The sequence below is a fragment of the Citrobacter braakii genome, from assembly GCF_002075345.1.
Classification (GTDB): Bacteria; Pseudomonadota; Gammaproteobacteria; order Enterobacterales; family Enterobacteriaceae; genus Citrobacter; species Citrobacter braakii.
The window spans coordinates 57,181-172,523 of the sequence record NZ_NAEW01000003.1 but is presented as its reverse complement, the minus strand read 5'-3'; the positions used below and the strand labels follow the sequence as shown (position 1 = coordinate 172,523).

The 115,343-nt window shown below is 52.5% G+C and carries 108 protein-coding genes, 1 tRNA gene, 1 other RNA gene, 1 pseudogene and 1 other annotated feature (2 of these 112 only partly in view); of the genes and pseudogenes, 53 read left to right on the top strand and 58 right to left on the bottom strand.

Annotation, left to right across the window (positions count from 1 at the left end; genetic code table 11):
* The 6 genes from BZK42_RS08035 to rclA all read right to left on the bottom strand — a co-directional run.
* A protein-coding gene (locus BZK42_RS08035; RefSeq protein ID WP_016152160.1) for a putative bifunctional diguanylate cyclase/phosphodiesterase crosses the window boundary here: on the bottom strand, positions 1 to 225 show its 5' portion. It extends 543 nt beyond the left edge of the window; only the first 225 of its 768 coding nucleotides appear in the window; the start codon lies at positions 223 to 225; the stop codon falls past the left edge of the window.
* Positions 226 to 326: 101 nt separating this feature from the next.
* Complete coding sequence (locus BZK42_RS08030) at positions 327 to 914, bottom strand: helix-turn-helix domain-containing protein (protein ID WP_019076223.1); 588 nt, start codon at positions 912 to 914, stop codon at positions 327 to 329.
* Between the two features lie 24 nt (positions 915 to 938).
* Complete coding sequence (locus BZK42_RS08025; protein ID WP_016152158.1) at positions 939 to 1,625, bottom strand: flagellar brake protein; 687 nt, start codon at positions 1,623 to 1,625, stop codon at positions 939 to 941.
* 578 nt (positions 1,626 to 2,203) lie between these two features.
* Positions 2,204 to 2,764 carry a reactive chlorine resistance membrane protein RclC gene (gene rclC, locus BZK42_RS08020; RefSeq protein WP_016152157.1) on the bottom strand — a complete coding sequence of 187 codons (561 nt, stop codon included), beginning with the start codon at positions 2,762 to 2,764 and terminating at the stop codon, positions 2,204 to 2,206.
* Between the two features lie 11 nt (positions 2,765 to 2,775).
* Positions 2,776 to 3,012, bottom strand: a complete 237-nt coding sequence (rclB, locus tag BZK42_RS08015) for a reactive chlorine resistance periplasmic protein RclB (protein WP_326977429.1) — start codon at positions 3,010 to 3,012, stop codon at positions 2,776 to 2,778.
* A 164-nt stretch (positions 3,013 to 3,176) separates the two neighbouring features.
* Entirely contained in the window at positions 3,177 to 4,502 is a 1,326-nt protein-coding gene (rclA, locus tag BZK42_RS08010) for a reactive chlorine resistance oxidoreductase RclA (protein WP_080858981.1), read from the bottom strand.
* 235 nt (positions 4,503 to 4,737) lie between these two features.
* On the opposite strand from rclA, the gene rclR reads away from it, so the two are divergent.
* Positions 4,738 to 5,592, top strand: a complete 855-nt coding sequence (gene rclR / locus BZK42_RS08005) for a reactive chlorine-specific transcriptional regulator RclR (protein ID WP_080858980.1) — start codon at positions 4,738 to 4,740, stop codon at positions 5,590 to 5,592.
* Positions 5,593 to 5,643: 51 nt separating this feature from the next.
* Here the strand turns inward: rclR and BZK42_RS08000 are convergent, their stop codons facing one another.
* The 4 genes from BZK42_RS08000 to BZK42_RS07985 all read right to left on the bottom strand — a co-directional run bounded on the left by BZK42_RS08000 (position 5,644) and on the right by BZK42_RS07985 (position 11,930).
* Complete coding sequence (locus BZK42_RS08000) at positions 5,644 to 8,787, bottom strand: CusA/CzcA family heavy metal efflux RND transporter (RefSeq protein ID WP_016152153.1); 3,144 nt, start codon at positions 8,785 to 8,787, stop codon at positions 5,644 to 5,646.
* Between the two features lie 11 nt (positions 8,788 to 8,798).
* Entirely contained in the window at positions 8,799 to 10,091 is a 1,293-nt protein-coding gene (locus tag BZK42_RS07995) for an efflux RND transporter periplasmic adaptor subunit (protein ID WP_080858979.1), read from the bottom strand.
* A 76-nt stretch (positions 10,092 to 10,167) separates the two neighbouring features.
* On the bottom strand, positions 10,168 to 10,515 hold the full coding sequence (gene cusF / locus BZK42_RS07990) for a cation efflux system protein CusF (protein ID WP_046275176.1): 348 nt from the start codon (positions 10,513 to 10,515) through the stop codon (positions 10,168 to 10,170).
* A 32-nt stretch (positions 10,516 to 10,547) separates the two neighbouring features.
* On the bottom strand, positions 10,548 to 11,930 hold the full coding sequence (locus BZK42_RS07985; RefSeq protein WP_080858978.1) for an efflux transporter outer membrane subunit: 1,383 nt from the start codon (positions 11,928 to 11,930) through the stop codon (positions 10,548 to 10,550).
* A gap of 195 nt (positions 11,931 to 12,125) precedes the next feature.
* Here BZK42_RS07985 and cusR point away from each other — a divergent pair, with 195 nt between their 5' ends.
* From cusR to BZK42_RS07955, 6 genes are all read left to right on the top strand, one after another.
* Positions 12,126 to 12,809 carry a copper response regulator transcription factor CusR gene (gene cusR, locus BZK42_RS07980; protein WP_047358044.1) on the top strand — a complete coding sequence of 228 codons (684 nt, stop codon included), beginning with the start codon at positions 12,126 to 12,128 and terminating at the stop codon, positions 12,807 to 12,809.
* Positions 12,799 to 14,250, top strand: a complete 1,452-nt coding sequence (locus BZK42_RS07975) for a Cu(+)/Ag(+) sensor histidine kinase (RefSeq protein WP_080858977.1) — start codon at positions 12,799 to 12,801, stop codon at positions 14,248 to 14,250. The genes cusR and BZK42_RS07975 overlap by 11 nt, the downstream gene beginning before the upstream one ends.
* Positions 14,251 to 14,498: 248 nt before the next feature.
* On the top strand, positions 14,499 to 14,825 hold the full coding sequence (locus BZK42_RS07970) for a hypothetical protein (protein WP_016152147.1): 327 nt from the start codon (positions 14,499 to 14,501) through the stop codon (positions 14,823 to 14,825).
* A gap of 369 nt (positions 14,826 to 15,194) precedes the next feature.
* Positions 15,195 to 15,701, top strand: coding sequence for a hypothetical protein (locus tag BZK42_RS07965; RefSeq protein ID WP_047418251.1), 507 nt, complete (start codon positions 15,195 to 15,197; stop codon positions 15,699 to 15,701).
* 14 nt (positions 15,702 to 15,715) lie between these two features.
* Positions 15,716 to 15,967 carry a membrane lipoprotein lipid attachment site-containing protein gene (locus tag BZK42_RS07960; protein ID WP_016155920.1) on the top strand — a complete coding sequence of 84 codons (252 nt, stop codon included), beginning with the start codon at positions 15,716 to 15,718 and terminating at the stop codon, positions 15,965 to 15,967.
* A gap of 80 nt (positions 15,968 to 16,047) precedes the next feature.
* Entirely contained in the window at positions 16,048 to 16,851 is an 804-nt protein-coding gene (locus BZK42_RS07955) for an MBL fold metallo-hydrolase (RefSeq protein WP_016155919.1), read from the top strand.
* 69 nt (positions 16,852 to 16,920) lie between these two features.
* On the opposite strand, the gene BZK42_RS07950 is transcribed toward BZK42_RS07955, so the two are convergent.
* Both BZK42_RS07950 and BZK42_RS07945 read right to left on the bottom strand, forming a co-directional pair.
* Entirely contained in the window at positions 16,921 to 19,365 is a 2,445-nt protein-coding gene (locus BZK42_RS07950; RefSeq protein ID WP_016152143.1) for a trimethylamine-N-oxide reductase 2, read from the bottom strand.
* 20 nt (positions 19,366 to 19,385) lie between these two features.
* On the bottom strand, positions 19,386 to 20,480 hold the full coding sequence (locus BZK42_RS07945) for a NapC/NirT family cytochrome c (RefSeq protein ID WP_016155916.1): 1,095 nt from the start codon (positions 20,478 to 20,480) through the stop codon (positions 19,386 to 19,388).
* Between the two features lie 528 nt (positions 20,481 to 21,008).
* Between BZK42_RS07945 and uspF the strand changes: the two genes are divergently transcribed.
* Positions 21,009 to 21,437 (top strand): universal stress protein UspF, encoded by a 429-nt coding sequence (gene uspF / locus BZK42_RS07940; RefSeq protein WP_016152141.1) that lies wholly within the window; start codon positions 21,009 to 21,011, stop codon positions 21,435 to 21,437.
* 240 nt (positions 21,438 to 21,677) lie between these two features.
* Here the strand turns inward: uspF and torD are convergent, their stop codons facing one another.
* The 3 genes from torD to torC are packed head-to-tail and all read right to left on the bottom strand — an operon-like array spanning position 21,678 to position 25,997.
* Positions 21,678 to 22,292: a molecular chaperone TorD gene (torD, locus tag BZK42_RS07935; protein ID WP_080858976.1), complete on the bottom strand. Its 615-nt coding sequence runs from the start codon at positions 22,290 to 22,292 to the stop codon at positions 21,678 to 21,680.
* Entirely contained in the window at positions 22,289 to 24,829 is a 2,541-nt protein-coding gene (gene torA / locus BZK42_RS07930) for a trimethylamine-N-oxide reductase TorA (protein ID WP_016152139.1), read from the bottom strand. Before torA ends, torD begins: the two co-directional genes overlap by 4 nt.
* On the bottom strand, positions 24,819 to 25,997 hold the full coding sequence (gene torC / locus BZK42_RS07925; RefSeq protein ID WP_016152138.1) for a pentaheme c-type cytochrome TorC: 1,179 nt from the start codon (positions 25,995 to 25,997) through the stop codon (positions 24,819 to 24,821). The genes torA and torC overlap by 11 nt, the downstream gene beginning before the upstream one ends.
* Before the next feature lie 131 nt (positions 25,998 to 26,128).
* On the opposite strand from torC, the gene torR reads away from it, so the two are divergent.
* On the top strand, positions 26,129 to 26,821 hold the full coding sequence (gene torR / locus BZK42_RS07920; protein ID WP_016152137.1) for a two-component system response regulator TorR: 693 nt from the start codon (positions 26,129 to 26,131) through the stop codon (positions 26,819 to 26,821).
* Here torR and torT read toward each other — a convergent pair.
* Positions 26,794 to 27,825 (bottom strand): TMAO reductase system periplasmic protein TorT, encoded by a 1,032-nt coding sequence (gene torT, locus BZK42_RS07915; RefSeq protein WP_080858975.1) that lies wholly within the window; start codon positions 27,823 to 27,825, stop codon positions 26,794 to 26,796. The two genes, torR and torT, sit on opposite strands and share 28 nt — an antisense overlap.
* An 82-nt stretch (positions 27,826 to 27,907) precedes the next feature.
* Here torT and torS point away from each other — a divergent pair, with 82 nt between their 5' ends.
* Entirely contained in the window at positions 27,908 to 30,694 is a 2,787-nt protein-coding gene (gene torS, locus BZK42_RS07910) for a TMAO reductase system sensor histidine kinase/response regulator TorS (protein ID WP_080858974.1), read from the top strand.
* A gap of 8 nt (positions 30,695 to 30,702) precedes the next feature.
* On the opposite strand, the gene BZK42_RS07905 is transcribed toward torS, so the two are convergent.
* Positions 30,703 to 30,779, bottom strand: a tRNA-Arg gene (locus BZK42_RS07905).
* A 39-nt stretch (positions 30,780 to 30,818) separates the two neighbouring features.
* The gene (locus BZK42_RS07900; RefSeq protein WP_016152134.1) at positions 30,819 to 30,998 is read right to left on the bottom strand and encodes a hypothetical protein; all 180 of its coding nucleotides are present in this window, start codon (positions 30,996 to 30,998) and stop codon (positions 30,819 to 30,821) included.
* A 36-nt stretch (positions 30,999 to 31,034) separates the two neighbouring features.
* Here BZK42_RS07900 and fimW point away from each other — a divergent pair, with 36 nt between their 5' ends.
* The 3 genes from fimW to fimZ all read left to right on the top strand — a co-directional run bounded on the left by fimW (position 31,035) and on the right by fimZ (position 33,956).
* Positions 31,035 to 31,628 (top strand): fimbria biosynthesis transcriptional regulator FimW, encoded by a 594-nt coding sequence (gene fimW / locus BZK42_RS07895; RefSeq protein WP_016155913.1) that lies wholly within the window; start codon positions 31,035 to 31,037, stop codon positions 31,626 to 31,628.
* A 385-nt stretch (positions 31,629 to 32,013) separates the two neighbouring features.
* The gene (gene fimY, locus BZK42_RS07890; RefSeq protein ID WP_080858973.1) at positions 32,014 to 32,736 is read left to right on the top strand and encodes a fimbria biosynthesis regulator FimY; all 723 of its coding nucleotides are present in this window, start codon (positions 32,014 to 32,016) and stop codon (positions 32,734 to 32,736) included.
* Between the two features lie 587 nt (positions 32,737 to 33,323).
* Positions 33,324 to 33,956, top strand: a complete 633-nt coding sequence (fimZ, locus tag BZK42_RS07885; protein ID WP_016152131.1) for a fimbria biosynthesis transcriptional regulator FimZ — start codon at positions 33,324 to 33,326, stop codon at positions 33,954 to 33,956.
* Positions 33,957 to 34,005: 49 nt separating this feature from the next.
* Here fimZ and sfmF read toward each other — a convergent pair whose 3' ends face one another.
* The 6 genes from sfmF to fimA all read right to left on the bottom strand — a co-directional run bounded on the left by sfmF (position 34,006) and on the right by fimA (position 40,075).
* Entirely contained in the window at positions 34,006 to 34,542 is a 537-nt protein-coding gene (gene sfmF / locus BZK42_RS07880) for a fimbria assembly protein (protein ID WP_046276058.1), read from the bottom strand.
* Positions 34,535 to 35,542, bottom strand: a complete 1,008-nt coding sequence (fimH, locus tag BZK42_RS07875; protein ID WP_080858972.1) for a type 1 fimbria D-mannose specific adhesin FimH — start codon at positions 35,540 to 35,542, stop codon at positions 34,535 to 34,537. Before fimH ends, sfmF begins: the two co-directional genes overlap by 8 nt.
* Positions 35,543 to 35,546: 4 nt before the next feature.
* Entirely contained in the window at positions 35,547 to 38,168 is a 2,622-nt protein-coding gene (locus tag BZK42_RS07870; RefSeq protein ID WP_053389937.1) for a fimbrial biogenesis usher protein, read from the bottom strand.
* 7 nt (positions 38,169 to 38,175) lie between these two features.
* Positions 38,176 to 38,868 (bottom strand): type 1 fimbria chaperone FimC, encoded by a 693-nt coding sequence (gene fimC, locus BZK42_RS07865; RefSeq protein WP_065554225.1) that lies wholly within the window; start codon positions 38,866 to 38,868, stop codon positions 38,176 to 38,178.
* Between the two features lie 41 nt (positions 38,869 to 38,909).
* Entirely contained in the window at positions 38,910 to 39,443 is a 534-nt protein-coding gene (gene fimI / locus BZK42_RS07860) for a type 1 fimbrial protein subunit FimI (protein WP_019076203.1), read from the bottom strand.
* Positions 39,444 to 39,520: 77 nt separating this feature from the next.
* Positions 39,521 to 40,075, bottom strand: a complete 555-nt coding sequence (gene fimA / locus BZK42_RS07855; RefSeq protein ID WP_019076202.1) for a type 1 fimbrial major subunit FimA — start codon at positions 40,073 to 40,075, stop codon at positions 39,521 to 39,523.
* A 575-nt stretch (positions 40,076 to 40,650) separates the two neighbouring features.
* Between fimA and folD the strand changes: the two genes are divergently transcribed.
* From folD to BZK42_RS07840, 3 genes are all read left to right on the top strand, one after another.
* A complete protein-coding gene (gene folD / locus BZK42_RS07850) occupies positions 40,651 to 41,517 on the top strand; it encodes a bifunctional methylenetetrahydrofolate dehydrogenase/methenyltetrahydrofolate cyclohydrolase FolD (protein ID WP_003021887.1) in 867 nt (288 codons plus the stop codon).
* 1 nt (position 41,518) lies between these two features.
* Entirely contained in the window at positions 41,519 to 41,731 is a 213-nt protein-coding gene (gene ybcJ, locus BZK42_RS07845) for a ribosome-associated protein YbcJ (protein ID WP_016152124.1), read from the top strand.
* Positions 41,732 to 41,854: 123 nt separating this feature from the next.
* Positions 41,855 to 42,379 carry a metal-dependent hydrolase gene (locus BZK42_RS07840; protein WP_019076201.1) on the top strand — a complete coding sequence of 175 codons (525 nt, stop codon included), beginning with the start codon at positions 41,855 to 41,857 and terminating at the stop codon, positions 42,377 to 42,379.
* A gap of 90 nt (positions 42,380 to 42,469) precedes the next feature.
* Here BZK42_RS07840 and cysS read toward each other — a convergent pair whose 3' ends face one another.
* Positions 42,470 to 43,855: a cysteine--tRNA ligase gene (cysS, locus tag BZK42_RS07835; RefSeq protein ID WP_075846834.1), complete on the bottom strand. Its 1,386-nt coding sequence runs from the start codon at positions 43,853 to 43,855 to the stop codon at positions 42,470 to 42,472.
* A gap of 173 nt (positions 43,856 to 44,028) precedes the next feature.
* On the opposite strand from cysS, the gene ppiB reads away from it, so the two are divergent.
* The 5 genes from ppiB (at position 44,029) to mnmH (ending at position 48,178) form a co-directional block, all read left to right on the top strand.
* A complete protein-coding gene (ppiB, locus tag BZK42_RS07830) occupies positions 44,029 to 44,523 on the top strand; it encodes a peptidylprolyl isomerase B (protein WP_003021875.1) in 495 nt (164 codons plus the stop codon).
* A 2-nt stretch (positions 44,524 to 44,525) separates the two neighbouring features.
* Complete coding sequence (gene lpxH / locus BZK42_RS07825) at positions 44,526 to 45,248, top strand: UDP-2,3-diacylglucosamine diphosphatase (protein ID WP_053389385.1); 723 nt, start codon at positions 44,526 to 44,528, stop codon at positions 45,246 to 45,248.
* Between the two features lie 173 nt (positions 45,249 to 45,421).
* A complete protein-coding gene (purE, locus tag BZK42_RS07815) occupies positions 45,422 to 45,931 on the top strand; it encodes a 5-(carboxyamino)imidazole ribonucleotide mutase (protein ID WP_016152120.1) in 510 nt (169 codons plus the stop codon).
* The gene (gene purK, locus BZK42_RS07810; RefSeq protein WP_080858971.1) at positions 45,928 to 46,995 is read left to right on the top strand and encodes a 5-(carboxyamino)imidazole ribonucleotide synthase; all 1,068 of its coding nucleotides are present in this window, start codon (positions 45,928 to 45,930) and stop codon (positions 46,993 to 46,995) included. Before purE ends, purK begins: the two co-directional genes overlap by 4 nt.
* A gap of 97 nt (positions 46,996 to 47,092) precedes the next feature.
* Positions 47,093 to 48,178, top strand: a complete 1,086-nt coding sequence (mnmH, locus tag BZK42_RS07805) for a tRNA 2-selenouridine(34) synthase MnmH (RefSeq protein WP_080858970.1) — start codon at positions 47,093 to 47,095, stop codon at positions 48,176 to 48,178.
* Here the strand turns inward: mnmH and BZK42_RS07800 are convergent, their stop codons facing one another.
* From BZK42_RS07800 to ybbA, 6 genes are all read right to left on the bottom strand, one after another.
* Positions 48,179 to 48,838, bottom strand: a complete 660-nt coding sequence (locus BZK42_RS07800; RefSeq protein ID WP_003831085.1) for a methionine ABC transporter permease — start codon at positions 48,836 to 48,838, stop codon at positions 48,179 to 48,181. It lies immediately after the preceding gene.
* On the bottom strand, positions 48,831 to 49,847 hold the full coding sequence (gene sfbB, locus BZK42_RS07795) for a virulence-associated ABC transporter ATP-binding protein SfbB (protein ID WP_080859061.1): 1,017 nt from the start codon (positions 49,845 to 49,847) through the stop codon (positions 48,831 to 48,833). Before sfbB ends, BZK42_RS07800 begins: the two co-directional genes overlap by 8 nt.
* Before the next feature lie 62 nt (positions 49,848 to 49,909).
* A complete protein-coding gene (locus BZK42_RS07790) occupies positions 49,910 to 50,740 on the bottom strand; it encodes a MetQ/NlpA family ABC transporter substrate-binding protein (protein ID WP_016152116.1) in 831 nt (276 codons plus the stop codon).
* A 245-nt stretch (positions 50,741 to 50,985) separates the two neighbouring features.
* Positions 50,986 to 52,119, bottom strand: a complete 1,134-nt coding sequence (locus BZK42_RS07785) for a porin (protein ID WP_080858969.1) — start codon at positions 52,117 to 52,119, stop codon at positions 50,986 to 50,988.
* Positions 52,120 to 52,305: 186 nt separating this feature from the next.
* Entirely contained in the window at positions 52,306 to 54,720 is a 2,415-nt protein-coding gene (ybbP, locus tag BZK42_RS07780) for a putative ABC transporter permease subunit YbbP (protein WP_080858968.1), read from the bottom strand.
* A complete protein-coding gene (ybbA, locus tag BZK42_RS07775; RefSeq protein WP_016152113.1) occupies positions 54,717 to 55,403 on the bottom strand; it encodes a putative ABC transporter ATP-binding protein YbbA in 687 nt (228 codons plus the stop codon). Before ybbA ends, ybbP begins: the two co-directional genes overlap by 4 nt.
* Here ybbA and tesA point away from each other — a divergent pair.
* Genes tesA through BZK42_RS07760 form a run of 3 tightly spaced genes read left to right on the top strand, consistent with a single transcriptional unit; the run spans position 55,371 to position 57,709 of the window.
* Positions 55,371 to 55,997 (top strand): multifunctional acyl-CoA thioesterase I/protease I/lysophospholipase L1, encoded by a 627-nt coding sequence (gene tesA / locus BZK42_RS07770; RefSeq protein ID WP_085951033.1) that lies wholly within the window; start codon positions 55,371 to 55,373, stop codon positions 55,995 to 55,997. The genes ybbA and tesA overlap by 33 nt on opposite strands.
* A gap of 28 nt (positions 55,998 to 56,025) precedes the next feature.
* The gene (locus BZK42_RS07765; protein ID WP_047416830.1) at positions 56,026 to 56,796 is read left to right on the top strand and encodes an SDR family oxidoreductase; all 771 of its coding nucleotides are present in this window, start codon (positions 56,026 to 56,028) and stop codon (positions 56,794 to 56,796) included.
* Between the two features lie 58 nt (positions 56,797 to 56,854).
* A complete protein-coding gene (locus BZK42_RS07760; RefSeq protein ID WP_016152110.1) occupies positions 56,855 to 57,709 on the top strand; it encodes a co-chaperone YbbN in 855 nt (284 codons plus the stop codon).
* 78 nt (positions 57,710 to 57,787) lie between these two features.
* On the opposite strand, the gene fetB is transcribed toward BZK42_RS07760, so the two are convergent.
* Complete coding sequence (gene fetB / locus BZK42_RS07755) at positions 57,788 to 58,567, bottom strand: iron efflux ABC transporter permease subunit FetB (RefSeq protein ID WP_047358028.1); 780 nt, start codon at positions 58,565 to 58,567, stop codon at positions 57,788 to 57,790.
* Positions 58,554 to 59,231 carry an iron efflux ABC transporter ATP-binding subunit FetA gene (fetA, locus tag BZK42_RS07750; RefSeq protein WP_019076194.1) on the bottom strand — a complete coding sequence of 226 codons (678 nt, stop codon included), beginning with the start codon at positions 59,229 to 59,231 and terminating at the stop codon, positions 58,554 to 58,556. Before fetA ends, fetB begins: the two co-directional genes overlap by 14 nt.
* 134 nt (positions 59,232 to 59,365) lie before the next feature.
* Here fetA and BZK42_RS07745 point away from each other — a divergent pair, with 134 nt between their 5' ends.
* Genes BZK42_RS07745 through BZK42_RS07730 form a run of 4 tightly spaced genes read left to right on the top strand, consistent with a single transcriptional unit; the run spans position 59,366 to position 63,588 of the window.
* Entirely contained in the window at positions 59,366 to 60,283 is a 918-nt protein-coding gene (locus tag BZK42_RS07745; protein WP_016152106.1) for an SPFH domain-containing protein, read from the top strand.
* Positions 60,280 to 60,738, top strand: coding sequence for an NfeD family protein (locus BZK42_RS07740; protein WP_016152105.1), 459 nt, complete (start codon positions 60,280 to 60,282; stop codon positions 60,736 to 60,738). The genes BZK42_RS07745 and BZK42_RS07740 overlap by 4 nt, the downstream gene beginning before the upstream one ends.
* A gap of 19 nt (positions 60,739 to 60,757) precedes the next feature.
* A complete protein-coding gene (locus tag BZK42_RS07735; protein WP_053389380.1) occupies positions 60,758 to 62,902 on the top strand; it encodes a PA5441 family protein in 2,145 nt (714 codons plus the stop codon).
* Positions 62,872 to 63,588 carry a DUF3142 domain-containing protein gene (locus BZK42_RS07730; RefSeq protein ID WP_047416837.1) on the top strand — a complete coding sequence of 239 codons (717 nt, stop codon included), beginning with the start codon at positions 62,872 to 62,874 and terminating at the stop codon, positions 63,586 to 63,588. The genes BZK42_RS07735 and BZK42_RS07730 overlap by 31 nt, the downstream gene beginning before the upstream one ends.
* Here BZK42_RS07730 and cueR read toward each other — a convergent pair.
* Positions 63,585 to 63,995 carry a Cu(I)-responsive transcriptional regulator gene (cueR, locus tag BZK42_RS07725; protein WP_029139441.1) on the bottom strand — a complete coding sequence of 137 codons (411 nt, stop codon included), beginning with the start codon at positions 63,993 to 63,995 and terminating at the stop codon, positions 63,585 to 63,587. The two genes, BZK42_RS07730 and cueR, sit on opposite strands and share 4 nt — an antisense overlap.
* 290 nt (positions 63,996 to 64,285) lie before the next feature.
* Between cueR and BZK42_RS07720 the strand changes: the two genes are divergently transcribed.
* The 10 genes from BZK42_RS07720 to ybaK all read left to right on the top strand — a co-directional run bounded on the left by BZK42_RS07720 (position 64,286) and on the right by ybaK (position 75,879).
* On the top strand, positions 64,286 to 66,430 hold the full coding sequence (locus BZK42_RS07720) for a TonB-dependent receptor plug domain-containing protein (RefSeq protein WP_016152101.1): 2,145 nt from the start codon (positions 64,286 to 64,288) through the stop codon (positions 66,428 to 66,430).
* Positions 66,431 to 66,432: 2 nt separating this feature from the next.
* Positions 66,433 to 67,257 (top strand): heme/hemin ABC transporter substrate-binding protein, encoded by an 825-nt coding sequence (locus BZK42_RS07715; protein WP_080858967.1) that lies wholly within the window; start codon positions 66,433 to 66,435, stop codon positions 67,255 to 67,257.
* Positions 67,258 to 67,275: 18 nt separating this feature from the next.
* Positions 67,276 to 68,622, top strand: coding sequence for a heme anaerobic degradation radical SAM methyltransferase ChuW/HutW (gene hutW / locus BZK42_RS07710; RefSeq protein WP_016155887.1), 1,347 nt, complete (start codon positions 67,276 to 67,278; stop codon positions 68,620 to 68,622).
* Positions 68,623 to 68,625: 3 nt separating this feature from the next.
* A complete protein-coding gene (gene hutX, locus BZK42_RS07705; protein ID WP_016155886.1) occupies positions 68,626 to 69,120 on the top strand; it encodes a heme utilization cystosolic carrier protein HutX in 495 nt (164 codons plus the stop codon).
* The gene (gene chuY / locus BZK42_RS07700) at positions 69,120 to 69,743 is read left to right on the top strand and encodes an anaerobilin reductase (RefSeq protein WP_016152097.1); all 624 of its coding nucleotides are present in this window, start codon (positions 69,120 to 69,122) and stop codon (positions 69,741 to 69,743) included. Before hutX ends, chuY begins: the two co-directional genes overlap by 1 nt.
* A 51-nt stretch (positions 69,744 to 69,794) precedes the next feature.
* Positions 69,795 to 70,787, top strand: coding sequence for a FecCD family ABC transporter permease (locus BZK42_RS07695; protein ID WP_080859060.1), 993 nt, complete (start codon positions 69,795 to 69,797; stop codon positions 70,785 to 70,787).
* A complete protein-coding gene (locus tag BZK42_RS07690) occupies positions 70,784 to 71,554 on the top strand; it encodes a heme ABC transporter ATP-binding protein (protein ID WP_080858966.1) in 771 nt (256 codons plus the stop codon). Before BZK42_RS07695 ends, BZK42_RS07690 begins: the two co-directional genes overlap by 4 nt.
* Before the next feature lie 146 nt (positions 71,555 to 71,700).
* Positions 71,701 to 74,202, top strand: coding sequence for a copper-exporting P-type ATPase CopA (gene copA / locus BZK42_RS07685; RefSeq protein ID WP_016155883.1), 2,502 nt, complete (start codon positions 71,701 to 71,703; stop codon positions 74,200 to 74,202).
* Positions 74,203 to 74,404: 202 nt separating this feature from the next.
* Entirely contained in the window at positions 74,405 to 75,199 is a 795-nt protein-coding gene (locus BZK42_RS07680; protein WP_047358021.1) for a TraB/GumN family protein, read from the top strand.
* A 200-nt stretch (positions 75,200 to 75,399) separates the two neighbouring features.
* A complete protein-coding gene (gene ybaK / locus BZK42_RS07675) occupies positions 75,400 to 75,879 on the top strand; it encodes a Cys-tRNA(Pro)/Cys-tRNA(Cys) deacylase YbaK (RefSeq protein WP_016152092.1) in 480 nt (159 codons plus the stop codon).
* Between the two features lie 181 nt (positions 75,880 to 76,060).
* Here the strand turns inward: ybaK and ushA are convergent, their stop codons facing one another.
* A complete protein-coding gene (ushA, locus tag BZK42_RS07670; RefSeq protein WP_016155880.1) occupies positions 76,061 to 77,713 on the bottom strand; it encodes a bifunctional UDP-sugar hydrolase/5'-nucleotidase UshA in 1,653 nt (550 codons plus the stop codon).
* 287 nt (positions 77,714 to 78,000) lie between these two features.
* On the opposite strand from ushA, the gene fsr reads away from it, so the two are divergent.
* Both fsr and ybaL read left to right on the top strand, forming a co-directional pair.
* Positions 78,001 to 79,221 carry a fosmidomycin MFS transporter gene (gene fsr, locus BZK42_RS07665; RefSeq protein ID WP_016155879.1) on the top strand — a complete coding sequence of 407 codons (1,221 nt, stop codon included), beginning with the start codon at positions 78,001 to 78,003 and terminating at the stop codon, positions 79,219 to 79,221.
* A 224-nt stretch (positions 79,222 to 79,445) separates the two neighbouring features.
* A complete protein-coding gene (gene ybaL / locus BZK42_RS07660; protein WP_016152087.1) occupies positions 79,446 to 81,125 on the top strand; it encodes a YbaL family putative K(+) efflux transporter in 1,680 nt (559 codons plus the stop codon).
* Between the two features lie 45 nt (positions 81,126 to 81,170).
* Here the strand turns inward: ybaL and gsk are convergent, their stop codons facing one another.
* Positions 81,171 to 82,475: an inosine/guanosine kinase gene (gene gsk, locus BZK42_RS07655; protein ID WP_016152086.1), complete on the bottom strand. Its 1,305-nt coding sequence runs from the start codon at positions 82,473 to 82,475 to the stop codon at positions 81,171 to 81,173.
* Between the two features lie 152 nt (positions 82,476 to 82,627).
* On the opposite strand from gsk, the gene aes reads away from it, so the two are divergent.
* A complete protein-coding gene (gene aes, locus BZK42_RS07650) occupies positions 82,628 to 83,587 on the top strand; it encodes an acetyl esterase (protein WP_080858965.1) in 960 nt (319 codons plus the stop codon).
* Here aes and hemH read toward each other — a convergent pair.
* The 8 genes from hemH to BZK42_RS07600 all read right to left on the bottom strand — a co-directional run bounded on the left by hemH (position 83,584) and on the right by BZK42_RS07600 (position 91,751).
* The gene (gene hemH, locus BZK42_RS07645; protein WP_016152084.1) at positions 83,584 to 84,546 is read right to left on the bottom strand and encodes a ferrochelatase; all 963 of its coding nucleotides are present in this window, start codon (positions 84,544 to 84,546) and stop codon (positions 83,584 to 83,586) included. The genes aes and hemH overlap by 4 nt on opposite strands.
* Positions 84,547 to 84,726: 180 nt before the next feature.
* The gene (gene adk, locus BZK42_RS07640; RefSeq protein WP_003021773.1) at positions 84,727 to 85,371 is read right to left on the bottom strand and encodes an adenylate kinase; all 645 of its coding nucleotides are present in this window, start codon (positions 85,369 to 85,371) and stop codon (positions 84,727 to 84,729) included.
* Positions 85,372 to 85,603: 232 nt separating this feature from the next.
* Positions 85,604 to 87,478, bottom strand: a complete 1,875-nt coding sequence (gene htpG, locus BZK42_RS07630; RefSeq protein WP_016152083.1) for a molecular chaperone HtpG — start codon at positions 87,476 to 87,478, stop codon at positions 85,604 to 85,606.
* A gap of 110 nt (positions 87,479 to 87,588) precedes the next feature.
* The gene (gene recR / locus BZK42_RS07625; RefSeq protein WP_016152082.1) at positions 87,589 to 88,194 is read right to left on the bottom strand and encodes a recombination mediator RecR; all 606 of its coding nucleotides are present in this window, start codon (positions 88,192 to 88,194) and stop codon (positions 87,589 to 87,591) included.
* Positions 88,194 to 88,523 (bottom strand): YbaB/EbfC family nucleoid-associated protein, encoded by a 330-nt coding sequence (locus BZK42_RS07620; RefSeq protein WP_003021764.1) that lies wholly within the window; start codon positions 88,521 to 88,523, stop codon positions 88,194 to 88,196. The genes recR and BZK42_RS07620 overlap by 1 nt, the downstream gene beginning before the upstream one ends.
* 58 nt (positions 88,524 to 88,581) lie before the next feature.
* Positions 88,582 to 90,510: a DNA polymerase III subunit gamma/tau gene (gene dnaX / locus BZK42_RS07615; RefSeq protein ID WP_080858964.1), complete on the bottom strand. Its 1,929-nt coding sequence runs from the start codon at positions 90,508 to 90,510 to the stop codon at positions 88,582 to 88,584.
* Positions 89,185 to 89,249: a sequence feature (DnaX frameshifting element), on the bottom strand. It overlaps the preceding gene by 65 nt.
* A 118-nt stretch (positions 90,511 to 90,628) precedes the next feature.
* Positions 90,629 to 91,180, bottom strand: coding sequence for an adenine phosphoribosyltransferase (gene apt / locus BZK42_RS07610; protein ID WP_006685676.1), 552 nt, complete (start codon positions 91,178 to 91,180; stop codon positions 90,629 to 90,631).
* Positions 91,181 to 91,373: 193 nt separating this feature from the next.
* Positions 91,374 to 91,751, bottom strand: a complete 378-nt coding sequence (locus BZK42_RS07600; RefSeq protein WP_029139439.1) for a DUF454 family protein — start codon at positions 91,749 to 91,751, stop codon at positions 91,374 to 91,376.
* A 69-nt stretch (positions 91,752 to 91,820) separates the two neighbouring features.
* On the opposite strand from BZK42_RS07600, the gene priC reads away from it, so the two are divergent.
* Complete coding sequence (gene priC, locus BZK42_RS07595) at positions 91,821 to 92,348, top strand: primosomal replication protein N'' (protein WP_029139438.1); 528 nt, start codon at positions 91,821 to 91,823, stop codon at positions 92,346 to 92,348.
* A gap of 14 nt (positions 92,349 to 92,362) precedes the next feature.
* Positions 92,363 to 92,524, top strand: a complete 162-nt coding sequence (gene rsmS, locus BZK42_RS07590; protein ID WP_019076177.1) for a pleiotropic regulatory protein RsmS — start codon at positions 92,363 to 92,365, stop codon at positions 92,522 to 92,524.
* Positions 92,525 to 92,598: 74 nt separating this feature from the next.
* On the opposite strand, the gene mscK is transcribed toward rsmS, so the two are convergent.
* Together mscK and acrR are read right to left on the bottom strand one after the other, a co-directional pair.
* Positions 92,599 to 95,964, bottom strand: coding sequence for a mechanosensitive channel MscK (mscK, locus tag BZK42_RS07585; RefSeq protein ID WP_047358019.1), 3,366 nt, complete (start codon positions 95,962 to 95,964; stop codon positions 92,599 to 92,601).
* 127 nt (positions 95,965 to 96,091) lie between these two features.
* Positions 96,092 to 96,742, bottom strand: coding sequence for a multidrug efflux transporter transcriptional repressor AcrR (acrR, locus tag BZK42_RS07580; RefSeq protein WP_016152075.1), 651 nt, complete (start codon positions 96,740 to 96,742; stop codon positions 96,092 to 96,094).
* A 141-nt stretch (positions 96,743 to 96,883) separates the two neighbouring features.
* Here acrR and acrA point away from each other — a divergent pair, with 141 nt between their 5' ends.
* The 6 genes from acrA to BZK42_RS07550 all read left to right on the top strand — a co-directional run bounded on the left by acrA (position 96,884) and on the right by BZK42_RS07550 (position 103,676).
* Positions 96,884 to 98,077 (top strand): multidrug efflux RND transporter periplasmic adaptor subunit AcrA, encoded by a 1,194-nt coding sequence (acrA, locus tag BZK42_RS07575; RefSeq protein WP_047416860.1) that lies wholly within the window; start codon positions 96,884 to 96,886, stop codon positions 98,075 to 98,077.
* A 22-nt stretch (positions 98,078 to 98,099) separates the two neighbouring features.
* Entirely contained in the window at positions 98,100 to 101,249 is a 3,150-nt protein-coding gene (gene acrB, locus BZK42_RS07570; RefSeq protein WP_016152073.1) for an efflux RND transporter permease AcrB, read from the top strand.
* Positions 101,250 to 101,736: 487 nt separating this feature from the next.
* Positions 101,737 to 102,111, top strand: coding sequence for an Hha toxicity modulator TomB (gene tomB, locus BZK42_RS07565; RefSeq protein ID WP_019076175.1), 375 nt, complete (start codon positions 101,737 to 101,739; stop codon positions 102,109 to 102,111).
* Positions 102,112 to 102,138: 27 nt separating this feature from the next.
* On the top strand, positions 102,139 to 102,357 hold the full coding sequence (locus tag BZK42_RS07560; RefSeq protein WP_002892050.1) for an HHA domain-containing protein: 219 nt from the start codon (positions 102,139 to 102,141) through the stop codon (positions 102,355 to 102,357).
* A 180-nt stretch (positions 102,358 to 102,537) separates the two neighbouring features.
* Positions 102,538 to 103,089 (top strand): maltose O-acetyltransferase, encoded by a 552-nt coding sequence (gene maa, locus BZK42_RS07555; protein ID WP_046276082.1) that lies wholly within the window; start codon positions 102,538 to 102,540, stop codon positions 103,087 to 103,089.
* A 116-nt stretch (positions 103,090 to 103,205) separates the two neighbouring features.
* Positions 103,206 to 103,676 carry a YlaC family protein gene (locus BZK42_RS07550; protein WP_016152071.1) on the top strand — a complete coding sequence of 157 codons (471 nt, stop codon included), beginning with the start codon at positions 103,206 to 103,208 and terminating at the stop codon, positions 103,674 to 103,676.
* Positions 103,677 to 103,754: 78 nt separating this feature from the next.
* Here BZK42_RS07550 and ykgO read toward each other — a convergent pair whose 3' ends face one another.
* Positions 103,755 to 103,895, bottom strand: a complete 141-nt coding sequence (gene ykgO, locus BZK42_RS07545) for a type B 50S ribosomal protein L36 (protein WP_005125190.1) — start codon at positions 103,893 to 103,895, stop codon at positions 103,755 to 103,757.
* 1 nt (position 103,896) lies between these two features.
* Complete coding sequence (locus BZK42_RS07540) at positions 103,897 to 104,157, bottom strand: type B 50S ribosomal protein L31 (protein WP_016152070.1); 261 nt, start codon at positions 104,155 to 104,157, stop codon at positions 103,897 to 103,899.
* A 188-nt stretch (positions 104,158 to 104,345) separates the two neighbouring features.
* Between BZK42_RS07540 and BZK42_RS07535 the strand changes: the two genes are divergently transcribed.
* Positions 104,346 to 105,899, top strand: a complete 1,554-nt coding sequence (locus tag BZK42_RS07535) for an EAL domain-containing protein (RefSeq protein ID WP_080858963.1) — start codon at positions 104,346 to 104,348, stop codon at positions 105,897 to 105,899.
* Between the two features lie 51 nt (positions 105,900 to 105,950).
* Here BZK42_RS07535 and BZK42_RS07530 read toward each other — a convergent pair whose 3' ends face one another.
* Entirely contained in the window at positions 105,951 to 106,304 is a 354-nt protein-coding gene (locus BZK42_RS07530; protein WP_080858962.1) for a DUF1428 domain-containing protein, read from the bottom strand.
* Positions 106,305 to 106,368: 64 nt separating this feature from the next.
* Positions 106,369 to 106,998 carry a membrane protein YczE gene (gene yczE / locus BZK42_RS07525; protein ID WP_016155872.1) on the bottom strand — a complete coding sequence of 210 codons (630 nt, stop codon included), beginning with the start codon at positions 106,996 to 106,998 and terminating at the stop codon, positions 106,369 to 106,371.
* Between the two features lie 87 nt (positions 106,999 to 107,085).
* On the opposite strand from yczE, the gene yczR reads away from it, so the two are divergent.
* Complete coding sequence (gene yczR / locus BZK42_RS07520; protein WP_080858961.1) at positions 107,086 to 108,513, top strand: MocR-like transcription factor YczR; 1,428 nt, start codon at positions 107,086 to 107,088, stop codon at positions 108,511 to 108,513.
* A 59-nt stretch (positions 108,514 to 108,572) separates the two neighbouring features.
* Here yczR and BZK42_RS07515 read toward each other — a convergent pair whose 3' ends face one another.
* The 3 genes from BZK42_RS07515 to ffs form a co-directional block, all read right to left on the bottom strand.
* Complete coding sequence (locus BZK42_RS07515; protein ID WP_016152066.1) at positions 108,573 to 108,791, bottom strand: hypothetical protein; 219 nt, start codon at positions 108,789 to 108,791, stop codon at positions 108,573 to 108,575.
* Positions 108,788 to 109,039, bottom strand: a complete 252-nt coding sequence (locus BZK42_RS07510) for a hypothetical protein (protein ID WP_016152065.1) — start codon at positions 109,037 to 109,039, stop codon at positions 108,788 to 108,790. Before BZK42_RS07510 ends, BZK42_RS07515 begins: the two co-directional genes overlap by 4 nt.
* A 197-nt stretch (positions 109,040 to 109,236) precedes the next feature.
* Positions 109,237 to 109,333, bottom strand: an RNA gene (ffs, locus tag BZK42_RS07505) — signal recognition particle sRNA small type.
* Between the two features lie 84 nt (positions 109,334 to 109,417).
* On the opposite strand from ffs, the pseudogene BZK42_RS07500 reads away from it, so the two are divergent.
* A pseudogene (locus tag BZK42_RS07500) lies at positions 109,418 to 109,807 on the top strand (MGMT family protein).
* Positions 109,808 to 109,838: 31 nt separating this feature from the next.
* Here the strand turns inward: BZK42_RS07500 and BZK42_RS07495 are convergent.
* On the bottom strand, positions 109,839 to 110,408 hold the full coding sequence (locus tag BZK42_RS07495) for a YbaY family lipoprotein (protein WP_016152063.1): 570 nt from the start codon (positions 110,406 to 110,408) through the stop codon (positions 109,839 to 109,841).
* Positions 110,409 to 110,620: 212 nt separating this feature from the next.
* Here BZK42_RS07495 and tesB point away from each other — a divergent pair, with 212 nt between their 5' ends.
* Positions 110,621 to 111,481 carry an acyl-CoA thioesterase II gene (tesB, locus tag BZK42_RS07490; RefSeq protein WP_016152062.1) on the top strand — a complete coding sequence of 287 codons (861 nt, stop codon included), beginning with the start codon at positions 110,621 to 110,623 and terminating at the stop codon, positions 111,479 to 111,481.
* Between the two features lie 49 nt (positions 111,482 to 111,530).
* On the opposite strand, the gene amtB is transcribed toward tesB, so the two are convergent.
* The 4 genes from amtB to BZK42_RS07465 all read right to left on the bottom strand — a co-directional run.
* Positions 111,531 to 112,817 (bottom strand): ammonium transporter AmtB, encoded by a 1,287-nt coding sequence (amtB, locus tag BZK42_RS07485; RefSeq protein WP_008783954.1) that lies wholly within the window; start codon positions 112,815 to 112,817, stop codon positions 111,531 to 111,533.
* 31 nt (positions 112,818 to 112,848) lie between these two features.
* Entirely contained in the window at positions 112,849 to 113,187 is a 339-nt protein-coding gene (gene glnK / locus BZK42_RS07480) for a P-II family nitrogen regulator (RefSeq protein ID WP_003021657.1), read from the bottom strand.
* Between the two features lie 256 nt (positions 113,188 to 113,443).
* Positions 113,444 to 115,222: a SmdB family multidrug efflux ABC transporter permease/ATP-binding protein gene (locus tag BZK42_RS07470; RefSeq protein ID WP_080858959.1), complete on the bottom strand. Its 1,779-nt coding sequence runs from the start codon at positions 115,220 to 115,222 to the stop codon at positions 113,444 to 113,446.
* Positions 115,215 to 115,343: the 3' end of a SmdA family multidrug ABC transporter permease/ATP-binding protein gene (locus BZK42_RS07465; RefSeq protein ID WP_080858958.1), read on the bottom strand. Its footprint extends 1,644 nt past the window's final position; only the last 129 of its 1,773 coding nucleotides appear in the window; its start codon lies off the right edge, out of view; the stop codon is at positions 115,215 to 115,217. The genes BZK42_RS07470 and BZK42_RS07465 overlap by 8 nt, the downstream gene beginning before the upstream one ends.

Below are 115,343 nucleotides of genomic sequence, written 5' to 3'. Positions count from 1 at the left end.
GGTAACCATATCTTCAATTGACATGATATTGCCGCTGTCTTCCAGCAAGGTAATAAAAACATCGGGAGAGATCATCCCCATCTGGGGGCTATTCCAACGCATTAATGCTTCAAACCCGCTAATACGCTGATTACGCAAATTAAAAATTGGTTGATAAACCATATAAAGCTGACTGGTATTCAATGCCTTTTCAAGCGCGGTTAACACCTCACTAGAATTAAACATTCCTCTCTCCCTCAACAAATCATAAAAATTAAAAACCAGTCAATATCACTCCCGAATTGTATCTACTATTAGGTGTGTTACATCAGAATAGAATGGCCAGGTTAGGGTAAAAAAGACATACGATGGGTAAATCTGACAATTAATTTATTTAATTCCGAGGTATTGGTCAGTCCCAGCTTGGTGACGACCCTCATTTTATGCGCCTGGATAGTTTTATAATTCAGGCTAACTAACTCTGAAATTTCTCTGGCGGTATATCCGTTTACCAATAAATTCAGAATCTGCTGCTCTCTCTCGGTTAATCTTTTCTGTGAACGATACAGCCGGGGATTCCATTTCCCGGCCGTTAACGACGCCAGTTGACCGAAATCGCGCAGTGAAGATTTCTCCGTCAAAACTATCGTTTTTTCAACATATAATAACTCTACACATAATTTCGCCACCAAACTATCAGCAATAATTACCACGACATTATTATAAAACTTGAAGCGGTTTTTATTCAAAAACTGCACGATAGTTGAACATGGTTGTTCGTTATCAATGATATTAAAAACCATGGTTTGATGCTGGCATAATGATGACTGATGCAACATATCCTCAAACTGGAATGTTTGTATCGGTACATGTTTGCTTGTCAGGTAGGCGAACAAACCGTTGCCCACAAAATTATCACTGCCACACATCAACATCCTGTTCATCGCTCCTTATCAGCATCAAATCTTGTTACTCATTAAAAATTTAATAATAATCTTCTCGACCTCTGCCTCTTCACGACGATTTTTAAAATCGAACTCACATGAGATCTGATGACAGGCATACAATTGATTATCCTCATCAAATTCATTGATCATGACGACATCGATCACTTTCAAATCCAGCTGTAAACTGCCAAACGTATCAAAATCCAGCGCGGCATTTTTAATCACCGCATCTTTATAGAGAAAACGGGAGTTCACATCTTTAACAATTAATGCACAACCGCCCTGCGAGATGTTTTTAATCTTCAGAGAGTAGTTTTCTCCGTTTTTGTAACGACCAAAACAGAAAAAGTCGTAACCCTTCAGGAAGGAAAAACGCTGATTTTGTCGCTGCTGGGCAAAGAAAATCATATCCGGGATGAAGTAGGATAATCCTGCTTGTGCACCTGCTGATAAGGTTTGTTCGAATCTGGCACTAAATTTTACAATCCCACTTTCACTGTGCAGGATAAAGTACTGGACCTTTTCAGGAACAATGTCTTCGTGTCCGGAGATGACAAACCGCTCGAAATCAATCTTCTCTAACTGCGTGATAACACTATGGTTTTCACATAAAACTTCAAGTTTCGTTTTCTTGTGCAACTCTTCACGAAGGGTAGCGATGATTTCAAACTTGTTGTCCTTTGCTAATCCAAAGCTCATTCTAAAACCCTTATTTCCATATTTAAGATATGTCTCGCTTTTGGTTGCTCACAAAACGCGAGATCAGCATCCACCCCTGGTGCTTAATTACCATAGTGGATTCCATGTCGAACAGTTGGTTAAAAATTAAGTTTTTAACTATCTTTAGCCATTTATTGATACGTAAAAACATTTAATCAAAGTTAATTCTAGCTGAAGCCATGCCTAAAACCACATGAAGTTGTTGGCTAACTATAACAAAAGAGAATAATAAAATTTTTTGAGATGTCATTTTGAGATAACAAATAGCAAGAACTACACAGAAAAAAATAGAGGGAAATGAATGGGTTTTGATGGAAGGACCATGCAGTATGCGGACTGGCGTGCTATCGCAAGAAGAAGAGAAAATGCTTACTGCACTATATCATTAACCAGGAATATAGCTCCGACTAGTTATTGTGAAAAAGTGAATAATTATATTTCACCTGTAAAATAAATTTACCTTAGGGCAGAAAAAAGGCCAGCATCCTGCTGGCCCGGTAATTACCGAATCGAACTATAGAGGCTTACTGTCTTACAGAGGGTACAACGTTAAAAATTCAATACTTTTGCTTAATAATTGATCGCGATGAATCTGCGATGATCATCACCGCTCCCGCCAGCATTAATGTGTCTTTCAACACCAGACGCCCGGCTCCGGACAAGTACGGAAAACCGTGGTGCAAATCGCCCAGTGGCATCACCCATGCTTCCGGTGTGGTAATTAAAAATGATAACGTCACAATCGGAGTAGCAAATGCCAGTACGCCACCAATTAATCCCAACCAACGGCTAACAGGATTAGCCAGCACCAGCAATGCGATCAGCACTTCGACTACGCCCAGACCATTGGAGAACGTATAGGTGTTATTCGCCTTCTGCCATTCCCGCTCCTGCGGTTTAAACTCACCTTCGTGGGTTAAATGCTGCTTATATTCTTCTGGATGTTCATAAAAAAATGACATTACCGGACTATTGGCAACAAATGGCGTAATACTATCGGCTTCGTAAGGTACAAATTTCAATAAGCCAATCCAGATAAAAACAATGGCAATACTCAGGCGAATCAATGTTAATCCAATTCTATCGCCCTTGCTGAGTAAACGCAGATACTTTTCCATTCAGACTCTCCTCACTTGTACAAAATTGCGGTTGCGTGAGTGCTGCTATCAATGCGCATTGAGGTAATTTTCCAGGAAGTTACCTTCTTTTCCTGCGCCAGCCTGGCGATTGCATGTTCAACAACAGAAGGTGCGGCGGCAATTGCCGACACGCTGACGCGGGCTACTTCGACCGGCTGCTGTGCCAGTGCAGAAAATGTCACCGGCGCAGTCAGTAAAGCAGTCAACAATAATGAAGTTTTAAGCATGTTCATTTCTATTTCCATTAACTAGTGATTTCACTCGTAATAGAATAAAACATTGTTGCTTATCTTATTTCCTCCATAACGCCAGAATAACTGTTCATGAGTATTTCTTTATATATGATAAAAAAAAGCCCCACACAGGTGGGGCAATCATGCAGGCTATATTATTATTTTATAAGAGAGAAGAGATCGTTCAGTGATTCGCTCATGCTCGGATGAGTAAATATTTGATCGCGCAATGTCGTGTAAGGTAAACCAGCGTCCATAACGGTCTTAATGATATTAATCATCTCATGAGAATCCACGCACAGCAGCGATACGCCTAATATCTGTTTCGTTTCGCGATTTACCACCGCTTTAAGTACGCCACGCGTGTCATTCATCACCCGTGCACGCGGGATAGCCGCGACAGGCAGGGTGACAACCTGGACCGCCGCGCCGCTGGCGCGAGCTTGTTCTTCTGTCATCCCCACGCGGGAAAGCGGCGGCGTCATAAAAACAGAATACGGTACGTTTTGGCGATCGCTGGTGTTACGTAATCCCTCGCCTGACAGGTTGTCGCGCACAATACGGAAGTCATCCAGCGAGATATAGGTAAATTGTAACCCCCCCGTCACATCGCCCATGGCCCAGATATTGTCTGCCGAAGTACGCAGATATTTATTCACCACAATGGCACCGCGCTCGTTGACATCCACACCCGCTTTCTGCAACTGCAGATTTTCAGTTGCCGGTTTGCGACCCGATGCCACCAGTAGCGCATCCACAGTCTGGACGCCTTCCGGCATTTGCACCTGCACCGCGCCGTCATGGGACGAAACCGCCTGCACCCTGGCATTAAGGATAATCTCAACCCCTTTGTCGCGTAAAATGTTGGCGATAGCGTCGGCAATATCCCGATCTTCGCGGGCTAAAAACAGTGGGGCGGCTTCATAAATGGTGACCTTACTGCCAAAGTTGGCAAACATTGATGCGAATTCAACACCAATATAACCGCCGCCCAAAATCCCCAAACGTTCCGGACGTTGCGTCAAATTTAACAACCCGGTGCTGTCAAACACGCCCGGTGTAGTCATTAACCCTGCCACGTTTGGCATCGTTGCCTGTGCGCCGGTATTAATAAAGATCTTTTCGCCGCTTAGCTCAATCGCACCTGTTGGCTGCACGACCCGCACCGTATGGTTATCAATGAATTCAGCACGACCTTCAATCACATCTACATTTTCCAGATCGGCAAGATTATGGAAGTTTTTATCACGCAGAAAGCTGACAACGGAGGCCTTGCGCTGCATCGCCGCAGCAAAGTCATGCTGAAGTTCAGCATCGTGTACCAGGGTTTTGGTGGGAATGCAGCCGATATTGATACATGTCCCGCCATACATGGTGTTTGACTGTTCAACAATCGCCACTCGCCAGCCCGTTTTCGCCAGGGTAGCCGCCAGCGTTTTACCCGCTTTGCCAAATCCGATAATAATCGCCTGATACTGATTCATGCTGTCTCTCCGCCATGTCACTGTTCGTTTGTTGAACTGAAGTATAGGTTTAACGATGCATGAACAATGTATCCATATCGCGCAAATTACTGTCAAATCATCTAAATCACTACTATCTATCTTCCACTCAATCCATCGAGGAAATAAACTAAGACCATAAATTTATTTAATAAATAATGAGTAACAGCGTTACTTCATCTCGACAAGCATCAACAAGAACTGCTCAGGAGTCTTTATGGATGCACTTAGCCGATTACTTATGCTTAACGACCCGCAGGGCTCGATTGATCAAAACTGCCTGCTGAGCAGGGACTGGCAACTGCCGCACGCGGCGGGTGAGCTGTCCGTTATCCGTTGGCATACGGTAACCCAGGGGTTTGCTCAACTGGATATGCCAGACGGAACGTCTTCTACGTTACGCCCAGGCACAATAGTCATTCTGCCTCAAAACTCCGCGCATCGGCTGTGCCAGACAGGGGAAGAACAAACGCATATTGTCTGCGGAAGCCTGCGATTGCAGGCATCTTCACGCTATTTTTTAACCGCCCTTCCGGAAGTATTAATACTGGCACCAGAAGATAACAGTCCCATTAGCCACTGGCTGAAGGCCATGATTGCGCTGATGCAGCAGGAATACATCAACGATCTGCCTGGCTCCAACATCGTTTGCAGCCAGCAATGCGCTACGCTGTTCGCGTTAGCCGTTCGCGAGTGGCTATCCCAGCCGACACCCGCTAAAAATGTGCTGAATTTATTGCTGCACCCAAGGCTGGGTGCCGTTGTCTTCATGATGCTGGAGTCACCGGCTTTTCCCTGGACTGTCGAAGAATTGGCAAAGCGTGCCCATATGTCGCGGGCCAGCTTTGCGCAGCTATTCCGTGAAGTATCAAACTCCACGCCGCTGGCGGTGTTAACCGAGCTACGCCTGCAATTCGCCGCCCAGATGCTGTCACGCGGATCGCAGCCGTTGATCGTTATTGCCGAGTCGGTGGGTTACTCCAGCGAATCGTCGTTTCACAAAGTCTTTTTACGGGGATTTGGCTGCACGCCGGGCGAGTACCGCAAACGCGTGAAAGCGTTGGCGGCATAACGCACCGCCTGCTTCGGCAACAAAACCGACGCAGGCGAGCGCTTCAAGGCATTACTTTTGGCTGCGATGCCTGTGCAGCCACATCAGCTTATAAGCTGCCGGAATAATAAACAGCGACAGCAATGGCGCGGTAATCATGCCGCCAATCATCGGCGCGGCAATGCGGCTCATCACTTCTGAGCCCGCCCCTGTCCCCCACAAGATTGGCAACAGGCCCGCGATAATCACCGCCACGGTCATCGCTTTCGGACGCACGCGCAGCACCGCGCCGTGATACAACGCTTCATCCAGCTTATCCGCCGTAAAGGTTTGCGGATTTTCCAGTGCAGGCTCGGCTTCAATAGCATGGCGCAAGTACATCAGCATCACTACGCCAAACTCCGCGGCAACACCGGCCAGGGCGATAAACCCGGTTCCGGTCGCAACCGACATATGGAACCCCATCCAGTAGAGAAACCAGATCCCCCCTACCAGCGCAAAGGGCACGCTGGTGATAATCAGCAGCGCTTCACCAAAGCGACGGAAAGCCAGATAAAGCAGGACAAAGATAATCATCAGCGTCATCGGCACCATCAGTTTGAGCTTATGGCTGGCGCGTTCAAGCAGCTCGAACTGCCCGGAAAACGCCACGCTGGTCCCCGGCTTTAACTGTACGTTTTCAGCGATCGCTTTTTTCAGATCGTTCACCACCGAAACCATGTCACGGTCGCGGGCGTCGATATAAATCCAGCTGGTGGGTCGTGCATCTTCGGTTTTCAACATCGACGGACCAGAAACCACTGTCACATCTGCAACATCAGCCAGCGTGATTTGCTGCTTCATGGGCGTCAGAATAGGCAGATTACGCAGCGCTTCCGGGCTATCACGATAGCTCTGCGCATAGCGAAGGTTAATCGGATAACGTGCAATCCCTTCCACCGTTTCGCCCACCATCGCGCCTCCGACCGCTGAGGTGACAAACAACTGTACCGCGCCAACGGTCATACCGTAGCGGGCTGCTTTCTCCCGATTAATGTCCACATTAATATAGCGCCCGCCCACCAGCCGCTCAGCCAGAGCCGAAGCGACGCCCGGCACGGTTCTGGCTACCTCTTCGATTTGTTCCGCCGTGGCGTCGATATCAGCCAGAACGTTACCTGACACCTTTATCCCAATCGGGCTTTTGATGCCGGTAGAAAGCATGTCGATACGGTTACGAATAGGCGGAACCCACAGATTCGCCAGCCCTGGCAAGCGCACGGTTTTGTCGAGTTCGGCGATGATTTTGTCCATCGTCATCCCCGGACGCCACTGATCCTGCGGCTTCAGTTGGATCGTTGTTTCGACCATTTCCAGCGGCGCGGAATCCGTTGCGGTTTCCGCCTTACCGGTTTTACCAAACACACGCGCCACTTCCGGAACGGTCATGATCAGCTTGTCGGTTTTTTGCAGCATATCCGCCGCCTGCGCCGCCGAAATTCCCGGCAGGGTTGACGGCATATACAGTAGATCGCCTTCGTTAATCTGCGGCAGGAATTCACCACCGACTTTATTCAGCGGGTAGATAACCGTCAGTATTGAAAGTACCGCCACCAGCAGGGTGGTTTTAGGCCAATGCAGCACCTTCAACAACAGCGGATGATAAATACGGATCAGGAAACGGTTAAGCGGGTTACTGCTTTCCGCCGGTATTTTGCCACGGATCCAGAACCCCATCAGGATCGGAATGACGACAATAGCCAGAAACGCCGCGCCTGCCATGGCATACGTTTTCGTGAACGCCAGCGGGCCGAACAGTCGCCCCTCTTGCCCCTCGAGCGTGAAAATAGGGATAAACGACAGGGTGATAATCAGCAAGCTGATGAACAATGCCGGGCCGACCTCTACCGAGGCATCGGTAATAACCTTCCAGCGCGTTGCGTTATCCAGTTTTTCATCCGGATGCTGATGTCCCCACTCTTCAAGCCGCTTATGGGCGTTTTCAATCATCACGATCGCGGCATCGACCATCGCCCCGACGGCAATGGCAATACCCCCAAGCGACATGATATTGGCGTTCAGCCCCTGGAAATGCATCACGATAAACGCGATACACAGTCCCAGCGGCAGGGAAATAATCGCCACCAGCGCCGAACGCAGATGCCACAGGAACAGCGCGCACACCAGCGCAACAACGATAAACTCTTCCAGCAGCTTATAGCTCAGGTTATCAATAGCGCGATCGATGAGCTGACTGCGATCGTATGTTGTAACTACCTCAACGCCTTCCGGCAGGCTGCTTTTCAGCGTGTCGAGTTTGGCTTTGACGGCGGAGATCACTTCACGCGCATTTTTACCGGAACGCAGAATTACCACCCCGCCCGCCACTTCGCCTTCGCCATTCAGTTCGGCGATCCCACGGCGCATTTCCGGCCCAATTTGCACACGCGCGACATCGCGCAGGTAAACAGGTACACCGTCGGCCCCTGTTTTCAGGACGATATTATTGAAGTCATCAAGCGTTTGTAGATACCCACTGGCACGGACCATATATTCCGCTTCAGCCATCTCAACAGACGAGCCGCCCGCCTCCTGATTCGACGTATCCAGTGCAGATTTCACCTCCGCCAGGCTGATGCCATATTGCGTCAGCTTCATCGGGTCGATAACAACCTGGTACTGTTTAACCACGCCGCCTACCGAGGCCACCTCTGCCACGTTCGGAATCGTTTTTAACTCATACTTTAAAAACCAGTCCTGAAGAGTACGTAACTCTGCCAGATCGTGTTTACCGCTGCGATCGACCAGCGCATATTCAAAGATCCAGCCGACGCCCGTGGCGTCCGGTCCCATCTCCGCGCTGACCCCTGCCGGTAATTTCCCCTGAACCTGGTTGAGATACTCCAGTACGCGCGAGCGCGCCCAGTAAGGATCGGTGCCATCTTCGAAAATGACGTACACATAGGAATCACCAAACTGCGAGAAACCACGTACGGTCTTCGCGCCCGGTACCGACAGCATGGTGGTGGTCAGCGGGTAAGTCACCTGATTTTCAACGATTTGCGGTGCCTGCCCTGGATAGCTGGTTTTGACGATCACCTGAACATCAGAGAGATCGGGCAACGCATCAACCGGGGTATTGATGATGGTCCAGGTTCCCCAGATACTGAGAAACAGCGCCCCCATCATCACCAGAAAACGGTTTGCCACCGAACGGCGGATAATCCATTCAATCATTTATCATGTCCTCAGTGTGAATGGGTCGCCTGGGCTGGCTTTGCGGATGCGTCTGGCGCACCACTGTTCTGCGCGCGCATACGATCCAGTGCGCCAGAGATATTCGCCTCGGAATCAATCAGGAACAGACCACTGGACACCACTTTTTCACCTTCAGTCAGGCCTGAGCGGATAGCCGTCAGCCCTTGAGATTCATGGAATACCGCAACCTGCTTCGGTACAAATCGACCTTCGTTATCGACGGTGATCACCCGTTGCTCGGTGCCTGTATCAATCAACGCCTTTGAGGGGATCAGCAGCATCGGTTCACTTTGCGTTTTCAGTTGCAGGTAAGCATTCATCCCCGGCTTGAGCGCCTCATCAGGGTTATTGACCTGCAAACGGATCTGCAGCGTACGCGTGGAGGCATCGACACTAGGTAAGATATTCCACTTGCTAATGGTGAAAGGCTTATCCGGCCAGGCGGGCACGGTGATGGTAAATTGCGAGGCGTCTTTGATCAGCCAGGCGATAGATTCCGGGACCGACGCGCTGACCCATACCGGGTCCATCCCCTGAATTTTCGCGACCACATTGTCTTTGGAAATGTTCATGCCGGTACGCAAATCGAATGCGGTAATCACCCCATCAATAGGGGCTTTCAGGGTAAAGCGGGTCTGAATTTTACGCGTCGATTTTAAGCGCTGAATATCCGCTTCCGGCATACCGGCCAGACGTAATCTCTCCAGAATCCCTTCCACCTGCGTCGCACTGCCGCCAGTCTCCCGCAGTAACAAATATTCGCTCTGCGCCTCAACCCAGTCGGGAATCGTCAGATCGATAAGCGGCGCACCTTGCTTAATTTTGTCGCCCACGGTTAGCGGGTAAACCTTCTCGATAAAGCCTGCGGAGCGGGCCTGGACAATAACAAACTGGTATTCGTTATAGCTAACGTTAGCCGGGAAAGTTTGCGCATAGTGCAGCGGGCCACGGCGCACAGGTTCTGTTTTCAGACCCAGATTTTGGGTCTGAGTAGGATCGATACGCACGCCAGGCGCTGACGCGCTCGCGGTCTCTTCATCGGCATATTTCGGGATCAGATCCATATCCATAAACGGTGATTTACCCGGCTTATCAAAGCGCGTGTTCGGGTACATGGGGTCATACCAGAACAACACTTTTCTGGCTTCTTTTTGCGAAGCCTGCCCGGTTTCAGCCGTTACGTTTGCTGATGAATAATAAGTATAAATACCGACAGAAATAACCCCACCGGCAATCATGCCAGCGAGAATAAGCGCAGTATTTTTAATATTTAAAGACGCCATAGTGATTTCCATTGCGCGATAGTCTCACCCGAATTTCGAAGAATCCGGGCAAGAATAAAAGAGACCAGCGAGAACGTTATTTACTGATGTGAATATCGCGTAACACAGAGAGATTTCCCTGCTGAACAAACGTAAACGCAACCTTATCGCCGGGTTTAATATCGTCAGCCTTGGTGTCGGCAACCCGCGTAAAACGCATCGTCATGGCAGGCCAGTTCACCGCGGGAATGGGATCATGCTTGATCGTGATTTTTTTACTTTCTTTATCAATAGCTTCAATCACCCCGGTGGCGCTAATGACGTCTTCCTGTTGGGCCGCTGGCTGCATGTTCATCATCTCGCCATGCTGATGCTCATTGGCCTGAGCGTTAAACATGACCACAGAGAAAAAGCTAAACAACACGGCTTTGGCGGTAGTATTCATACTTGATGCTCCTGAAAAGTTAATATTAAGGATTACTCCACCCAACCGCCGCCTAAGGCAGCAAACAGCTTAATTTCATTAACCTGTTGGGCGTAATTAAGATCGAGCAGCGATTGCTGCGTAGCGAATAAAGAACGTTCAGCGTCCAGTACTTCGATGTAGCTAACCGCACCATTTTGATAAAGCGCTCTGGCGCGTTGTAAGGTGATTTGCAATGACGTCAGGTAGCGCTGCTGACCGCTAATTTGATCGGCAATGCTTTGGCGCAACACCAGCGCATCCGCCACCTCTTTAAACGCGTTCTGAATTTTTTGTTCGTAATTCACCACCGACTGCTGTTGGCGAATTTCAGCGAGGTCGAGATTGGACTGATTGCGTCCGGCGTTAAAAATGGGAATATCTATTTTGGGGACAAAATTCCACATGCCGCTGGTCGCATTAAATAAGCTGGAGAGATCGCTGCTGCTGCTGGAAACTGAACTGGTCAAGGTAATCGACGGAAAAAACGCTGCCCGTGCGGCGCCGATATTGGCATTCGCCGCCATTAATCCGTGTTCAGCTTCCAAAATATCCGGGCGCTGCAACAGGATTTGCGACGAGAGCGATGGCGGCAGCGTTACTGGTTTAATATCCCCGCTGCTGCGCATCTGGTCGTTGGGTAATTTCCCGTACGTACCCAGCAACAGTTGCAGCGCGTTGTTCGCCTGCGCCAGTTCACCTTTACGCTTCGCGATTTCGCTGCGCGTGCTTTCAATCACGCCCCGCGCCTGTTCCAGCGCCAGCACGTTGGTGCTTCCGGTCAGCAACTGCTTCTCAACAAAAGCGTAAGAACGCTGATAGTTTTGCAGCGTTTCTTCGGCAATTTGCAGTTGTGCATAAGCCAGACGCTGATTGAAATAACTTTGCGATACGTTGGAGATTAATGAGATGTGTACCGCCCGACGCGCCTCTTCGCTGGCAAAGAAGTTCTGCCGCTCGGCTTCACTCATATTCTTTAGCCGACCAAAGAAGTCCAGATCGAAACTGAGATTGAGTCCAGCTTCCAATTCACGATCGGTGCTGCTATCGCCTTTTAATTTGCCGCTGTAAGTACCACTGGAACCTGCCGTGAGTTGCGGGTAGCGGTCAGCGTCCGTGACGCCATATTGCGCTCTCGCTTCCTGAACTTTTAGCACTGCCATACGTAAATCGCGGTTATTGACCAGCGCCTCGCCAATCAGCGCCTTTACCTGAGAGTCAACGAAGAAGCTCCGCCAGCCCGTGTCCTGATATCCCACCGGTGCAGAAACCAGGGCGTTCTGGCTTAAGGAGAATTGCTGCGGCACAGGCAATGTCGGACGCTGATAGTCCGGCGCCAATGAACAACCGGCGAGAACGAATACAGCGCTGAGGGTAAGAAGCTTAAATTTGCTCATAGTTCTTCTCGTCCTGACCGGACTGATGGCCCTAAAAAATGTAGGAATTTATAGTGTTGTACTTTAACGAAGTGACTCTGTTTAAGCGGTGACAGGAAAATGACAAAACTGTCATTTTCCCAATAACCGATTGCTATCCGATCCCGCTTCCCTAGAATTGAAAGTCCGCACAACCCGTGTGAGAAGGAGAATGCGATGAAGGTGTTGATAGTCGAAGATGAGAAAAAAACCGGTGAATACCTGACGAAAGGCCTGACGGAAGCGGGTTTTGTCGTGGATTTAGCGGATAACGGCCTGAACGGGTACCACCTGGCGATGACCGGCGATTACGACCTGCTCATACTCGACATCATGCTGCCGGATGTAAACGGCTGGGATATCGTACGGATGCTGCGTTCCGCTAACAAAGGGATGCCCATTCTTCTCCTCACCGCGCTGGGTACCATTGAACATCGGGTTAAGGGTCTGGAATTAGGCGCTGATGATTATCTGGTCAAACCGTTCGCCTTCGCCGAACTGCTGGCGCGGGTCAGAACGCTGCTGCGCCGCGGGGCGGCGGTGATTGTCGAAAGCCAGTTTCAGGTCGCGGATTTAATGGTCGATCTGGTCAGCAGAAAAGTCACCCGCAGCGGGACGCGTGTTACTCTGACCAGCAAAGAGTTTACCCTGCTTGAGTTTTTCCTGCGTCATCAAGGGGAAGTTTTACCCCGCTCGCTGATCGCCTCCCAGGTTTGGGATATGAATTTTGACAGCGATACCAATGCCATCGACGTCGCCGTTAAGCGTCTGCGCGCCAAAATTGATAACGATTTTGAACCGAAACTGATTCAGACCGTACGCGGCGTGGGATATATGCTTGAGGTTCCTGATGCCCAGTAAACGATGGCGGCGCCCTTTTTCGCTGGCGACACGACTGACCTTTTTTATCAGTCTGGCGACAATTGCTTCATTTTTCGCCTTTGCATGGATAATGATCCACTCCGTGAAGGTCCATTTCGCCGAGCAGGACATCAATGATTTACAAGAGATCAGCGCCACGCTGGAGCGGATTATTAACCAACCCAACGAGCCAGAATCACGCCGCCTGGAAACGCTAAAAAACGTGGTTGAGGGCTACTCGAACGTCATTATTTCTCTGGAAGACAGTAAGCAGAAAGCCATTTTTCATTCGCCAAATGCGCCGGATCTCCGGCAATTTATCGCCAGCGCAAGACCGGATAAAAATGCCCATGCCAGCGATGTTTTTATTATATCCGGCCCAACACTGCAAACGGCCAAACATATTCACGGACAAAAAACGTCGTCTAACTGGCGAATGATTCGCCTGCCGGTAGGAAAGCTGACTGATGGAAAAGCGGCGTATACGCTGTATCTGGCGTTATCGATCGATTTTCATCTGCACTATATTAACGACCTGAAAAACAAACTGATTATGACGGCATCGCTGATTAGCATGATGATTGTATTTATCGTGCTGTTCGCTGTGTATAAAGGCCATGAACCGATCCGTAATGTCAGTCGGCGCATCCAAAATATCACCTCAAAAGATCTTGATGTGCGCCTCGATCCGCAAACGGTCCCTATTGAACTGGAACAACTGGTAAGTTCGTTTAATCACATGATCGAACGCATTGAGGATGTATTTAAACGTCAGTCGAACTTCTCGGCGGATATTGCCCATGAGATCCGCACGCCAATAACCAACCTGGTCACACAAACGGAAATTGCGCTCAGCCAAACCCGTAGCCAAAAAGAGCTGGAAGACGTGCTGTATTCCAATCTTGAAGAGTTTGGTCGTATGTCGAAAATGGTAAGCGACATGCTGTTTCTGGCGCAGGCAGACAACAATCAGCTTATCCCGGAAAAGACAGCGCTTAATCTGGCCGATGAGGTTGGTAAAGTGTTCGATTTTTTCGAAGCCTGGGCAGAAGAGCGCGAGGTTGGCTTACGTTTTGAAGGACGCGCATGCTGGGTTTCAGGCGATCCGTTAATGCTACGCCGGGCAATGAGTAATCTGCTTTCAAATGCCATGCGCTACACGCCAAAAGGCGAGTCGGTAACCGTGCGGGTGAAAGAGGCGGATGGCCTGGTCCAGATAGTCGTGGAAAATCCCGGCCCCCCCATTCCCCCACAGCATCTATCGCGGCTATTTGATCGTTTTTATCGGGTTGACCCTTCGCGACAGCGTAAAGGCGAAGGCAGCGGTATTGGCCTGGCGATTGTGAAATCGATTGTTATCGCCCATCAGGGGAAAGTCTCGGTGACATCCGATCAGCTTGCCACCCGTTTTATTCTGACGCTGCCCAAGCATGCGATGTAATTTATGATAATGGCGTTGATACCTTAAACAATTCGAGTTGCAGGAAGGCGGCAAGAGAGGGAATCCCCAGTCAATTACTTAAGTAAATGACTGGGGTGAACGAGCGCAGCCAACGCATATGCAGCTTGAAGTATGACCGGTATATATATCATCACCGATTCTCTGACATAACCGTCATAGTCCTGTCACGCCGCTGACAGCCCTCACCAATTATAATTTCTTCCGTAAACCCAAACAGGAGAAATATGATGAATAAGATATCTTCTTTTTTCGCTATCGCGTTTTTTATTTCAGCTGGCGTTAATGCGGCAGACACCCCCAAAATGCATCAACAGGCCGCAGCAGCCCATGAAATGATGAATAACAGCAGTGCCCCTGCACATCAACAAATGGCGCAAGAACACGTCGCGCAGACGAATAATTCAACGTCAACGCCATCCCAGGCACGCCCCTTTTCACAAATGAATAAACATGAAAAAGCGATGGTCGTTCACCAGTCAGTGAATAACGGTCATTCATATGCTCATGAGGTTCAGGCCAGGCAGCACCGTGCACAGATCCCCGCGCAAGGGTAACGTTGTCCTGTGTTGAATAAAATGTCCATCAATACGCTATGTATGAATATTGCGGACAAAACGCGCCACGCAGGCCTGTACATTTACAAGCCTGCGTTCCTGCCATTAATGTCAATATTAATATTTCTTTAAACACTTCATTAAAAAGTAAATATAATTAAGCGTTTTATCTCACTTGTATAAACTACGTAATTCACCTGCTTGTAATGTTGCATATTACAGCCCCCACACCCTCACCATTAATATAAATTAGGATTCCCCCTGGTATGCGTCATTAATATTTAATGGGAGACTGCCGTCGTCGTAAAAATGACATTCGAACAGTTCGTATTCCTATAAATAAACTTAATGATGATAGTGAGCAAAAAAATGAAAAAACGTCTGCTGACCCTCTTTGTCCTCGGCCTGACAACGGCCACAACAGCATGCGCAATTACCCCGGCAATGCAGAAAAAGTATGAACATTCAGGTTGTACACAAATGAGTGAACTCAATGGCTGCGATATCAATAAATCCTATCAGTGGAACCGCGATCATGGTTTTATTGAGAACGGCAACAGCCAGCAGAGCCGTCATCATCATCATGGTGAAGAGCAGCAAAATACCGCTGACCGGGATAACCACGATAATGCCGATATTTACGGCAAATTCAGCGGAAATTACGTAGCCAAATTTGCCAATGGTCAACGCAGCGTTGATATTCACGTCGAGGGTTCCAGTGTGTACGTCAATGGTAATGAAGTGCGTGACGTAAATACCTATCAGGATACGATGACCTTCCGTGTCGGCTATGCCACTTACACCATTAAAACGAATGGTCGCGGTAGCTGGAATGACAGCGATGCCGGGAATGCTGGCAAAATTGTGCGCGAGTAACGGATACCGCCACAATGAAAAAACTGATTTCCACGTTGGTTATTATGGCTAGTCTGTCGGGCTGTGCCGAACATCCTTATCTTTCTGCAGCCGCTGCTGGTATTGGGGCCGCAGCAGTTGCCACGGCGATCGCTAATCACAAAAACCGTGAAGCCAACCGTGATAAAGAGCATGAACGCCAGGAGCGTGAGCAAAGGGAGAACCAGCATGCGTGGCGGCATCGTCACCATCACTCCGATGATGACGGCCATTACTATCACCGCTAAGTCAGCACAAAGAGCGCTGCGATCACAGCGCTCTCAACGGTCATGTATTACAGTATGCCGTTTTAATACTGGAGTCAGGCATGGCATTAACCCTCACGGTATTGCTTGAAAACAGGCGCGCTGCGAGCGCAGATAAATCATTACGGGCAAAGCCTGGATTAAGTCTGTTAGTTCAGGATGAAACCACCACCATACTATTTGATACCGGCCCGGACGACAGCTTCATACTTAACGCCGCCCAAATGGGCGTAGACCTGACGCAATTGACCGCCGTGGTTCTTTCGCACGGCCATTACGATCACTGTGGCGGCGTGCCGTGGCTGGCGGATAACAGTCGTATCATTTGCCATCCCCAAATAGCCTGCGAACGGTATGCCTCAATAACCCTGGCGGGAACGCCAAGAAAAATAAAAAAACTCTCGCGTGATAACGACTACTCTCGACTAATCATGGAATACACCCGTGAACCGTTGGCGATCAGCGATCGATTTTTGTGGTCCGGGGAAATTAGTGTCGCCACTCCACAGGCCTATGGCGTTATTAGCGAGAAAACACCTCAACCGGATTACATCAGCGACGAAGGCGTATTGATCTATAAATCTGATCGCGGGTTAGTCATCATTACCGGATGCGGGCATCGGGGAATAGAGAATATCGTACGCCATTGCCAAAACATCACCGGCGTTAACCAAATTTACGCCCTCGTCGGTGGGTTCCATTTACGCACTGCCTCCCCCGCTAAGCTATGGCGAACCCGACAATTTATTAAGCAACAACAACCAGAAAAACTACTCGGCTGTCATTGCACCGGTTCGTGGGGTCGATTGTGGCTACCGGGAACTGACGCCCCGGCAACGGGAGATGTGATTGTGCTGGCAGAGTAACGGCGGTAAGAGATTGCCATACCAGCAATAAAAAGCGGGAGCCTTACGGCCCCCGCTTTTCAACCATCATTACAGAGTGACGATTGCTGGCTCATCAAAGACGGTGAGTTTTGGCGCTTCGCCGGTGAATTTCTCTGCGTATACCAGGCTGGTATTCCCCGCGCAGCCATTCGCCAGCCTTGAGGTTGGGATATCCGCCGTCAGCACGTTCGCGCCGCCATTTTTGCAGATACCGTTCTCAATATCTGGCCATGCGCCTTCATGGATACAGATAATTCCCGGTTTGATACCGTCACTGATGTGTGCCCCCACCAGCACCTGTCCACGCGCGTTCCATACGCGTACCAGATCGCCCTCGGCAATACCTCTGGCTTTCGCATCATCCGGGTGAATCGTTACCGGCTCACGATTGGCAATCGCGTACTCTTTGCGCAGCGAAGCGTAGTTCAACTGACTATGCAGACGATGTGCCGGGTGCGCCGTCAGTAGCTGCAGTTGATCTTTATCCGCAGTTCCTTTCCATTCATCGGGTTCAATCCATGACGCATGCGGCGGACAATCTTTGTATTGATAGCCTTCAATCGTTTTTGAGTAGATTTCTATCTTACCGCTCGGCGTTCCAAGCGCATTCATCACTGGATCGCTGCGGAAATCCGCGTAGCGTACATATTTGTTATTCTTTTCATTCTCACGCATTTCGATCAGTTTGTTTTGCTGCCAAAACGCGTTGAACTGAGGCATGGCGATACGCTGGGCGCGGGCGGCTTTTTGCGCGGCATCATAGAACTGCTTCAGCCACGCCATTTCATCTTTGCCCTCGGTGTAGACCGCCTTACCGCCAGGCTTGAGCATCTCCGCCAGATCGGCAAATACGTCAAAATCACTGCGTGCTTCAAACTGCGGCTCAATGACCTGCTTCATCGGCACCAGATGTTGGTTACTGTAATCACCGGTCATGGTCAGATCGTTGCGCTCAAACGACGTGGTGATCGGCAGGACTATATCGGCATGTTTGGCCGCTGCGGTCCAGTAGCACTCTGAGATGACAACCAGTTCAGGCTTCTGCCAGGCTTTGATTAAACGGTTAGTATCCTGATGATGGGTAAAGTTAGCGCCGCCCGCCCACCAGATCATTTTGATATCCGGGAAGGTTTGCTCTTTACCGTTATGCTGATATTTGCCGCCTGGATTTTCCAGCGCTTCGACAATTCGCGCTACCGGCAGGCTGATCACCGCATCGGAAACCGCCCAGTCGTTACCCGCAGATGACCCACCCTCAATTTGGGCGGAGATGGCTGGCAATACTCCCCCGGTACGCGTTGGGTTACCGCCGTTGGAATAGTGATAAGAGAACCCGAAACCACCGCCTTCGGTACCAATTTGCCCCAGCATCGCCGCCAGAGTCACCAGCATCCAGTGTTTTTGCTCACCGTATTGCTGGCGCTGAATCCCCCAACCCGCCATGAGCATGGTTTTATTGCTGGAGAAAATTTCCGCCAGCTTCTCCAGTTGCTCAGCAGGCACGCCGCACACGCCGGAAGCCCACTCGGCGGTTTTCTCTATTTTGTCGCTCTTGCCGAGCAAATACTCTTCAAACTGCGGATATCCAGTGGTGTATTTTTCCAGGAAGGCTTTGTCATGGAGATTTTTCTTCACCAGCGTATGGGCGATCCCTAACATCATCGCCACATCGGTCCCCATATGTGGCGCAATCCAGGTTGCATTATCACCAAAGAACTCAATGGTTTCGGAACGCATCGGATCGATGGCGATGACGCTTTTCCCTGATTTCTTCAGCAGATTAAAGTATTCAATCCCCTGTTCATCCGTGCTGCTCCAGGCAATCTTGAGGGTATTGAGCGGGTTCATCCCCCACAGCACCACGACCTGACTGTGCTCAAGCACCATCGGCCAGGTGGTTTGCTGCTCATAGACTTCAACCGATCCCACAACGTAAGGCATGATCACCTGCGCGGCACCGGTTGAATAATCTCCGGTATGACCTGCGTAACCACCGGCCATGCTCATATAGCGTTGCAGTAAGGTTTGCGCTTTATGCAGAACGCCGCTGGAGCGCCAGCCATAAGAACCAGCAAATATCGACGCCGGGCCATAGCTGCTACGGATCCGGCTATGCTGCTCATGTATCAGTTTCAGTGCCTGCTCCCAGCTAACCCGCACGAAAGGATCGCTTCCACGTTTACCATCCGCATTACCCGGGTTTTCCAGATAGCTTTTGCGCACCATCGGATATTTTACGCGGATATTGGTATGGACCTGATCCGGCGCGGTTTGCTGTAACGAGTTCGGCACCGTTTTAGGCAACGCGCCTTTTGAGGAAACCACTTTGCCATCTTTTACTTCCACGTATACCGCGCCCCAACGCGCTGCCGTCAGAATCGCTCCGCCATTTTGGCCTTCGGCCCAGGCCGGCATTGGGATCACCGAAGAAATCGCCATTGTCCCGGTTGCCGCGCCGGCCGTCTTAATAAAGTCACGTCTTGTGAGTTTCATGATTTCTCCTGATTTATCGCTTATTTGTTCATGTCTTTAGCGTTGTACTGGAAGTAACGGCTCAGGATATCCAGTTCGTTTTCACTGATATTGGTGCGAGCGCCCATCCCTTTTGCTACTGAAGGCCAGGCGTTGAGCGTGAAATGATTCGCTGGAATTGGCGCATGGCAGCCCGCGCAGTACACATTGTCGAGTTTGCGTGCGTAATCCCACATCGGTTCACGGCTGGCGAGAGCGGAACCGCTCCATTCACCCTGCAGCACGACATCTCGCCACACATTGCCGTAATCATCTTTTTTCCAGTCGGAGAGGATCTTCAGCGATTGCTGACCTTTTTCACTCAGGCTGGCAAGAATCAAACGCTGTCCTGCCGCGTAGTAAATGACCTGTTCATTTCCCTGCATCTGGCTACCGCGAATCTCGACCTGTCGCGTATTGTCCGTTGTTTTCAGAACCTGCATTTTTGTTGCCGGGTAAACGGTTCCCAAATCGCCCAGCGCGGTGTTGCTTACGGCATAAAGCTCTGTTGCCGAAGCAGGGGTAGAGGCTGACTGCGCTTCAAGCCCTTTGAGCGCGCTGTCATCCATTTTTATTTCAGGTGGGAAATGGGCGACGCCTTTGTGGCAATCAATACAGGTTTGCTTTTCCTCGATGCCCATTTTGTGCATTTTCTGGGCCTCTGCGCTTTGTGCGGCAAGATCCATCGCGTCCATGCTGTGACAGCTACGGCAGGTCGCAGAATCGCTCGCTTTTAGCTGTGCCCAAACGGTTTGCGCCATCTCCAGACGGTGTTCTTCAAATTTTTCTGGGGTATCGATTTTTTTGGTTATGAACTGATGATAAACATCTTTTGAGGCCCGCAGTTTAGCCACCAGATAATCCAGGCCGCCCTGGGGGATATGACAATCAGCACACTCTGCACGAATACCTTTCTGATTCTGAAAGTGAACCGAACCGGTATATTCCTCATACGGTGCCTGCATCGTATGACACGACAAACAGAATTCCGTGCTTGAGGTTTTGTGCAACGTCCATTGCCCTGCCAAAACGATAACAGCACCAAGAACAATGCACAGCAGCATCGTCCCGAGGATGGTTTTATTTATTTTTCTCATCTTTTATTCCCACAAGATGAATACCCTTTAATAGGTAGACAATAATTACCCTAACGCGGCTACTTATTGATATTCATCAAACGCAGAGGGAAATGAGAATCAGCATGTGGGTAAGTTTGAAGGCGCTCGCATAATTAATACGAACGAAATTAAATATAAAATATCATTTTAAAATCAGATAATTAAACCAAACCAAAGGTTTAATTAACCATTAATTATGGAAACGTCAGAATAAAAGTTTGATGAGTGCTGAATGGCATTAAAATTATGCCCTTGGCAATAGTCGCTATATAATAAAATATATAATGAAAAAACATAAAAACGAACCCTTTTCTATTACGAGATAACACGTATTAATGAAGATACCCCTCTTGTGGTTGTGCTCAGATATACATTCACGACAAGACTTGTGACACACACCTATCATTGACGCGCATTTATGCATGCAACCTTGATCTGGTCACTTATTATACAGATTCGATTTTCGCTACACTCTGGGTAGAGGTAAACAAACAGGAGGTAGTGAATATGTATCGCTCAATTCTGGTGCCCATTGATATCTCTGAAACCGATTTAACCCGCCATGTTGTTCCACAGGTCCTGGCGCATGCCAAAACCGCTAAGGTCCACTTTTTAGCCGTTATTCCTACCGTTCCGTTCTATGCCTCGCTGGGGCTGGCTTACTCAACAGAATTCCCGGACAGAAGCGGTCTGCAGGCCAAGGCCAGCGAAAAACTCGAAGAGATTATTAAGCAGTTCAATATTCCTGCAGGCAGGAGTCAGACTCACGTCGTTTACGGCCCGCCGAAGGATCAGATCCTCAAACTGGCGGAGGCGGTAGACGCTGAGCTTATTGTTATTGCCTCACATAAGCCTGGTTTTAGCACTTATCTGCTGGGTTCAACGGCGGCTGCCGTAGTACGCCATGCAAAATGTCCCGTGCTGGTTGTGCGGTGATAGGGTCAAAATGGGGGCGAATTTGCACTAACGTTTATAAGTTAAGCATTATTGAGCACATGTGATTCTTGCTCAGGGTTCCGTTCACCTCAGCGGTAAATGTAGCAATATACCGGAGGCAACAGATTCATTGCCTCCGGATGTCCCACTCTCAGTTACTCATTACGGCCATTCATTTTCGTTAAAATGACAAGCATTAGAACGAATGTATTTCCGTTTTTCTGTGGCTTAGGCCATCACTCAGTTCTGAATATCCAGCCTGACCAGTGCCAGCAACAGCTGACTCAGCGCGCCATAGAAACCAAAGTCATCATAGCGGCGGCATTTGGCGGTGAATTCCGGTAACCAGCGTAACAGCCCCGCCAGCGTTTCTCTGCGCAGCGCATCAATACGCTGGCGGCTAAGCCCGGACTCTCCCAGAGAAAAATGCAGATGACTCAGCAGTTCGATAAAAATCGCCAGATGATCGGCTGACTCGCTAAACGTTTCGCTTACCTGCATGCCAGCATCGGCTAGCAATCGTTTAATGACCCCGTAATTCGGCCCTCCTTCAAGATGGGCCGACGCATAGGGTAACGCCGCGTGTTTTTCCGTCATCAGAAACAGGCTACAAAAATCAGCCGCCAGTTCGAGGGTTGCGTCCTCACGCACCTGAAGCGCAGCAATTTTCTCCTCCAGCTGAAGGACTTCCGCTTCAAGCGACGGTTCACCTTTTAGCACCGCGAACCACTCAGCCATTTCGCTGGACTGCAAAAGTGCCAGGCTGTCATCGTCCCGTTCCTGGGAAAACAACTGCGCCAGCCAGGCGTAAACGCAGGCCATCTGTTCTGTTGTAAGGGAAGAGTGTTTTATCATGACGATACCTTCTCCGCCGGAACATATTCGCACTGCGCCACCATTTTTATCGGGCCGCTAAACGCCGTCACGTTATCCACCTTGCCGGTATATTTCTCAATTTCCACCAGCGTAGTATGAGCGCTGGTCGCCTGCGCCAGTTGAGACGTGCCGATATCGATTGTTAATACGTTTGGATTGCCGTATTTACACAGCGCCCCAGTTTCTCCGCCGTTATCAGGGTCGTACCAGGCACCTTCATGAATACGCGCCACGCCTGGCGAGTAGAGATCGGAGACAACCGCCCCGGCCAGTACTTGTCCACGTGCGTTAAACACACGGACAATATCACCGTTGCGAATCCCCCTGACGCTGGCATCCTGCGGGTTGATAAACACCGGCTCTTTACCACTTACCGCATAATGCTTACGCAGCGCTTCAGATTCACAAAGCTGCGAGTGCAGACGGAAATCAGGGTGAACAGATTGCAGATGCAGTGGCCAACGCTGCGACCCGGGTCCACCATGTGAGCGTTCGATTTTCTCAAACCACATCGGATGCCCCTGGCAGTCGTCATACTGCATACCGGCAATGGTTTTCGAGAAAATTTCGATCAAACCGCTCGGCGTGCCCAGCGGCTCAAGATCGGGGTCTTCGCGGAATGCCTGATGACGTACAAACATCTGCGGATGTTCGAACTCAACGTACTCTTGCTGATTCCAGAAAACGTCAAAAGCGGGGAGATGAACGCCGCGCCCTTTCCCCTGCTGGCTTCCTTCCTGCCAGATCCGTTTCAGCCACCCCATCTCATCCAGCCCTTCGGTAAAGGCTTCTTCACGATTAAAGCGGCGGCAGAGATCGCGGAAAATATCGAAATCATTACGTGCTTCAAATTGCGGCTGCACCAACTGTTTCATGGCGATAATGCCGCGGTTGGAGTGGTTGCCATACTGGTCAAGATCGTTACGCTCAAACTGGGTCGTCGCGGGCAATACGATGTCAGCGAATCGACAGGTCGAGGTCCACTGATTATCGATGGCGATAACGGTTTCCAGCTTACGCCAGCCCTCAATAATACGATTGATCTGCTGGTGACGATGGAAAGGGTTGGTCCCGGCAAAAACGCACATCTTCAATGGCGGCAACTTGACGGTTTTGCCGTTCCAGTTAATTTGTTTACCCGGCTCAAGAATCGCATCGATAAAACGCGCGATCGGGATGGTGCTGCTGTACCCCTTATAATCAGTGCTGTCATGCACAGGAGGTACGGTGGTGGAGCCAGAAAAACCGCTCAGGATAATCCCTTTGCGGCTTGGCGTGCCCGCGCCGTTGTAGTGCCAGCCAAAGCCGAAGCCACCGCCGGGTAAGCCGATTTGTCCAAGCATTGAGGCCAGCACCACGATCATCCACGCCCACTGTTCCCCGTGCTGCATACGCTGGACGCACCAGCCGGCAATAATCTGCGTTCTTCCGCCCGCCATTTGCCGCGCCAGTTCACGAATCGTATCGGCATCAATCCCGCATATTTTTTCCGCCCACTGGGCATCTTTAGGCTGTCCGTCACTTTCCCCCAGCAGATAAGGCAGAAACTGCTCAAACCCTACGCAGTAGTTATCGAGAAAATGCTTATCGTAGAGCTTCTCGGTATAAAGTGTGTGCGCCAGCGCCAGCTGTAGCGGCACATCGGCCTGCGGATTCACGGCGACGTGTTTAACCTTGTCGCGGCCCAGGTAGTCGTGCGTCGAGGTGATGACCGGATCAACACTGATAACCGAGATCTCGCCGCGCGCCACTTTTTCTTTCAGTTGTTCGTAGTATTCATAAACATCATGATCCGGGCACCACCAGTTCGCCTGCTGGTTTTTAATCAGGTCGGAACCCCACAGCACAATCGTTTTGCTGTTTTTCAGCACCAGCGGCCAGGAGGTCTGCTGTTCATATACCTCCATTGACCCGACCACGCGCGGCAGAATCACCTGGGCAGCACCAGTGGAATAGTCGCCCCCGGTACTTACGCTGTTGCCGTGCAGCGCAATGGCGCGCGCCAGCATCCCCGAGGCGTTATGGAACATGCCGGTTGATTGCCAACCGCTGGCCGTCAGCAGCGCGCTCGGGCCATAGGTCTTCTGAATTCGCTCCAGCTCCTGATAGAAGAAGTCCAGTGCTTCATCCCACGAAACGCGCACAAAGCGGTTATCTCCACGCTGCGTGGTATCGCTCTGATGGCGTTTACGCAACCAGTCGACGCGGACCATTGGATAGCGAATACGCGCCCCGCCATGCACGTGGTCCGGCAGTCCGGCGATCATTTTTGACGGGTACTTATCACGCTCAAACGGTTTGGCTTCAATAAAACGCCCATCAACCACGGTGGCGCGGATTGCCCCCCAGTGAGATCCGGTCAGGATCCCCTCTTTGACGCCAGTTCCCTGCACCTCTGCGGCGTTGGCGCTGCGCGGTGTGAGCAGCGAAGGTCCTAACATACCGGCGACGGTCAAGCCGCCCAACTGCAGTAGAAAACGACGGCGAGATGCCTGAAAGAGATCGTTATTTTTCATTGCTTTCTCCCTTATCGCCATGCGGCTTGTCCGTGGTGTCAGAGGCATTCATCTGCAGATATTTCAGTAAGGTACGTTCTTCACGTTTATCCAGACTGGTAAATCCAATCATGCCGTTCAACGTGCCAATCCAGCCGTTGGCGTCAAAGTGTTCTTTCTCAGGTGCGCCGTGGCACTGGTTACAGGTTCCGTTATAGAGCGAGTCGGCATAAGCCCAGATTGGCTTAATGTCGTTAACCATATCGCCCTTCTGCATCCAGGCGGTGGCCTGCAGCTTGCTCCACTGCGTGTTCGTTTCCGCGACGGTCGTTTGCTCCAGGGTTTTCACATGCTGCTGAATGTCGCCACGAATGGAGGCCACAAAAATGCGTTTACCTGGCAATTGGGCCAGCACGCGCTGACGCCCGTTACTCTCGGTCCAGCCCACAATTTCAATTTGCAGCCAGTCGCCGTCACGCTTTAACACTTTTACTTCAGAAGCAGGCAGCAGTGAGCCCGCAGGTTCTTTATCCCCTTTGGCGGCATAAATAGGTTTGATGTCCAGGGAATAGAGCGTATCGCCATCGTCGTTTGCGTTGGCGCGTAACTGGTCAAACTGCTTACGGAAACCGCTGCTCATATCGGGAAGCTGATGCGCAATACCTTTATGGCAGTCAATACAGGATTGATTGTCCTTGGCCGCAATCTTCATCTGACGCGCAGCTTCAGGGTGCTGTTTCGCGTGATCCATCGCATCATAGTTATGACAGGAACGACAGGTCGCGGAGTTATTCTCCTTCATTCGCGCCCATTCGCGCTCCGCCAGCTCGGCACGTTTGGCTTCGAATTTCTCAGGAGTATCAATAGAGTGGGCAACAAAGGTCTGGTAAATATCGTTGCTGGCCTCCAGCTTACGTTTCACCATGCCAGGGATATCGGATGGAATGTGGCAATCATGACACTCTGCGCGCACCCCGGAGGCATTCTGAAAATGCGCAGACTGTTTATATTCTTCATAAACCGGCTGCATGCTGTGGCAGCTCACGCAAAATTCGGTTGAACTGGTTAATTTAATGCCAACGTGCGGTAAGACGATCAGCGCGATACCGACCACCATCCCGATGACGACCAGCGCCAACACTGACCAACGTGCGCTCGGTCTGAGCAGCGCCCTCCATAGTTTCCGCATAATAGCCCCTGTAAATATATGGTTTAGTTACAGAGGATCTTATTTCGCAAATGTGAACGGCAACACTGGTCAGGATGAATGGCTTACGGCACAATGTGAACAGATATGAACAGAAAGAGACAACAACCAGGATGTCGCATCACATTGTCATTGTTGAGGATGAACCCGTTACCCAGGCACGATTACAGGCTTATTTTGAACAGGAAGGTTATCACGTCTCGGTCACAGCCAGCGGAGCCGGCCTGCGTGAAATCATGTCACAACACTCTGTCGATCTTATTCTGTTAGATATCAATCTCCCGGATGAAAATGGCTTAATGCTGACCCGCGCCCTGCGTGAACGCTCAACGGTGGGGATCATCCTGGTAACGGGTCGTAGTGACCAAATTGACCGTATCGTTGGCCTGGAAATGGGGGCTGATGATTATGTCACCAAGCCGCTGGAGCTACGTGAACTGGTGGTGAGAGTGAAAAATTTACTCTGGCGTATCGACCTTGCCCGCGAGGCGCGACCGGAGGCCAAAGACAACTGCTATCAGTTTGCCGGGTATTGTCTGAACGTCTCCCGTCATACTCTGGAACTGGGCGACGAGGCTATCAAACTCACCCGCGCCGAGTATGAAATGCTGGTCGCGTTTGTCACCAATCCAGGGGAAATTCTCAGTCGCGAACGTTTACTGCGCATGCTGTCGGCGCGACGGGTAGACAATCCGGACTTACGCACCGTGGACGTACTGATCCGCCGTTTACGCCACAAGCTGCGTGCTGATTTACTGGTAACACAGCACGGGGAAGGCTATTTTTTAGCGGCTGACGTGTACTGATACAGATAAACAGGACGGAATCCGCCGGGTGACAACGAGCACTTTACATGCTGGCTGTCGGCATTTTTCGGGGTGAGCACCAGGATCGGTGGACTGATATTTTCCGGCACCGGTTGTCCTTGTAATACTCTGATAGCCTGCTGAATCGCCAGTTCACCTTGCCAGACCATTTGATCGCTGGCAGCCATAATGATTCTTTCGCGTTTAAGCCCACGATACACCTGATGCGACAGATAAAAAGAGACGACAGTTAACGGCGCGCCCTGATTGCGCTTCTCCCCCATCGCCGCTTCCGCAGCAATTGCCGTACCGGCCACCACGTCGACATCCGGGTGACGCTCAAGCATCTCCTGCAACAGGTTACGCTGTATTTCAATATCATTATCGCCCAACGCCACATCCACGATGCGCACCTGACTGCCGGCAATCGCCTGACGGAATCCGGCCACCATCTCACGACTGCCCCCGGCGTCATCAGGTCCTGGCAATAATAAGACCTTTAGCGGTTTGCCCGCGCTCCACTTAACCAAATAGCGGCCAGGCTGATAACCCATCTGGAACCACGGAACCCCAACCCGGGCTTTTACCGTTGCGTCATGGATAGCATTCACCACCTCGATAACCGGCAGCGTGCCAACCTGCGCCTGCAAATCCGGAAAAGTCGTCGTGCTGCTGCTCAACAAAATGGCATCCGCGCCCCATTGCTGGCATTGAGCGATTTGTGATTTTTGCGTGTCGAACTGGCGATACCCTCCCGCCTCGAGCACCTTCAGGCTTACGCCGTATTTTTTCGCCGCCTCCAGCATGCCGTAATTCACGGAAAGCCAGTAGGAATCCTTCAGGCTCGGATACAGCGCGCACAGTTTCCAGACTTTGTTTGCAGTAACGTCCGTTAGCGGCTCCGGCACTGCCTGCTGGGTATCCGGCCAGCGCAGCAGTGCGGACCCGGTCGCGTGACCTAAGCCGGGAAAAAGTGTGATAAGCAGGAAAACCAATACGCGCATGATAGCCTCAACATTGATAAGGCTTTATCCTAGTTGCTTTCCTCTTTTGGACTCAACCTTTTTAATCTGTGGCGACCCGACAGTGAATTTATCTCTGACCAAACGACTGTGGATAGGCTTCGGGCTGATGGCGGCACTGACCCTCATTAGTACGCTGGTTGGCTGGTATAACCTGCGTTTTGTCAGCCAGGTTGAGCAGGCCAATACCCAGGCGCTGATCCCGACCATGGACATGGCGCGCCAGCTCAGCGAAGCCAGCGCCTGGGAACTGTTTTCCGCGCAGAATCTGACCACCGCAGATAATGAAAATATGTGGCTGGCTCAGGGACGTATGTTAACCGCCCAAAGCCTGAAAATTACCGCTTTACTGAAAACCCTGCGCGAGCAGGGCTTTGACACGTCGGCCATTGAACAACAGGAAAAAGAGATCGCCCAGTCGTTAAGCCATCAGGGGGAGTTGGTTGGCGAACGTCTGAAACTGCGCGATCGGCAGCAACAGCTCAGCCAACATATTGTTGAGGCTACCGCCGACGTTGCCGAAATGGCGCGCGGTCAGGCCAGTAATGCCGCCACCTCGGCGGGCGCTACGCAGGCAAGCATTTATGATTTGATTGAGAGCCATCAGGGCCAGGCGGCGGAACACGCTCTCGACAGGCTTATCGATATCGATCTGGAATATTATAACCAGATGAATGAACTGCGCCTGAGCGCGCTACGCGTGCAGCAAATGGTGATGAATCTGGGGAATAACCAGGCGCAGAATAACCTTGCCGCGCTGGAAACCCAGCTTAATGCCGCCGTCAGAGTGCTTCACCGCCGACAAATACGCATTGAAGATCCGGTGGTACGCACTCAGGTTGCCGGCGCTGTAAATTCGATAAGCCGTTATGTCGATCTGCTGGCCCTGTATCGTCAGGATAATGACATCACCACCCGCTTACAGATCTTATCGCAGAACAATATCGAGCAATTTACCCGTTTCAGTAGCGAAGTCAGTCAGTTGGTAGAAATCATTGGCCAACGCAATCAGACCGGGCTGGCGCATCTCAAACAGGCCAGCCAGCGCGGGCAAACGCTGCTGCTGCTGTTAGGTGCGGTGTCATTGTGCTTGTTAATTCTCATTCTTTGGCGCGTAGTTTACCGCTCGGTCACGCGCCCGTTGGCGCAGCAAACCCAGGCGTTACAGCGTCTGCTTGAAGGTGATATTGACTCCCCATTTCCGGAAACCGCGGGCGTTCGCGAACTGGATACTATCGGGCGGTTAATGGACGCCTTTCGCGGCAGCGTTCACGCCCTTAATAGCCATCGCGAACATCTGGCCGCTCAGGTAAAAGCTCGCACCGCCGAGCTGCGTTCTATGGTGTCGGAACACCGGCAGGCGCGGGCAGAAGCCGAAAAAGCCAACCAGGCAAAATCGGCGTTTCTTGCCGCCATGAGCCATGAAATACGCACCCCGCTGTATGGGATCCTCGGCACTGCGCAGTTGCTCTCAGACAATCCCGCTCTGGCGCAGCATCAGGAGAATCTGCGCGCAATCACCGACTCTGGCGAGTCTCTGCTGACCATCCTCAACGATATCCTGGACTATTCCGCCATCGAAGCGGGCGGAAAAAATGTGGCGATCGGCGATGAACCTTTTGAGCCCAGACCCTTGCTGGAAAGTACGCTTCAGCTCATGCACGGTCGCGTTGTGGGTCGCCCGGTCGTGCTGGTTACGGATTTTGCCGACGATGTCCCCGACTCCCTACGCGGCGATCCGCGCCGCATTCGGCAAATCATAACTAACCTATTAAACAACGCGCTGCGCTTTACCGATCGCGGACACATCACCCTGCGTAGCCGATGTAAAGATCAGGACTGGTATATTGAGGTCGAGGACACGGGATGCGGGATTGACCCTGTCCATCAGCGCGATATTTTTCAGCCGTTTGTTCAGGTTAGCGGTAAACGTGGGGGGACCGGGCTTGGACTCACTATCAGTGCCAGCCTTGCGCAGGCGATGCAGGGAGAACTGAGCGTCACCAGTACGCCGGGAGTCGGAAGCTGCTTTCGTCTGCGTCTGCCATTACGGGCTGGCGCGATGCCGGTAGCAAAATCCGTTCCACGTGCCATATCGTTACAGGGTTTACGCTTACTGCTAATCGAGGATAACCCCCTCACGCAGCGCATCAGTACAGAAATGCTCACCCTCAATGGCGCCCAGGTCACCGCTGCCGACAGTGCGGCTGCGGCGCTCACCATACTGCAGCAAGACGCCCAGTATAATGCCGCGCTGGTTGATTTTGATCTTCCGGATATCGACGGCATCACGCTGGCGCAACAGTTAACCCGCGAGTTTCCGACGTTAAAGCTAATAGGCTTTAGCGCACACGTCATCGACGAAACGCTAAGCCAAAGAACCAGCACCCTGTTTCTCGGCGTTATTCAAAAACCGGTTCCCCAGGATGAACTCAGTCGGCTCATTACCCATTATCTGCACGGTAACGCCCCTCTCCCGGTTGCATTAGAAAATGACAACCAACGGTTAGATACCCAGCAATTAGCCGGGGATATCCAGCTAATGGGATGGCAAAAGGTGCACGAATGGTTAGCGCTCTTTAAGCAACACACCCTTCCTGTATTAGATGAGATTGACGCAGCGCGCGCAACATGTGAGTACGAGAAGATAAAACGTCTGGCACATCAGCTAAAAAGCAGCTGCGCCAGCATGGGGATGCGTTCTGCCAGCAGGATGTGCGCAGCGCTTGAACAGCAGCCGCTAGCTGATTTTTCACTCAGAGAGGAAGTACAACTAAGTCTTACAGAAGTGGAAATGTGGTTGGCAAAAGAAAATTTGTCGCGATTAGCCGAAGCTGAACATCAGAAGTGACGTTGAAATGGTACGCCCTGTAGGATTCGAACCTACGACCTACGGCTTAGAAGGCCGTTGCTCTATCCAACTGAGCTAAGGGCGCATTGCGAAGTGATTACTTCATGCAGATGAAACGCGTGAATTATACGGTCAGCGCTTGCTGAGTCAATGCCTTTTGTTTCGGTTGCTGGCGAAGTGTACGAATGTTGATTTTTTCTGCTCGTTCAAAGGTATCCAGGAAATCACCTGGTAACAACTCAGCCCGCAAAACGTCAGATTTAGGGATACATGTATTTAGAATATTTATGATTTTGCTTAACATTCCTTTATCCCCTCTCCAGTGGTCAGGAACTCTTTAATGTTAAGTATCGCCATCAAGGAAGAAAACAGTCACTTCGAACATGGACTGAAAATCATCATCTCCCATCTGGCAAATCAGTGGCATCAGGAGATTAGCTTTTTACCTGTCGAAGATATCGATCGCGCTGAAATCGCGTTTATCTCACTGGATGAAGATTGGCTCAGCGCCGATTGTTACATGGTTCCTGTCCACACCAGGCGCCAACACCGGGTGGTCATCTGTAGCAAAAACGACAAAGATAAGCTAATGTTCCGCCCCTGCCTGTACATGTTGCCACTGATTTATCGGGAAGATGACGTCGACGAGATAACCAAAAAACTGGTCCTCATCCTGCAAAAACGCGCACTGCGCACTAGCGTGCCCGCGACTATCTGCCATTACTGCACCACCCGCAACTTTTCTATCGAAGAACGCCAGTTCTTAATGTTTCTCGCCAGCGGGTATACGTTAGCCGAAACGGCTCATCTGCTCTCAGTCAGTGATATCCAGGCCAAAGCGACCCGCCGCAGCATTATGAAAAAGCTGCATGTGAAAAACGATCAGCAATTCTTAAGATACATCCGCGCACATCTGAACTTTCTGCAAAATTAGACGGGGTATCTTTGCCTAATTTTTATTGAGAAATATCTCATCATGGATTAAGCATCGGCTCCTACTGTACCTGGCTTCAGGCTGCGAGAATAATCCGGCCATACTATTTCCGGGGTAACAGAAAGACACACCCGGTAATATTTTATCTAATCTCAGAGAGAGGTTGAACTGGATAAAACGATCTTTTGGGCATTGAGTAAGACATCAGAAAACTTCCGGCAGATTATTCTGATGGAGTACGCAATTGCCAGTCTGATGATTGTTGAAGCACCGAAACCCAACGGCACAAGTCAACTCACATTTGCGCTGACAAAAGTTTGGTTCAGGGATGCCTGTAGTCAGCAATTTATCCAGACCTGCCGCAACAGAAATGGAATGGAAAAGGATGCACAGTGCAAAACGCCGGGACCGCTATCGCCGTATACGAAACGCTAACTGTAGCTGGCAATTTCCCCACTGTACCTCACAGGTATTTGACCGGATCGAGTATCTGGCGCAAAAACTCGAATACACCTTACCGGACGGCACTATATCTCAGGCGATAATTACGACAGACTACTATCTGGCCTATGCGCTGAGTCGACATTTATTCTCAGGTACTCGCGCGGCGATCTTCCAGAGCGTTGAATCGACTTTGCTCAGCATGCAAGAGCCGGTAATTAGCCAGTTAGTGATTGACATTGAAAGCTTAACAACCCCTTATTTCGATATACTTGAAAGCCTGCGCCAGCTAATTAAGAAGCATAATGACATCCAAATCTTCATAATGCTTTCCAGTCGCGATGAAGACCTCACTACATTTATTTCACTGTCCGGTCCATTTTATATCTTGCCACGCAATTTGCGCCTCCCCGAGATGCGCCATGCCTTATTATCTCCGGTTCTTAACTATATTCATTCCAGGCGTATAAATCAGCTCGACTGGGAGCTGATTACCTTACTATTGCAGGGTAACTCCTTAAAAAAGATTGCATTGTTACAGGAACAACCCTACCACCGCATCATCTATCGCCTGAACCAGTTGATTACGCGCCTTGGATTACCCAGCAGGCAGCGTTTTTTGCATCTGATACACCGTCTCAACGTTACCTCTCCCCATTTAATTTAACACCATAACTCATTGTGCTATAAGATTTTTTAGGAAATTACTTATTATTGAATAAGAAAAAAGATCTAATTTTTACAAATATTTAATATTTACAACTATTCCTGGTATTATGCCTGGAGGCACACTCACACTTAACCTTACTGATCCTGTGCATTTCAATAAAAAATAGTCCTATTGCAGCCTTAACAAAACTTAAACAATTGGTTTATTGTGTCGTTTTTACTGCTTAAAAAAAATTTTCAATCTGCCATAATTCGAACCACAGATAAATAATACCAATAGTCATTAACACATCTGGATCTTTCAGAATATCCTAACTGACATTAACAACCAGGATGTTGTAAGTCTTTTCCGAATGAGCAGAGCAGGTATAATCCCCACAGTTTCCTGATTAATTGTTAGTTTTCCCGGTGTGAAATGGATTTTCCACAAATTCATTGTTCTGCAGAAGAACAACCGAATAAACAAGGATGAAATAATATTTATTCGGCTCTCCCTCAGAACAATTCTTGGCTATTTGACAATATTATAACGCCTGATGTTTTATCAAATTCGCAAGATACGCAAACAGTTTGAGGCATACAACAATGAAACCAGCATCCGTTATCATTATGGACGAACACCCTATTGTCAGAATGTCGATAGAAGTACTACTCGAGAAAAACAGTAATATTCAGGTAGTGTTGAAAACCGATGACAGCCGTACGGCAATAGAACATCTGCGCACGTACCCGGTCGATCTTGTCATCCTGGATATTGAACTGCCTGGTTCTGATGGGTTTACATTACTCAAAAGAATAAAGTCATTGCAGGAGAAAACTCGGGTACTGTTTCTGTCCTCAAAATCCGAGTCGTTTTATGCCGGGCGTGCTATCCGGGCCGGTGCAAATGGGTTTGTCAGTAAACGAAAGGATCTCAATGATATCTACAATGCGGTAAAAATGATTTTATCGGGATATTCCTTTTTTCCTTCGGATACCCTTAATTTCATTAACAATATAAATGCACAAAAAGGCGTCTTACATGACATGCCGCTCTCTAACCGTGAAGTTACCGTTTTGCGTTATCTGGCAAACGGGCTATCCAATAAGGAAATTGCTGAGCAGTTGTTACTCAGCAATAAAACGATTAGCGCTCACAAGGCTAATATCTACTCCAAGCTCGGGTTGCACACCATCGTTGAGCTGATCGATTACGCAAAAATGCATGAATTAATGTAATAACACTCCCGGCGAGATTTCGTTCGGGAGTGTTTTGTTAGCGCATTGATTAGTTATAGTTAATCATGAACGTGGCATCAGCCCTGGCAATGCCAGGCTGAACCCCAGCAGCTAACGCGATATAGTTTGCGAAAAAGGTTAGCGTGGCATTGCCGTTCTCATCAATCCCCACCGTCTGACTGGCCTGCTCGAGCGGCAATCGCGTACGGTCGCTGTCGTGCAGTTCGATCGCCACCTTTTGCGCCATCACCGCGTCATCAAGCGCCAGCAACGTCGTGCCCGGGGCCGGAGTTCCGGAAAACGTTATCGAAGCGGAACCCGGCGGGCAGCCTTCTAGCTTCAGTGTAAACGCGACCGGTTGAGTAGTATCTCCGCTGGTCTGAAGCTGCTTGGTCGGCCAGGTGCCTAGCTCCACGGACTTATTGCTGTCGCTGGCAATTACCGCGCAGGTAAAGTCCACCACGTTTCCGCGCAGTTCAATATTGATTTCCCCCAGCGACGATGCGGCATGGCACAACGAGCTGAATGTCAGCAGGCACACCATTGCCAGGCGTTTCCCTGCGGCTGGCGTTTGCTTGTTAGTCATAATCCACTCGCAGATAGCCACGGGCTGTAAAAGGTCCTTCGGTGGGCTTATTGCCCGTCACGCTAACCGGCCATGTTCGAATACCCACGCTCGCCGCGGCGTTATCATCCAGTTGAAACGGGATAGTGCTGGACAGATTATTGGGCGTCAGCGGTTTACCGCTGCTGTCGGCGACAATAAAACCTAAATCGGGATTGTCAGATACCATCATTTGCCCGGTGGCTTTCTCGGCCTCTACACGCATGGTTAAGTAGGCCTGTGCAGCGACGTTGGTGCATTTTATCGCTACCGTTTTGGTCTGCGGATTGATGCCTTCAGGCCGGTTTCCCGATCCTGCCTTGCTAAACAGCGATGCGCCAATATCACCAAAATCAAACTCGACAATCTGCCCGGCGTTTACTTCGCAGTTTTGTGGAACCTCCACCTTGCCGCTGTAGCTGATGGTATAAACCGGTACGCTTAGCGCATCTCCGGTACTGGTCGTGACATAGACGCTGAACATCGTCTGCCGCGGAATCGGCACCATGTTAATAAACGGGCGGATCACTTTGAGCTTAAACACCAGCTTTGAATCCATCACGCCAAAAGGCTGCTGCTTAGGTACGTTTGGGTGAGTCCCCATGCGAATGTAATTACGCGGGGGATAAAATAACCCGGCATAACTATCGGTTATGCTCATGGCCCCCAGCAGGTAGTCATTGAGCTTCAGATACTGGAAGCCGCCTTCGGTACTTTGAACCGGAAGTTCAGTGACATAGCTTCGATAGGTGTAATTTACCGTTGTCCCGGCCGGACAGGTGGCATTCACGCCAACCCAGCCAGATTTTTCCGGTAACGTCACCACCTGTCCCGGCTGGTTGTTACTACTGTTGAAGACATTCGACAGATCGTAAAAAACATCCGTTGGCGTGCCATTCGAGTTTTGGCAGACCGTCGCCCAGGACGAATGGGCCATCAGCAGTAAAGCGCTTCCCAGTAACAAACCCGTTTGTCGTTTCATCGTATTATTCCTGTCGTGCTGACGGAGATTCGCACGTCACGTTCGTGAGCGTTACCGCTTGTTTCAGGCTCTCCTCTGGCAAGGCATAGCGCGCCACGCAGCGCGCGTTTGCGCCTTCCCCCCATTGGATCAACAACTCGCCTTTTAGCGGCAAGCCGCTCAGGTAGATTTGCCCGTCTTCACCCACCATGCTGGTCACGCCGCTGGTGTTTTCACGCACGACGGAGCCAAACGGCACTGGTTTACCGGCATGTTTGGCGGTAATCAGCGCCCGCACACCGATTCGTGTATCAAACGCCGCCCGCACCAGCGCCCCTTGCGTTGGCACTACGCTACTGACGTTATTCTCCACATCGGTATTGTTGTTCATGGAATTGGTGTCTAACGCGACGCGGTTATAGCGATAGACGGTGGCATATGGCATCACCGCGTATCCGCGCCAGTCGGTTTGAACGCCGGTCTGGTTCTCTATCCGTACACCCTGCGCACCCGGCGCTTTAATCAGCACGTTGGTATCGCCCAGAGGCTGACTGAGCGTAATGCCGTCCGCATGCCCCACTACGCCGCCGGAGAACTGCCAGTTGTAGTCATGCTGGTCACGGTCGTAGTTGTAACCCACGCCCAGCGTACCGTAGGCCGCCTGCCAGTTGGCGCTGGCATTTCCGCTATAGCCATTGGTGCTGCTGTGCCCCTGATTCACGCTGTAGCTCAGATTGCGCCCATCCAGCAACGTACCGCCGATCCCGCTCTGCCAGCTGTTCTGTCCGTTGCTATTACGGTTGGCATTAAAGGTGGCGTAGGTGCGATCGAGGGCGTTATCACGCGAGTAACGCCGTCCGCTCAGCAGGCTGAACGGTACAGACATATTGAACGCCAGAATACGATCGGTGTCGGAGATGCCAACCGATTCATTCCACGACCAGGAGAGTGAATAGCTAATCCCCTGCCAGCCGCTGGCATAGCCTAGTTGATACCAGGTATTGGTGTCTGAAGTATTCCAGTACGTCTGCTGACTACCCGAGATATACAGCGATCCGTAATCCCCCAGATTCTGCGAAATGTTGATCTGGAAACGGCCCTTTTTGCTGTAGCTCAGGTTGTGGTAACTCGTCACATTGGGCACGTCGTGGCGATTGCCCTCACTGTCGTATTCGTACTCATAGCCTTCCATACTGCGATACGCCACATCGTCGAGGGTATAGAAGCCACGCGTTGAGTAGCGATACCCCAACAACTGGAAGTTAGTGCCAAAATTGTTCAGCGATTTCGCATACAAGAAACGCAAAGACTGCCCCTGGTGCGTACTGTCATCCGCCAGTTGGCTGCGCGCATGGGTGAGATCGACAGAAACCGCCCCCCAGTCCCCCAGGTTTCGACCGGTGCCTAAAACCACCGCGGTGTAACGAGAGGCCAACTGCGTACCACCGTATGCGGTATAGCCCTCTGGTAACCCGGCAATTAATGTTCCCTGGAAAAAGAAGGGTGAAGATTGCTGGCTATTGCCGCTGCGAAAATCCCCGGCGACAACGTCATACTTAAAACGCCCTTCTCGTTGTAATAAGGGAACGGTGGAGTACGGCACCGTATAGCGTTGCTGGCTGCCGTCCTTCTCATCCACCGTGACCTCAAGATCACCGCTGGATGACGTTGGGTTGAGATCGGTTATTGAGAAAGCGCCGGGTGAAACATAGCTTTGATAAATCACATAGCCATTCTGACGAATGGTCAGTTTCGCTGCGGTACGCGCAATGCCGCGCACGGTAGGCGCGTAGCCCTGTAAGCTGTCGGGATACATACTGTCTGAGGAATAGAGCCGCGCACCGCGAAACCCGACGCTGTCAAAAACGTCGTTGCCAGTGTTGCTGTCGCCCATCACCAGTTCGCCCTTCAGCGGGATAATTGCGCGCTGAAGCCATGTACCGATGTTTTTCCAGCTTTGTGAGTGGTATCCGTCGCCCTTGGAGTAGCTCCACGCACCGTTGTTTCTCAGCCGCCAGGGGCCATAGTTCAGACCACTGAGCATACTGAGGAAATAACTGTCAGTATCACTGCCGCGGCTGCCGGTAAAGCTGTAGTTAACCAGCGCGGCCGGGATCCCTTCATCCCACTCTTCCGGTGGAATATAGCCGCGCGCGCTGTTTAACATTGACGCCTGTGGCAGGCTGACGTTTAAGCGCAGGGTAGAAAAATCAAACGCAATCTCGCTGCCGGGAATCGCCTCAGGTAGATTGATACAGGTATCGTTCGGATCCTTACTGAGTGCCGGAAACGCGGCGATATTGACGCCAAGGCGCTTCACCCAGTCGAGTCCAAAGCACGGCATCAGCCCACCGGACTTCTCCCCGGCTTTTGCCGCACTGGTAGTAAAACGAATATCCTGAGTGGCAACAAACTCATCGTTGCGCCAGATATCCACGCGATAAACGCCTTCAGGCTGGTGATTGCCTTTTTCAAAACGTGATAAATCCGCCACGGTTGCCGTATCCGCAGATAAAAAGGCCGGATTAAAATAGCTTTCCCCATAGCTTAGAGAGGGAAAGAGCGCCGCCAGCGTGGACAACGCCACCCCCGCCAGCGGTGGCGTAACCCCCGGTAACAGGCCAGGAAAATACGTTGTCTTATTCATCGTTATCTCAACGCACACTAACCGTTTTGGCCGGGGTCACAGCGCCATAATCATTGACCGTCTGGAACGTGACGTTGCCCTGAACGCCCGTGGGTAGCAGGACCTGCGCATCGCTTTTCGGCGCAACCATCACGTTATCGACCTTCGTTTTCCCCACATTGAGATTGACCAACGTGACGTAGTACGCTGACGGATTGTTGATTTTCAGGTGGTTGCCGGAACGAGCAAACGTCAGCATCCCGGGCGCATCTTCCGGGATTTGCGGCAGATTATTCGGACGAACGAAAAGTTTGATGCGTGACAGAATTGCCAGTTGCAGAACGTTTTTGCCCTCAAGGCTGTTTTTATTGACTGACGGAATGGCTTTGACGTTCATCCAGAACAGCGACTCACGGTCTTTGGGCAGCGGTTCACCGGCATAGATGATACGCAGCGTGTTTTCGCTTTTGGGTTCACTAACAAACAGCGGAGGCGTAACCACAAACGATTTTTCTTTAGCGCCTGCGCTATTCTCAATCCATGAATTTACCAGGTAACGTTCTTTGGTATCGCTATTGCTAATAGACAGGGACGTTTGTTTGGCATCGGCCGGATAAATAACGCGAGTGGCGCCTAATGCAATGCCTCCGGCAGCCTGAACACTGGCAGCAGAAAATAAGGCCAATAAAAGGATAAAACCTGATTTTAGATAATTAAACATAGCTAAAAATACCTTTGATGCGATTATCGTTGGGAAATAAATCAGGGATAAACCAACGTAAACCACACGTCTGAGCGAAGCGTTCCCGGCGTTATATTTTCCGAGACAGCCCGATAGCGGGCAGTGAAATGAAACGTCATCTCTTGCGTTATAATCGGCACATAATGAAGCGGCAGGGCATTCGGTATAATTTGCCGTTGGCGCTCGTCAAATAACGCCAGGCCAATCCCCGAAGCCGCAGACGCATCGCCGCTGGCAAGAAAAACCTGCGGATCTTCCGCTGGCGTCACGCCCGCAAACGCAATCCCAACATGGTCATAAACATCGGAGCTGCACGACGTTAAGCGCAGTGAAAACGGTACGCTGGTAGAGGCGAAGCTTCCCGTCCCAGAGAAAGCATTGGTGCGATACTGCCCCATTTGCACCCGCATATCCTGACTGTCAGTGGCGACCGTACAGGCGCCGTTGACGAGCTGCCCCCGTAAGTGGACGCGGCCACTTTCCAGTATTACCGTATGTGAAAGCACAGGCATTACGCACAGCATTCCCGCCAGCGCCACGCCTTTCCCTATCATCTGCCGCATCCTTCATCATCCCCGGATATTGCCTCATCCATTGAGGCGAACGTCATCCTTGCGCAAATCAAAACGGCTTATTCGTACTTCATGATGAATGTCGCGTCGGCATTTGCCTGACCCGGCGTTGCGCTTGCGGCAGTGGCTTTGTAACGCGCAGAGAAACGCAGGGTGTTGGTCCCTTCTACCAGCGCCTGAGCGGTAGAGAAGGTTGCGCCATCCGGCTTCAGCGCGGTGGACGTATTGTCCAGAATTTCAATCCCAACACCGCCTGCAGTGGTACCGTTGTCTGCAGAAGTGACAGCCAGCAGGTTGTTATTGGTATTATCGGACTGGCCAGAGAAAGCAACGGCTGCAGTTGCGGCAACGTTCGGGTCACAGTCGTTCAGCACGATAGAGAACGGAATTTGTGCTGTAGTGTCACCCACTGCGGCAAAACTGGCAGTACGATACTGGCCTAACGTCACAACCTGATCGGATGACTGAGTACTGACTGCACAGGCTGCATTGACCAGTTCACCTTCAAAATGCACAGTACCGCCGCTAACGCTTACCGGATCGGCTGCAACCGCTGCACCGGCGACTAACATCAGGCTGGCAATAACAGAAGAGGTCATTAATTTACGTTTCATGGATTTCCCTTGAATTACACACATCCGGCTCCAGCATCCTGCGGGATCCGTTTGAATCATTATCGACATTAAATGTCAGGCTAATTATCTCTGCATCCTGTAAAGATATATATCGCATGAGAATTAGCTAACCTTTTACCCCAACTCTCCTGAGTATTTGATTCACTAATTATTCCTCGCGAATATGACTATTCGTCACAGCGATAAATTAAACATTTCAATTAATGAAAAATACCTGCAAATCCTTTTAATGACCCTGGCTAATTCTTAATGGGACCCAGGAAAAATCTGGGTGAGAATGAGGTAAAATCCCTCATAATTAACCGTAACAGACTGGTTTGTGGCGCATTACCCCTGAAAATACCAGGGTGATGAGTTGTTTCATTCACGTTAATTTTGATTAGCATGCTCATTAATTATCCGCAAGGCTTATGCCTTTGTCCTGATCCCATTCGCAGATCGTGACGCCCCCTGGCGCACGTAAAAATGCAAACGAAAACTGACAGCACGTCCCGCTTCTGACAAAATAGCGGCATCCCCTTCGATTTAACGTAACAGACGGAATCCTCTCTCTGATGGCAGCAAAGATTATTGACGGTAAAACGATTGCGCAGCAGGTGCGCTCTGAGGTTGCTCAAAAAGTTCAGGCGCGTTTAGCGGCTGGATTACGCGCCCCAGGCCTGGCTGTTGTGCTGGTAGGTAGCAACCCGGCTTCGCAGATTTATGTCGCGAGTAAACGCAAAGCCTGTGACGAGGTGGGGTTTGTCTCCCGCTCCTATGACCTGCCTGAAACCACCAGCGAGGCGGAGCTGCTCGAGCTGATCGATACGCTCAATGCAGATACCACCATCGACGGTATTCTGGTCCAGCTGCCGTTACCTGCGGGTATCGACAACGTTAAAGTTCTCGAGCGTATTGCGCCGGATAAAGACGTTGACGGTTTCCACCCGTATAACGTTGGTCGCCTGTGCCAGCGTGCGCCGCGCCTGCGCCCATGTACTCCGCGCGGTATTGTGACTCTGCTTGAGCGTTACAATATCGACACCTACGGTCTGAATGCGGTCGTTATTGGCGCGTCGAATATTGTTGGCCGCCCGATGAGCATGGAGCTGCTGCTGGCTGGCTGCACCACCACCGTCACCCACCGGTTCACCAAAGATCTGCGTCGCCATGTAGAGCATGCAGACCTGCTGATTGTTGCCGTCGGCAAACCTGGCTTTATTCCCGGCGAGTGGATCAAAGAAGGTGCGATTGTGATTGATGTCGGCATCAACCGTCTGGAGAATGGTAAGGTTGTTGGCGATGTGGTCTTTGAAGATGCTGCCGCACGCGCGTCATACATCACGCCGGTACCCGGCGGCGTAGGCCCAATGACGGTCGCCACACTTATCGAAAACACGCTGCAGGCGTGTGTTGAATATCATGATGTAAAGGACGTTTAAGATGGCGACATTTTCACTGGGTAAACACCCACACGTTGAACTCTGCGATTTACTGAAGCTGGAAGGCTGGAGCGAAAGCGGCGCCCAGGCAAAAATTGCTATTGGCGAAGGGTTAGTGAAGGTCGATGGTGCTGTAGAAACGCGTAAACGCTGCAAAATCGTTGCCGGACAGACCGTCAGCTTTGAAGGCCACAGCATTAACGTCGTGGCGTGATCCCAGGTGCCGGATGAGGTTAACCCCTGTCCGGCCACTTCCTCTCTCCTTTTCAGATAATGACTTCATCACCACTTCACAGTGAACTGTTAGCATGTTGTTTTTCCACATGAAGCGATCATCATGCCAACAATCGTTACCCACGCTGCCGTTCCTCTCTGTTTAGGATTAGGTCTCGGGCGTAAAGTCATCCCCCCGCAATTACTGTTTACTGGCGTCATTCTGGCTATGTTGCCGGATGCCGACGTACTGTCGTTTAAGCTTGGCGTCGCCTACGGCAACGTGTTTGGTCACCGCGGTTTTACCCATTCGCTGCTGTTCGCCTTCGTGGTGCCGCTGCTCGGCGTATGGATGGGTCGACGATGGTTTAAGGCAGGCTTAATTCGCTGCTGGCTATTCCTGACGGTTTCACTGCTGTCGCACAGCCTGTTGGATTCGGTCACCACTGGCGGCAAAGGCGTCGGCTGGCTGTGGCCGTGGTCGGATGAACGCTTCTTTGCACCGTGGCAGGTGATTAAAGTCGCCCCGTTTGCGCTATCACGCTACGCCACACCATACGGGCACCAGGTGATAATTTCGGAGTTGATATGGGTATGGCTACCGGGAGTTATGATGATGGGTGTGCTGTGGTGGTATCGGAAATATTAATTTGCCGGATACGACAAGCGTCTTATCCGACCGACATTCGTACATTGATTGCCGGACAGGGCGCGAGCCGCCATCCGGCAATCAATATCATTACTTACGGCGCCAGGTAGTGCCCTGCGGGCCATCTTCCAGCACGATACCCATCTCATTGAGACGGTCACGCGCGGCGTCAGCTGCCGCCCAGTCTTTGGCTTTACGGGCATCCAGACGCTGCTGGATTAACGCTTCAATTTCAGCAACTTCACCGTCATCCGCCTGCGCACCGCTTTGCAGGAATGCTTCGGGCTCCTGTTCCAGCAGGCCCAGCACGCTGGAAAGCTTACGCAGATGCGAAGCCATACCGTTAGCCACCGCCATATCTTCACCCTTCAGGCGGTTAACCTCACGCGCCATATCAAACAGCACGGAGTAGGCTTCCGGCGTATTGAAGTCATCGTCCATCGCTTCAATGAAGCGTGCTTCAAAGGCTTCGCCACCGGCTGGGGCAACGGACTTATCGGTGCCGCGCAGCGCGGTATACAGACGCTCCAGTGCAGAGCGCGCCTGCTTCAGGTTCTCTTCGCTGTAGTTTAACTGGCTACGGTAATGACCAGACATCAGGAAGTAGCGAATGGTTTCGGCGTCGTAGTATTTCAGCACGTCACGCACGGTAAAGAAGTTGCCCAACGATTTGGACATTTTCTCCCGGTCAACCATCACCATCCCGGAGTGCATCCAGTAATTAACGTATTCACCGTCATGCGCACAGGTGGACTGAGCGATTTCGTTTTCATGGTGCGGGAACATCAGATCCGAACCACCGCCATGAATATCAAAATGGTTGCCCAACTGTTTGCAGTTCATCGCCGAACATTCGATGTGCCAGCCAGGACGACCCGCCCCCCACGGAGACGGCCAGCTCGGCTCGCCTTCTTTGGACATTTTCCACAGCACGAAGTCCATCGGGTTGCGCTTCACATCAACCACATCAACGCGTGCGCCCGCCTGCAGCTGATCCAGATCCTGGCGTGACAGCTGACCATAGTTCGGGTCAGTCGGCACGTCGAACATCACGTCGCCGTTATCAGCGACATAAGCGTGACCTTTGGCAATCAGCTGTTCAGTGATTTCAATAATCTCAGCGATATGGTGCGTAGCGCGCGGCTCCAGATCCGGACGCAGAATATTCAGCGCGTCGAAATCGCTATGCATTTCCGCGATCATTCTGTCGACCAACGCCACAAAGCTCTCACCGTTTTCATTCGCGCGCTTGATGATTTTGTCATCGATATCAGTAATATTGCGCACATACTTCAGCTTATAGCCGAGGAAGCGCAGATAGCGAGCGACAACGTCGAAAGAAACGAAGGTACGTCCGTGGCCAATATGACAGAGATCGTAAACGGTAATACCACACACGTACATGCCGACTTCCCCGGCATGAATAGGTTTGAATTCCTCTTTTTGGCGCGTCAGTGTATTAAAGATTTTTAACATCGAAGATTCCGTGTAGACGTGTGTGGATAGTAAAGTCTGTATAATACCCATAATTTAGACCGGAAGCAGCACACTTTGCGAGGTGATCGCAGCTTGCGGTTATGCTATAACACACCCCTAACTCTGACCCTTCACGGGGTCGAAGCACCAATCTATCGGAACAGGATGCAAAAATGGTTACTTTCCACACTAATCACGGCGATATCGTAATCAAAACGTTTGATGATAAAGCGCCTGAAACAGTTAAAAACTTCCTGGACTACTGCCGCGAAGGTTTTTACAACAACACCATTTTCCACCGTGTTATTAACGGTTTCATGATCCAGGGCGGCGGTTTCGAACCTGGCATGAAGCAAAAAGCCACGAAAGAAGCGATCAAAAACGAAGCGAACAACGGTCTGAAAAACACCCGTGGTACGCTGGCGATGGCGCGTACTCAGGCTCCGCACTCCGCAACCGCACAGTTCTTCATCAACGTTGCAGACAACGACTTCCTGAACTTCTCCGGCGAAAGCATGCAGGGTTGGGGTTATTGCGTGTTTGCTGAAGTTGTTGAAGGCATGGACGTGGTTGATAAAATCAAAGGCGTTTCCACTGGTCGCAGCGGTATGCACCAGGATGTGCCAAAAGAAGACGTCATCATCGAAAACGTGACCGTTAGCGAGTAATCGTGACGACACTGTTTATTGCAGATCTTCACCTCTGCACAGAAGAACCGGCGATCACCGCCGGTTTTCTGCGTTTTTTAGCCGGTGATGCGCGAAAAGCTGATGCACTGTACATTCTCGGCGACCTGTTTGAAGCCTGGATTGGCGACGACGACCCAACCCCACTGCATCATGAAATAGCCGCGGCGATAAAATCACTGGTTGATTCCGGCGTTCCCTGCTTTTTTATTCACGGCAACCGAGATTTTCTGCTCGGCAAACGTTTTGCCCGTGAAAGCGGCATGAGCTTGCTGCCTGAGAAAAAAGTACTCAACCTGTATGGCCGCAAGGTATTGATCATGCATGGCGACACTTTGTGTACAGACGATGCAGGCTATCAGGCGTTTCGCGCCAAAGTACATCAACCCTGGCTACAGAAGCTGTTCCTCTCCCTACCTCTGTTCGTTCGCCAACGTATCGCCGCGAAAATGCGCGCCAACAGCAAAGCGGCCAACAGCAGCAAGTCACTGGCGATCATGGATGTGAATCCGCAGGCCGTCATCACCGAGATGGAAAAGCATCAGGTCCAGTGGTTAATTCACGGCCACACCCACCGCCCGGCAGTCCACGAACTTACGGCCAATGAGCAACACGCTTTCCGCGTGGTATTAGGCGCATGGCACACCGAAGGGTCGATGATCAAAGTCACGCCAGATGACGTTGAACTGATCGCATTTCCGTTTTAATTCCGCAGATATCCAGTTCCTCTTTACACAAAACTCGTTGAGATGCAGCCAGCTACAGAGGCTGCCTGAAGGGTGAAGTGTAAAGCGCGCAATCGTTTTCCTTGACGGCGAATTATGCTATTCTCTGTGGCCTCAAAAGTCGAGTGTAGTGCATCACAGGAGTTTTCAGACGCATGTCTTCCCGCAATAACCCGGCGCGTGTCGCCATCGTGATGGGGTCCAAAAGCGACTGGGCTACCATGCAGTTCGCCGCCGAAATCTTCGAAATTCTGAACGTGCCGCATCATGTTGAAGTCGTCTCCGCCCACCGCACCCCTGACAAGCTGTTTAGCTTCGCCGAAAGCGCAGAAGAGAACGGCTATCAGGTGATCATTGCCGGTGCTGGTGGCGCTGCACATCTGCCGGGCATGATTGCGGCGAAAACGCTGGTGCCTGTTTTAGGCGTCCCGGTGCAAAGCGCGGCGCTGAGCGGCGTAGATAGCCTTTACTCCATCGTACAGATGCCGCGCGGTATTCCGGTCGGAACGCTGGCTATCGGCAAAGCGGGCGCGGCAAATGCGGCCCTGCTGGCAGCACAAATTCTGGCAACACACGACAAAGCATTACACCAGCGTCTGAACGACTGGCGCAAAGCACAAACCGACGAGGTGCTGGAGAATCCGGACCCGCGAGGTGCGGCATGAAGCAGGTCTGCGTACTCGGTAACGGTCAGCTAGGGCGCATGCTGCGCCAGGCCGGTGAGCCGCTGGGCATTGCGGTCTGGCCCGTCGGGCTGGATGCCGAACCAGCAGCGGTCCCTTTTCAGCAAAGCGTGATCACCGCTGAGATTGAGCGCTGGCCGGAAACGGCGCTCACCCGCGAGCTCGCGCGCCACCCGGCGTTTGTCAACCGCGACGTTTTCCCGATTATTGCCGACCGTCTGACGCAAAAGCAGCTTTTTGACAAGCTCGGCCTGGCAACTGCGCCGTGGCAGTTGCTGGCGGATAAAAGCGAATGGCCTGCAGTATTCGACAAACTCGGTGAGCTGGCGATCGTGAAACGTCGCGTCGGCGGCTACGACGGTCGTGGGCAGTGGCGTTTACACGCAAATGAAAGCGAACAACTGCCGGACGACTGCTACGGCGAATGCATCGTTGAGCAGGGAATCAACTTCTCTGGTGAAGTCTCATTGGTTGGCGCTCGTGCGCACGACGGTAGCACCGTCTTCTATCCGCTGACCCATAACCTGCACCAGGACGGCATTCTGCGCACCAGCGTGGTCTTCCCGCAGGCTAACGACAAACAGCAGAAACAGGCCGAAGCGATGCTCTCAGCCATCATGCAGGAGCTGGGCTATGTCGGCGTGATGGCGATGGAATGTTTCATCACCCCGGAAGGTCTGCTGATTAACGAACTGGCTCCACGCGTGCACAACAGCGGGCACTGGACGCAAAACGGTGCCAGCATCAGCCAGTTTGAGCTGCACCTGCGCGCCATTACCAACCTGCCGTTACCCACGCCGGTAGTGAACACTCCTTCGGTGATGGTAAATCTGATTGGTAGCGACCTGAACTACGACTGGCTGAAACTGCCGCTGGTGCATCTGCATTGGTATGACAAAGAGGTGCGTGAAGGGCGTAAGGTGGGACACCTGAACCTGAGCGACAGCGATACCGCGCGTCTTAGTGCGACGCTGGAAGCGCTTATCCCCCTGCTGCCGCCGGAATATGCCAGCGGTATTATCTGGGCGCAGTCAACGCTGAAATAAGCCATTAATGCCGGGGATTTGATTTTATCCTTCCCCGGCCCCTCCTCTGGCGCGTAAAATCCCCTCCATTGCTGTTTTTGTATTTTCAGGATCACACATGAACGATGGAACGGACTATCGCGCAATTTTGCTCGCTGGTACGCCTATAATCGATGTACGCGCCCCCGTCGAATTTCTGCAAGGCGCAATGCCGGGCGCAATCAACCTTCCCCTAATGAACGATGACGAACGTGCCGCCGTGGGTACCTGTTATAAACGTCAGGGACCCGAGGCAGCCCTCACGCTCGGCCATCAACTGGTCTGCGGCGAGACTCGCCAACAACGTATGAAGGCCTGGCTGGATGCCTGTCGTCAAAATCCTGCGGGTTATTTATGCTGCGCGCGCGGCGGTCAGCGTTCGCACATTGTGCAGCAGTGGCTACACGAGTCCGGGATTGACTACCCGCTGATACACGGCGGCTACAAAGCCCTGCGTCAGGCGGCGATTCAGCTGACGGAAGAATTAGTGCAAAAGCCGATCGTCTTAATTGGCGGCTGTACCGGGAACGGTAAAACGCAGCTGGTGCAACAGCAGCCGAACGGCGTGGATCTCGAAGGTCTGGCGCACCATCGCGGTTCCTCGTTTGGTCGCACCGTTGAACCGCAGTTGAGTCAGGCGAGTTTTGAAAACCTGCTGGCGGTCGAAATGCTCAGAACCGACAGCCGTCAGGATCTGCGTCTGTGGGTACTGGAAGATGAAGGCCGCATGATCGGGGCTAATCATCTGCCTGAGTGCCTGCGTGAACGCATGACCCAGGCATCTATTGCAGTGGTGGACGATCCTTTTGAGCGTCGTCTGGAGCGACTGCGTGAAGAGTATTTCGTGCGGATGCACCACGATTTTACCCATGCTTATGGCGAGAGTCAGGGCTGGCAGGAGTATAGCGAGTATCTGCACCACGGCCTGTTTGCTATTCGCCGCCGTCTGGGTTTACAACGTTTTGCCGAGCTGACCGCCCTGCTCGACGTGGCTCTGCGCGAACAGCAAGCGACGGGCAGTACCGACGCCCATATGGGCTGGCTGGTACCGTTGCTCAACGAGTATTACGACCCGATGTATCGTTATCAACTGGAAAAGAAAGCCGCGAAAGTCGTCTTTCGCGGCACATGGCAGGACGCTGCCGACTGGCTTAACGCACAGTGATCAGTGTCTGTCGCGCTTATCCGCGCGTTTCGCCAGCCAGTCGCCCAGCACCTGAACGACCTGCACCAGAATAATCAGCGCCACCACGGTGACGATCATGACCTGGGTTTCATAGCGGTAATAACCAAAGCGAATCGCCAGGTCGCCTACCCCACCGCCGCCAACGATTCCAGCCATCGCGGAGTAACCGATCAGACTCACCAGCGTTATCGTCAACCCACGCAGCAGACCCGCGCTCGCTTCAGGTAACAGAACGGTGCAGATGATACGCATCGGGCTGGCGCCAAAGGCTTCCGCCGCTTCAATAATGCCTTTATCGACTTCACGCAGTGCGCTGTCGACCAGACGGGCATAAAAAGCGATTGCCGCCACCGAGAGCGGGACCGAGGCCGCAATCGGCCCAATGGTATTTCCGAGTAAAAACTGGGTGAGCGGCAGCAGCAGCACCAGCAGGATCACAAACGGCACCGAACGGATGATATTCACCAGCACGGAGCTGAGCAGATACACAAAACGGTTTTGCCAGAATAAATGCCGGTCGGTGACGAAAATAAGAAAACCGAGCGGCAGACCGCCAATAATCGCCAGCACCGTAGAGATGCTTAGCATCTGAAAGGTTTCATTAAACGCCAGCGTCAAATCAGGCAATAAATCATCCACGAATCACCTCCACCTGTGCCGTGCGTTGACGAATATGCTCCACGGCGACATCCACCGCAGAAGGGTTATGCGGCGCGGTCAGTTGCACCACCAGAATCCCCAGCGCACGCTCGCCGATATATTCAATTTTGCCGTGCAGAATGTTCACCGCCACACCAAATTTAACCGCGACTTCTGACAACACCGGCTGTTCCGCCGAATCGCCGATGAACAGAATTTTCAGCAACTGGCCAGGCAAATGCTGGCGCAAGCGTTCGGGTAGCGTCAGATTGAGGGTATGCGACACCAGTTGCTGCGTGAAAGCGTGCTGCGGGTGAGCAAAAACCTCAAACACCTCACCGGACTCCACCACCTTGCCGCCGGACATCACCGCCACACGATCGCAAATCGATTTGATCACGTTCATCTCGTGAGTGATCAGCACGATCGTGATCCCCAGCTGTTGGTTGATCTGCTTAAGCAATGCCAGAATAGTGGCCGACGTTTCCAGATCCAGCGCAGAGGTCGGTTCATCACACAGCAGCACATCCGGGTGATTGGCAATCGCACGGGCAATACCAACGCGCTGCTTTTGCCCGCCGCTGAGCTGCACAGGAAAGCGGTTCGCCTTGTCAGACAGCCCCACCAGCGTCAGGATTTCGCTGACGCGTGGGCCAATTTTACTGCGCTCCCATCCGGCAGCTTTCAGGCTGAAAGCGACGTTTTGCGCCACGGTACGGGTATGCATCAGATTAAAATGCTGAAAAATCATCCCAATACGCTGACGGGCTTTACGTAGTTGCGCCCCTTCCAGCGCGGAAATTTCTACGCCGTTAACCTTTACGCTTCCCAGGCTTGGTCGCGTTAAGGCGTTCAGGGTGCGCAGCAGCGTACTTTTCCCCGCGCCGCTGGTCCCGACAATGCCAAATATCTCGCCTGCGCCTATGCGCAAGCTGACGTCATCAACCGCCCGGGTTGATGGTCCACGGCCTGCGCTAAAATCCACGCAAACCTTTTCTATCTCAATCATAGCCACCTCAGAAATGCGAAAAGGGCAGTCGCCGCTGCCCCTGTTAACCTTGTGCGCAGCGATTATTGGGCTGCCGACATCCATTCCGGTTTCTGGAAGGCGCTGTAAATATTTTGCGGATCGTCGATCACCGCGCGATAAGCCGGAGATTTCACCGCCGCCACAATATCTTTCGCGAACGGTTTATCTGCATCTTCACTGCGTACCGCTATGATATTTTTCAGATTTTCGTCAAGATGCTCTTGCTTGATGGCACTGGCGAGATCCAGTTTTGCCGCCACAGCAAAGTTACCGTTGACCAGCGCGCCGGTCACACCGTCCAGGGTACGCGGCAGTTGTGCCGCTTCCAGCGGTTTAAACACCAGCCCTTTCGGGTTGCTGGCGATATCGCGCTCAGAGGCTTTAGTCGGATCGATAGTGTCTTTGATGGTAATAAGGCCAATAGACTGCAGGAAACGCAGACCGCGAGCCAGATTGGTTGGATCATTGGAAAGCGTGATCACATCCCCTTTTTTTAACTCATCCAGGCTTTTGATTTTATGTGAGTAAAAACCCATCCCGGCCGTCGGGACCACAATCAGCTTGCTCAGCTTCAGTCCTTTATCAGCGGTGAATTTGTCAAAGTAGAGCGAGTGCTGGAACAAGTTGGCATCAATACTGCCGTTGGAAAGCGCCATGTTCGGCTGCACGTAGTCGCTGAATTCGCGCACCACTACCTTATAGCCTTTCTCTTTCAGCGTAGGGGCAATGGCCTGTTTCACCATATCGCCGTACGGACCAGGTGCGACGCCAAACACGATGGTATGCGGGTCACTGTTCGCATGAGCAAGTTGTAATCCACAGGCCAGTAACAGCGCTCCGGTCGCGACGCGTAAACTCTGACGCAATCCCATAATTTCTCCATTTTAACGTTGTGGTGTCATGTCTCACGCCGTTCTTGCGGCGTTGTTCTTGTTGGCCTGTTAACAGGCTGATTGTTAACATGACACAGATCACAACCTGCTGTCCTTGAAATTATTTCATGATGTTGCGGGATATGTCGTTGAATGTACGTTGAAGGTACTAATGTGTTTTTCAGCAAAGGATAGTAAAAAACCGGATAACCTTCTGGTTACCCGGTTTTGGCAGGGAAATTGACTTAGAAGTCGTAACGCAGACGAACCAGGTTCATATCACCCAGATTGTCGGTGCTGGAGGTGAAGACGTGTTCGTAATCCACACGGAAACCGTAGTCCAGCTGGAAGCTGATACCCACACCATTGTCGGTACGCAGGTAGTTACGACCATTCACGTATTCAATACGGTCGCCCATAACGTAGGGTTGAACGGATTTCAGCGCATACTGACCAACCGGGAAGGTGTAACCCGCGAAGTATTCCAGACCCCAGGCATCACCGGCAAAGTAATCGTTAACAGAGACTTTTTTGGTGGTCATGAAGTTTTGATACCAACCGCCGCCCATCGAGAAGGTCCAGTTGTCCGGTTTCCAGCTCAGCGCGGTACCGACGATGTTTTGATCGTAGGTTTTGCTGGTGTCGCCACGCATTTCCGCGCGGGTGTAGTTCCACGCCGTACCCCAGGTCAGGTCATCGGTGATGTGATAATCCACACCCAGCGAGCCACCGCCTTTACGCTTGTAGCGCAGACCGTTGTTCGGGTTGTAATCATCACTGAACAGATAAGACGCGTAGAGATCAACATCGCCAACCGTTTTCTTATACTTCAGTGATTTACGCGTACGATAGGAACCGTCATAGTCGCCATTGATACCGTTACCTGGTGCCTGACCGATCATGTCGTAGTCCCAGATATCCGTTTTCGCACCAACCACATCATAGTAAATGCTGTTCTGTTGACCGAAGGTCAGCGTACCCCAGGTCGCGCTCTTCAGACCGGTGTACAACATACGACGCGTGGTATCGTTGGCGCCGTTAGCATAGTGATTATCCCAGTTGAACATTGCCGGGAAGTTAACGCCCAGCTCGTAATAACTCACCCAGCTGATGTCATCAAACAGATAGTAATCAGCGGCGAAGCGGAAACGCGTCCCGCCGTCGAAACCATTACGTTTGTAGCCATTCTTACCATCATCACCGGCCATATTCTGGAACTGCGGACGAATACTCCCGCCAATGGTGAAGTTAAGACGGCTCAGCGGGTTGCCCGCCTGTGGATCTTGTTTCAGGACCGTGATTTCCGCCTGGGAGGCGAACGTCGTTAATGCCACTGCTGCGCCGATCGATACCGCCAGCGCCGTTTTTTTTATAGTCATTATTTGTACCTTGATAGATAGCCTGCCAATTATTCAGCATACAAATATTAACGTTTATTAATACACTCGTGTTGTCGGGTTTTTATTGTTCTGTGCTGTTAAATATCAATGAGTTATCAATTTGTGCTACATAGATAAAAAACGCACCGATTTAAAAAACCGGTGCGTAATCATCACGAATATGAATTAACTACTGAATTGACGGAACAGCGCTTTGCCTTTTAGCAGACGTGAACCGAGCCATCCGCCGCATAACGAGAGCAACAATGCCCCACAAAGCGGCAACACGACCCACAGTCGCCAGTCTGGCTCCCACGGAAAATCAAACACTCGGGTTTGCAGCACCGCCAGTGCGGTTTCCGCGCCGATGGCAGCCACCAGTCCGGCGACCATCCCGAGCATGGCGAACTCGCACCATAGCGTGGTACGCAGCAGCTTCTTACCCGCGCCCAGCGTGCGCCAGACCACCAGTTCCTGATGACGCTGACGCATTCCGACCTGGACCTGCGCCAATAGCAGCAACATACCGCAAGCGGTAACCAGCACCACCATCACCTCCAGTGCCCGGCTCACCTGCTCCAGCACCTGGCTCACCTGTTTGAGGATTGCGCCAATATCCAGCAGGCTGATAGTCGGGAATTCGCGGTTAAGCTGCGTCAGCATGCCGTTGCCGTTCTCCCAGCGAAAGCTGGTTAACCAGCTTTGCGGCTGAGCGTCCAGCGCGCCGGAGGGAAAGATAAAGAAGAAGTTGGGGCGCAGGCTTTCCCAGTCCACTTTGCGCAGACTGCTGACCGTGGCGCTGAAATCCTGGGTATCGCCCATAAAGGTCACCCGATCGCCAAGCTTGACGTTCAGCCGTTTCGCCAGCCCCTCTTCCATCGAGACTTCGCCCGCTTTTGGCGGCCAGCTTCCGGCAACGATCGGGTTATGATCCGGTCGGGTATCCTGCCAGGTCAGATTAAGCTCACGGTTCAGCGCCTCATCGTGATTGCCTTCGGTCGGCTTCTCATTTATAGCCGTCAGACGCGCCCGCACAATCGGATAGAACGATTCCGGGATCACCTGATGCTCAGCCAGGAAAGCCTTGAGTGGAACCACCTGTTCGGTGGCAATGTTGATGAGAAAATAGTTCGGGCTTTCCGGCGGCATTTGCTGCTGCCAGCGGTCGAGCAGGTCGCCACGCAGTACCAGCAGCAGCGCCAGCAACATAAAGGAAAGCGAAAATGCCGACAGCTGACTGAGCGTTGACCACGGCTGGCGCAACAGCCGACTGACCGCTAAACGCAGCGGCAGCGAGGTGAGCGTCAGGCCACGCAGCACGTTGAGCAGCATCCAGCCGAGCACCCCGCACAAAAGCGCCAGCACTACCGCTCCGGCCAGCACGGCCCACAGCAGCGGACTTCCGCCCATCAGTCCGGCGAGCAGGGCAATCACGACTATCAATACCACCGGCAAATAAAACTTCAGCGGCCAGATGTTTGCCACCACGTCACGGCGCAGTACCCGCACTGGCTGAGTCGCCAGCAGCAAACGGTAAGGGCGTAACCCCACCAGCAGAGAAATGACCGTCATGGTGCCTAATGCCCATAGCCACGGCCAGGGACTGGCAGGCGGCAGTTCGCCGGGCAGTACCGGCTTAAGTAATACCACCAGCACGCGTTCAAACAACAGCCCGAATAACCCTCCGGTCACGCCAGACAGCGCCAGCACCATCAGCCATTGACCAACAATCAGCCTGCGCAACTGTGCTCTGCCCGCGCCAAGGGTTTTCAGAATAGCCACCAGATCGTAACGACTGCGGCAGTAATGGCTCATCGCCACGGCAACCGCAGCGACCGCCAGCAGCAGGGTTAGCAGCGCCGACAGCAGCAGGAACTGTTGCGAACGCTCCAGTGATTTCCCCAGCGCCCCTTCATCCTGCTCCAGCCCATACCAGCGCTGTTCAGGCTTTAACTGCGGGAGCAGCCATTTTTCATAGGCTTCCAGTTGCTGCGGTGTCCCGCCAAATTTATAGCGCCAGGTCACACGGCTCCCCGGCTGGACCGCCGCCGTTTTTTCGACATCCGCCATGTTCATCATCAGGCGCGGCGCTATCTGGAACGGATTGAAACCGGCGTCCGGCTCCTGCACCACTTCCCCGGCGATGCGCAGCGTGGCATCACCCACGTCGATGGAATCACCGATTTTTAAGTTCAGCAACGCCATCAGACGCGGAGCCAGCAGTACCGAGCCTGGCTGAGGTTTCAGTCCCGGCGGATTGGTTTGCAACGTGCCATACATCGGATACACATCATCCACCGCTTTGACGTTCGCCAACTGCGGCGTATCCCGGGCAAAGGTCATAGTGGCAAAGGTCAGCTGTTCGCCCACTTTCAGGCCACGCTGTCGCGCCTCGTCAATCCACGCTTTCGGCACGGTACGCGAACTTTGCAGCGACCGATCTCCCGCCATAAACTCACGGCTTTGCTGGCTCAGCCCCTTTTCCATACGATCGCTGATATTGCCCAGCGCCAGCACGCAGGCCACGGCCAGGCTCAGCGCCAGCCAGACAATCAGTAATGAAGGCGAGCGCCATTCGCGCCAGAACCAGCGTGCAATCATGCCTCCTCCTGCAACTGTCCGTTCACCAGGCGTAAACGCCGATCGCAACGCGCCGCCAGTTGAGAATCATGGGTCACCAGAATCAGGGTGGTGCCATGTTCCCGGTTCAGAGAAAACAGCAGGTCGGCGATTTTGTCTCCGGTCTGGCGGTCCAGATTGCCCGTCGGTTCATCGGCAAACAGCACGTCAGGACGACCGTTAAACGCCCGCGCCAGCGCCACGCGCTGCTGCTCCCCACCGGAAAGCTGGGCCGGAAGATGATCAAGACGTTTTCCCAGCCCCAGTTGCTCCAGCAACGTTTTTGCCCCGTCGCGACTTTTTCCGCTGTTTTCGCCGCGCAACAACGCGGGCAACTCGACGTTTTCCAGCGCGTTAAGGGTCGGAATTAACATGAATGACTGGAAGACAAAACCCACGTGTCGCGCCCGCAGCTGTGCCCGGGCTTCTTCATCCATGGTGTGCAGCGCCTGCCCCACCAGGCTGACTTCACCGCTGGTGCCATCGTCCAGCCCGGCGAGGATCGCCAGCAGTGTGGATTTTCCTGAACCCGACTCGCCAATCAGCGCAATGGTCTCGGCGCGTTTGACAACCAGTTCAACTCCGGTAAGGATGGATAGCTCATGATCACCCTGACCGACGGATTTCTTAAGATGATGAACTTCAACAATGTTTTCCGCTGGCATTGGCCTTTCCTGTTCCTGGTCCTGTTAACTTTCCGCGCCGCCGCAGCGGACACGTTATTAATTCTGGGTGACAGCCTGAGCGCCGGATACCGTATGTCCGCCAGCGCCGCGTGGCCTGCGCTACTTAATGATAAATGGCAAACCAAAACGCCGGTGGTGAATGCCAGTATTAGCGGCGACACCTCGCAGCAGGGTCTGGCCCGTCTGCCTGCATTACTGAAGCAGCACCAGCCGCGCTGGGTGCTGGTCGAACTTGGCGGCAACGACGGTCTGCGCGGTTTTGCGCCTGCGCAAACCGAACAAACCCTGCGCACGATTCTGCAGGATGTGAAAGCAGCAAATGCCGAACCGCTGCTGATGCAAATTCGTCTGCCGGCAAACTACGGTCGCCGTTATAATGAAAGCTTTAGCGCGATTTATCCAAAACTCGCCAAAGAGTTTGATATACCTCTGCTGCCCTTTTTTATGGAAGAGGTTTATCTGAAACCCCAGTGGATGCAGGATGATGGTATTCATCCTAACCGTGACGCCCAGCCGTTTATTGCCGACTGGATGGCGCAACATCTCACTCCTCTAGTAAATCACGACTCGTAAAACAACGGAGATCCTGACAGGTAAAGTTATGCAAAAATCGGTCTTAATAACAGGATGTTCCAGCGGAATCGGTCTGGAAAGCGCGCTTGAGCTAAAGCGCCAGGGTTTTCAAATTCTGGCGGGCTGTCGCAAACCTGACGATGTGGCGCGTATGAACAGCATGGGATTCACCGGCATATTGCTGGATCTGGATTCACCCGAGAGCGTAGATCGCGCGGCTGATGAGGTGATCGCCCTGACCGATAATCGTTTGTATGGGATCTTTAACAACGCCGGATACGGCGTCTATGGCCCACTGCCCACCATCAGCCGCGAGCAGATGGAACAGCAGTTTTCCGCCAACTTCTTTGGCGCACATCAGCTTACCATGCGCCTGTTACCCGCCATGCTACCCCACGGCGAAGGACGAATTGTGATGACCTCGTCGGTAATGGGATTGATCTCAACGCCGGGGCGCGGGGCCTATGCCGCCAGCAAATATGCGCTGGAAGCCTGGTCCGACGCGCTGCGTATGGAGCTGCGCCACAGCGGGATTAAGGTCAGCCTGATTGAGCCTGGCCCTATTCGCACCCGCTTTACCGAAAACGTCAACCAGACCCAGAGCGATGCTCCCGTGGAAAACCCCGGAATTGCCGCGCGTTTTACGCTGGAGCCACAAGCGGTTGTCGCCAAAGTGCGTCATGCGTTTGAGAGCGACAAACCAAAGCTGCGTTATCCGGTTACGCTGGTGACCTGGGCAGTTATGCTACTGAAGCGCCTGTTGCCAGGCCGCATAATGGACAAAATTTTACACGGTTGAGTTGAAGCACGCGCGTCAGCCCCCATGTAACAAGAAATCGACAAAAGAGAGTAACTCCATGTCCACACAGAATATTGTTAACATTAACGAATCGAACCTCCAGCAGACCCTTGAACAGTCGATGACCACGCCGGTCCTGTTCTATTTTTGGTCTGAGCGCAGCCAGCATTGTCTGCAATTAACGCCGGTACTGGAGAGCCTTGTTGCTCAGTACAACGGTCAGTTTATTCTCGCCAAGTTAGACTGCGACGCCGAGCAGATGATCGCCTCCCAGTTTGGTCTGCGCGCGATCCCCACGGTTTATCTGTTCCAGAACGGTCAGCCGGTAGATGGATTCCAGGGCCCGCAGCCGGAAGAAGTTATTCGCGCGCTGCTGGAGAAAGTGTTACCTAGCGAAGAAGAGTTGAAAGCGCGCCAGGCGATCGAGTTCATCGAAGCCGGCAATCACGCTGATGCGCTGCCGCTGCTGAAAGAAGCCTGGCAGATCTCCAACCAGAGCAGCGAAATTGGTCTGCTGTTGGCGGAAACGCAAATCGCCCTGAACCGTTCTGACGAAGCCGAAGCGGTGCTGAAAACTATCCCGTTGCAGGATCAGGACACCCGTTATCAGGGGCTGGTGGCACAGATCGAACTGCTGAAGCAGGCGGCTGATACACCTGAAATCCAACAGTTGCAGCAGCAGGTCGCCAGCAATCCACAGGATGCGGCGCTGGCAACTCAACTGGCCATTCAGTTACACCAGGTCGGACGTAACGAGGAATCGCTGGAATTGCTGTTCAGTCACCTGAAGAAAGATCTCACTGCAGCCGACGGTCAGGCGCGTAAAACCTTCCAGGAGATCCTTGCCGCACTGGGCACCGGCGATGCGCTGGCCTCGAAATACCGCCGCCAGCTGTACGCGCTGTTGTACTAATCCGCTGCATTTGCCTGATGGCGCTTGCGCTAATCGGGCCTACAATCTCCCCGTAGGCCCGCGCCATCCGGTACTCCATTAGGTTTTTTTCAAATGCGTCACCACCAGTTGGTGACGTGAATTATAGAACTTCCGATAGGTCAGGTAGCAGGCGATAATGGTTGACAGACTGGCGGTCGAAAGCAGCATAAACGTCACCATAATCTGATACTTAATCGCTTTTACCGGATCAATACCTGCAAAGATCAACCCGGACATCATCCCCGGTAAACTCACCAGTCCCACGGTCTTCGCTGAATCGATCGTCGGGATAAGCGAAGCGCGAATACTGTCGCGAATCAGCGGCGCGGAGGCCACTTTCGGCGTCGCACCGAGGCTGAGTTTTTCCTGAATTTGCTGCTGTTCGCTGTTAAACCGCTGCCCCAGATTGTTGTAACACAGCCCTACCGCAACCATCGCGTTGCCTGCAATCATGCCGGAAATTGGGATCACCTGCATTGGGGTAAACTCGATAGAGCCTGACAGAACCAGCACCGCCAGCGTTAACCCCGCCCCCGCCGTGATGGCGATAAATGACGAGAGAAAAGCTTTATCAATATATTTACTGCGCTTTTGCGCGTTATAGGCCGCGTTGAAACAGATAAACAGCACCATCAATAAGGTTAGAATGCTGTGGTTAACGCCGAAAATATATTTCAGCACATAGCCAACGATAATAAGCTGAACCACCGCCCGGCAAACGCTCCAGAGAATATCTTTTTCCAGCGCCAGTTTTTCTTTGTTGCTGATCAGTATCGCGACCACCACCAGCATCATCGCTAACGCCAGTGATTCATTGGTAATATTATGCTCGTTCATTGCTTACTTCCTGCATTTCCCCGGCGTGCGGTTGAAGGGTTATGACATTATCCGCATGATTAATTTCATCTTTGTCGTGCGTCACCCACAGCACAGCAATATTCTTATCGCGAACATAGTGGTGAATTAATTCGTTCACATTCCGTTTATTGGCTTCATCCAGCGCGCTGGTAATTTCATCAAGCAGCAGGATTTTTGGCAGAAACTGTAAATTACGAATTAATGAGACGCGTTGCTTTTCGCCGCCAGACAGCTCATTGATATTTTTTTTGAGGATCGTTTCGGGTAGCTCAAAACGGGCCAGATCGGCAAGAAACACATCCGGATCCGGACGTTTATCGCGGATTTGCCAGGGGAAAATGAGGTTGTCGTAAACGGTGTCACCAAACAACGCGGGCGTTTGCGCACAATAAGAGACCTGCTGGCGATATGTTTCAGGCTTAAGAGTGTTTATCTCCTTGCCCTCAAAGAGAATTTCACCGGCAGTCGGGCTAATTAATGACGCCACTATCTTGAGTAACGTACTTTTACCGCAACCAGACTGGCCGGTAATCAGCTTAAATTCTCCGGCCCGGAGATTAAAACAGATGTTATTGAGAACCTGCGTCGCCCCTGCCTGCCATGCGACATTTTTTAACTGAAGCAGAATGCTGCTTTCTTCCATTACCAATCCCTTTTTTACCTCTTTCGTGCAGACAGTCTATCCCTGTAATTTATTATAGGGGAGCCCACCTTGATAAATCGGGTATAATTTGACTAATGAGGCAGTAAAGGACAACACAACAGGAGGTTTCATCAATGCTCATTTTTATTCCTATTCTCATTTTTGTCGCGCTGGTCATCGTCGGTGCTGGCGTCAAAATCGTCCCGCAGGGATATCAGTGGACGGTCGAGCGTTTTGGCCGTTACACCAAAACCCTGCAACCGGGTTTAAACCTTGTTGTACCGTTCATGGACCGCATCGGTCGTAAGATCAACATGATGGAACAGGTGCTTGATATCCCCTCTCAGGAAGTCATCTCCAAAGACAACGCCAACGTCGCGATCGATGCCGTCTGCTTTATTCAGGTGATCGACGCGCCAAAAGCGGCTTATGAGGTCAGCAACCTGGAACTGGCGATCATCAACCTGACCATGACCAACATTCGTACCGTTCTCGGCTCGATGGAACTCGATGAAATGCTCTCCCAGCGTGACAACATCAACACGCGCCTGCTGCATATCGTTGATGAGGCCACTAATCCCTGGGGCATTAAAATCACCCGTATTGAAATCCGCGATGTGCGTCCCCCAGCAGAACTTATCGACGCCATGAACGCGCAGATGAAAGCCGAACGTACCAAGCGCGCCTATATTCTTGAAGCGGAAGGGATCCGTCAGGCAGAAATCGTCAAGGCCGAAGGTGAGAAACAGTCGAAAATCCTCAAAGCGGAAGGTGAACGCCAGTCGGCATTTTTACAGGCTGAAGCGCGTGAACGTTCCGCAGAAGCCGAGGCCCGCGCGACGCAGATGGTTTCGGAGGCCATTGCCGCCGGGGATATTCAGGCCGTGAACTACTTCGTGGCGCAGAAATACACCGAAGCGCTGCAGCACATCGGTTCGTCGAATAACAGCAAAGTGGTGATGATGCCGCTGGATGCCAGCAGCCTGATGGGGTCTATTGCCGGGATCGCCGAACTGGTGAAAGACAGCGCCAGCGAACGGAAAAAATCATGATAGCGATGATTCTGGTGCACCCGCACATCTTCTGGCTCAGCCTCGGCGGTCTGCTACTCGCCGCCGAGATGCTGGGCGGTAACGGCTATCTGCTGTGGAGCGGCGTGGCGGCGGTGATTACCGGCCTGGTGGTGTGGCTTATCCCGCTTGACTGGGCGTGGCAGGGGGCGATGTTCGCCGTACTCACCCTGCTGGCGGCCTGGCTGTGGTGGAAGTGGCTGGCAAGGCGTGTACAAGATCAGAAACCCGCCGACAGCCATCTTAACCAGCGCGGGCAGCAGTTGGTTGGCCGTCGATTTATTCTGGAAACCGCCCTGGTCAATGGCCGCGGACACATGCGCGTCGGCGACAGCTCATGGCCCGTCAGCGCCCGCGACGATTTGAGCGCCGGAACGCAGGTTGAAGTTATTGCCGTTGAGGGAATTACCCTGATTATTACAGCGGTATCACACTAAAAAGACAGGAAATAAGACTATGGTCAGGAAGACACCCCTTGCCTTTGCCCTTTGCTCATTATTGGTCGCCGCCCCGCAGGTATTCGCCTCTTTCGATATGGAAGACTGCAAATGGAGCGACGACAGCTGCCTGCTGAAAGGCACGCCCACCTTCAACCCGGAAAACGACAGCCGCGATAACCTGCTGCGGCTGCTGAGCCAGGAGAAATCATTTGCTCTGCCGGTGCAGTCGATGCCGGCGGACATCACCCGCTCCCGCGATTTCTATTTTGCGTATCATCCGCAGTGGGATGACATTGCCCCGCAGCCAGCCGCAGCGCAGGTATCTGCCGAAGACAGCCCCCTGTCCCGACAGATAGCCGAACTGAACATTAGCGCAGACGAAATAAACGTCAACGACGCTGAGCTTGAGAACCGTCATGTTTCGAATAATACCGCGAGCGTCAGCGCATTTTTTGCCGCACTGCTGGCCGACTCAACGTTAACGGCAAATCAGCGTCAGGCCCTGGCCCAGGCGCGCACAGGACTGTTATCCGGGGCAACCCGCGAGCAGATTGAGTCATCGCTTGCCACTCTCCCGGCAGATTCTCCAGCTCAGTCCTACAAAAGCTATCTGGCAGCGGCCGCCAGTTTTTATGCCGGTGATTATGCCAGCGCCGAACAGGATTTCGCTCAGCTAGCCAAAAGCGATCGTCCGTGGCTGGCTGAGACCGCGCAATACATGCTGATACGTGCGGCGTTGAACAAAAGCAGCCAGAACAGCGTGGGCGAGTACGGCGATTTTGATATCACAAAAATTAACCGCGAGGACGCTTCTCAGGCTCAGACGCTGGCGCAAGCCTATCTGCAACACTACCCGCAAGGCCTGTACGCCGCTTCCTCGCACGGTATGCTGCGTCGTATCAACTGGTATTTACAGGCGTGGCCGCAATTGGCGGGGTTGTATGAGCAGACGCTCCAGCAGTCGGCTGACGCACAGCAACTGCGTGAGATCGTCATCGAATACGATAATGTCTACGGCATGGCGTTCTACGAACAGTCCGTGGTGGAGGCTTTCCCCGATGCGCCGCTTGTCAGCTATATCGAACTGCTGCGCGCATTGCGCCTGAATAACAACAACAAACCAACGCTGACGCAGGCCCAGCTTGACGCCAGCAAACCGGTGTTTGAGCAGAGCCAAAAACTGCCGCTATGGCGCGATCTGCAGCTGAATCTGTGGCTGGCAACGGGCAACTACGCGGCGATTATTTCGGCAGTTACCCCAGCGCAGAAACTTCCGGCCCACGATACGCTGGCCTTCAGCGAACAGGTGCTGTACGGCGAAGCGCTGATGGGCCAGCAGAAATGGACCACGGCACGTGATTTCTGGCAGACATTGCTGAAGCTCAGCCAGGATAACGAACAGCAGCAGTATGTGCAGGCTAAGCTAGCCGCGACGCTGGTTTATAGCGGCGACGTGGCGGCAATTTTCGCCCCGGAAAGCGCAGTAACCAACCTGCGCTTTCGCTCGCAGGTGCTGAAAACCCAGGCCACGCCTGAACTACTGCGCCAGCAAGCCGTCCACGGTCCTAATAACGAAGAGCGTACCATCGCCCTGCATACGCTGCTGGTGCGGGATCTCACTGAGCATCGCTTTGACGACTGGCTGAATGACAGAAAACTGGCCAGCGCCATTACGCCGCCGGTCATTGGCGAAGCGTTTGATGACGTTAATCTGAGTATTTTCGACTGGAACGGCGACTCTGCCGAGAGCGGTTATACCTGTCGCAGCCTCAATGAAACGGTAACGGTTCTGAGCAAACAAGCACATGATGCCCACGCCCTGAACTGCTTAGGCGAATTTTTCCGCACTACGCAAACCCACGTTGATTTATGGAAAAACAGTTCCGGCAACGATGTGCTTGAATCAGCAATCTCGCGCAAGAAACCGTTCGGCCAGTTCGACAGGCAAAGCTACTACCAGCAGGTGATCACATCGCCAAAAGCAGAGGTTGAAGATAAGAGCTTTGCGCTGTATCGCGCCATCATGTGCTATGCGCCGTCAGGCTCTAACGAGTGCGGCGGTGAGGAAGTGGATAAACTACAGCGTAAAGGCTGGTTCACCCAACTGAAAACGCAGTATCCGGGAAGTCCGTGGGCGCAAAAACTCAAATACTACTGGTAACTGCGCTGCTACTCGGCCAGGCACAGGCGGCGGAAATCGTCGCCGCCCGTGAACATCCGGCCTTCTGGCTATGGTCCGGAGTGAAGGCCAGTGACGAGCTGAAAAACGCACAAACAGTCTATCTGCATCAGGGCGAAGTCCTGGTTCGTTCAGGTAACGTGGTGTTCCAGCGTCTAGGACTGCCGGTTAATCGCCTGACTTTCCCCTCTATCTGGTTGACCGTGCGCTTTACCACACTCGACGTACCGGAGGAGATCCCGGCGCGCATCATACGCTTGATGCAACGCTGGCAGGCGGCCGGAAATCACGTCATCGGCCTGCAGGTTGATTTTGACGCGGCGACCCATCAGCTTGCCGATTACGCCCACTTTCTGCAGCAGTTACGCCAACGGCTACCGACCGAGTTTGCACTTGGCGTAACCGGACTACTGGATTGGGCAAAAACGGGCGACGTCGCCACGCTGAACGCGCTGGCGGTCGATGAACTGGTGGTCCAGAGCTATCAGGGACGTCACACGGTACCGAATTATCAGGCGTATCTGCCCGCCCTCAGTCGTCTGCGCATTCCATTTAAGCTGGGGCTGGTACAAAACGGTAGCCGGGACCCGCAGGCTGAAGCGCAGCTTGAGAAATCACCGTGGTACCGCGGCACTGTGGTGTTTATGCTTAATCCGCCACCCCGTTAAGCCTTCGCTTTATGGTGGCAGCAGCCGGAGAGATTATCAATAATCGGGCATTCAGCGCTGTCATCGCCAGGGCAACTCTCCGCCAGCGCCAACAAATGCAAGCGCATAGCCTGCAGCTCGCTGATATGGCGCTCAATGTCCGCCACCTTTTCTAACGTACGCTTTTTCACATCTGCGCTGTGACGCGCCGGATCGTTAAACAGGTTCACCAACTCGCCGCACTCTTCCAGGTTAAAACCAACCTGTCGTGCCTGTCGTAACAGCGTAAGCTCATTCAGATGCTGTTGGTTGTATGTGCGATAGCCATTTTCGCTACGCAGCGGCGGCGTCACTAACCCCTTTTCTTCATAAAAGCGTATCGCTTTGCTGGTTAAACCGGTTTTTTTCGCAACATCGCTAATATTCACATTTCCCCCGCTGATCTTGTTGGTACTGAGCCACATTATAGCCCACATTGCCGTAATCCTTTACCCAAGAACCCCGCGCATCTTCCACCATCACAGCGATGCACAAATCCTTTTAATTCACATTGTTATATCCGATTCAGATCACATTTCAGCATTTATTGACCACGCAAAATTGACTCAAATCAAAAGATGTATCGGTTCTGCACCTTTCATCTTGAACAAAGGGAAACAATTTTATATACAAACGCGAATGATAATGATGATCATTTACATTCAATAAAGGTTCTCTTATGTTGCCACGGATTAACCAAAGGCCATTTATTCTTTCAGCCCTGACATTATGCATGTCCGGCGCTACTTTTGCAGCGACCTCTCCAACACACGGTTCAACGTCCGACGAAGATACGGTGATCGTTACGGCTAACCGCACAGAAAGTAGTCTCTGGGATAGCCCGGCAACCATTCAGGTTATCGATCGCCAGACGCTACAAAACTCCACCAGCGTTTCTCTTGCTGATGATTTACAAGATATCCCCGGCGTCGAAGTTACCGATAACGCTCTCGCAGGTCGGAAACAAATTCGTATCCGTGGCGAAGCTTCTTCGCGGGTGCTGATTTTGATAGACGGCCAGGTCGTCAGCTACCAACGTGCCGGACAAAACTACGGAGCCGGTTTACTGATTGACGAATCCGCGCTGGAACGTATTGAAGTGGTCAAAGGCCCTTATTCTGTCCTCTATGGTTCGCAGGCAATTGGCGGCGTCGTGAACTTTATTACCAAAAAAGGCGGCGATAAGCCTTTGGGTGGTAGCGTTAAGGCTGTTTATAACTCCGCAACGGCAGGATGGGAAGAGTCAGCGGCAGCCTGGGGAAGCATCGGTAACTTTGACTACCGCATCAATGGCAGCTATTCCGACCAGGGGGATCGCGATACACCTGACGGAAGATTGCCCGACACCAACTTCCGTAATAACGGTCAGGGAGTGTGGCTTGGCTACAACCTCGATCGCCACAAAATTGGGCTCTCACTCGACCGTTATAAGCTATCCACTCAAACCTGGTTTGACGATCCCGAAGGTCAGTTCGACGACTTTAGCGTCAAAATTCCTAAGCTGGAACGCGAGAAAATCGGTCTTTTCTACGACTACGCGGCCGACGGGGATTACCTGAAGAACATCCATTTTGACGCATACACCCAGACAATAGAGCGCAAATTTGAAAACCGGGTCAAAACGACCCAGATTATCCCCAGCCCGATGATTAAAGCGCTGACGGTAAGCAATCAAACCAATACCAACGACAAACAATATACCCAGGGTGTAACGCTGCAGGGCAATATCTCCCTTCCGGCTAACAACACGCTGGTGATTGGCACTCAGTATCAGCATGACAAAATAAAACAGGACACGGACGGCAGTACACGCCAGACCGCGGCTACCGGCTTCTTCGATACGCAAACCCGTACCCTGTCATATAACGAAGCAGAACAAAGCAACACCTCACTGTTCGCGCAAAACGACTGGCGCTTTGCCGATGACTGGACGTGGACCGTGGGCGCACGCCAGTACTGGCTGTCTTCGAAACTCAATCGCAACGATACGCAAACTATCCAAAGCAGCGGCACCACCTGGCAATCCACCGGGGGAAATTCCGTTCACGATGATGAACTGGTGACCTCGACCAGCCTGCGCTATTCCGGCTTTGAAGATCTTGAACTTCGGGCTGCATACGCCCAGGGCTATGTCTTCCCCACGCTTACTCAATTGTTCATGCAGACATCCGCCGGCGGCAGCGTTACCTACGGCAACCCAAACCTGAAGGCGGAACACTCAAATAACTATGAGTTGGGCGCGCGGTATAAAGGGAATATGTGGCTGATTGACGGCGCCATTTATTACTCCGAAGCCAAAGACTATATCGCCAGTCTGGCCTGTTCAGGCCAACCCGTTTGCAACGGCAACACCACCTCTTCCCGCGGCGGCTATTACTACTACGACAACATCGATCGTGCCAAAACCTGGGGCATGGAATTAACCGCAGAATACAACGGCTGGGCGGTTTCCCCCTACCTGAGCGGTAATCTCATTCGCCGTCAATACGAAGGCAACACCATAAAAACCTGGGATACCGGCGAACCCACGCTGACCGGGCGCGTTGGCCTGAAACATACCTGGTTGATGAATGTCGCTAACGTGACGTCCGATGTCTTTATTCGCGCGGCGTCCCGCGCCAAAGATAATACCGGCACCACGGAAATAAACTATCCAGGCTGGGCCACGCTTAACCTCGCATTCAACACCGAGTTTGGTCCGCAGGACCAGTATCAGGTCAACCTCGCGCTCAACAACCTGACCGACAAGCGTTACAGAACCGCGCATGAATCTATCCCAGACGCTGGTTTCAATGCCGCTGTTGGCTTTGCGTGGAATTTCTGACGATGAAAAAACTCATGATTGGCTTACTGAGCCTCGCCTGTGTTTTCAGCGCCCAGTCCGCTGACCGCCTGGTGGTGGCGGGCGGTTCGCTTAGCGAACTGATTTACGCCATGGGCGTCGGCAACCGGGTGGTTGGCGTCGATGAAACCACCTCGTACCCACCTGAAACTGCCGCACTCCCGCATATCGGCTACTGGAAGCAGTTAAGCAGCGAGGGCATTTTATCGCTGCACCCAGACAGCTTTATCACCTGGCAGGATGCAGGCCCTCAAATCGTTTTGGATCAACTCCGGGCGCAGAAAGTTAACGTCGTTACATTGCCGCGCGTACCGGCCACCGTCGAGCAGATGTACGCCAACATTCGGGAGCTGGCTCAAACGCTGCGCATTCCTGAACAAGGTGAAGCGCTGGTCAATCGCCTGCATCAACGTCTGGATCGTGTTCAGCACAGCGTGGCGGCGAAAAATGCGCCGGTCAAAGCCATGTTCATTCTCTCCGCTGGCGGCAGCGCGCCGCAGGTCGCCGGCAAGGGCAGCGTTGCCGATGCCATTATGACCCTTGCAGGTGCACAAAATGTCGCCACCCACGCGCAGTATAAAAGTTACAGCGCGGAGTCGCTGATCGCCGCCAACCCGGAGGTGATCGTGGTGACGTCGCAAATGGTGGATGGCGATCTGGCTCGTCTGAACGCGATTGCCGGTATTACCCACACTGCGGCCTGGAAAAATCAGCGCATTGTGGCGGTAGACCAGGCGCTGATTCTGGGAATGGGGCCTCGCGTCGCCGATGCGGTTGAAGCCCTGCACCAGCAATTCTGGCCTCACTAACTGGATTTATAAAAAAGAATGAAAACTGAACACTCCCTGGATCTCACCGCGCATTTTGCGCTTGAGGGAAGTCAGCCCTTTAAGGATCGCCGCGCCACAATGCCATGGCGCGGGGCGATCCCGATTGCCAAAGAGCTATTGTCACAAACCTGGCAGGATGTTATCAGCCAGCCTACCCCGCCGCGTAAACGGCTGGTGTACTTGCATATCCCTTTTTGTGCAACACATTGTACTTTCTGCGGTTTTTATCAAAACCGGTTCGAAGAAGATCACTGCGCCCGCTACACCAACGCGCTGTTGCGCGAAATCGAGATGGAAGCCGATAGCGCATTACATCAGTCAGCCCCAATTCACGCCGTCTATTTTGGCGGCGGTACGCCTTCAGCGCTGTCAGCACGGGATCTGGGCAGAATCATCACCGCGCTTCGTGAAAAGTTACCGCTGGCACCGGACTGCGAAATTACCATTGAGGGACGAGTGCTCAATTTTGACGATGCGCGAATTGATGCCTGCCTTGACGCTGGCGCCAATCGGTTTTCGATCGGTATTCAATCTTTTAACAGCCGGATCCGCAAAAAAATGGCGCGCACCTCAGACGGCCCGACCGCAATTGCCTTTATGCAGGGGCTGGTAAAACGGGATCGTGCCGCCGTGGTATGCGATCTGTTGTTTGGTCTGCCAGGACAAGATGCAAAACTGTGGGGCGACGATCTGGCGATTGCCCGTGACATCGGCCTCGACGGCGTAGATCTTTATGCGCTGAACCTGATCCCCAATACACCGCTTGGCAAAGCAGTTGAAACCGGGCGCACAACCGTTCCCTCTCCCGCCGAACGTCGCGATCTCTATCTTCAGGGTTGCGATTTCATGGACAGCGCGGGCTGGCGCTGCATCAGCAACAGCCACTGGGCGCGTACCACGCGTGAACGCAATCTGTACAACCTGCTGATTAAACAGGGAGCGGACTGTCTGGCATTCGGCTCAGGCGCCGGGGGATCAGTCAATGGCTATTCCTGGATGGTCGAGCGCAATCTGACGACATGGCATGAATCTATCGCCGCCGGGAAAAAACCGCTAATGATGATGATGCGTACCGCCGAGCGTGGTTTCCAGTGGCGACACTCTCTCCAGGCGGGCATTGAAACGGCCCGCGTTCCGCTGGATGAACTGACGCCTCATGCACAAAAACTAACCCCGCTACTGACCCAATGGCATCACGCAGGACTGACGCGAGATGCCAGCACCTGCGTGCGCCTGACCAATGAAGGGCGTTTTTGGGCAAGCAATATTTTGCAGTCTCTTGATGAACTTATTCAGGCACTTAACGCGCCGCGCATTGCGGTAGAACAACCATACCAGGAGTGAATTATGAGCCATGTCTCTTTACAGGATTTTTTGAAAACTGAACCGGACGGTACGCTGGAAGCTATCGCTGCCCAGTACAACACCACGCTGCTGGAGGTGGTGAAAAACCTCCCCTCCCCGACGCTGGTTTCCGGCGATCAATTTGATACTGTCTGGGAAACCGTCAGCGAATGGGGCAAAGTCACCACCCTGGTCCATACTGCTGATGTCATTCTGGAATTCACCGGGGAATTACCTTCCGGATTCCACCGTCATGGCTACTTCAACCTGCGCGGCAAAAAAGGCATGACCGGTCATATCAAGGCAGAAAACTGTACGCATATTGCCCTGATTGAACGCAAATTTATGGGAATGGACACCGCGTCCATTCTCTTCTTTAACCAGGCGGGTAGCGCGATGTTCAAAATTTTCCTCGGTCGGGATGAACATCGACAGCTACTGGCCGAACAGGTCAGCGCCTTTCACGCGTTGTCTTCATCTTTAAAGGAACATGCCTGATGGCTCCATGGCTCATTTTTGGTGCGGGTGGTAGCGGCGTCGGTGCGAAAACGCTTGAACTCGCACTGGCGGAACAACGTCCGGTGATTGCTGTCGTTCGCAACGCACAGGTCGCTGCTGGGTTGCAGGAAAAAGGTGTGCAGGTCTTCATCGGCGACGCCTGCGATAGTCAGGTCACCGCCTGTGCCTGTCGCGCAGCGGGTCAACATGCCACGGTGATCTCCTCCATGGGCGGCGCCCAGGATTATCTGGCGCACAGAACCGTCATTGATGAAGCAGAAAAAGCGGAGATCAAGCGCATGATTCTGGTGACCTCACTCGGCTGCGGTGACAGTTGGCCTTTTCTTTCTTCACGCGCAAAGGCCGCATTTGGTCAGGCTGTACGGGAAAAATCGTTGGCTGAAAGCTGGCTACAAACCAGTCGACTGGACTACGCCATTCTCCGCCCCGGCGGTTTGCTGAACGGTGCAGCCACCGGCCAGGCGCAACGAATACAGGCTCAGGAGTGTCACGGCTTTGTAATGCGTGCAGATGTTGCGAAGCATATTCACGAACTGGCCACTGCGCCAGCACTTAATAACCAGATTTACAGTTTGGTTGAGCCGGGACTGAAACCCGCGTAAACCCCTCACGGCGCGGGAACTCCGCGCCGCAAAGACGTTATGGAGCGTTACGTGCTTAAGGACTCGCTTTCTTCCGTCAGCATCCTGACGGGTCTTTCTCTTTTGCTGGTTGCTCTGATGCTCTTCGGTGCCAGCCAGGGAGCGCTGAACATTAGCTTCAGCTCCCTGTTCAACAACGAATATCGTGATATCTGGTTAAACATCCGCTTGCCTCGCGTGCTGCTGGCCGTTCTGGTCGGTGCTGCGCTGGCGACGGCAGGGGTCATCATGCAGGGACTTTTTCGCAATCCGATGGCCGATCCTGGCCTGCTTGGCGTCAGCAGCGGCTCCGCGCTGATGGTCGGCATCGCGATAGTTATCCCATTTTCGTTCCCCGTAGTGCTGGTGCTGTATGAGCAGATGATTTTTGCCGTCGCAGGCAGCATGGTGGTCTGCACGATTATTTTCCTGATAAGCCAGCGTCATAACCACGGTGGAATGATGCAACTGCTGTTAGCCGGTATCGCTATCAATGCCCTGTGCGGTTCGGCTATTGGCGTACTGAGCTATGTGGGCGACGAGCAGCAGCTACGTCAACTTACATTGTGGATGATGGGAAATCTCGGCCAGGCCCAGTGGCCAACGCTGTTGGTTGCCAGCACGTTTATTCTTCCAGCCATTGTTATAACCATCTGCATGGCGGGAACGCTTAATTTACTGCAGTTGGGTGATGAAGAGGCGCATTACCTCGGCGTAAACGTCAAACGTAAGCGTCAGCAGTTACTGTTGCTCAGTTCGCTCCTGGTTGGCGCTGCGGTTTCCGTCAGCGGCGTAATTGGCTTTATTGGCCTGGTGATCCCGCATCTGATCAGAATGACGACCGGCGCCGATCATCGCTGGTTGATTCCCTGCTCTACGCTGGCCGGTGCCTGTTTACTTCTGATTGCCGACACGTTGGCCCGCACACTTGTTCAGCCAGCCGAAATGCCCGTTGGCCTGTTAACCAGCCTGATCGGTGGACCGTATTTCCTGTGGTTAATACTGCGTAGCCGGAGGGTGTCATGATCGTCGCTGAAAATCTGGTCTACCATATTCAGGGAAGACGACTGACCGACGAAGTTTCCCTGACGCTACCTGATGGAGAGATCATCGCGATTCTTGGCCCGAACGGAGCCGGGAAATCGACGCTGCTACGCCAGCTTACGGGATATCTGCAGCCCCACAGTGGGCGTTGTAGCATTTTTGGCAAGCCGCTGGACAAGTGGTCAATCACCGAACTGGCAAAAACCCGTGCCGTGATGCGCCAGAATAGTCATATGGCCTTCCCGTTTAGTGTTCAGGAGGTCATTCGCATGGGCAGACATCCGTATCGTACGCGCAACACGGGCGATGAAACGGAGTACATCATGGCATTGTGTGATTGCCAGACGCTGGCCGCACGCGATTACCGGCATCTGTCGGGAGGAGAACAACAGCGGGTACAACTGGCGCGCCTGCTGGTTCAGCTTTGGGAGCCCGAGCCTGGGCCGAAATGGTTGTTTCTTGATGAACCCACCTCCGCGCTGGATATTCACCACCAGCAGCACCTTTTTCGTCTGCTACGTCGTCTGGTGCGTGAACGGCAGTTTAACGTCTGCTGCGTCCTGCACGATCTCAACCTCGCGGCGCGCTATGCTGACCGCGTGGTATTGATGGAGCGCGGCAGGATAGTTGATAACGGATATCCGCAGGATGTCCTGAAGCAACGGTCGCTGAACGCGCTGTACGGTGCCGATCTCACGGTCATAAATGAACCGGAGCATCGAACGCCGATTATCGTCCTCAATCAATAACAGACCGGGAACCCCTGACATGGCGTTCCCGTTTTTCTCCCTTTACACCCTTTTTTCACCTTTTCTAAAAACGCCCTTGACCTTCCCCTTGCTGGAAGGTTTAACCTTTATCACAGTCAGTTAATCCTGCAAAAAAGGAGTTGGTTATGTCTCAAACAATCGATCTAACCCTGGACGGTCTGTCCTGTGGTCACTGCGTAAAACGCGTTAAAGAAAGTCTGGAACAACGTCCGGACGTTGAGCAAGCGGATGTCACCGTGACAGAAGCGCATGTTACCGGGAGCGCCAGCGCAGAAGCGCTGATTGAAACCATTAAACAAGCCGGTTACGGCGCGGAGTTAAGCCACCCAAAGGCTAAACCGCTGACGGAGTCATCAATCCCGTCGGAAGCACTGGCAGCGGTCCCTTCCGAGCTTCCGGCAGCTACGGCTGATGATGACAGCCAACAGTTGCTGTTAAACGGCATGAGCTGCGCCAGTTGTGTGACCCGCGTACAAAATGCATTGCAAAGTGTACCGGGCGTCACGCAGGCACGGGTAAACCTGGCGGAACGCACTGCGCTGGTAATGGGCAGTGCCTCCGCCGCAGATTTAGTACAGGCGGTTGAAAAAGCGGGCTACGGCGCAGAAGCGATTGAAGATGATGCTAAGCGTCGCGAGCGTCAGCAAGAAACTGCCGTGGCAACCATGAAACGTTTTCGCTGGCAGGCAGCCGTCGCGCTGCTCCTGGGTATCCCGGTCATGGTATGGGGCATGATTGGCGACAACATGATGGTGAGCGACGACAACCGCAGCCTGTGGCTGATGATTGGTCTGGCAACGCTTGCCGTGATGGTTTTCGCGGGCGGTCACTTTTACCGCAATGCGTGGAAAAGCCTGATGAACGGCACCGCGACCATGGATACGCTGGTGGCGCTGGGTACGGGGGTGGCATGGCTCTATTCCATGAGCGTCAACCTCTGGCCGCAATGGTTCCCGATGGAAGCGCGACACCTCTATTATGAAGCCAGTGCCATGATTATCGGTCTGATTAACCTCGGACACATGCTGGAAGCGCGGGCTCGCCAACGCTCGTCTAAGGCACTGGAAAAACTGCTCGATCTGACACCGCCGACCGCACGCGTCGTCACTGACGAAGGTGAAAAAAACGTGCCGCTGGCAGAGGTGCAGGCTGGAATGTTGCTGCGCCTGACCACCGGCGACCGCGTTCCGGTTGATGGCGAAATCACTCAGGGTGAAGCCTGGCTGGATGAGGCCATGCTGACCGGTGAGCCGATTCCACAGCAAAAAGGTGCAGGCGATAGCGTCCACGCCGGTACGGTCGTACAGGACGGTAGCGTGCTGTTCCGCGCCAGCGCTGTTGGCAGTCACACCACGCTGTCGCGCATTATTCGTATGGTGCGCCAGGCGCAAAGCAGCAAACCGGAAATTGGCAAACTGGCCGACCGCATCTCCTCGGTGTTCGTTCCGGTCGTGGTCGCCATTGCGCTGGTCAGTGCGGCTATCTGGTATTTCTTTGGACCGGCGCCGCAGATTGTCTATACGCTGGTAATCGCCACCACCGTCCTGATTATTGCCTGCCCTTGTGCGCTGGGTCTGGCAACGCCGATGTCGATTATTTCCGGCGTCGGGCGTGCCGCTGAATTTGGGGTGCTGGTACGTGATGCCGATGCGCTGCAGCGCGCCAGCACGCTCGATACCATCGTGTTTGATAAAACCGGGACGCTAACTGAAGGCAAACCACAGGTTGTCGCCATCAAAACGTTTGGCAATACCGACGAAGCGCTGGCAATTCGTCTGGCAGCGGCCCTTGAACAGGGTTCCAGCCACCCGTTAGCCAGGGCGATTCTGGACAAAGCAGGTGATGTCACGCTGCCGCAGGTCAACGGTTTCCGTACGCTGCGCGGTTTAGGCGTCAGTGGCGAAACGGAAGGTCATTCGCTGCTGCTGGGAAACCAGGCGCTGCTCAATGAACAGCAGGTAGATACCACTGAAATGGAGGCTGAAATCACCGCTCAGGCTTCCCAAGGCTCAACCCCGGTACTGTTAGCGATTGACGGTAAAGCGGCAGCGCTGTTAGCGGTACGTGATCCTCTGCGTAGCGACAGCGTGGCAGCGCTCCAGCGTCTGCACCGCGCCGGGTATCGTCTGGTGATGCTCACCGGCGACAACCCAACGACCGCCAACGCCATTGCCAAAGAGGCGGGTATTGATGAGGTGATTGCTGGCGTTCTGCCGGACGGTAAAGCCGAGGCGATTAAACGTCTGCAGAGCCAGGGGCGTCAGGTTGCCATGGTCGGTGACGGTATCAACGATGCGCCTGCGCTGGCTCAGGCTGATGTAGGGATTGCCATGGGTGGCGGCAGCGATGTGGCGATTGAAACCGCCGCGATTACGCTGATGCGCCATAGCCTGATGGGCGTTGCCGATGCGCTGTCTATCTCCCGGGCAACGCTGCGCAATATGAAGCAGAACCTGCTCGGCGCGTTTATCTATAACAGCATCGGTATCCCCGTTGCCGCCGGGATTTTGTGGCCGTTCACCGGAACGCTGCTCAACCCGGTCGTTGCCGGGGCGGCGATGGCGCTCTCCTCCATTACCGTGGTGAGCAACGCTAACCGACTGCTGCGCTTCAAACCTAAAGAGTAAGCCTTTACCGGATGGCGCTCTGAACGGAGCCCAAAATCATTCGCGTTGCATTAAGGCGGCAAGTATAAAAACCCCAGGAGCATGGCCAACTATGTGACTGGGGTTTTTGCACGCTGCCAACAAAGAGGCTGAGGGAATGATGAAGTGTATTTGCACCTTCCAGGACCACGCGCTAGCATGGAAGTCTACTTAGGGAGGCCGTATGGATCTGTTGTACCGGGTAAAATCATTTTTCACCGCGCTACGCGGCAACCACTATACCTGGCCTGCCATCGACATCTCCTTGCCCGGAAACCGCCATTTTCATCTGATTGGTAGTATTCACATGGGCAGCCGCGATATGGCGCCTCTGCCTGCCAAATTACTCAAAAAGCTCCAGCGTGCCGATGCGCTCATTGTCGAAGCCGATGTTTCCGGCGACGACGCGCCGTTTGCCAACCTTCCGACCTTTGCCGCACTGGAAGAACGCATCAGCCCAGAGCTGCTAGATAATTTGCACAAAGTCACCGACGAGCTGGGTATTTCCCCTTCCCTGCTGTCTACCCAGCCGCTGTGGCAAATCGCCATGGTCTTGCAGGCAACGCAGGCGCAGCAGTTGGGGTTGCGGGCAGAATACGGCATTGATTACCAACTTCTGAATGCGGCAAAACAGGTGCATAAACCCATAATCGAGCTGGAAGGCGCATCCAGCCAAATCGAGCTGTTGTGTCAGTTACCCGATAACGGACTGGCTCTACTGGACGATACCCTGACGCACTGGCATACCAATGCCAGACTGCTACAACAGATGATGGGCTGGTGGCTTAAAACGCCGCCACGCAATAGCGAACTCACTCTACCCAATACTTTTAGCCAGTCGCTGTATGACGTTTTAATGCATCAGCGTAATGCGGCCTGGCGCGATCGACTCAGGGCGATGCCTGCCGGGCACTATGTCGTGGCCGTTGGTGCGCTGCATTTGTATGGAGAAGGAAATTTGCCGGAGATGTTACGGTAAAAAAATGGCCAATATTGCTATTGGCCCGTCAAAGAGGAATTTCATCATTATTATGATCCCGACGCTTAAAGCATCGGTGTAGTTCGATTGTCGCTCAAAGTCATCATCCTGCCAACACTATTGCGCAAGATGGTACTATTTTTTAGACAGACATCAGGCGTATGCTTGTGTCGTATTTTGTCTGGGCCAGGAAAATTGCTATGACACCCGCCGTTAAATTACTCGAAAAAAACAAAATTTCTTTCCAGATCCACACCTACGATCACGATCCGTCCGAGACGAACTTTGGTGACGAAGTGGTACGCAAGTTAGGTCTGAATGCGGACCAGGTCTACAAAACGCTACTGGTTGCCGTGAATGGCGATATGAAGCACCTGGCGGTTGCCGTTACGCCGGTAGCCGGTCAACTGGATCTCAAAAAAGTCGCCAGGGCGTTGGGAGCCAAAAAGGTCGATATGGCCGATCCGATGATCGCGCAGCGAACCACCGGGTATCTGGTAGGCGGCATCAGCCCGCTGGGGCAGAAAAAAAGATTGCCGACGCTCATCGACGCTCCCGCCCAGACGTTTGACACCATTTATGTGTCCGGCGGCAAACGCGGGCTGGATATTGAACTGGCAGCGGGCGATTTGGCGAAAATTCTGGATGCGAAATTCGCCGATATCGCACGCCGTGATTAATTGTCTTTTGCCCGGTGATACGGCGATTGAGCCTACTGCGATTACAGGGCGTGATTGGTGAAGACAGTTTGGACTCGGCCAGCGCGCAAGAACCGGAGCGTAGATGTAATAAGTAGGATTATTGGGCCGCCATGAAGGGCGGCCCGGAGGAGCGGATAAAATGATGCCCCAAATTGCCCTGTTACTGCCAGCTTACCTCGCCCTTCGGCTCATACGCACCAGCATCGAGCGGTGAGTTCTTCTGCACGTACTCTTTCAGCACTTCCGCATCAATAAACCCGGTATTTACATAGCCAGGCTTGTTATCAATTCGCGGATAGCCATCGCCGCCGGTGGCATTGAAGCTCAGCGTTGCCATGCGATAGGTTTTGGCTGGATCAACGGGTTCGCCTTTAATTTTCAAATCGTTAAGCTTGCCGTCTTTCGCCACGAAGCTGACATTGGCAAACTGCGGATAGGCCCCGGAATCCGGCTTCATTTGCGCCACGGCGGTCAGATAGTCAATCACCTCTTTCCCGCTCATGTCGGCGTACACCACGATGTTACCGAACGGCTGCACTTTCAGCACGCTCTTATAGGTGATATCACCGCCTTCGATGGAGTCACGGATACCGCCGCCGCTCATCACGCCAAAATCAGCGCTGGTTCGCGCCATTTGCGCAGCCAGCAGTAAATGCCCCATGTTGGTCTGCACGAAACGGACTTTGCTACGGTCGCCTTCGAGGCGCGCATTGACGCTACCAATTTTCACGTCGAGCTGCGCTTTACCTTTATTCTGGAACGGCGTCAGCAGAGAAAGCATTTGCTGATTTTCTGCAATTTCCGGGGTGTAGAGTACGCGCTCACTTTTACCGTTGTCCCAGGTCACTTTTTTCTTAAGGTTGACGGGGATGAGCTGGTAGTTAACCATTTTCATTTCGCCATTGCGGAACTCAAAGTCCGCCCGCCCCACGTATTTCCCCCACTCATGCGCCTGCACAATCCAGATCCCGTTTTGCTTGTCTGGCGCACACGGCGTACCCGGCACGTAATCAACCTGCTTCTTGTTTTCCGCGGCCATACATACCGGATCCTGCGAGTGACCACCCACAATCATTGCCAGCGATCCCGCCGGCAGGCTGCGCGCCATTTCTACGTCGCCAGGTGCGTTCGAGCCGTGATTGCCATTGTCATAATGTCCCATATGGGTGGTCGCAATAATGATGTCCGGCTTTTCCCCCATATTCAGTTCCTGGATAACCAGTTTGGCTTCATCAGCAGGTTTACGGAACTCAATATCGGTAAAGAACTCTGGGTTGCCAATTTTCGCCGTATCGTCAGTGGTTAAACCGAGTACGGCAATTTTTAAATCCTGGCGCTTAAAGATGGCCCACGGCTTAAACAAACGCTCGCCGGTGCTTTTCTGATAGATATTGGCCGAGAGAAACGGGAATTTGGACCATTTTTCCTGCTGGCGCAATACGCTAAGCGGATTATCAAACTCGTGGTTTCCGACCGCCATCGCATCATAGCCAATCAGGTTCATTCCGCGAAAATCAGGTTCCGCATCCTGCAGATCAGACTCCGGTACGCCGGTATTAATGTCGCCACCGGAAAGCAGCAGTACACTGCCTCCTTCCTCAGCCACCTCTTTACGAATACCGTCCACCAGCGTTTTTTGTGCCGCCAGCCCGTATTCACCGTATTCGCTGCGCCAGAAGTGACCGTGATGATCGTTGGTATGCAGAATGGTAATTTTGTAGGTTTTATCTTTTTCGTACGCCTGTGCAGGTTGACCTGCCAGCGCAAATGCGGCTAATAACGCCAGCGCCACGCCCCGTTTTAAAAACTTCATATTTCACTCCCTGACTCAATATCAACCGCCATACCCGTTATACATGTGCGTTGGCTGCGCTCACTTCCCCCTGTCGCTTATGCAGTAAGCTCCTGGGACTCTCGCGTTTGCCGCCTACCTGTAAGTCGAATTAGTTCGGGCATAAAATTACAGCTACTGAAAATAATAGCCGAAAATGTTTTCAGAAATGAGACTTCCTTCAAACACCTTCCGCAGGTATGTTAGTCAGGTAATAATAACAAATTAGATTACCCTCATAATCGCAACCCAAACAGAAGTGACTTTCTATGGCAATAAGTGAACCAACCCAGCCAGTGGCTGGCGCGTCAGCGTCGGTTGCTAAAGCACGCACCTCATTTGGCATTTTAGGGGCAATCAGCCTCTCCCATCTGCTAAACGATATGATCCAGTCGCTGATCCTGGCGATTTATCCGCTATTGCAGTCAGAGTTCTCGCTGACGTTTATGCAGATAGGGATGATTACCCTGACCTTCCAGCTTGCTTCCTCACTGCTGCAACCGGTTGTGGGTTACTGGACGGATAAATACCCGATGCCGTGGTCGCTGCCCATTGGGATGTGCTTCACGCTGAGTGGGCTTGTTTTGCTGGCCATGGCCGGCAGTTTCCATATGGTCCTGCTCGCCGCAGCGCTGGTTGGTACCGGCTCTTCGGTATTTCACCCGGAATCATCCCGCGTGGCGCGAATGGCCTCCGGCGGTCGTCACGGTCTTGCCCAGTCAATTTTCCAGGTTGGTGGCAACTTTGGTAGCTCTCTGGGACCGTTACTGGCGGCTGTCATCATCGCGCCATATGGTAAGGGTAATGTGGCCTGGTTTGTGCTGGCTGCGTTATTAGCGATTGTCGTTCTGGCGCAAATCAGCCGTTGGTATGCCGCGCAGCACCGGATGAGTAAAGGAAAACCGAAAGTCGCCATCGTGAATCCGTTACCACGGAATAAAGTGGTGCTGGCGGTAAGCATCCTGCTGGTGCTGATTTTCTCCAAATACTTCTATATGGCGAGCATCAGTAGCTATTACACCTTTTATCTGATGCAAAAATTCGGATTATCGGTACAAAATGCCCAGTTTCACTTGTTTGCCTTCCTGTTTGCCGTCGCAGCCGGGACGGTGATTGGTGGACCATTGGGCGATAAAATTGGCAGAAAATATGTTATTTGGGGCTCTATCCTCGGCGTAGCACCCTTTACCCTCTTTTTACCCTACGCAACACTGGAATGGACCGGGATTTTAACCGTGATCATTGGTTTTATCCTCGCATCGGCGTTTTCTGCCATTCTGGTCTACGCGCAAGAGCTGCTTCCTGGCCGTATCGGCATGGTTTCTGGACTATTTTTTGGTTTTGCCTTCGGCATGGGCGGCTTGGGAGCCGCGGTGTTAGGGCTGATTGCCGACCATACCAGCATCGATTTGGTCTACAAAATATGTGCTTTCCTGCCACTACTGGGGATACTGACCATATTCTTACCTGATAACCGACATAAAGCGTGATTTCCTGACGGCCAAAAGTAAATTTTGGCCGTCAGACTTACAGTAGCCATCAGCCTTTGCCTCTCACATACCGCTGTACTTTTCCGATCCGTGCTTTTTTACGTCTAAAATCCTATTTTCATCAAAATTCAATAATTATTCACAAACAAAAACATCAAAATTGTCATAAACTATTACTCGTCGTTTGAGTTTTCAGGATTATCACAGCAACCAAAGGAGACGGAATGCATCACGCCACCCCGCTTATCACCACCATTGTCGGCGGCCTTGTGCTCGCTTTTATATTAGGCATGATTGCCAATAAACTACGTATTTCTCCTCTGGTGGGATATCTGTTAGCGGGCGTTCTGGCCGGTCCATTTACACCTGGTTTTGTTGCTGATACCAAGTTAGCGCCTGAACTGGCCGAGCTTGGCGTAATCCTGCTGATGTTCGGCGTGGGGCTGCACTTTTCGCTGAAGGATTTGATGGCGGTAAAGTCTATCGCCATTCCCGGCGCGATTGCCCAGATAGCGGTGGCAACACTGCTGGGCATGGCGCTTTCAGCGGTGATGGGCTGGTCGCTGATGGTAGGGATCGTGTTTGGTCTGTGTCTTTCAACCGCCAGTACCGTGGTGCTATTGCGTGCGCTTGAAGAAAGGCAGCTCATTGACAGTCAGCGCGGGCAAATCGCCATTGGCTGGCTGATTGTCGAAGACCTGATGATGGTACTGACGCTGGTTCTCCTGCCAGCCGTCGCTGGAATGCTGGAAAAAGAAGATGTCGGCTTTGCATCGCTGGCCGTAGATATGGGCATTACCATCGGTAAGGTGGTGGCGTTTATCGCAATTATGATGCTGGTTGGTCGTCGCCTGGTGCCGTGGATTATGGCCCGTAGCGCCGCAACCGGCTCACGCGAACTGTTTACCCTGTCAGTCCTCGCCCTCGCATTAGGTATTGCATTTGGCGCAGTGGAGCTGTTCGATGTCTCCTTTGCACTGGGGGCATTCTTCGCCGGCATGGTGCTGAACGAATCTGAACTGAGTCACCGTGCGGCGCATGACACCCTACCGCTGCGCGATGCGTTCGCCGTACTGTTCTTTGTTTCCGTCGGGATGCTCTTTGATCCCATGATTCTGATTCAGCAGCCGCTGGCGGTGCTGGGCACGCTGGCGATTATCATCTTTGGTAAATCCCTTGCCGCCTATTTCCTGGTGCGCCTGTTTGGTCACTCCCAACGCACAGCGCTCACCATTGCCACCAGCCTGGCGCAGATTGGTGAATTTGCCTTTATCCTGGCGGGTCTGGGCATGGCGTTAAACCTGCTGCCGCAGGCCGGACAGAATCTGGTGCTGGCGGGGGCGATCCTGTCTATCATGCTTAACCCGGTGCTGTTCGCGGTGTTAGAAAAATATCTCGCCAAAACAGAAACGCTGGAAGAACAGACGCTGGAAGAGGCTATTGAAGAAGAGAAGCAAATTCCGGTGGATATCTGCAATCACGCCCTGCTGGTTGGCTTTGGGCGCGTCGGTAGCCTGCTGGGCGAGAAATTGATGGCTGCGGGGATCCCGCTGGTAGTTATCGAAACCTCACGCACCCGAGTGGATGAACTGCGCGAGCGCGGGATCCGCGCGGTGCTGGGAAATGCCGCCAACGAAGAAATTATGAATCTGGCGCATCTGGATTGCGCACGCTGGCTGCTGCTGACCATTCCCAATGGCTATGAAGCGGGTGAAATTGTCGCTTCAGCACGCGAGAAGTGCCCGTCAATTGAAATTATCGCCCGCGCGCATTATGACGACGAGGTGGAATACATTACCGAACGCGGCGCCAATCAGGTCGTCATGGGTGAGCGTGAAATCGCCCGTACCATGCTGGAGCTGATTGAAACGCCGCCTGCAGGTGAGGTGGTCGTTACAGGCTGATGTCGTTGCCGGATGACGCTATCGCTTATCCGGCATGTGCATGATTTAACGATCCCAGTACGACTCTTCGAGGCTATCTTCGCGTTCCGGCAAACCGCGCGTCAGGCGCGGGGAATGCTGGTTCAGCACCTGATAACTCACGCGATTCGCATATTTACACACCTGGGCTAACGACGAATAGGTCAGCCAGGTGAACTTGTGCTTGCTGGAGTTAGGCACGTTGCTGCGGTGATAGCTGTTAGCGGTAATATCATGCAGCAATGCCGCCAGCGCGCCGTCACCAGCGCCGTTGGTATTCATGATCTTCTCTGGCCCGCCCATATACGGTGCGATGTGCGAATACACACGCAGCGGATTGGTACAATCTTTATGGCGCATGGCGCGGCTAAACTCGTACTGGTTGAATTCGGCAATGGCCCCAGGCAGCAGCGGATGCTGGGTTTTACGTTTGACTTCTTCTTCCGTAAAGCCCGCCATATAAAGACCCGCCGGCCCCGCTGTGCACAGCACCAGATCCACCCAATCCAGCGCCTTGTCGGACGCCAGCAGCGGATCGTTTTCGCCGGTCAGCGCTTCGGCCTCCTCTTCATTCATCGCCAGAATTGAGACATGCTCTTTCAGGAATGCCTGCCACCACTGCGGATTATCGGCAATGACAAATTTGGTGCCCAGCGTCAGTACCACCGGTACATTGTGTTTTTTAGCAAATTCGATCGCCTTCATGGTCGCTTCCGGCATTGGCTCGCCCGGCTCGCAGCGCACCAGATAGGACGTCAGCACCAGCGCGGACGCTCCGGCAATCACCGATTCAGGGATGCTATCCGCCCGCAGCTTGTTCATATGCCCAGGGCTGATTGCAAAGGTACGCTCACCGGACTCGCCAATCAGCGTAAAGCAGCGACCAATCGGTCCATCTACGCCCTGTAGGTAGTTCAGATCGGTACGACTGGAGGTATTGCATAAATAGCGGTACGCATAGCTGCCAATCTCGATATTGCTGCACATCACACCCAGCAGCACCGAGCGGTCATCCGCCAGCACGGAGTAGTTGTGCATTGTATTACCGATAGTACCGCCCGCAAACTGATGGGTGATCAAATTTTCACGCACCAGTTCCTGGTAGAGCGCTTCAGCGACATCATCTGCAATCACCAGAGAGTGCCCGGCACTTAATCCATAACGTTTTACAAAGTTATCATCAACTTTGGCTTCAATATCCACCAGCGTCTGGTCAATACCCACCACCCAGGCTGCGCTGGTTTCATTTTCTGGCTGAATTTGTTGCAGCAACGGATCGCGCGCGCTGACGGGGAAATAGTGTTTGGATTTACGTTTACCGGGAAATTTCATGGTCGATTTTACGGGTGGTTAGCTGAGCGATGCATGGTAGCACATTCCCCGCTGCGCATGCGATGCGGCGCTGAGTTTCAATATCGGACGGTGAGATCGCAGTTTATCCGGGATGAATTTCTACAATAACTCACCTTCACAAGGAGCGCTTTATGAAGCCGGAAAACAAGATCCCCGTACTCGACAACATTTCGGATGAAATGAAAAGTGTAGTGAATTTTCATCGCGAAGATTTGCCGCCGTGGCCCGCTGCCGATGACTTCGTGGCCCAGCGTAAACACTACATTCATGAACGGCAGTTGTGGAATGCCGATGCCCCACAGATGAATACCCGAGAATGTGTTATTTCCACCGCATGCGGCCCCGTTGCCACACGAATTTACGCTCCGCAGCCCCATAGCCAGGCGACGCTATATTACCTGCACGGCGGCGGTTTTATTCTCGGTAATCTGGATACCCACGATCGCATTATGCGTTTACTGGCGCGCTATACGCAGTGCACGATAATTGGCATCGACTATTCGCTTGCGCCAGAGGCCCGCTACCCGCAAGCCATCGAAGAGATAGTCGCCGTCTGTCAGTACTTTTATCAGCACGCTGGCGATTATTCCCTTAATGTGAATCATATTGGTTTTGCGGGCGATTCCGCCGGGGCCATGCTGGCGCTTGCCAGCGCGTTGTGGTTGCGGGATAAACAAATTGCTTGCGGCAAGGTGGCTGGCGTGCTGTTGTGGTATGGGCTTTACGGCCTGCAGGATTCACTGAGCCGACGGCTAATGGGCGGCGCCTGGGATGGTTTAACTCGCGAGGATCTGCTGATGTACGAAAACGCGTACCTGCGTAGCGCCGACGATCGCGAATCACCGTACTATTGCCTGTTTAATAACGACCTGACGCGCGACGTACCGCCGTGTTTTATCGCCGGTGCGGAGTTTGATCCGCTGATTGACGATAGCCGCTTATTATTCCAGACGCTACAGGCGCATCAGCAGCCCTGCCAGTACAAAATGTACCCCGGCACGTTGCACGCCTTCCTGCACTATTCGCGGATGATGAAAACCGCCGACGATGCGTTACGGGAGGGCGCGCGTTACTTCAGAACGCAGCTTTAACGGTAGGCTGCGGTCAGTTTAACCATCATTTCGATATGTTCCGGTGTGGCATTCAGCGCCGGAATATACTCATATTGCTTACCGCCTGCCTCAAGGAAAATCTCCCGGTTTTGCACCGCTATCTCCTCCAGCGTTTCGAGACAATCAGCCGCGAAGCCCGGACACATGACCTGGATATGTCGGGTCCCTTTCTCCGCCAGCATTTTTAACGTTTCATCGGTATATGGCGTCAACCACGGTTCACGGCCAAAACGAGACTGGAAGGTCATCATCACTTTTTCCGGCGGCAAGCCAAGCGCAGAAACCAGCTCACGAGTCGTATCGCGACAGCGCTGCGGGTAGTCATCGCCTTCATCGGCGTAGCGCTGCGGAATGCCGTGGTAGGAAAGCAGCAGCAAATCGGGTTCACCATGTTGAGCAAATGAATCACGGGCGCTCTTGGCCAGCGCATCAATGTAGCTGCTGTCATCGGCGTAATCACGAATAAATGAGATGCCAGGAATACTGCGTTTACGCGCTAAGATTCGCGCCAGTTCGTCCCAGACCGCCGCCACGGTAGAACAGGAATATTGCGGGTACAGCGGTAACACCACCATGTGTTCAACTCCGCTTGCCAGCAGTTCATCGACCGCGCTTTCAAGCGACGGTGAACCGTAGCTCATCCCCAGCGCGACAGGCGTATTTGGCAGACGTTGTGCCAGCGCCTGCTGTTGCGCCTTGCTGTAGACCATCAGCGGGGAACCGTCTTCCATCCAGATTGACTGGTACAGCTTTGCCACGCGTGGCGCACGTAGCGGCAAAATCACACCACGCAGCAGCGGCCACCACAGCGCAGGTGACGTATCGACTACGCGTTGATCGCTTAAAAACTGGCGCAGGTAGCGCTTAACGGCTTCGGGGGTTGGGGCATCGGGAGTGCCGAGGTTTGCCAGCAGGATACCGGTTTTCGTCTGACGCATTACCGCCTCTTATCGATTCAAATTGTTGATAATTGTAGCGGAAAAGCGATAAAGAAGAACTAATTGCTGTGAAAGGTAAGACGAGAATTTGCCTGATGGCGCTGCGCTTATCAGGCCTACATAAAATCGTAGGCCGGATAAGGTGTTGACACCGCCACCCGGCATTGACTGCGCTAAAACTTAACCGAGGATTTTTTCCAGCGCTGCGCGAACGTCAGCCACAGCCTGGGTGCCGTCAACTTTCGCGTATTTGGTGTTACCCGCCTGCGCTTCTTTAGAGTAGTAGCCGATCAGCGGAGCGGTCATCTGATGGTATTCCACCAGGCGCTTACGTACAGTCTCTTCCTGATCGTCTTTACGGGTGGTCAGCTCTTCGCCGGTCACGTCGTCTTTGCCTTCAACCTTAGGCGGGTTGAATTTGATGTGGTAAACGCGGCCAGAAGCAGCGTGTACGCGACGACCCACGATACGGTCAACGATCAGCTCGTCCGGAACGTCGAATTCAAGAACGTAGTCCACGTTGATGCCTGCTTCTTTCATGGCATCAGCCTGCGGAATAGTACGCGGGAAGCCATCAAGCAGGAAACCATTACGGCAGTCTTCCTGAGCAATACGCTCTTTTACCAGCGCGATCACCAGCTCATCAGTCACCAGCTTACCGGCGTCCATGATGTCTTTCGCTTGTTTGCCCAGCTCGGAGCCAGATTTCACGGCAGCACGCAGCATATCACCGGTGGAGATTTGCGGAATACCATACTTCTCCATGATGAACTGAGCCTGAGTTCCTTTACCCGCGCCCGGAGCGCCAAGCAGAATGATACGCATTACGAAAATCCCCTTAAAGGTTGTCGATATTTTTTAAAAAGCGCTAAACGATACCACCATCACGCAATTGGCTCAAGGAAGACGCCCGACGCTGAAACGGTTAACGGTGGGAAAATTAAAAATGAGGAGAGAAAATGCCGGATCGCGGTGTAAACACCGTATCCGGCCAGGGATCGACGAGATGGTGTAAGCCGGACACGCGTTAGCATCATCCGGCATTACCTTACGGCTATCAGGACACCAGCAACTGGTTCATACGACGAATGAACTGGTTCGGATCTTCCAGCGTGCCGCGTTCAGCAAACAGCGCCTGATCCAGCAGCAGTTCAACCCACTCTTTGAACTGCGCTTCGTCCTGGGTATCCGCCGTGCGTTTGACCAGCACGTGATCCGGGTTGAGTTCAAAGATATATTTCACTTCCGGTACGGCCTGGCCGGCAGCAGCGAACAGTTTCGCCATCTGGGTGCTCATTTCGTCCGCATCGGTGGTAACGATGGCCGGCGTGTCGGTCAGACGGTGAGTCAGACGCACTTCTTTTACGCGATCGCCCAGCAGGGTTTTCACGCGCTCAACGAACGGCGTCAGCGCTTTTTCCGCTTCTTTTGCCGATTCGTCAACGTCATCCGCCAGCTTGTCGATGGACTCGTCAGCTTTGGCTACGGACTGGAATGCCTTACCGTCGAACTCGGTCAGGTAGTTCATCATCCACTCATCGATACGGTCAGAAAGCAGCAGCACTTCGATGCCTTTCTTACGCAACAGTTCCAGGTGCGGGCTGCTCTTCGCCGCCGCATAGCTGTCTGCGGTGATGTAGTAGATTTTCTCCTGCCCTTCTTTCATACGCGACACGTAGTCTTCCAGCGACACGGTTTGTGCGGAGGAGTCAGTGTGCGTGGACGCGAAGCGCATCAGCTTAGCGATCGTTTCCTGGTTAGCGTTGTCTTCCGCCGGGCCTTCTTTCAGCACCAGGCCGAACTGTTTCCAGAAGGTCTGGTATTTTTCTGCGTCGTCTTTCGCCAGTTTTTCCAGCATCTGCAGTACGCGTTTGGTCAGCGCGCTACGCAGGTTACGGGTGACGGTGCTGTCCTGCAGGATCTCACGAGAAACGTTCAGCGGCAGATCGTTAGAATCTATCAGGCCACGCACAAAGCGCAGGTAATTCGGCATAAACTGCTCGGCGTCGTCCATAATGAACACGCGCTGAACGTACAGTTTCAGACCATGTTTGTGATCGCGGTTCCACATATCCCACGGAGCCTGAGACGGGATGTACAGCAGGCTGGTGTACTCCTGCTTACCTTCCACACGGTTATGACTCCAGGTCAGCGGATCAGTGAAGTCGTGCGCGATATGTTTGTAGAATTCGTTGTACTCGTCGTCTTTGATTTCCGATTTGTTACGGGTCCACAGCGCCTGCGCCTTGTTGATCTTTTCCCAGGAAACCACGGTCTCGCCGTCTTTCTCTTCAGATTTCTCGATCTCTACCGGCAGCGCGATATGGTCGGAATATTTGCTGATGATGGAACGTACGCGCCAGTCATCAAGGAACTCGTCTTCGCCTTCGCGCAGATGCAGCGTGATTTCGGTGCCGCGATCGTCTTTGGTGATGTCGGCAACGGTGTACTCACCTTCACCCGCAGATTCCCAGAACACACCATTTTCCGGTTTATCGCCCGCTGCGCGGGTACGCACGGTGACTTTATCCGCCACGATGAACGCAGAGTAGAAGCCAACCCCGAACTGGCCGATCAACTGGCTGTCTTTCGCCTGATCGGATCCCATGGATTCAAGGAAAGATTTAGTACCGGATTTCGCAATGGTCCCCAGATGATCGATAACGTCATCACGGTTCATCCCCACGCCGTTATCGGCAATGGTCAACGTACGCTTATCTTTATCGAAGGAAACACGCACACGCAGCTCACCGTCACCTTCATACAGGTCCGGGTTAGACAGTGCGCGAAAACGCAGCTTGTCTGCCGCATCCGAGGCGTTAGAGATAAGCTCACGCAGGAAGATTTCTTTATTGGAATACAGAGAATGGATCATCAGGTGCAGAAGCTGTTTTACTTCTGACTGAAAACCACGAGTTTCTTGTCCTTTCATGTAGGTCTACCTCAACAATGCCATTTTCAATGGTAAAAACAGGTTGAGGGTGAAATGGGGACAAGCGGGAAGGATTTCAAGCGGAAGCCGCCGTCGCGGCCTCCGTTTGTTCAGAATTTAATCTTGTGTCGTCCTGCCAGAGAGTGCGACAGCGTGGTGCCATCGACCATTTCCAGCTCGCCACCAACCGGAACGCCATGGGCGATACGGCTGGCTTCAACGTCATATTGCATGCAAAGCTCAGCAATATAGTTGGCGGTCGCCTCTCCTTCGACCGTGGGATTGGTCGCCAGGATCAGTTCGCTGATTTGCTCAGATGCCAGCCGCTGCTCAAGACGATCCAGCCCGATATCATCAGGACCAATACCGTCCAGCGGCGACAGGTGTCCCATCAGCACGAAGTAACGTCCGGAAAATTGCCCGGTTTGCTCAATGGCGTAGATGTCCGCCGGACTCTCCACCACGCAAATCTGACCATTTTCCTGGCGACGCGGGTTCGAGCAGATGTTGCAGACGTCCTGTTCTGTGAATGTGCGGCAATCGGCACAGTGGCCGATTTCCGACATCGCCTTCGTTAACGCCTGCGCCAGACGCATCCCGCCGCTGCGATCGCGCTGAAGCAGCGTGAACGCCATGCGCTGCGCAGACTTCGGGCCAACGCCCGGCAGACAGCGCAGAGCTTCCATAAGCTGAGTTAACAGCGGGCTGGTTTGCATCAGAACGGCATCTTAAAGCCAGGCGGCAGCTGCATTCCGGAGGAAACAGAGGCCATCTTCTCTTTCTGCGTCTCTTCAATACGGCGCGCGGCGTCGTTGAATGCCGCAGCAACCAAGTCTTCCAGCATCTCTTTGTCGTCTTCCAGCAGGCTTGGATCGATCTCCACACGACGGCAGTTATGCGCGCCGTTGATGGTTACTTTTACCAGACCCGCGCCAGATTCGCCGGTCACTTCCAGCTTGGCGACTTCTTCCTGCATCTGCTGCATTTTTTCTTGCATCTGCTGGGCCTGTTTCATCAGGTTACCCAGACCGCCTTTACCAAACATAGGCTTCTCTCTCAATCACGTTAAGGGATGACGACCGTCAAACCGTAATGGCTGACGATCAAATGGGGCGAATACTCTCTTCGTCCAGGTCCGCATCGAAAAAACGACGCAGCGTCTGAATGTTATTATCCGCAATAATCGACTCACGCGCCTGCGCGAGTTTCTCTTCATAAATGGCCTGACGCCACTCCAGCGGCGTGCGCACCGCTGGATTATCATCTTCAACGATGGTCAATTCAACCGTTGACCCTGTTAAGGAACTCAATGCTTCGGCCAGTTTTTGCTGCGCGCCGCTGGAGTTAAGGTGTCGCTGCGTGGAACGCAGGTGCAGGCAAACCACGTTGCCATTCTCTTCTTTCCAGGCATTAAGCGCCACCTGCTCCACCAGTTTAGGCAGCGAGAGCTGGCTTACCTGTGCGGCCCACGGGTCGCGTTCGATGGCCTCAGCCGCCAGCTTTGCCGCCAGTTCTGGCGTTTTTTCATGCTCAAGCGCTTTTTTCAGCGCTTTCGGCGTAGCGACGACTTCTTTGACTTCTGCAACAGGATTGGTCGCTTTCCAGCGATACGCTTCTTTCTTCGCTGGCGCTTTTTCCAGCGCAGAGACAGTTGGGCGCGCCTGAACACGTTCCGACACCGAAGCCAGTCTTTCCAGCGCAGCATTATTCACCGGCCGCGCGCGGGAAGCGGCTGCCGGTTCACTCTTTTTTGGTTTGGTTGCTCCCTGAGCGCGTTGCAGCTGGCTGCGTGCCGCCAGCACCTGGCTGGTAGCATCGGAGAGCGGCACATTCTGTTGCTGTTGCGCTGCCGCAGGCTGCTGCGGCACCTGCGTCGTGTTCATCACCGCAGTGGGTGCGACCGGGGCAAAAGACTGTCGCGGGGCTTCAGGTTCCGGGAGCGGCATGCGCGGATGAAAAGCCAGCGCACGTAGCAGCGTCATTTCAACGCCCATTCGCCTGTCCGGCGCATACGGCAGTTCTTTGCGCCCGATTAACAGGGTCTGGTAGTAAAGCTGCACATCGGTTGGCGGGACGATTCGCGCCAGTTCGCGCATACGCTGTTCAATAGCGGCCATATCGCTGCCGAGCGCGGCAGGTGAAAGCTGAACCATGGCAATACGATGCAGCAGAGCCGACATCTCAACCAGTAGCGCTTCCCATTCAATACCGCGCGCGGCGGCATCGTTCACCAGCGTCATAACGCGTTCGCCGTCCGCAGCCACAACCGCTTCAACCAGCGAAAGCGCCTGGTCGTCGTCCAGCGTGCCGAGCATGGTGCTGACCGCGTCGGTCGAGACCTGACCATCGCCGCTGGCGATCGCTTGATCGGTCAGGCTCAGCGCATCGCGCAGGCTGCCGTCCGCGGCGCGAGCCAGCAGTTGCAACGCACGTGGCTCATGGGCGATATGCTCTTCTTTGAGGATATGCTCAAGCTGATGGCGAATCTGTTCGACATCCAACGCTTTAAGATGGAATTGCAGACAGCGCGACAGGATAGTCACCGGCAGCTTCTGCGGATCGGTGGTCGCCAGCAGGAACTTAACGTGTGCGGGCGGCTCTTCGAGCGTTTTCAGCAAGGCGTTAAAACTGTGGCGCGACAGCATGTGCACTTCGTCAATCAAATAGACCTTAAAGCGACCGCGCGCTGGCGCGTACTGGACGTTATCCAGCAGGTCACGGGTGTCTTCGACTTTGGTGCGTGAGGCGGCGTCGATTTCAATCAAATCGACAAAGCGCCCCTGCTCGATTTCACGGCAGTTATCACACACGCCGCACGGCGTAGCGGTGATGCCGGTTTCACAGTTTAATCCCTTCGCCAGCAAACGGGCGATTGACGTTTTCCCGACGCCACGGGTGCCGGAAAACAAATAAGCATGATGAATACGCCCTAACGACAAGCCGTTCGCCAGTGCCGTCAGCACATGTTCCTGGCCGACGACGTCAGCAAAGGTTTGTGGGCGCCATTTTCGGGCTAAGACCTGATAACTCATTGGCAGGCTCTGAAAGGCTGGAGGGTGGATTCACAGGGGGATAATGCTAACACAACCTCGCAGCGACGGCGAGGTTGTGTGTCTCGGTATTAATCTGCCGAGATAAGATAGCCCGAAATTAGTGGCCCGGGAATGGAACCAGGCTATAACAGGTCAGTCCCTGCTTTTCCAGACGCTGCTCGCCACCCAGATCAAACAGGTTAATGATAAATGCAGCATCGGTCACTTCGCCACCCAGACGGCGGATCAGTTTCACGGTCGCTTCAATCGTGCCGCCGGTTGCCAGCAGGTCGTCCACAACCAGAACTTTATCACCAGGTTTGATGGCATCTACGTGGATTTCCAGTTGATCGGTGCCGTATTCCAGCTCATAGCTCTCAGCAATAACTTCACGCGGAAGCTTACGGGGTTTACGTACCGGAACAAAACCAACGCCCAGACCCAACGCTACCGGCGCGCCAAACAGGAAGCCACGCGCTTCGGTACCAACCACTTTAGTGATACCCGCATTTTTGTAGCGTTCAACCAGCAATTCAATACTGAGGGCGTAGGCTTTCGGGTCTTCCAGTAAACTGGTGACATCACGAAAAAGAATGCCCGGTTTTGGGTAATCGTGGATGCTTTTGATGCTATTTTTGAGAAACTCAAGCTGCTGTGCAGTCGCGGTCATAAGTTTGTGCCTGATTAATACAGTATTACTTCACGGCGCACAATACACTTCATCCTCGACGTATCTTGAATGATTTTGTGTCTGTATAAGAGCCAAGGTTATATTTGCTTAACCTTTGACCACCTGCGCCTGTGCTCGAAAACGGTCGAATTTACTGGCTGTGAGAGACAATTGCAACAGCGTTTATTGCGCTTTACTGCTTTTGTTGTTTTTCATCAATCACCGGGATCCGCCACATAAAAATCAGTAAACAGGCGAGAATAACCAGCAGCAGGCCGCGTACCCACATCATATTGACCAGCCACAGTGAAATACTAAACGTTACCAGGATCAACAAAATAGCGCGCGGCTTTGCTCCCGGCGGCATCGCGCGGTGTTTTTGCCAGTGGCGCAGATACCCGCCGAACCACGAACGGTACAGCAACCAGTCGTGAAAACGCGGCGATGAGCGAGCAAAACACCAGGCGGCCAGCAAGATAAACGGCGTTGTCGGCAACAGAGGCAATACAACGCCCAGCGTTCCTAACACTACCGCTATCCAGCCTATGATGATTAGAATAATGCGTTGCATAATATGAATACTTAACACAGAGAATCGCTACTTTATCATAACAGTTCTCATTTTCATCGGAGTGTTGTCGTGAAAACCGTCATGCTGCTTCAGACGCTCGAAAACCAGCTTAACCGCTTGCGGCAGCGTTGTGCCCCACTGGCACACCATGCCACGCTTAGCGCCCGCTTTGACAGGCATCTGTTTCACACCCGCAGCACGTTGCTACAGGCCTGTCTGGATGAAGCTGATGATAATCTCACTGCTCTACGTCGCGCAGTTGAACAGCAACAACTACCACAAATTACCTGGCTTACGGAACACCTTGCCTCACAGTTAGAGGCGATTTCACGTGAAACCGCCAGTTGGTCGCTCCGGGAGTGGGACTGCGCCTCTCCTGGTCTGGCGCGCTGGCAGCGTAAGCGAGTTCAACACCAGGAGTTTGAGCGCCGCCTGGTTGAAATGACGCGTGAACGTAAAGAACGCCTGGCACAGGTTACGGGCTTTGAAGAACAGCAAAAACTGCATCGCGAAGTAGAGGCATTCGAAGCACGACTGGCACGCTGTCGTCATGCACTGGCAAGAATAGATAATGTGCTGGCGCGTTTAACCCGCTAATCCCCGGAGAATTTATGTCATTAGAGAACGCCCCAGATGAAGTCAAACTGGCCGTCGATTTGATTGTCCTGCTTGAAGAGAATCAGATGGAGCCTGAAACAGTTCTGAAAGCACTGGAGATTGTGAAGCAGGATTACGAGAAGAAACTGCTCTCTTTATCTAAAAAAGAGCGGTAACTGAAAACCTGATGGCGTTGCACTTATCAGGCCTACGAATGAATCGAAGCTCGCAGGCCTGATGATTATTTCTGTTAACCTACCGAAGGCGTCGGATCGTCACCTTTAATGATGTCACGTTTTACCTCGGTCACGGTGTCACCTTTCGCGTTATGCAGGTGAACTTCGAGCTGGTTAAAGGCGATATCAATGTCATTTTCACGGCACAAACGATCGACCGCCCGGTTAAGTTCATCAACCGTGTGGCTACGATCGCGCAATTCACGCACGTATAAACGCAGCTCATGATCCAGCGTACTGGCGCCGAAGGCGGTAAAGAACACTGCAGGCTCCGGATCGTGCATCACTTTCGGGTGTTCTGTCGCCGCCTGCAACAGCACCTTCTTCACTTTGTCCAGATCCGAACCATAGGCCACGCCAATGCGGATCACCAGACGCGTGGTGGTATCGGAGAGCGACCAGTTGATCAAACGCTCCGTCACGAATGCTTTGTTCGGGATGATCACCTCTTTACGATCGAAGTCAGTAATGGTGGTGGCACGGATACGGATCTTGCTGACCGTTCCGGAGAACGTACCGATGGTCACGGTATCGCCGATGCGTACCGGGCGTTCAAACAGAATAATCAGACCGGAAACAAAGTTACCGAAAATTTCCTGCAAGCCGAAACCAAGACCAACCGAGAGAGCAGCGGCCAGCCACTGTAACTTATCCCACGAAACGCCGAGCGATCCGAAGACCGTCATCGCACCGATGGCGATGATGGCGTAATTCAGGATCGTGGTGATCGCATAAGAAGCCCCCTGGCGCATCTTCAGTCGCGAGAGCACCAGCACTTCCAGCAGGCCGGGTAAGTTGCGGATCAGCGCCCACGCGACCATTGACGCAATAATCGCAAACAACAGGCTGCCCATGGTGACGTCTTTCACCACTGCCGCACCCGCTTCGGTGCCGTTGTAATGCCAGAGCGTTATGCTGTCGAGATAGCTGAACACGGTGATCAAATCAGACCAAATGGCCCAGAACAGAACACCAAACAGGGCAACCATCACCAGCATGGTTATACGCAGCGTTTGCTGGTTAACCTGCTCCAGCGCAATAGTCGGTTCTTCCTGCGGCTCTGCGCCTTCGGCCCCTTCTTTCACCAGGTTTTGACGACGCGCTAACGCACGACGCCAGGCGATACGGCGAGCCGCTACGCTCAACCCTCGCAGCACCGTCTGGTACAGCAGATTCCAGAGGATAACCAGATAGACCGTTTCAATCCAGCGGCCCGCCAGACGCAGCGTGGTGTAGAAATACCCTGTCGCCGTCAGCACCATTAATGCAATCGGAATAATAGACAGCACGGTAATAGTGACCAGACGCAGACCATGCGACTCTTTGTCACGCCAGCTTTCGCGGCACATTGGCCATACCAGGAAGGCGATCAGCAGCAGGTTGAGGAAAATGACCACCTGGCCAAGCACATCGTCCATCAAATTAAGCGGCGACAACTCAGCAATGACCGACCAGAAGTTAAGCGGCAACAGCGCAAGGCTAATACGCACAATCTGGCGACGCCAGTGGCTGGTCTGCTTCGCTGGCATGCCAAAATGACGTATCGCCACGCCATCTTTTTCCAGCACCTTCCAGCACAGACCAAACACCAGCCAGAAGATGGTCATCTTCTTACTGAACGCCCACAGCAGGTCGCTAATATTCAGTTGCATAGTCAGCAGAATCAGACCCACCGCGAGGATAATCAGACACGCCGGCAAGGCTCTGATGAGATCGATCAGAATCGCTTTTGGCGTATTAAGCTGACTGTCATTGCGCAGGTTCCCCACCGCGGCGGCTAATTTTGCCTGATAATCCTTCAGCCACTTCAAACGCCAACGGATTAACCCGGCGATAAGCAGCAGCGGCAGCCCTGCCAGGAACGCAATAAACACGGCGGGCCAGGCTTTTTCCCAGTTCACCGTGATTTTCATCGACTTAAACTGGTCTTTTAGGGTTTGCGGGAAGGCTTTGATCCAGTCCCAGTCCATCGGACGGTTACTGTTAACCCAGAAGATTTGTTGCGTGAGGATCTCTTTCAGGTTTTTCGACACGCTCATTAACTGCTGCTGGTTGATTTGCAGATTAATCGCCATCATCAACTGGTTGCCCAGCTGCTTATTTAGCTGATCCAACAGTTCACGACGCATATCCACGACCTGCAGCAGGGCATCATGGACTTCAGGGTTAACGTCGTTGCTGTGCCCTTCTTCCAGTTTGGCGACAAACGCATCATTCTGGAACAACGTATCGCGCTGCTGGTTGACTTCGAACTGCTCCAGACGCAAATCGGCGATCCGGTTGGTCATATCGGCAAGCTCATCCGCCGACGGCAGCGTTTGTTGTTGCTGATATAAAATGCGCGACAGCAGCAGACTGCCTTTCAGAACGGCGATCTGCTCTTTAATGTTGCGTTCGGATTGCAGCGCGCGGTCAAGCCAGTTTTTGACCTTGATATTTTGCTGCATCAGGCTGTTGCCGTTTTCAGTCGCGGCAATCAGGCGCTGGCTGAGCTGATGGTTAACATCAAGTTCCTGCTTCACTAACGGATTGGACTGAATACGCTCGGCTTCGTCCGGCGTTACCGCTTCCTGTGCCGTCTTTTCGGTTAACGTCAGTCGTTTGCTGTTCACCGCCTCTTGCAGGAGCTGGAGCTGGTGTTCAAGGCGGTTAGTGTGCGCCGTCACATAATCGCGTTGTTTTTGCAGGGTATCCTGCAAAACGGTATTCCCTTCGAGGCTCTTACGCTGCTGGTCGATCTGCGCGTTCAGCAACGCTTGCTGCGCCTGCAGCAGCACCTGCTGGCTGGGGCGTAAAGCCGCCTCTCCCACAGTGGTGCCATCGAGTCGATTGCGGATTTGCTGCATCTGTTGCGACGCGGTGTACATCGCATTTTGTACACGCTCTGGCTGTGTCTGCAGCGATACCAATTGGCTGTTGTAAGCGGCCAGATCGTTTTGCGAGCTTTGCAGGTCATCCAGGACCTGCGACACGCGCGACTCAAGCTGTCGTAAGGAGAGCGTACTCAGCGTTTTTCGCGTTTCATCGTCATTATCGACATCGCTAAGCGAATTTAGCGCATCCGTCGCCTGACGCATTTTCTCCGGCGCCTGGGCAACTTTTTGCCGAAGCTGTACGGTTTCATCCTTCACACGATCGATTTTATCCAGCGTGGCAATGGTATCGATGAGATCCTGTTGAACCAGCTTATCCTGTGCGGAGAGATCTTTTTGTTTATTCAGCGTGTCTAACTGGCTCTGAATATCCGCTTTCGTCGGCAGTTCACCACTCTGTTGCGCCCGCGCAAATGCAGATGACTGGCAGGATAGCAAAAGAATGAAGAAAAGAATGGTAATAGCAATAAGATGCTGTGAACGTTTATAGAGCTGCAACATAGTCATGAGAATGAAGGTTTCTGAACCGGAAAAGTGACCGAAAATAGTCAAGCGGCAAGAATATCACGGCTGTGACCGGCAGAATAGCAGGAGGCAAAATGACCAGGAGAATTCCTGGCACAGACCCAGAGAGTTAACAGGTTTCCGCTACGTTAACCCGCAAGGTAGGGCAGAGAAGACACATCTCAAGCAGCACGGCGACGTATTCCCGAGCCTCTTTTTTCAGATCAAAAGATTCAGGGGCAAATAACCAGTTCTCGATAATTCCGGTAACATAACTACGCAGCAGCACCGCCACGCGACGCGTGTTCAGATTTTCCGGCAGCATGTTGGCGTTCATGCAGTGCCGCAATGTTTGTTCGATACGGTCGTAATTTTCAATACACAGACTGCGTTGAGCTAGCTGAACTGAGGCCATTTCCCCGACAAATTCGCATTTGTGGAATATAATTTCCAACAATAAACGTCGGCGTTCTTCTGTCACGGTAGCTTCAAGAACGTAAATTAAAATTTCTCTTAATACTGATAGTGGATCGTCGGGGAATTTTGCCTGATACTCAGTCTCTAACTCATCAATGTTAGGTTTTGCTAGCTCCCAGATTTCACTGAATAAATCCGATTTGTTTTTGAAATGCCAATAGATCGCGCCGCGCGTGACACCAGCGGCTGCTGCGATCTCCGCAAGCGAGGTGGATGATACCCCTTGTTGCGAAAACAAACGCAGAGCAACATCGAGAATGTGCTGTCGAGTTTCCTGTGCTTGTTGTTTGGTTTTTCGTGCCATAGGTCAGTGAATTTACAGGCGTTAGATTTACATACATTTGTGAATGTATGTACCATAGCACGACGATAATATAAACGCAGCAATGGGTTTATGGGCTTTCAGCCATTGATCAATTTGAAATCGGACACTCGAGGTTTACATATGAACAAAAACAGAGGGTTAACGCCTCTGGCAGTCGTTCTGATGCTCTCAGGCAGCTTAGCGCTAACAGGATGTGACGACAAACAGGCCCAACAAGGGGGCCAGCAGATGCCAGAGGTTGGAGTTGTTACGCTCAAAACTGAACCTCTACAGATAACAACCGAACTCCCGGGTCGCACCAGTGCGTATCGCATTGCAGAAGTTCGTCCTCAGGTTAGCGGTATTATCCTGAAGCGTAATTTCACGGAAGGTGGTGACATCGAAGCGGGTGTATCTCTCTATCAGATTGATCCTGCTACTTACCAGGCCGCTTATGAAAGCGCAAAAGGCGATCTGGCAAAAGCACAAGCCGCAGCAAATATCGCTCAACTGACGGTCAAACGTTATCAGAAACTGTTGGGTACTAAGTACATCAGTCAACAGGATTACGATAGTGCACTGGCAGACGCACAACAGGCGAACGCCTCCGTTGTCGCCGCGAAAGCCGCGGTAGAAACTGCACGCATCAATCTGGCTTATACCAAAGTGACGTCGCCGATCAGCGGCCGCATTGGTAAATCATCCGTTACTGAAGGCGCTCTGGTGCAAAACGGTCAGGCAACCGCACTGGCAACCGTTCAGCAGTTGGATCCCATCTATGTGGACGTGACGCAGTCAAGCAACGATTTCCTGCGCCTGAAACAAGAATTGGCCAACGGCACGCTGAAGCAGGAAAACGGTAAAGCGAAAGTCGAACTGGTGACCAATGACGGCATTAAATTCCCGCAGTCCGGTACGCTGGAATTTTCTGATGTCACGGTAGATCAAACCACCGGGTCGATTACGTTACGCGCAATCTTCCCTAACCCGGATCACACCTTACTGCCGGGTATGTTCGTCCGTGCTCGTCTGGAAGAAGGGACTAACCCAACTGCACTACTGGTTCCACAGCAAGGCGTTACCCGCACACCGCGTGGCGATGCCAGTGCATTGGTTATCGGTGCAGACAACAAAGTTGAAACCCGTCAAATTGTCGCCGCACAAGCGATTGGCGACAAATGGTTAGTCACTGATGGACTTAAACCGGGCGACCGCGTGATTGTCACTGGGCTGCAAAAAGTACGTCCTGGCGCGCAGGTAAAAGCGCAGGAAATCACCGCTGAAAACAACCAGCAAGCTGCAAGCGGTAGCCAGCCTGAACAGTCCAAGTCTTAACTTAAACAGGAGCCGTTAAGACATGCCTAATTTCTTTATCGATCGCCCAATATTTGCGTGGGTGATCGCCATTATCATCATGTTGGCAGGGGGGCTCGCGATCCTCAAATTGCCGGTAGCGCAATATCCGACTATTGCACCGCCAGCAGTGACGATCTCCGCGACCTACCCTGGCGCTGATGCCAAAACAGTACAGGATACTGTTACTCAGGTTATCGAACAGAATATGAACGGTATCGATAACCTGATGTACATGTCCTCAAACAGTGACTCCACGGGTACCGTGCAGATCACGCTTACCTTTCAGTCTGGTACTGATGCGGATATCGCGCAGGTACAGGTGCAGAACAAACTGCAGCTGGCAATGCCGCTTCTGCCGCAGGAAGTACAACAACAGGGTGTGAGCGTTGAGAAATCATCCAGTAGCTTCCTGATGGTTGTCGGCGTAATCAACACCAACGGCACCATGACGCAGGAGGATATTTCCGACTACGTGGGCGCCAACATGAAGGACGCCATCAGCCGTACTTCAGGTGTGGGTGATGTTCAGCTGTTCGGTTCCCAGTACGCGATGCGCATCTGGATGGATCCGAACAAACTGAATAACTTCCAGCTGACGCCGGTTGATGTGATCAGCGCCATCAAAGCGCAGAACGCCCAGGTTGCAGCCGGTCAGTTAGGCGGTACGCCGCCGGTGAAAGGCCAGCAACTTAACGCTTCGATCATCGCGCAAACCCGTCTGACCTCTGCCGATGAGTTCAGCAAAATTCTGCTGAAAGTGAATCAGGACGGTTCCCAGGTGCGTCTGCGTGACGTAGCGAAAGTCGAACTGGGTGGCGAGAACTACGACATCATTGCGAAGTTCAACGGTAAACCGGCATCCGGTCTGGGTATCAAGCTGGCGACAGGCGCTAACGCCCTGGACACCGCAAACGCTATCCGCGATGAACTGAAGAAGATGGAACCGTTCTTCCCGTCAGGTCTGAAGATCGTTTACCCGTATGACACCACGCCGTTCGTGAAAATATCTATTCACGAAGTAGTGAAAACGCTGGCGGAAGCCATCATCCTCGTGTTCCTGGTAATGTATCTGTTCCTGCAGAACTTCCGCGCGACGCTGATTCCGACTATCGCCGTGCCGGTGGTGCTATTGGGTACGTTTGCCGTCCTTGCGATTTTCGGCTTCTCGATAAACACGCTGACGATGTTCGGGATGGTGCTCGCCATCGGCCTGTTGGTGGATGACGCCATCGTTGTGGTCGAGAACGTTGAACGTGTAATGGCTGAGGAAGGGCTACCGCCGAAGGAAGCAACACGTAAATCGATGGGCCAGATTCAGGGCGCACTGGTTGGTATCGCTATGGTGCTGTCAGCGGTATTTATTCCGATGGCCTTCTTCGGGGGATCTACCGGTGCAATTTACCGTCAGTTCTCCATCACCATTGTTTCGGCGATGGCGTTATCAGTCCTGGTGGCATTGATTCTGACCCCTGCCCTGTGTGCGACCATGCTCAAACCGGTTGCTAAAGGCGATCACGGAGAAGGCAAAAAAGGTTTCTTCGGCTGGTTTAACCGCATGTTCGATAAGAGCACGCACCATTACACCGACAGCGTGGGCGGAATTCTGCGCAGCACCGGTCGTTATCTGGCGCTGTATCTGATCATCGTCGTGGGTATGGCCTATCTGTTCGTTCGTCTGCCAAGCTCGTTCCTGCCGGATGAAGACCAGGGGGTATTCCTGTCAATGGCTCAGCTGCCAGCGGGTGCAACGCAAGAGCGTACCCAGAAGGTGCTGGACGAAATGACGGATTACTATCTGACCAAAGAAAAAGCGAACGTTGAATCGGTGTTTGCCGTTAACGGCTTCGGTTTTGCAGGACGTGGTCAGAACACCGGTATCGCGTTCGTGTCTCTGAAAGACTGGAGTGAACGCCCAGGCGAGGAGAACAAGGTTGAGGCAATTACTCAACGTGCGATGGGCGCATTCTCGCAGATTAAAGACGCGATGGTCTTTGCTTTTAACCTGCCAGCGATTGTGGAGTTAGGGACCGCGACCGGTTTCGACTTCCAGCTGATTGACCAGGCAGGTTTAGGTCATGAGAAGCTAACCCAGGCGCGTAACCAGCTGTTTGGTGAAGTTGCGAAACATCCTGATCTGTTAGTCGGCGTACGTCCTAACGGTCTGGAAGATACGCCGCAGTTCAAGATCGATATCGATCAGGAAAAAGCGCAGGCTCTGGGTGTATCCATTAGTGATATTAATACAACGCTGGGTGCAGCATGGGGCGGAAGCTACGTAAATGACTTCATCGACCGTGGTCGTGTGAAGAAAGTTTACATCATGTCTGAAGCGAAATACCGTATGTTGCCGGAAGATATTGGAAACTGGTATGTCCGCGGCAGCGATGGACAGATGGTACCGTTCTCCGCCTTCTCTACCTCACGTTGGGAATATGGTTCACCGCGTCTGGAACGCTATAACGGTCTGCCTTCCATGGAAATCTTAGGCCAGGCCGCACCGGGTAAAAGTACCGGTGAAGCTATGGCAATGATGGAGGAACTGGCCAGCAAACTGCCATCCGGTATCGGCTATGACTGGACCGGTATGTCCTACCAGGAACGACTGTCCGGCAACCAAGCCCCTGCTCTGTATGCCATTTCACTGATTGTCGTATTCCTGTGTCTGGCGGCATTGTACGAGAGCTGGTCAATTCCGTTCTCCGTCATGCTGGTGGTACCGTTAGGTGTTATCGGTGCATTGCTGGCGGCAACGTTCCGCGGCCTGACCAACGACGTTTACTTCCAGGTAGGCCTGCTCACAACCATTGGGTTGTCGGCGAAGAACGCGATACTTATCGTCGAATTCGCCAAAGACTTGATGGATAAAGAGGGTAAAGGTCTGATAGAGGCGACGCTGGATGCGGTCCGCATGCGTTTACGTCCGATCCTGATGACATCGCTGGCCTTTATTCTGGGCGTAATGCCGCTGGTTATCAGCTCCGGCGCAGGCTCCGGCGCGCAGAACGCCGTTGGTACTGGCGTAATGGGCGGGATGGTGACGGCAACCGTGTTGGCTATCTTCTTTGTTCCGGTGTTCTTTGTGGTGGTACGCCGCCGCTTTAGCCGCAAAAGTGAAGATCTTGAGCATAGCCACTCAGTAGACCATCATTGATAGATCTCTAAAGATAAGGCCGCGCAAGCGGCCTTTTTTCTGGAAAAATCATAAAAATCACTTATTGCTATTTCGTTTATTTTCTCCAGGGTAAATAAGCGATATAATCCCTGTAGCCTTAAAGGCTATTCTTAAAAATCATTGAGAGTTCTTATTTACTTTAATAAATATTAAGATTATTCCTGGTAAGCGGTTCACATTGTCGATTGTTACCTTTCGTTGCTAAACCTAATCAAGATAACTCGATGATTGCCCGAAGAATAAAGAAATTGTCCGATTCCGAATAACCGCATTTATCTGTTAAAATGTAAAAATGACCTGACATCATAAGTTTGCATAATTGTAATTTTTCGTGATATGACGATGAAATCTTTTTTAGACTAGATTATAGTTAAATCATCAGGAGTCGCGGGCAAGTTCCAGGTAGTCTGTTGTATCCATCCCGAAGGTGTTCGGTTAGTTTAAGCCACGAAGAAGGGGATGCGTTATGGATGAATACTCACCCAAAAGACATGATATCGCGCAGCTTAAATTTCTCTGCGAAACCCTGTATCATGACTGTCTTGCAAACCTTGAACAAAGTAACCATGGCTGGGTTAATGACCCTACCTCTGCCACCAGCTTGCAGCTCAATGAACTGATAGAGCATATTGCAACCTTCGCACTTAATTATAAAATTAAGTACAATGAGGACAATAAGCTGGTCGCGCAGATAGATGAATACCTGGATGACACTTTTATGTTGTTCAGCAGTTATGGTATTAATACGCAGGATCTGCAGAAATGGCGGAAGTCAGGTAATCGACTGTTTCGCTGTTTTGTCAATGCCACCAGGGCTAATCCTGTTAGTTTGTCTTGTTAAAAATTATTACAATCATAGGTAAGATTTATGTCCGATAAACCATTAACTAAAACTGATTATTTGATGCGCCTGCGACGTTGTCAGACAATTGACACACTTGAGCGCGTTATTGAAAAAAATAAATATGAATTGTCCGACAACGAACTGGCTGTATTTTACTCAGCAGCAGATCACCGCCTTGCTGAATTGACCATGAATAAGCTCTACGACAAGATTCCAACTTCTGTTTGGAAATTCATTCGCTAATTGCTCACGGGTTAAGTCAGGTATAGCGGTACATTTGTCTGGCTGACCATTTTCGTATTTACAATGGTTATTTAAATCAAATCACGTGACTACGATCACAGCGAAGAAGTGGGAACGTTCCCCTTGTTTGCATTGCGTTTTACTGTGTTGAAATGACCTCCAGTACACAGGAAATTCGTAATGAGTAATGAAAAGCAAAAAATGATCGCCGGTGAACTTTATCGCCCGGCGGATGAAACATTGCGCCACGACCGACTACGCGCTCGTCAGTTGACCCATCGCTACAACCTCACCGCTCCCGATGAAAAAAATGCGCGACAAGCTATCCTGCATGAGCTGTTGGGCCAGAGCGAAGGGGCTTATATTGAACCCTCTTTTCGTTGTGATTACGGCTATAACATTTATCTCGGTAAAGAATTTTACGCCAACTTCGACTGCGTTATGCTCGACGTCTGCCCGATCCATATTGGCGACAACTGCATGTTAGCCCCAGGAGTCCATATTTATACCGCCACCCACCCGCTGGATGCCACCGAGCGAAACAGTGGCCTGGAGCTCGGCAAACCCGTGACTATTGGCAACAACGTCTGGATAGGTGGACGCGCAGTGATAAACCCTGGCGTAACGTTGGGTGATAACGTGGTTGTGGCCTCAGGCGCGGTGGTCACGAAAAGCGTTCCGGCAAACTGCGTGGTTGGGGGCAATCCCGCCAGGATTATCAAAACGCTGTGATCTTAAATGTAACTGTTATGCTAAATTGTGGTTAATCTGTTACTTTCTTCACAAGGTATCCCCTTTTAAAATAGGGCGATCGCATCTGAATATCGCAGACACCACAAAGGCAAGAGATGACAGAAATACAGCGCCTGCTTACCGAAACCATCGACGACTTAAATATTCGCGAAAAGCGCGACAACAAACCGCGCTTTAGCATCAGCTTTATTCGCAAACATCCCGGCTTGTTCATCGGCATGTATGTTGCGTGGTTTGCCACGCTGGCGGTGATGCTGCAGTCAGAAACGTTAGTCGATTCAGTATGGCTGCTGGTGGTTCTGTTCGTCATACTCAACGCGTTTTTCTTTTTCGACGTTGCGCCGCGATACCGCTTTGAAGATATCGACGTACTGGATTTCAGAGTTTGCTATAACGGGGAATGGTATAACACGCGCTTTGTCCCCCCTTCACTCATCGATACCATCCTGCACTCACCTTCCGTCGATAGCGAACATAAAGCGCAGTTGCAAAAGATGATATCGCGTAAGGGTGAACTCTCGTTTTACGATGTCTTTACGCTAACCCGTCCCCAGACCAGCCAGTAACGACATCTCAACACAGATAAAAAAAGTGCGTCCCGATGAAGGAAACGCACTTTAATCCCTGAAATGTTGGTAAAGAAACTAACGTCTTTTTTTACGACCCTGAACAGCTTTAAAGCGCGGATTCGTTTTGCAGATTACGTACAAACGTCCTTTGCGTTTCACTATCTGGCAGTCAGGATGACGCTGTTTTGCACTACGAAGTGAATTGAGTACCTGCATCTTAACCTCGCTTAGTGCCAATAAAATGACCAAAACGTTTCTGGAAACGTGCTGCACTGCCTTCGTTATCAAAGGTTTTTTGTTTCCCGGTATAGTACGGATGCGATTTGGAAGAGATATCCAGGGTCACGTACGGGTACATTTTCCCCTCAAACTCAATCTCACGTTCCGTTTTAATGGTCGAGCCGACCTTAAAAAATTCATTGGCGCTGGTATCGTGAAACACCACAGTACGGTAAAAAGGATGAATATCCGGCTTCATGGCAACCTCAATTTGTTACGTTATAACATAACCATAAAAATACACCACTCTTGTATAAATCACAACCTGGTTTACGCGATTAAGAGTTAAACGGGATGATAAGTGGCCGTAAATATATGATGCCAATCGAATTGCTTTTTCGGCTTTCGGATATACTTTCCCTACGCTGTGTTAATAAGGATATCACTGTGATAACACGACATCTGATAAGCCTGGTGACTGGGGTGCTGTTTCTTTCCATCCTCGCGCCCGTAGGTTTAAGCCTGTGGCTGGCGCATCGTCAGGTCGAAACGAAATTTATCGATGAACTCGATATGTTCTCAACCCGAGTCGCATTACGTACGGAACGCGTAGGTGAACAGGCCAAAAAAGCGTTGCGCCATATTGAAGCTTTTCAGGGTGAACCTTGTAGTGAAGAGCATCTGCTTGAAATGCGTCGTTTGTCATATAGCTATCGCTATATTCAGGAAGTGCTGTACCTCAAAGATAACGTTCCACAATGCTCATCCCTGGAAAAAAGAAGCCGGGCAGCCGCGTTTCCTCCAGCAATGAAAATCACGCCCGATGGCTACCACGCATGGTTGACCATGCAAAACGATTTGGGCATCAAGCGTTTTATGGCGGCATTAGGTAGCAAGCATTACGTCGTGATGATCGATCCCGGTTCTTTTATTGATGTCATCCCGTTTGGCTCATGGCCGATTGAAGTTGCTATCATTGGTACCGCGCGTAACACGGTGGTAGCCAGTAGCACCGATCTGCCACCGGATGTTTTACAACATATGCAACTAGAGCATTCGATTACCCATCTTCAGAAAGACGGCAGTATTTATAACGCCCGCCCCTTCCCCGAACTGGGCATTACGGTTGTAACCTGGGCATCCACTGTACCTTTGCAAAAAAGCTGGCACCGACAAGCGCTCATCTGGCTGCCGGCAGGGATCCTTCTCGGCTTACTCACCGCAGCCTTTATTCTGCGTATTTTGCGCCGTTTACAGTCCCCTCATCACCAGTTGCAGAACGCTATCCAGCATCGGGATATCAAGGTCTACTACCAACCGATTATCTCGCTCAAAACGGGGAAAGTGGTCGGGGCAGAGGCGCTGGCTCGCTGGCCACAGGCCGACGGGAGCTATCTGTCACCTGAGATTTTCGTCGCACTGGCGCAAGAGACCGGGCTTTCAGAGCCGCTCACCCGTTTGATTATTGAAAGCGTATTTGACGATTTAGGAAAATGGCTGCGTCAATATCCCCACCAGCATATATCCATTAACCTTGAGTCAGCCGATCTGACCTCCGAAACACTTCCTGCTCTGTTAAGCCAGAAGGTGAACCACTGGCAACTTAAGCCTGCACAAATCGCGCTGGAACTGACCGAACGCGAATTTGCCGACCCGAAAAACAGCGCGCCGTTTATTGCTAAATACCGACAGGCAGGCCATTCGATCTATATTGATGATTTTGGTACCGGCTATTCAAGTCTTAGCTATTTGCAGGATCTGGATGTGGATATCCTGAAGATTGACAAATCGTTCGTCGATGCGCTGGAGTACAACAACGTCACGCCGCATATCATCGAGATCGCGAAAACCCTGAAGCTGGAGATGGTGGCAGAAGGTATTGAAACCGAGAATCAGGAATCCTGGCTACGTCAGCACGGCGTGCAGTACGGTCAGGGCTGGCTCTACAGTAAAGCGCTGCCGAAAGCGGAATTTATTCTGTGGGCAGAAAAACGGCTTTAGCATGGCTGTTGATGGTGAGATGGCTGGCGGCACGCCGCACAGCCAGTCACATCAATCTTCCATAATGGGCGCAAATCCACCGTAGATCATTCGCTTGCCATCAAATGGCATAGATTCACCGAATTCCTTCATACGGGGATCGGACATCATCTTCTGATTCGCCGCATCGCGGACCTCTTTGGAAGGGTATTCAATCCAGCTGAATACCACTTCTTCATGATCCTGCGCTTTCACAGCCATGCGAAAATCGGTCAGTTTGCCGTCGGGGACATCATCTGCCCAGCACTCCACCACGCGCAATGCACCGAACTCCTTGAAAAGCGGAGCTGCTTTTGCCGCCATCGCAATGTACGCCTCCTTGTTTTCAGCGGGTACGGCAACCACAAAGCCATCAACATACTTCATGAGAAAAACCTCCGAAGTGTACTGCGCGGCAAGCCGATTCCGGCCGCGTCAGTCGAAGTTAAGTTTAGTCGCCAGCAGGCGATCGTGCCCCAGGCGCATTCCTGATGCGAATACGCGCCTGCGGCTGATGGCAAAACCATGGCAGGCAAATTTGAATCAGCGGCCCAATAGCCAGTGCATACAGCACCGTTCCAAACCCAACGGTTCCCCCCAGCAGCCAACCAATAAGCAACACGGACACTTCGATTGCGGTTCGAATTCGTCGTACTGGCCAGCCGGTACGCGCGTGAATTCCAGTCATCAGACCGTCACGCGGGCCCGCGCCAAAACCGGCACCAATGTACAGAGCGGTTGCTAACGCATTCAGTATCACCGCTGACACCAGCAGCCCGCTGCGCGCCAGCAGGGATTCAAATCCCGGAATCACCAGCAGCGCGACATCTGCCGCCAGCCCAATCATAATCACGTTGCTTAACGTGCCAAACCCTGGGCGCTGGCGTAGCGGTATCCACGCCAGAAGCACCAACACACCCACGGCAATAATCACCACGCCGATATTCATCGACAGTAAATTTGCCACCCCCAGGTGAAACACGTTCCACGGATCGGCCCCTAAATCGGCACGGACAAACATCGCCGTCGACACACCGTACAGCGTCAGCCCGATAAACAGCTGAAGTAAACGACGCAGCATGTTCTTCCCCTCTTACTCTCAGATAACTTTCATCTTCACCGCAATTGGCACTATGATTAATGTCCAGTTTTCAAAAAGTGGACTGCTATGTCATCTCGCCGTTACGGAAGCCAGTCTTTGCAACGCCTGCTCGGACACTGGCAGGAAAGTCCCTCGCGAACGCCCATCTGGCGACAGTTGGCAGAAGCGTTACGTTTGCTGATCCTCGATGGGCGACTGGCGCTGGATAGCCGCTTGCCCGGTGAACGCGAACTCGCTGCCGTTCTGCAAGTCAGCCGAACCACCGTCGCCAGCGCCATGGCGCAACTGCGTGAGGAGGGATATCTGGAAAGCCGACATGGTAGCGGTTCACGGGTGATCCTGCCGGAACACATTCGCCATGTGCCAACGCGGACCAGCACTGGCACAGCGCTTGATTTGTCCACGGCAGCGCTGAGTGCCGGTCCTGAAATTCATCAGGCTTACCAGCAGGCTCTGTTCGCAATGCCGCAGCATCTGCTGAGCTCCGGGTATCTACCGCAGGGACTGTCGGTTTTGCGTGAATCCATCGCCCGGCATTATTGCGAACGCGGACTCCCGACGCAGCCCGACGAAATAATGGTCGTGAACGGCGCGGTCAGCGGTCTGGCGTTGATCCTGCGTTTACTCACCGGCCCCGGCGATCGCGTAGTGGTAGATCACCCCACTTATCCGCTGGCCATTGCAGCAATACAAGGGGCGTCATGTCGCCCCGTCGGCGTGTCGCTGCCCGAGCACGGTTGGGATACGGCGGGTCTGGTCGCCACCATCGCGCAAACTGCACCGAGAATGGCCTATCTGATGCCGGATTTTCACAACCCGACCGGGCGCTGTATGGACACCGCTACTCGCCAGGTCGTGGCGGATATTGCTGAAAGAACCCGCACGACGTTGGTGGTCGATGAGACCATGGTGAACCTGTGGTATGACGCCCCACCGCCACCGCCGCTTGCCGCATTCAATCGCGATGCCCCGATCATCCTGCTCGGTTCAGCAGGGAAAAGCTTTTGGGGCGGATTACGTCTGGGCTGGATTCGGGCGTCGGCGCGTACCATTGCCGCGCTGGTCCAAACCCGCGACACCTTCGATTTGGGCTCCCCGGTGCTTGAACAACTCGCCACCAGTTGGCTGCTGGATAACGCTGAGGACTTTCTTCCTGACAGAAGACGCCGACTCACATCACAGCGAGACCTGTGCTCGCGCCTGATGAACTCACATTTTCCAGAATGGCAATTTACCCAGCCACAAGGAGGACTCTCTTTCTGGGTTGAACTGCCTGATACGCTGGCGACGCTCTTTGCCACGCGCGCCGAAAGTGCAGGCATTCAGTTGGGAACCGGTACGCGGTTCGGCCTTGATGGCGCATTCGACCGCTTTTTGCGTATGCCCTTCACGTTGCCGGATGACACAGCATGTGCCGCCTTCAGAGTGTTGCAACCTATTTGGGATAGCCTGCGTTTGCAGGCCAGCGGCGGGAAAATGCGTAAAATAATCTAAACGACGAGTTAAAGGACCCGCTCTTGAATGCCGTGATGGACGAGGAGGTCCTGGCAATACTACCGCTGAGGAGGAACCGGAAAACCCTTCAGGGAAATCACGAAATTCTCACCGTCTTTCTTAATTTTTGCCCCGGCATCACACCAGTCGGAGGCAATACGGAAGAACTCATCGCTGCCGACATTCCAGCTCAGACGAACGTGTTTCACATAACCGGAGCGCAGCATTTCACAGGCTTCGCCATAATTACAGGCGGTTGAGAGCGATTGTTGTTTCATTTTTTCTTCTTCAGTAATCTTCGCAATGCTTTGATTTCTTTAGGAGTCAGTGCGTCAACTACGGATTCTTCCGTATGCTGGCTATCGATATCCTCAGCGGAGACTCCCACCTCTTCAATGGCGGAAAACGCGATTAGTAGCAGTTTTTCCGTGGCGATACTCAAATTTTCATTATGCACTTCAGCATAATGGCGAAGCTTTTCTTTTAGCGCCTCATCAACTTTGACATTCAATACAGCGGTCGACATTGTAGAAAATCCTTGTGGTCAGCCACAACACACCGGATGTAAGACCATGTCATTACAGCGCAATGGCGGCGGCAAAAGCTCAAATAACATCCCCAAAACACAGTGACAGTATTTGATGACAATAAAATGACGATACGATGACAAAGAAAAGAAGATAAACAGAAGAGAAATTGCCGGACGGCAGAATTGGGTGGGGGCCCTGCCAGCTACATCCCGGCACACACGTCATCTGCCTTGGCTGCTTCCTTCCGGACCTGACCTGGTAAACAGAGTAGTGTTGCGGGAGAACCAACAGAGCCCCCATTGAGAGCGTTGTTAACCAACGCGCAGGCGCATTATCACTGCTGCACCCTGTAATTGCAACCCATCCAGCATCGGATGCTGTTTTCTTGTGCAATGCGGCTTCACTCCTTCGCCATTCGGCATTATGCTGGAGGATTAGCGCAGGAATAAATGATGGATATACAGGACTCTTTCCCCCAACGCGTCTGGCAAATTGTCGCTTCAATCCCCGAAGGTTTCGTCACCACGTATGGCGATGTTGCCAGGCTTGCGGGATCGCCGCGCGCTGCGCGTCAGGTAGGCGGCGTGCTTAAGCGTCTCCCCGAAGGCAGCACCCTGCCCTGGCATCGGGTGGTCAATCGCCACGGGGCCATTTCGCTGACAGGTCCCGACCTACAACGACAACGTCAGGCGTTGCTGGCTGAAGGAATAGTGGTTTCAGGAAGCGGACAGATCGATTTACAGCGCTATCGCTGGGTGTACTAACCCTCTCCAGGCGGAGAGGGTTACAACGACCTTAGTACTGCGTGGGAGCAGGAACCGCAGATGACGGATTCACCTGGGTTGGTGACGTTGACGGAACCGTGGTAGTAGCCCCACCGCTCGCCTGAACCGGTACTGCTGTTTGCTGTACCGGGACCAGCGTCAGGTCGGCTTTAGTCCCACCCTGATTGATGACCGTCTGAACGGTATCAGTAATAAAGACCAGTTTATCATTTACCGTAATAGCCGCACTCAACAGAATACGGGCGTTAGGTTGAATATCTGCCGGGTTGAACGGTAATACAAAGCTGAATGGCGCTTGTTTACCTTCAGTACGAACCGCTTTTTGCGACAGCACTTTTGACGGCGCATCGGCCAGTGAAGCATCTGACAGCGTAACGGTTAGCACCGCATCGGGTGGCAAGGCCACTTTCTGACGGATCCATACTGTCCCGGAGACATTTGGCTGCTGAATTTTAGACTGTGTGTCAGAAATTGACGTATTAGGGCTTGGCGCAGGTGTCTGAATATCAGCGCTTTTATCGGCACAGGCCGCCAGAGCGACTGCAACCGCTAAACCACTTACCATGTGCACGAGTTTCATTAAATTCTCCTTATCATCTATGCACCAGCGAGAACTTTCCTCGCCAGAAGAGTGGTTAACAAAAACATAACGTGACTAAGTGTGGCACAAGACAGCTATTTTTGCCTGTAATAGGCCAGTAATTCAGACAATTGCACCCATCGGACCACTTTTAAAATTGCGTTATACTCTGCCTACCTCGCTGCGACATCGATATCACCTGGAGAGCACGTATGAGTCTGGCACTGAAAAATTTGCTGACATTGTTAAATCTGGAAAAAATTGAAGAAGGACTCTTTCGGGGCCAAAGTGAAGACTTAGGGTTACGTCAGGTTTTTGGGGGACAGGTTGTCGGTCAGGCGCTATATGCCGCAAAAGAAACCGTACCGGAAGAGCGTCTGGTACACTCTTTTCACAGCTACTTTTTACGCCCCGGCGATAGCCAAAAGCCCATCATCTATGATGTGGAAGTCCTGCGTGATGGTAACAGCTTCAGCGCGCGCCGCGTTGCCGCGATCCAGAATGGTAAACCCATTTTTTACATGACTGCCTCTTTTCAGGCACCGGAAGACGGATTTGAACATCAGAAAACCATGCCGGATGCGCCGGGTCCCGATGAGCTGAAATCAGAAACGGAAATTGCCCGCTCAGTGGCGCATTTGCTGCCGCCGCTGTTGAAAGAAAAATTTATCAACGATCGTCCGTTGGAAGTACGCCCTGTCGAGTTTCATAACCCCCTAAAAGGTCACGTCGCACCTCCGACGCGCCAGGTATGGATCCGAGCTAACGGCGTGCTGCAGGACGATCTGCGCGTCCATCAGTATCTGCTGGGTTATGCCTCAGACCTGAACTTCCTGCCTGTTGCGCTGCAACCGTACGGGATTGGCTTCCTGGAAAAAGGGATTCAGATCGCCACCATTGACCATTCCATGTGGTTCCACCGTCCGTTTAATATCAATGAATGGCTGCTGTATAACGTCGAGAGTACTTCGGCATCCGGTGCCCGGGGCTTTGTACGCGGAGAGTTTTATACCCAGGATGGCGTGCTGGTCGCTTCTACCGTACAGGAAGGGGTAATGCGTAATCGCAATTGAGAATTACCGGATGGTGGCGCAAAAGCGTTGCCATCCGGCAAATTGAGAATCAGGCGTTGTAAGCGTTCTCGCCGTGACTGTTTACATCCAGACCTTCGCGCTCCTGCTCTTCCGGTACGCGCAAACCAACCGTCATATCCGCCAGCTTATAGCCAATGAAAGCCACCACGCCAGACCAGACGATGGTGATCGCCACGCTTTCCAGTTGCACCAACAGCTGATGCCCCATGGTCACGCCCTCGGCAAAGCCCACGCCTCCCAAAGAGCTGGCAGCGAAAACTCCGGTCAGGATACAGCCGACAATACCGCACACACCGTGAACGCCAAACACGTCACACGGATCGTCCACACGCAGAAAACGCTTCAGCATGGTCACGCCCCACAGGCCTGCCAGACCCGCAACGACACCGATTATCAGCGCGCCGCCGACACCGATATAGCCACATGCAGGTGTTACGCCCACCAGACCCGCAATAGCGCCAGAGCAGGCGCCCAGCAGAGACGGTTTACCACGCAGCGCCCATTCACCGAAGATCCATCCGAGGATGGCTGCAGCGGTGGCGACCACGGTATTGACGAAGGCCAGTGCGGCGATTTCATTTGCCGTACCCGCTGAACCAGCGTTAAAGCCAAACCAACCAATGTAGAGAATAGCGGTACCGGTGAAGACCATCGGCAGGTTATGCGGTTTAAAAGCTTCTTTGCCAAAACCTACACGTTTGCCAATCAGATACGCGCCTACCAGACCGGCAATCGCCGCGTTGATGTGCACAACCGTTCCGCCGGCAAAATCCAGCGCGCCGTGGGAAGCCAGCAAGCCGCCGCCCCAGACCATATGAGCAATGGGGATGTACGACAGCGTTAACCATACCACCACAAAAATCAGCACCGCGGAGAAGCGAATACGTTCAGCCAGCGCACCGACGATTAGCCCAACGGTGATGCAGGCGAACGAGCCCTGAAAAGCAACGTGAATGTACTGGTAGAAGCTCCCCGTTACCGCCGTCAGCGCAATATTCTTCAGCAATACCCAGTTGAAGTTGCCGAAGAAATTATTACCTTCGCCAAAGGCCAGTGAGTAGCCATAAACCACCCATAAAATACAAACCAGAGCAAATGTCACCGTAACCTGAGTCAGCATCGACAGCACGTTCTTACCGCGAATCAAACCGCCGTAGAACAGCGCAATGCCAGGGATGGTCATAAACAGCACCAGCGCGGTACAGATCATCATAAAAGCGTTATCCGCTTTATCCGCAACCGCCGGTGCCGCCATCGCCAGTCCCGGCAGCAGCGCCAGTGAAGCAATACCTGTTTTCATCGTTGCTATCTTCATTTTTTGGTTTCCTATCACTGTGTGCCAGACGTTACAGTGCGGCTTCGTCGGCTTCGCCGGTACGAATACGAATCACACGTTGCAGCTCGGCGACGAAGATTTTGCCGTCGCCAATTTTTCCGGTGTATGCCGCCTTACTGATGACATCAATCACGCCATCCAGTTGGTCGTCGGCAATCGCCACATCAATCTTCACCTTCGGCAGAAAATTGACGCTATATTCAGCCCCACGGTACAGCTCAGCATGACCTTTCTGTCGGCCAAACCCCTTCACTTCGGTGACGGTCAGCCCCTGAATACCAATAGACGACAATGCTTCACGGACGTCTTCCAGTTTGAACGGTTTGATTACCACGGTAACCAGCTTCATAGATCCCCTCCAGTCAGAATTCAGTAGTGGCTGCAGATACACGAGAGGAATATTGCAAGGGATGTGCCAGAAATGAAAAAGGCGGGATGATTCAGGTTCTCAGGGTACTTCCGGGAGAGAAAAAGAAAAAACGCACTATAACGGTGCATAGTGCGTTACATTTTTGCACCAGATTGTTGATTGCCGGATGGCAGCGTAAACGCCTTACCCGGCCTACGAGACCGTGCTGGCCCCAGACCGGATAAGCGCCGCGCCATCAGGCGATAACAGAATCGTCTTGCGTACTGGCGGCTAACTCTTCACCCGCCAGCTGCAGCTGATACATCTGCCAGTAACGGCCTTGCGCCGCGAGTAATTGCTGGTGCGTACCACGCTCAACCGCCTGACCGCGATGCAGTACCAGAATGGTGTCCGCATCAACAATCGTCGATAACCGATGCGCAATCACCACCAGCGTGGTGTGTTCACGTACCGCCGCCAGAGCTTGCTGAATGGCCTGTTCAGTACCGGAGTCAATACTGGCCGTGGCTTCGTCGAGGATCAACACCTGCGGCGTTTCAACCAACACCCGCGCCAACGCCAGCAGCTGTTTTTGACCAACGGAGAGATTATTGCCCTGCTCGCCCAGCCGGGTATGAATCCCCTCGCTCAGACCTCGCGCCAGTTCTGCCAGTTGCACGGTCTCCAGCGACTGCCATACCCGCTCTTCTGAAATATCGCGGCCCAGCGTGACGTTCGCCAGGAAGGTATCTGCCATCACCACCGGATCCTGCTGCACCATGGCGATGCCCTGACGTAACGCACCGTGGCTCAGTGAAGACAGCGGCCGTCCATCAAGGCGGATTTCCCCCTGCGTCAGCGGGTAGTAACCCATCAGCAGGCTGGCGAGCGTGCTTTTACCACTGCCGGTGTGCCCGACCAAAGCCACAAAGCTGCGCGAAGGCACGGACAAACTGATATTTTGCAACACCAGATTGTCGTCGCGATAGGCAAATGAAACGTTATCCACCTCAATGTCCCCGCTCTTTAGCGGTCGCTCATCTTCACCATAGCGCTGACGTGGCCCATCCATCAGTTCGAACACTCGCTCACCGGCGACAACCGCCTGCTGCAGCATTGATTGCTGAGTGGTCAACTCGATCAGCGGTTCATTCAAACGGCCGAGGTAGCTGATAAACGCGTACAGCACGCCAACCTCGATCGAGCTGCCAGAGGTAAAACTGAACAGCATCAGCAATCCGCAGAGGATCAGCGCCGAGAAAAGGCTAAGCAGCGGGCGCAACAAAAAACCATCCAGTCGCAGGGTTTGCATACGCGCCATATAGTGCGAGCGGCTTGCTTCGCCCATTCTCTCGCCAAATCGCGCCTGCTGGCGGAACTGCTGGATAACACTCATGCCGTTGATGACTTCGTTAAAGCCATCGTTAATATCCGCCAGATAAGCGCGAACCCGGCGCACAATCGGGGTGCTGTAGCGTTGATAAATCACCATCACCACCAGCACGGCCGGGAAAATGGCCATCGCCACTAGCGCCATACGCCACTCAAGGCTGAACATCGCTACCAGCATGGCGCCAATTAATGCCGCGCTGCGCAGGACCGTTGCTACCACCGTCACATACAGATCGCGAATAACTTCGGTGTCATTGGTCACGCGGGAGATTAGCTGTCCGACGGGTTGAGTATCAAAGGCGCTGAGCGGCTGGCGCAGCGCAGCGTCCATTACGTCGGTGCGCAACTGCTGTACTACGCCAACTGCCGCCTGGTTAAACAGCAATGACTGCGCGTAATGCAGGCCAGCCGCCAGCAGTTGTAGACCGATATATGCCGCAACCAGCCCGGCGACCATCGCCAGCGGCAGATTATTCTTCGCCACCATGTTATCGATAAAATAGCTAATCAGCAGCGGACCGCTGACTTCCGCCGCAGCCGCCACCCACAGCATGACTACCGCAATAGCCAGCTGTTTTCGCCATGGAGAGCCATACGCCAGCAATCTTTTCAGGGTCGGCCATAATTGCCCAAAACTACGCATTAGCCGCCTCCTCGTTTATCTCTGGTGCATCAGTCAGCGCCGCTTCCAGTTGCTGATAGCGGTACATATCGCGATACCAGCCAGGCTGCTGCACTAACGCATCATGCTCGCCGCGCTGGGC

Excerpts from the sequence above, each read along its gene's own strand:
- amtB (WP_008783954.1), bottom strand. The coding sequence starts at position 112,817 with ATGAAGATAGCAACGATGAAAACAGGTATTGCTTCACTGGCGCTGCTG.
- BZK42_RS07960 (WP_016155920.1), top strand. The coding sequence starts at position 15,716 with ATGAAAAAACTGATTTCCACGTTGGTTATTATGGCTAGTCTGTCGGGC.
- acrR (WP_016152075.1), bottom strand. The coding sequence starts at position 96,742 with ATGGCACGAAAAACCAAACAACAAGCACAGGAAACTCGACAGCACATT.
- acrA (WP_047416860.1), top strand. The coding sequence starts at position 96,884 with ATGAACAAAAACAGAGGGTTAACGCCTCTGGCAGTCGTTCTGATGCTC.
- BZK42_RS07900 (WP_016152134.1), bottom strand. The coding sequence starts at position 30,998 with ATGTTAAGCAAAATCATAAATATTCTAAATACATGTATCCCTAAATCT.
- BZK42_RS07720 (WP_016152101.1), top strand. The coding sequence starts at position 64,286 with ATGTTGCCACGGATTAACCAAAGGCCATTTATTCTTTCAGCCCTGACA.
- hemH (WP_016152084.1), bottom strand. The coding sequence starts at position 84,546 with ATGCGTCAGACGAAAACCGGTATCCTGCTGGCAAACCTCGGCACTCCC.
- fetB (WP_047358028.1), bottom strand. The coding sequence starts at position 58,567 with ATGAACGAGCATAATATTACCAATGAATCACTGGCGTTAGCGATGATG.
- copA (WP_016155883.1), top strand. The coding sequence starts at position 71,701 with ATGTCTCAAACAATCGATCTAACCCTGGACGGTCTGTCCTGTGGTCAC.
- fetA (WP_019076194.1), bottom strand. The coding sequence starts at position 59,231 with ATGGAAGAAAGCAGCATTCTGCTTCAGTTAAAAAATGTCGCATGGCAG.
- ybaK (WP_016152092.1), top strand. The coding sequence starts at position 75,400 with ATGACACCCGCCGTTAAATTACTCGAAAAAAACAAAATTTCTTTCCAG.
- BZK42_RS07840 (WP_019076201.1), top strand. The coding sequence starts at position 41,855 with ATGCCAACAATCGTTACCCACGCTGCCGTTCCTCTCTGTTTAGGATTA.
- BZK42_RS07560 (WP_002892050.1), top strand. The coding sequence starts at position 102,139 with ATGTCCGATAAACCATTAACTAAAACTGATTATTTGATGCGCCTGCGA.
- ykgO (WP_005125190.1), bottom strand. The coding sequence starts at position 103,895 with ATGCAGGTACTCAATTCACTTCGTAGTGCAAAACAGCGTCATCCTGAC.
- BZK42_RS07620 (WP_003021764.1), bottom strand. The coding sequence starts at position 88,523 with ATGTTTGGTAAAGGCGGTCTGGGTAACCTGATGAAACAGGCCCAGCAG.
- torA (WP_016152139.1), bottom strand. The coding sequence starts at position 24,829 with ATGAAAAATAACGATCTCTTTCAGGCATCTCGCCGTCGTTTTCTACTG.
- BZK42_RS07965 (WP_047418251.1), top strand. The coding sequence starts at position 15,195 with ATGAAAAAACGTCTGCTGACCCTCTTTGTCCTCGGCCTGACAACGGCC.
- rclA (WP_080858981.1), bottom strand. The coding sequence starts at position 4,502 with ATGAATCAGTATCAGGCGATTATTATCGGATTTGGCAAAGCGGGTAAA.
- gsk (WP_016152086.1), bottom strand. The coding sequence starts at position 82,475 with ATGAAATTTCCCGGTAAACGTAAATCCAAACACTATTTCCCCGTCAGC.
- ushA (WP_016155880.1), bottom strand. The coding sequence starts at position 77,713 with ATGAAGTTTTTAAAACGGGGCGTGGCGCTGGCGTTATTAGCCGCATTT.
- hutX (WP_016155886.1), top strand. The coding sequence starts at position 68,626 with ATGAGCCATGTCTCTTTACAGGATTTTTTGAAAACTGAACCGGACGGT.
- BZK42_RS07975 (WP_080858977.1), top strand. The coding sequence starts at position 12,799 with ATGCCCAGTAAACGATGGCGGCGCCCTTTTTCGCTGGCGACACGACTG.
- uspF (WP_016152141.1), top strand. The coding sequence starts at position 21,009 with ATGTATCGCTCAATTCTGGTGCCCATTGATATCTCTGAAACCGATTTA.
- BZK42_RS07970 (WP_016152147.1), top strand. The coding sequence starts at position 14,499 with ATGAATAAGATATCTTCTTTTTTCGCTATCGCGTTTTTTATTTCAGCT.
- mnmH (WP_080858970.1), top strand. The coding sequence starts at position 47,093 with ATGAACGATGGAACGGACTATCGCGCAATTTTGCTCGCTGGTACGCCT.
- BZK42_RS07995 (WP_080858979.1), bottom strand. The coding sequence starts at position 10,091 with ATGGCGTCTTTAAATATTAAAAATACTGCGCTTATTCTCGCTGGCATG.
- apt (WP_006685676.1), bottom strand. The coding sequence starts at position 91,180 with ATGACCGCGACTGCACAGCAGCTTGAGTTTCTCAAAAATAGCATCAAA.
- aes (WP_080858965.1), top strand. The coding sequence starts at position 82,628 with ATGAAGCCGGAAAACAAGATCCCCGTACTCGACAACATTTCGGATGAA.
- tesA (WP_085951033.1), top strand. The coding sequence starts at position 55,371 with ATGATGAACTTCAACAATGTTTTCCGCTGGCATTGGCCTTTCCTGTTC.
- rclC (WP_016152157.1), bottom strand. The coding sequence starts at position 2,764 with ATGGAAAAGTATCTGCGTTTACTCAGCAAGGGCGATAGAATTGGATTA.
- BZK42_RS07955 (WP_016155919.1), top strand. The coding sequence starts at position 16,048 with ATGGCATTAACCCTCACGGTATTGCTTGAAAACAGGCGCGCTGCGAGC.
- BZK42_RS07740 (WP_016152105.1), top strand. The coding sequence starts at position 60,280 with ATGATAGCGATGATTCTGGTGCACCCGCACATCTTCTGGCTCAGCCTC.
- recR (WP_016152082.1), bottom strand. The coding sequence starts at position 88,194 with ATGCAAACCAGCCCGCTGTTAACTCAGCTTATGGAAGCTCTGCGCTGT.
- BZK42_RS07510 (WP_016152065.1), bottom strand. The coding sequence starts at position 109,039 with ATGTCGACCGCTGTATTGAATGTCAAAGTTGATGAGGCGCTAAAAGAA.
- BZK42_RS07765 (WP_047416830.1), top strand. The coding sequence starts at position 56,026 with ATGCAAAAATCGGTCTTAATAACAGGATGTTCCAGCGGAATCGGTCTG.
- BZK42_RS08000 (WP_016152153.1), bottom strand. The coding sequence starts at position 8,787 with ATGATTGAATGGATTATCCGCCGTTCGGTGGCAAACCGTTTTCTGGTG.
- BZK42_RS07690 (WP_080858966.1), top strand. The coding sequence starts at position 70,784 with ATGATCGTCGCTGAAAATCTGGTCTACCATATTCAGGGAAGACGACTG.
- torD (WP_080858976.1), bottom strand. The coding sequence starts at position 22,292 with ATGATAAAACACTCTTCCCTTACAACAGAACAGATGGCCTGCGTTTAC.
- BZK42_RS07950 (WP_016152143.1), bottom strand. The coding sequence starts at position 19,365 with ATGAAACTCACAAGACGTGACTTTATTAAGACGGCCGGCGCGGCAACC.
- BZK42_RS08030 (WP_019076223.1), bottom strand. The coding sequence starts at position 914 with ATGTTGATGTGTGGCAGTGATAATTTTGTGGGCAACGGTTTGTTCGCC.
- cysS (WP_075846834.1), bottom strand. The coding sequence starts at position 43,855 with ATGTTAAAAATCTTTAATACACTGACGCGCCAAAAAGAGGAATTCAAA.
- fimW (WP_016155913.1), top strand. The coding sequence starts at position 31,035 with ATGTTAAGTATCGCCATCAAGGAAGAAAACAGTCACTTCGAACATGGA.
- fsr (WP_016155879.1), top strand. The coding sequence starts at position 78,001 with ATGGCAATAAGTGAACCAACCCAGCCAGTGGCTGGCGCGTCAGCGTCG.
- chuY (WP_016152097.1), top strand. The coding sequence starts at position 69,120 with ATGGCTCCATGGCTCATTTTTGGTGCGGGTGGTAGCGGCGTCGGTGCG.
- torC (WP_016152138.1), bottom strand. The coding sequence starts at position 25,997 with ATGCGGAAACTATGGAGGGCGCTGCTCAGACCGAGCGCACGTTGGTCA.
- fimI (WP_019076203.1), bottom strand. The coding sequence starts at position 39,443 with ATGATAGGGAAAGGCGTGGCGCTGGCGGGAATGCTGTGCGTAATGCCT.
- BZK42_RS07495 (WP_016152063.1), bottom strand. The coding sequence starts at position 110,408 with ATGAAACTCGTGCACATGGTAAGTGGTTTAGCGGTTGCAGTCGCTCTG.
- hutW (WP_016155887.1), top strand. The coding sequence starts at position 67,276 with ATGAAAACTGAACACTCCCTGGATCTCACCGCGCATTTTGCGCTTGAG.
- BZK42_RS07985 (WP_080858978.1), bottom strand. The coding sequence starts at position 11,930 with ATGAGCAAATTTAAGCTTCTTACCCTCAGCGCTGTATTCGTTCTCGCC.
- ybbP (WP_080858968.1), bottom strand. The coding sequence starts at position 54,720 with ATGATTGCACGCTGGTTCTGGCGCGAATGGCGCTCGCCTTCATTACTG.
- cusR (WP_047358044.1), top strand. The coding sequence starts at position 12,126 with ATGAAGGTGTTGATAGTCGAAGATGAGAAAAAAACCGGTGAATACCTG.
- ybaL (WP_016152087.1), top strand. The coding sequence starts at position 79,446 with ATGCATCACGCCACCCCGCTTATCACCACCATTGTCGGCGGCCTTGTG.
- tesB (WP_016152062.1), top strand. The coding sequence starts at position 110,621 with ATGAGTCTGGCACTGAAAAATTTGCTGACATTGTTAAATCTGGAAAAA.
- dnaX (WP_080858964.1), bottom strand. The coding sequence starts at position 90,510 with ATGAGTTATCAGGTCTTAGCCCGAAAATGGCGCCCACAAACCTTTGCT.
- rclB (WP_326977429.1), bottom strand. The coding sequence starts at position 3,012 with ATGCTTAAAACTTCATTATTGTTGACTGCTTTACTGACTGCGCCGGTG.
- BZK42_RS07785 (WP_080858969.1), bottom strand. The coding sequence starts at position 52,119 with ATGACTATAAAAAAAACGGCGCTGGCGGTATCGATCGGCGCAGCAGTG.
- rsmS (WP_019076177.1), top strand. The coding sequence starts at position 92,363 with ATGTCATTAGAGAACGCCCCAGATGAAGTCAAACTGGCCGTCGATTTG.
- BZK42_RS07760 (WP_016152110.1), top strand. The coding sequence starts at position 56,855 with ATGTCCACACAGAATATTGTTAACATTAACGAATCGAACCTCCAGCAG.
- BZK42_RS07745 (WP_016152106.1), top strand. The coding sequence starts at position 59,366 with ATGCTCATTTTTATTCCTATTCTCATTTTTGTCGCGCTGGTCATCGTC.
- torR (WP_016152137.1), top strand. The coding sequence starts at position 26,129 with ATGTCGCATCACATTGTCATTGTTGAGGATGAACCCGTTACCCAGGCA.
- BZK42_RS07530 (WP_080858962.1), bottom strand. The coding sequence starts at position 106,304 with ATGAAGTATGTTGATGGCTTTGTGGTTGCCGTACCCGCTGAAAACAAG.
- glnK (WP_003021657.1), bottom strand. The coding sequence starts at position 113,187 with ATGAAGCTGGTTACCGTGGTAATCAAACCGTTCAAACTGGAAGACGTC.
- fimZ (WP_016152131.1), top strand. The coding sequence starts at position 33,324 with ATGAAACCAGCATCCGTTATCATTATGGACGAACACCCTATTGTCAGA.
- fimH (WP_080858972.1), bottom strand. The coding sequence starts at position 35,542 with ATGAAACGACAAACGGGTTTGTTACTGGGAAGCGCTTTACTGCTGATG.
- fimC (WP_065554225.1), bottom strand. The coding sequence starts at position 38,868 with ATGTTTAATTATCTAAAATCAGGTTTTATCCTTTTATTGGCCTTATTT.
- ppiB (WP_003021875.1), top strand. The coding sequence starts at position 44,029 with ATGGTTACTTTCCACACTAATCACGGCGATATCGTAATCAAAACGTTT.
- folD (WP_003021887.1), top strand. The coding sequence starts at position 40,651 with ATGGCAGCAAAGATTATTGACGGTAAAACGATTGCGCAGCAGGTGCGC.
- torT (WP_080858975.1), bottom strand. The coding sequence starts at position 27,825 with ATGCGCGTATTGGTTTTCCTGCTTATCACACTTTTTCCCGGCTTAGGT.
- ybcJ (WP_016152124.1), top strand. The coding sequence starts at position 41,519 with ATGGCGACATTTTCACTGGGTAAACACCCACACGTTGAACTCTGCGAT.
- BZK42_RS07870 (WP_053389937.1), bottom strand. The coding sequence starts at position 38,168 with ATGAATAAGACAACGTATTTTCCTGGCCTGTTACCGGGGGTTACGCCA.
- sfmF (WP_046276058.1), bottom strand. The coding sequence starts at position 34,542 with ATGACTAACAAGCAAACGCCAGCCGCAGGGAAACGCCTGGCAATGGTG.
- tomB (WP_019076175.1), top strand. The coding sequence starts at position 101,737 with ATGGATGAATACTCACCCAAAAGACATGATATCGCGCAGCTTAAATTT.
- cusF (WP_046275176.1), bottom strand. The coding sequence starts at position 10,515 with ATGAATACTACCGCCAAAGCCGTGTTGTTTAGCTTTTTCTCTGTGGTC.
- adk (WP_003021773.1), bottom strand. The coding sequence starts at position 85,371 with ATGCGTATCATTCTGCTTGGCGCTCCGGGCGCGGGTAAAGGAACTCAG.
- BZK42_RS07715 (WP_080858967.1), top strand. The coding sequence starts at position 66,433 with ATGAAAAAACTCATGATTGGCTTACTGAGCCTCGCCTGTGTTTTCAGC.
- BZK42_RS07470 (WP_080858959.1), bottom strand. The coding sequence starts at position 115,222 with ATGCGTAGTTTTGGGCAATTATGGCCGACCCTGAAAAGATTGCTGGCG.
- ybbA (WP_016152113.1), bottom strand. The coding sequence starts at position 55,403 with ATGCCAGCGGAAAACATTGTTGAAGTTCATCATCTTAAGAAATCCGTC.
- BZK42_RS07945 (WP_016155916.1), bottom strand. The coding sequence starts at position 20,480 with ATGAGAAAAATAAATAAAACCATCCTCGGGACGATGCTGCTGTGCATT.
- BZK42_RS07735 (WP_053389380.1), top strand. The coding sequence starts at position 60,758 with ATGGTCAGGAAGACACCCCTTGCCTTTGCCCTTTGCTCATTATTGGTC.
- purK (WP_080858971.1), top strand. The coding sequence starts at position 45,928 with ATGAAGCAGGTCTGCGTACTCGGTAACGGTCAGCTAGGGCGCATGCTG.
- BZK42_RS08025 (WP_016152158.1), bottom strand. The coding sequence starts at position 1,625 with ATGAGCTTTGGATTAGCAAAGGACAACAAGTTTGAAATCATCGCTACC.
- mscK (WP_047358019.1), bottom strand. The coding sequence starts at position 95,964 with ATGACTATGTTGCAGCTCTATAAACGTTCACAGCATCTTATTGCTATT.
- sfbB (WP_080859061.1), bottom strand. The coding sequence starts at position 49,847 with ATGATTGAGATAGAAAAGGTTTGCGTGGATTTTAGCGCAGGCCGTGGA.
- BZK42_RS07600 (WP_029139439.1), bottom strand. The coding sequence starts at position 91,751 with ATGCAACGCATTATTCTAATCATCATAGGCTGGATAGCGGTAGTGTTA.
- BZK42_RS07680 (WP_047358021.1), top strand. The coding sequence starts at position 74,405 with ATGGATCTGTTGTACCGGGTAAAATCATTTTTCACCGCGCTACGCGGC.
- maa (WP_046276082.1), top strand. The coding sequence starts at position 102,538 with ATGAGTAATGAAAAGCAAAAAATGATCGCCGGTGAACTTTATCGCCCG.
- BZK42_RS07790 (WP_016152116.1), bottom strand. The coding sequence starts at position 50,740 with ATGGGATTGCGTCAGAGTTTACGCGTCGCGACCGGAGCGCTGTTACTG.
- BZK42_RS07540 (WP_016152070.1), bottom strand. The coding sequence starts at position 104,157 with ATGAAGCCGGATATTCATCCTTTTTACCGTACTGTGGTGTTTCACGAT.
- yczE (WP_016155872.1), bottom strand. The coding sequence starts at position 106,998 with ATGCTGCGTCGTTTACTTCAGCTGTTTATCGGGCTGACGCTGTACGGT.
- purE (WP_016152120.1), top strand. The coding sequence starts at position 45,422 with ATGTCTTCCCGCAATAACCCGGCGCGTGTCGCCATCGTGATGGGGTCC.
- acrB (WP_016152073.1), top strand. The coding sequence starts at position 98,100 with ATGCCTAATTTCTTTATCGATCGCCCAATATTTGCGTGGGTGATCGCC.
- fimY (WP_080858973.1), top strand. The coding sequence starts at position 32,014 with ATGCACAGTGCAAAACGCCGGGACCGCTATCGCCGTATACGAAACGCT.
- rclR (WP_080858980.1), top strand. The coding sequence starts at position 4,738 with ATGGATGCACTTAGCCGATTACTTATGCTTAACGACCCGCAGGGCTCG.
- yczR (WP_080858961.1), top strand. The coding sequence starts at position 107,086 with ATGTCATCTCGCCGTTACGGAAGCCAGTCTTTGCAACGCCTGCTCGGA.
- fimA (WP_019076202.1), bottom strand. The coding sequence starts at position 40,075 with ATGAAACGTAAATTAATGACCTCTTCTGTTATTGCCAGCCTGATGTTA.
- BZK42_RS07515 (WP_016152066.1), bottom strand. The coding sequence starts at position 108,791 with ATGAAACAACAATCGCTCTCAACCGCCTGTAATTATGGCGAAGCCTGT.
- BZK42_RS07550 (WP_016152071.1), top strand. The coding sequence starts at position 103,206 with ATGACAGAAATACAGCGCCTGCTTACCGAAACCATCGACGACTTAAAT.
- htpG (WP_016152083.1), bottom strand. The coding sequence starts at position 87,478 with ATGAAAGGACAAGAAACTCGTGGTTTTCAGTCAGAAGTAAAACAGCTT.